Genomic DNA, 115,343 nt, shown 5'->3' on the forward strand with positions numbered 1-115,343 from the left:
CCTGCCAAACACAGGCAATCCCCGTGGTGACCGTGCTGCATGTAACGCCAGAAGGCCCATTTTCCAAAGCGTCCAATTGGGTAAAACCAATGGATTTCTTGCCACCATTAACTGGCCCCGTATTTGAAAAAACGGTACACAACGCGCTGATTGGTTCGGGTCTGCATGAATGGCTGCAACAACAAGGCATCACGCATTTGATTATCAGCGGCATTCGTACCGAGCAATGCTGCGAAACGACGACCCGCGTCGCTTCTGATTTAGGCTATGTCGTGGACTTTGTCACCGAGGCGACACTGACTTTTGCGATGCAACATCCCAACGGCAACATCTACAGCGCAGCCGAAATCAAAGAGCGCACCGAATTGGTACTGAATGAACGCTTTGCCAAAATTTGTAGCGTGGATGACATTGTGCGCAGTTTTGCTGTAAATGCTGTCGCCGTTTAACACTTAGGAATTGCTATGCCAATCCGTGACCTCGCTCTCGCCCTGATTGTCGTGTTGGCATGGGGATTTAATTTTGTCGTTATCAAGTGGGGATTAGTCGGCGTGCCGCCGCTGCTACTGGCGACCTTACGTTTTGCCGCGACGGTGTTTCCGGCGATCTTTTTCTTGCGCCGCCCGAATTTGCCGTGGAAATACCTACTTGGCTACGGCCTAACGTGGGGCGTATGCCATTTTGCGTTTTTGTTTTCGGCGATGGCCAACGGCATGCCCGCAGGCTTGGCATCGGTAGTATTGCAATCGCAAGCCTTTTTCACGCTCATTTTTGCCGCAGTTTGGCTTAAAGAGTCGTGGAAAAGCAGCCAACTCATCGGTCTATTTGTCGCCGGAATCGGGCTGTGGCTGATTGGTAGTAGTCATGGGCAGAGCATGACCTTATTGGGATTTATGATGACCTTATGCGGTGCGGCAGGCTGGGCGATGGGCAATATTGTGATGAAACAATGCGCCAAGCAAGGCTTTCAATTTAGCGTGCCTGCCTTCATGGTTTGGACATCGATTGCGCCTATGTTTGTATTTGCTCTACTTAGCCTCACCATCGAAGGCCCAGCACACATCAGCAGCGCATTAGCAAGCTTCACACTGCAATCGACGCTCGCCGTACTTTATTTGGCCTTTATCGCAACTTTGCTCGGCACCAGTTTATGGAATATTTTGCTCAAACGTCACCCCAGCAATCGCGTCGCACCGTTTAGCCTGCTTGTACCATGGGTAGGCTTATCAGCAGCGGCCATTCTGCTCGGTGAAAGCCTATTGGCACAACAATGGTGGGGCGCGGCCTTGCTAATGTCGGGTTTATTGCTCAATTTATTTGGCGGTAATCTAGTACAGCGCTGGGTCAATCGACGGCAAGTAGCTTGAGTAGGAACTACCGATGACCGAGTTATATTTTGTGCTAACGCCCAATTTTATGCTGCTTGATTTGGCTGGCCCTGCTGAGGCGTTTCAGATCGCAGCTAATCACGGCGCAGCGTATCGATTGCATATGGTAGCGCCCGTGGCTGAGCTGACTTGTTCGATTGGCCTCAAACAGCATCAGCTCTCACCCTTGCCCGAGCCGATCCCGCACAATGCAATCATCGTGCTGATTGGCGCGCAGAACTCAAAAGTGAATCTGCAATTACCCGAAGCGCAGCAAGTGGTGGCGTGGCTACGCGAGCATTTTGATACCGATCTACATCAACTCGCCTGCGTTTGCTCAGGCACAATGCTGGCAGCGTACGCAGGCCTGCTCGATGGACGGCAATGCACCACGCACCACGAAATTCTCGAACGCCTGAAAACCGCAGCGCCCAAAGCGCAAGTGCTGGACGATAGGATTTTCGTGCAAGACGGCATGATTGCCACCAGCGCTGGAATTTGTTCGGGGATTGATTTGGCACTGCATTTGATCGAGCAAGACGCAGGCTCTTTGATCGCGCAAGCGGTGGCGCGTGAAATGGTCGTTTGGCTGCGCCGCAGCGGGCAAGATACACAACTCTCGCCATGGCTGGCGCACCGCAATCACTTACACCCCATGGTGCACAAAGCGCAAGACCTGATCAGCCGTGCACCTGCCGAGCGCTGGACGCTGGATATCGTCGCCGCGCAAGTTCACACCAGCGGGCGCAATCTGGCGCGGCTATTTGCGCAGCATTGCGGCGTGTCGCTGCATCAATATCAGCTAGCTATCCGCATCGCCACCGCCAAAGCCCTGCTCGCCAATCCACAACTCTCCATTGAACACGTGGCCGAACAAGCCGGATTTGCATCAGCCAGAGATTTTCGGCGGGTGTGGCAGAAAGAAATGGGGTTATTGCCAAGCGAAAGTAGAAAATAAACTCGATGTATTAAAAGCCTAAGCCAATTAAATATTGGCCTAGAAGCAAATACATCCAATCAAGACAATCGAAAGCAGATTGATCACTTTTGCTTAGCTTTGCGTTTTAACTCTTCCAACTCCGCTTTTTCAATATGCCGCTGCGCAGCAGCTTCTCTCGCCGCAGTGGCATTGTCTTTTTTCCGTTTCATTAGCGCATCGCGGCGCTCGCGGTCGGTATTGGCGTCTTCAATATGCCCAGCGGCTTGATGCGCTTGCTTGATGAGTTTAGTTGCCTGCTTTTCCGAATTGATGCCCATGATATGCTCCAATCTGACCAGCTACACTATCGATGTATCTGCCTATAGCCATTTATCGTTAAGGGCTACAAGCCAATACCCTACTGCACCGTTTTGATCTCGGCGGGTAAAAACTCGCCCAAACCTGGTAACTCACCTTTACGATCAAACGACACACCACCAGGAACGAGTGGTAAAAATAGTTTGCCGCTGACGGCATAAGCCAGCGGTTTGTCTTTTTGCAGCGTTTTAAGCTGCTTCCAAATCGACGATAAATTCGCGGTGACATTAATCTTCACCACCGCATCGCCCAACTTCGGCAAAGTGACCGCTTCATTGGAAACGCCCGTTGCGAAAGGCTGGCCATTCACATCGAGTTTTAAGTTTAGGCCATTAATTGGCAAGCTAATGTCGTTGGGATTGCTCACGCGCAGCGATACGATAAACTTTTGCTCGATCAAACCCAGCTCAGCAATTTGCAAGCCAGCTAAATTCACCGTCGGCTTTTCAAAATGGCTAGGGATACCTGTACAAGCACTGAGCAGCGCCAGAACTGCAATTACGATAATTTTCTTCATTTAAACTTCCTTCACCACCGCTAACATCGGCGCAAACCGCGCCAAGATTTCACCTTCCATCGCCTGCGCGCCGCGTTGCTCAGGGTGAATCACCGCAAACGTCACGTCGGCTTCGGCGACCAATTTACCGTTGTCTTTGCGGATAATACGTTGGTTGATCTGCCCTTCGCGCGGCAAAATCGCCGCCAAACGCGTTTCGATCAGCAATTCATCGCCCATCGTCGCGGCGCGCAAATAACGAATATCGACGCGGCTGACCACCAGCGCGTATTGATTGGCCATAAACCACGGCAAATCGCCGGATTCTTCCATCAAGCCCCAGCGCGCTTCTTCTAAAAATTCTAAATAGCGGGCGTTATTCACATGACCGTACAAATCCAAGTGAAAACCATGCACTTTAATCGGCGTTAAATGCGCCATAAAACGACTCCTTATATTCACAGGCTGTAATGCCACTGAGCATTATTCGTTCTAATTTCATACAAACCTTGCAGCCTTGACCAAACAGCTTCGCACACACAAAGCCGAAGCTAATCCTGAAAGTAATAAAGCGCTCGCTATTTTGCACTTTTAAACAGCATAAAAAAGGCCAAGTAATCACAAAGCCCCATCTATTTTACCCACAGTGCTTTTGTTCGGCGCGGTTCTTGTGGATAATCGCGCAATCTATTTGTTACCAAGCCCTTAAGACGACATGGATTGGCGCCACTCCCGCCCTTTGCGAATTAGTTTCTTGCTCGTCCTTACGCTCACGGCCTTGCTCGGTATTTTGCCGTACTTTTTATCGTCGGACTTCGTTCGCGATCAATTGAAAATGGCAGTGCAAAGCGACACGCAGCGTAAACTCGATATTCGTGGCAGCGCCCATTTGGTGCTACTACCGCGCCCTGCTGTGCTCATTAAAAACGCGACGCTCACCGAACCGAATGAAAGCACCGTTTTTGCCCATGCCGATGCAATCAAAATTGTGCTGCGCCTGTGGCCGCTGCTGAGCGAGCGCAAAATCGTGGTGCACAGCATTGATATTGATAGACCCGAACTCACGATTATCCGCCATGAAGATGGCACGTATAATTTTGAAGATCTGCTGCAAAACAAGAGCCAACTCATTCAAATGGCGCTCGATAGACTGACTTTCTCGAATGCGCAATTTGCTTGGCAGGATGAATTTTTAAATCAAACCATTAATTTCCAGCAACTCAATCTGGATATGTCCAATTTAACCGACCCCAAAAAAGGCGAACTCGAGCTTGATGGGGAAATTTTTATTGGCAATAAAGGCGAAGCCGCAGTCTGGCGTGGGCAAATTCATGGCGCGGCAGCGATGCGTTATGTCGAGCAAGAACGCCGCCTGCATATTGCCGACATCAAAATGACCGTCGCACAAGAAGGCAGCAGCGATCCTGAACTCAAACTCAGCGATGCCGCGCTGCAAATCACGGGCAATTTGAATTATGGCTGGGATCCGCTGCGTCTCACAGGCGGCGATTTAAAACTGGCCGGTTCAGCGCAACGGGGCGAGCAGCAATGGCAAACCACACTCGATATTCCTGAAATTCGCCTTACCGATACCTCATTGACACTGCAACGCCTCAAGCTCGATCTGCAAATGCAAGAAAAAGACGCCAAATTTAGCGCGTCAACGACGATCCCTACACTCAGTGGCGCGCATCGGCATTTATTGCAAAGCAATGCCGCCAAAATCAACGTTAAATTCACCAGCCCCGAGCAGAATTTGGACGTGATGTTTAGCACACCACTGGCGATTGAACGCGGCACGATTGCTCGTTTGCCGAATTACCACTTAACTGGCACCTATACCAACCGCAGCTTGCCACGTGGCGCAGTGCGCTTGGATCTAAGTGGCAAAGGCGATTTAGATTTACATAATGAACTGATCAATTTAGACAGCAATGGCACGCTAGATTACGAAGCTTTGCGCGCCCAAATTGGCATGGAAAGCTTTTTTGATCCGCAGTTTCGCATCAATATTAATCTCGCTAAGCTCGACTTAACGCCGTATTTACCTGCCGTTGCCGCTGGTGCAAAAAAACTCGATCAAGAGCAAAGCTTTGATTTTTGGTGGCTCAATCGACTCAATGCGATTGGCTCGATCAAAATCGGCGAACTCGTTCTGCAAAATTTATACGTTGATGATTTAGATGTCACGCTGATTGCGCGCAAAAACCGCCTCGTACTCGACCCGCTCTCGGCCACTTTGTATGAAGGCCAGCTCTCCGGGCGCGTAGAAATCAACGCCAGCAAAGCCACGCCCTACTTCCGTATCGAGCAAACGCTCACCGACATGAATATCAATACGCTGCTCACCGACACCTTTGATACCAGCCGCTTTGAAGGCCGTAGTAATCTCACGCTCGATATCGCGGCCAGTGGTAATAAAGTTTCTGATTTACGTAATACCGCCAACGGTAAAATTAAAGCCAGCCTCAAACAAGGTGCAATTCGCGGCATTGATATTAGTGGTTTACTCAGCGCCGCCAGCCAGCAAATTAAATTAATGAACGGCCAAATCAATAAAGTCGATCACAGCAACGGCAAAACCAATTTCTCTGAACTTAACGCAACGTTGCTACTGAAAAACGGCATTGCAATCAATGACGACTTAAGCGTCAGCGCCGATGTACTTAAGCTCAGAGGAGGTGGCAAGCTCAATTTAAGTGCCGGAACGATTGATTACGCGATGCTCGCCAGCGCAAATCCAAAAGTGCCTGAATTAGCGGGTTTATTGGGTTTAACCTTGCCGATTACGTTCAGCGGCCCAATTAGCAATCCTATCTTTAAAGCCGATACCGCCAATCTAAAAGAACAAATCATTGCGCGCCAGCAGGCCGAAGCGGCCGCCAAAGCCGCTCATGCCCAAGCAATAGCAACAGAAGCGGCTGAACAAGCCGCCGCCAAAAAAGCCGCAGCTAAAAAATCAGCGGCACAGAAGAAAACCACTCCAGCTAAAACTCCCACAAAGAAAACTAAATAATGAGCCATTTTTCTACCCGCCTGACCACTTGGCAGCGGGAGCATGGCCGCCACCATTTACCATGGCAAGTTGCGGACGGCTACCGTGTTTGGCTGTCGGAAATTATGTTGCAGCAAACGCAAGTCACCACGGTACTGGATTATTACCCACGATTTTTAGAGCGCTTTCCAACGCTAGCCGACTTGGCCGCAGCGCCGCTCGATGATGTTTTGGCGCTGTGGAGTGGACTGGGTTATTACACTCGCGCGCGCAATCTACATGCCTGTGCGCAAGCCGTGGTGAGGGATTTCGGTGGGCAATTTCCACCCGATCCTGCCTTGATTACGACCTTACCCGGCATTGGCCGCAGTACCGCAGCAGCGATTGCAGCGTTTTCTTATGGCACGCGCGCGGCGATTTTAGATGGCAATGTCAAACGTGTACTAACGCGCTGGGCCGGCATCGAAGGGTTTCCGGGCGTTAAAGCGATTGAAAACCAACTCTGGACTTTGGCCGAAGCGCTCTTGCCTGAGCCAAACAGTGATAAAGACATCGCCACCACAGCGATCAAAGCACACACGCAAGGCTTAATGGATTTGGGCGCAACAATCTGCACGCCCAAAAACCCAACGTGCCTCACCTGCCCGTTAAGCAGCGATTGCCAAGCGCGGATGAGCGGCAGACAAGCTGAGCTGCCGACCAAGAAACCGAAAAAAACCATTCCAGAAAAATCGACAGTGATGGTGTTACTGCGCAATACACAGGGTGAAATTTTGTTAGAGCGCCGCCCACCGACGGGCATTTGGGGCGGGCTTTGGAGCTTGCCCGAAGTGAGTACCACGCTCAGTGCAGCTGAAATCATGGATCAGCGTTTTGGCCTTGCGATTGAACTTGAACCCGCACTGCCAGAATTCATCCACGTCTTCACGCATTACCGCCTAACGATCACGCCACAGCCAGCCTACTTAATCGGTAGCAGTGCATTACGCGAAGACCAAACGGCATGGTTTTCCACAAGCGCAGCGCTAGCAGCAGGCATTCCTACACCGCTACGCAAGATCATCCATTCTATTTAAAGAGCTTGGCACCGCTGTTTACCCAGCCCTAGCTGTGTACTTTATGCGACTTGCCATAGCGCTTTGGCACAAATACTAAGTGGCACAACAAAGCTCTAAGCGGTAAAACTCACTCAACTGCCACTTGCTTCAGCACCTAAATTAATAGCAATGGTATATTGACCAAGATCAATAAATACAATGCCTGTATTAACATACCCTTTGATTTAAATTAAAGACTCAATGTATTTTGATCCATATCACACTCTGCCAATAATCTAATTCCCCTAGGGGCTAATTCCTATATATCGCTTGGAGTATCTATACCTATACTCCAAGCCAACCCTTATATTGGAGTAGCTCTGCAATGAAAGCCCGATACCCACTTGCCCTTGCCGTTTCCTTACTTTGCGCAGCACAAGTTGGCGCAGAAGAACTCAGCGGTACTTTAAAAAAAATCAAAGAAACCCGCATGATTGTCCTTGGTCATCGTGATTCCTCAATTCCATTTTCCTATTTGGCCAACGACAGCAAACCGATTGGCTACTCGGCTGACTTAGCCAGCAAAATCGTTGACAGCATTAAGCAAGAGCTGAAAATGCCTAATTTGGAGGTGCGCTACAATTTAGTGACCTCGCAAACGCGAATCCCTCTCGTTCAAAATGGCACCGTCGATTTTGAATGCGGCTCGACGACCAATAATCTAGAGCGCCAAAAACAAGTTGCTTTCTCTCTTGGTATTTTCGAAATCGGTACGCGGCTTTTAGTCAAAAAAGGCGGCCCATATAAAGATTTCGCTGATTTAGCTGGCAAAAATGTCGTCACCACCGCCGGCACAACTTCGGAACGCATTTTGAAAAAAATGAACGAAGAGAAAAAAATGGGCATGAGTATCATTAGCGCCAAAGATCACGGCGAATCATTTTTGATGCTCGAATCTGGTCGCGCAGTTGCATTTATGATGGACGATGCGCTACTCGCCGGTGAAATGGCCAAAGCAAAAAAACCAAGTGATTGGGAAATTGTTGGCAAAGCACAATCGAATGAAATTTATGGTTGCATGATGCGCAAAGACGATCCTGCATTTAAAAAGGTTGTTGATAACGCGCTGGCCAGCACATTCAAATCCGGTGAAATTAATACCATTTATAAACGCTGGTTCTTAAGCCCAATTCCACCTAAAGGCTTAAATTTGAATTTCCCAATGTCGGATGAATTAAAAGAACTGATTGCCACGCCAACAGATAAATCTGCCGAACAAATGTAAGTCGTATACGCATAGCGCCAGATAGCAATTTAAATCGCAAGGTTTATTGAATGGAAATAAAGCAAATCTGGCGCTACGCTTTGGGAGGATGAACAATGAATTATCACTGGGATTGGGGCGTATTTTTTAAGCCCACCGGCATCGGTACTGAAATTTATTTAAATTGGTTTATCACCGGCTTAGGCTGGACGATTGCATTAGCACTATGTAGCTGGATAATCGCACTCAGCTTAGGCACGGTGATCGGCGTAGCGCGTACTTTACCTGGGTCATTTTTACCGCGCATCGCTGCCGCTTATGTGACACTATTTCGCAATGTGCCGCTCTTGGTGCAATTATTTATCTGGTACTTTATGGTGCCCGATTTTTTACCCGAAAATCTACAAATCTGGTTTAAACAAGACCTTAATCCTGCCACCAGTGCCTTTATTAGCACTATTATTTGCTTAGGGCTCTTTACCGCCGCTCGCGTTGCCGAACAAGTTCGCACCGGCATTCAAGCGCTATCCAAAGGCCAAAGCAATGCCGCTCTAGCGCTCGGCCTGCGCTTGCCGCAACTTTATAAAGACGTTTTATTACCGCAAGCATTTCGAATTATTATTCCACCAATGACTAGCGAATTTTTAAATGTATTTAAAAACTCATCAGTCGCCTCATTGATTGGTTTGATGGAATTACTGGCGCAAACTAAGCAAACAGCAGAATTCACTGCGAATTTATTTGAAGCGTTTACACTCGCTACTTTAATTTACTTCACGCTCAATATGAGCTTAATGCTATTGATGCGTTGGGTTGAAAAGCGCGTTCAAGTGCCAGGCTTAATCGCATTGGGAGGCAAATAAATGGACTTCTCAAATATTCTGCCAGCACTGCCTAGCATGATGGAAGGCTTATGGGTCACGATCAAACTCACCATTATGGCCGTTATCGGTGGTGTTGCGATTGGTACTTTATTAGCTTTGGCTCGGCTTTCTAAAAGTAAAATCCTGTCTAATTTAGCAGGTTTTTATGTTAATTATTTCCGCTCGATTCCGCTACTTTTGGTCATCACTTGGTTTTATTTCATGGTGCCCTTTATTATTGGTTGGGTCACCGGAACGAATCGCCCAGTTGGTGCGCTAACATCCTGTTTAGTTGCATTTATGTTATTTGAAGCCGCGTATTTCTGCGAAATTGTTCGTGCGGGGATTCAATCCATCGGCAAAGGGCAGATTAATGCCGCTTATGCTTTGGGGATGAATTATCGCCAAGCAATGCAATTGATTGTATTGCCACAAGCCTTTCGTAAAATGATGCCTTTATTGCTACAGCAATCGATTATTTTATTTCAAGACACATCTTTAGTTTACGCCGTTGGCATTATGGATTTTTTAAATACCGCGCGCTCACGCGGCGATATTATTGGTCAGCCGCATGAATTTTTACTCTTTGCTGGATTGATTTATTTCTTAATTAGCGTAAGCGCATCTAGCTTGGTAACGCAGTTAAACAAGAGGTTTAGCGTATGATTTCAATTAAAAACGTCAGCAAATGGTATGGCGAATTTCAAGTTTTAACCGATTGCAGTGCTGATATTAAAAAAGGCGAAGTCGTCGTCGTTTGCGGGCCATCGGGTTCAGGCAAATCAACGCTGATTAAATGCGTGAATGCGCTGGAGCCTTTTCAAAAAGGCGAAATTATTTTTAATGGCACGTCTGTTGGCCTAGCTGGCACAGATTTGCCGCTGTTGCGATCCAAAATCGGCATGGTATTTCAAAATTTTGAATTGTTTCCGCATTTATCCATTAGCGAAAACCTGATGCTGGCGCAGCAACGCGTGCTGGGTCGTAGCGAGGATGAAGCGCGTAAAAAAGGCTTACTCCTGCTTGATCGAGTCGGCCTAAGTGCGCAGGCGGCCAAGTTCCCTGGGCAACTCTCTGGCGGTCAGCAGCAACGCGTGGCGATTGCGCGGGCGCTAGCGATGGATCCGATTGCAATGCTATTTGATGAGCCGACCAGCGCACTTGATCCAGAAATGGTCAATGAAGTGCTCGACGTGATGACCGAGCTAGCTAAGGAAGGCATGACGATGATGTGCGTGACGCACGAAATGGGCTTTGCGCGGCGCGTTGCCAATCGGGTGATTTTTATGGATTGCGGGAGGATTGAAGAAGATTGCAGCAAAGAAGACTTTTTTGGCACGCCACGTGGCGAGCGTGCGCAGCATTTCCTATCCAAAATTTTGCAGCACTAATTAGCGCTTCAGACTGACAATCCCACCAGTAAATATAAAGGTATATGTCTGTACGTTATAAATTTTAACGCTTACAGACATATACCTTTAGTACAGTAATGATCAATGAAATTGAGTTCTTCCACTCTAGCAAAGCAAATCATCTTTGCTGCCATACCCTAACGGCACTTTTTAGTTTTAACGTTTGGGCATTGCGTGCAATCACGAACCTCACCGATTTTTTCTAACGATTGGCTCAATGCACAGACAGAGCGGCGGCACGCGACAAAGCGAACATTTTCTTCATTCGCCAATTCGCGATATGCCTTCATCACGTTGTGACTCAAAAAATCCGTAAACAAAATCAATAAATCAGCACCATTCAAGCTCGGTGGTTTGCGTTGATGCGCCACATTGCGACCACTCACATGTTTTTGCACCGCAATGCCGTGCTCAGCCAATAGTTGCGGGATATTGCCCAAAGCATCAGCGCCAACCAAATATGCGTTCATGACATTCCATCCGTAAGCTCTCGTTAAGATGAGAATGATTATCATGCAAATGCGAATTATTATCAATACCATTTGATTAAATATTCATGACGACAAGCAATATATGGAAATCTGCTTCGCTCAGGGTTTTTACCTAGATTGTTCTGCATCAAACCGTCATGCAAAGACTTAGGGCTAAATACCAACATCATTCACCTCGCAGAGGTTCAGCCCCAGATGTTGATCGTGATCCCAAAAGAAAATCGTAGTGGCGAAACGCGGGTTGCTGCATCACCCGAAACGGTCAAAAAACTCATCAAACAGGGCAATCAAGTTCGCGTTCAATCTGGCGCAGGCCGATCTGCGAATTGGTGTGATACAGATTATTTAGATGCTGGCGCCAGCATCTCTACAGATACGGTCATGCTGTATAGCGATGCCGCGCTTATTCTTAAAGTTCAAGCGCCAGATACCCATGAAATAAAACAATATCCACGACATACTGCGCTGGTTTGTCAATTTGATATTTATCGTTACCCACACCTCGCTTTGCTGGCCGAAAAGCAAATCGATGCCTATGCGCTAGAACTGATCCCCCGCATCACGCGTGGGCAAAGCATGGATATTTTGTCCAGCCAAGCCAATATCGCTGGCTACCGCGCAGTGCTATTAGCAACGCATTATTTCCCACGCTTTATGCCGATGTTGATGACGGCTGCTGGTTCAGTCAAACCCGCGCGCGTATTGATTTTGGGCGCTGGCGTGGCGGGATTACAAGCGATTGCGACGGCGAAACGCCTTGGCGCGATGGTCGAAGTCTTTGACGTTCGCCCTGCGACGCGCGAACAAGTTGAATCGCTCGGTGCAAAATTTATCGAAGTTGAATTATCAAGTGAAGAAAAAGCGGCATTTGCCCACACTGGCGGCTATGCCACCGAAATGTCGGACGATTATAAAAAGCGCCAAAGCGCATTAATCGCGCAGCAAGCAGCGCTCGCCGACATCATCATCAGCACTGCATTGATTCCCGGCAAAGCGGCTCCCGTATTAATTACGTCAGAAACCGTTGCGGCCATGAAACCGGGCAGCGTCATCATTGATATGGCCGTCAGGATGGGCTTGAATGGGGGCGGTAATTGCCAGCTTTCCAAAGCCGATGAGGTCGTTATCAGCGCCAACGGCGTAACGATTGTCGGGCAGAGCAATTTACCCGCGCTACTCGCCACCGATGCGTCGAGCATGTTCGCCCGCAATGTGCTGACGTTTTTAGGATTGCTGATCGACAAAAACGCCCACTACGCCCCACAGCACGACGATGAAATTATTCAAGCCACCTTGGTGACGCATGCCGGCAGTATTTATTTTGGCAATGCCACTGCGCCCAATACCGCAGCTCCAAATATCGCAGTGGAAATTGCCGCTGCCGATCCGATCTGCGCGGCGATTACCGCTGTCGATTCGATCACAGCTTAAGGAAATCACGATGTCTACATTGGCTCTTGTCGCTTCTGCCACCACCCAAGCAAGCACCCTCGCCCATGCCGCCACGATGAGCGATCCTTTTATCGCTAGCTTAACGATTTTTGTGTTGGCGATTTTCGTCGGCTACCACGTCGTTTGGAATGTCACCCCCGCATTGCACACGCCCTTGATGGCGGTCACCAATGCCATTTCCGGCATTATTGTTGTCGGCGCCATGCTGCAAGTGGTGGACATTAACGCGCAACAAATCACACTGACCAGCGCGCTCGGCGCAGTGGCGGTATTTCTGGCCAGCATTAATATTTTCGGTGGATTTTTAGTCACGCAGCGCATGCTCGACATGTTCAAATCCAAACCTTCACGCAACAAGGCGGCGAAATAATGGCGAACTTAACAGCCCTCCTCTACCTCATTGCAGCAGTCCTGTTTATCTTGTCGCTGCGCGGGCTCTCGTCGCCACATACTGCTTTACGCGGTAATTTTTACGGCATGATCGGCATGAGCATCGCAGTCGCCACTACGTTCTTTGTTGCCAATAGCCCTGTCATCTGGCTGATTGTCGCCGCGATGGGGGCTGGTGCGCTGGTCGGCGCGTACAAAGCCCGCACCGTGGCGATGACGGCGATGCCTGAACTCGTCGCTGCGATGCATTCCTTGGTTGGTTTGTCAGCGGTTTTAATCGCCGTAGCAGCCGTGTTTCATACGGGGATGAGGCACACTGGCGCGCAGCAGATTGAGCTATTTTTAGGCGCGTTCATCGGCGCGATTACTTTTTCGGCCTCAGTGATTGCCTATGGCAAACTATCGGGCAAATTTGGCGCACGGGCGATCAACTTTAAAGGCCAGCATTTAATCAATTTATTACTGGCTTTAAGCATGCTGGGGCTTGGCATCGTTTTTTATATCACGGGAAGCCAAGCGGCATTCCTCGCGATGGTGGCGATTGCATTGGCACTGGGGGTGCTGTTGATTATCCCCATTGGCGGAGCGGATATGCCCGTCGTCGTGTCAATGTTGAATTCGTACTCAGGTTGGGCGGCGGCGGGGATTGGTTTTACGCTGGATAATCCAGTGCTAATTATCGCTGGCGCTTGTGTTGGCGCGTCGGGGGCGATTTTGTCCTACATCATGTGCAAAGCGATGAATCGCTCGATCGTATCGGTGCTGCTCGGCGGCTTCGGCGCTGAAGTGGCTGCCGCTGGCCCTGCGGGTAGCTCGCAAAAAAACTATCGCTCCGGTTCAGCCGATGACGCGGCATTCTTAATGGAAAACGCTGAACGCGTGATTATTATCCCCGGCTACGGCTTGGCCGTGTCGCGCGCACAACATGCGCTGCAAGAACTCACTGATTTACTCACCGAGCGCGGCGTCGATGTGCGTTATGCAATTCACCCCGTTGCAGGGCGTATGCCCGGCCATATGAATGTGCTATTGGCCGAGGCCGAAGTACCCTATGAGCGCGTTATCGAAATGGACGAAATTAATAGCGATTTTGCCAGCACAGATGTTGTGCTCGTGATCGGCGCGAATGATGTGGTCAATCCTGCGGCGAAAAACGATCCAAGCAGCAGCATTTACGGCATGCCGATTTTGGATGCCTACAAAGCGCGCACCGTGATGGTGGTGAAACGCTCGATGAGCGCGGGTTACGCTGGCCTAGATAACGAGCTGTTTTATATGGATAAAACGATGATGGTGTTTGGCGACGCGAAGAAAGTCGTCGAAGGCATGTTGCAAGCGGTGCATTAAAAGCCGCAGCGCCTCAGCCCCAAGGGAATAAATATGTACTGACGTGTAATGATCACAAGCTCGGCATAAAAATTGTCTAGCTAGAAACAATCATGCAACATCCGAGTCAGTTTTCACCACAATGAGACTTGTGATGCGTTGGCTTACAATTTTATTCTCTACCTATCTGATGTTAATACCTCATGTGCAGGCCGCCATTTACAAATGTACCAACGCGCAAGGCCAAGTTAGCTTTCAAGAGCAAGTTTGCCCACAAAACACGACCACGAAAGAAGTACAAAGCAAAGGCAGCCGTCAACTCTCCATAGAAGAAGATGCTTGGGTTAAAGAACGCAGCAATTTGGTAAACGGTATATGCAACAATATGTTAGAACAAAAATATGGTCAGCATGATTTACTCCGGCAAGCCTGCGCATGCACGACTAAGCGCTATTTTTCCAATCCAATTTCGACATTAAGAACATTAGAAGCGACTAAAAATGTTCAAGCCAACAAAGAGCTGATCCGCAAAGCTGCCGATACTTGCGGCAAAGAACTTTTAGGCTAACTAAGCAAACTTTAAACACCCTTGGCTAGTGATTAAAGAAGAAGGCAAACGCTCAGTTACAGACCCAACTGCACGGCTCGCCACAGCAGCTTTAAACATTAGGGCGCTCAGCTTGAGCGCCCTTTTATCATTTGATTCTGCAATTACTACAAGTCAAAAAATAAGGAACAAGGTAAGCTTACGTTTTAGCGTAGAAAACCCCACCATGATCACCACATCCAGCACCGACCAAACTGGCCGCACCACGCCAAAACCTTGTCCAAAATGCGGCGCGATTGCCGAAGAACACAAAGCAGGCTCGAATCGCTTTTGGGTGCAATGCAGTAAGCTCGGCAAAAATGGCAATTGCAGCGGCATCGGCCAGCAAGGCAGCAATAAAAAAGAAGCGATTGCAAATTGGAATTCACTGCGTTAAATACAAAGGTATTTAAGTCTAAGCCTTTTTAAATAAAGGCTATAGAGCAATACTCATCAATCATTTAGCATCGGCAATAGCGGTACATCGGTCACCCCCACATCGATACCGTATTGCTTGAGCAAAGTACCCACTTGGCCTCGGTGGTGTGTTTGGTGATTAAACATCTGCTGCACCTGCACCCAGCGCGGGATCGTTTGTGTGAATCCATAGATTTTACTCGTCCACGTCACTGGCTCGCTCAGCCAAGCCTCAGTGGCGCCATCCGCCCAAGCGATCAGCCGCGCATCCAGCGCAATCCGTGCTGCGTGCAGCTCAGCAAAATCAGCGTACACATCCTCCCCCGCTGGCGTTGTTACCAAAGTCTCACCAATAAAGCGCGAAAACCACATCAAATCGCCCCATAAAATATGATTCAGCGTGCTGTGGATAGATTTGAAATACGCGCCGCAATCGGCTTTACGCTGCTCGTCACTCAATTGCAGCGCTGCGGCGTAGATTTGCTCGTTTTGCCACTGATTGTAGGCCGCCATTAGCTGCGGTAGATTGCCTTGAAACATTAGCTTTCCTTCGTCTCGTCCAACACCAGTACCACCTTACCTAAATTGCGATTTGCAGCAAGGTATTGATGCGCGGATTCGGCTTCTTGGATGGGGAATGTTCGGTCTAAGGTAATTTTGAATTCACCACTCGCGATACGCGGCAGAATTTCGTTTCGCAATGCCTTAGTCAATTGCGCTTTTATCGCCAAGGACTGACTACGCAGCGCCGAGCCTTGAATACGCTGGCGTTTCACCAGCATCAGTCCCAAATTAAGTTGCGCTTCAATGCCGCGCAGCAGGCCAATCACAATAATCAGACCATCAGCATTCAAGCAGCGCTGATTGCCCGCCAAATAATCGCCACCGACGGTATCCAAAATCAAATCCACGCCACCAGCAGTTTTGATCTCGGTCGCAAAATCTTGCGCGCGATAATCGATGACCAAATCAGCGCCCAGCTCACGGCAAAAGGCTTGTTTTTCCGATGTGCTGGTCGTTACCGCGACCCATGCGCCAACCGATTTGGCCAATTGAATCGCCGCCGCGCCCACGCCACTGGCGCCAGCATGAATCAATACCCGCTGTCCTGCTTTGAGTTGGCCGATGTCGATCAAATTCAGCCATGCCGTCAGCCATACCTCAGGCAAACTCGCCGCTTCAGAACTCGATAATGTATTGGGCTGTAGGCAACATAATGATTGCTCTACAAGGCAATACTCTGCATACGCACCACCAGCGACCAAAGCCAGCACCGCATCACCGACTTGCCAATCGATAACATTCTCGCCCAGCGCCACAATGATGCCAGCGACTTCTAAACCCAGAATCTCCGACTCCCCCTTAGGCGGCGGATATTTTCCCTGCGCCTGCATTAAATCGGCTCGATTTACGCCAGCTGCGGCGACTTTGATCAAGAGCTGGCCTGCGGCGGGTTGTGGAATGGGGTGCTCGATGAGTGCGAGTTGATGATTAACCGAAGAAATAGCGAGCATGGTGGCCTTGATTTAAGCGGTGTAAAGACAATTTTTCTAGCTGCAACTAAAACGATGAAGCTAGACTAATATACAAATGAAACTTGGAATAGAACTAGGGTATTGCTACCCAAGCCTTTAAAATTATTGCCTATATTCGAATACATCAATAAAAATGGCGGATTAGCCAAAGGCATAAGCCGCCAATCATCGCATCGTTATAAGCCATATATGTAAGGCGGTTTGATACCAAGCTGCCTTACATAAACTAAAACCTTACGCCGCCTTAGCCTCAAGCGCAGGTCTAAATTTTCGCATCAACAGACCAGCGATCAGCGTACACGCGGCGACGATGACCATGATGGGCAAGGTATTACCCAGCACAAAATCCCACGTCATCGAGTAACGATACAGCGCAAAACCGCCAAGCCACAGCGCCAAATTAAGCCAGTTCACCATTTGGCTGGATGAATCTTGCTTCAGCAAGAAAAAGTCCACGCAGATAATCGCAATCATTGGCGCAAAGACCGAGCCGATTAAAAACAAAAAATCCATAAAATTATTTACCGGCGCAAAGATCGCCAAGGCAGTTCCAAGCGCAACGGCAACGAGGCCAGCGCTGCGCGGATTGAGCTTAGGGTAAATGCTAGAGGCTGAAATACCTGCTGAGGCCGCGTCCAAAAACGTCGTTGTAACGGTAGAAAAAACCACCACCAAAATCGCTGCAACGCCCAATCCTGCTGCCGCCATAATCGCCGCCACGTCACCAGAGCCAGCGTATAGCGTGGCACCTAGGCCTATCATAAACATCCAGCAACTACCGACAAAATAAGCCAGCGTCGCCCCCGTCGTTCCCCAACCCGCGCGTTTAGCTGAACGTGTGTAATCGCTCACCAACGGCAGCCACGACAGCGGCATTGCGACAGAAAGTTCAACGGCAGCGCCAAAGGTCAGCGTTTGCGCGGCACTGGCTGGCAGATTGACAGCCTCTGCCGAGAACACGATAAAGCTCAGTAAAATGGTCAATAAAAACAGCAAAATCGCCGTCACCGATTGCAGCTTGGACATGTTTTTCAGCTCAAGCACAATCCATAGCGCGATCAATCCGCCAATCACCAGCGACCACGCAGCAGTTCCCAATTGCGGCACCAAAAAGCGTGCCGCTGCCGCGCCCGAAGCGACCATAATCGCAGTCCAACCGACCAGTTGCACCACATTAGCGAGCGAAAAAATCATCGTTCCGCGCTGACCAAATGACTGTTTCACCGTCTCCATCGCTGGCTTGCCCGTTTTCGCGCCAATATATCCAGCCAACCAAAACAACACACCACCAATAATATGGCCGATCAGAATCACCAACGCGCCTTGTTGAAAGCCAAGCGGGGCAATAAAAGTACCTGTCAGAATTTCGGCCAGCGACACTGACGCGCCAAACCACAGTAGCGCCAGCGCGGAGGTTGAAAGGGTTGTTGATTGAGGTGTTGCTGAAGTGCTGTTCATACTGTTTCCTATAGCAAGGTATTGCTCTGTAGGTCTTTAAATTAAAGGGCTACAATAAAATACATCAAATGTAGGGTGTGAAAATCCCGCAGGGATTTGCGCACCGAAAGACGATCCAAATCAGCATCGATGTAGCCCAAAGATCAGCCTGTAATATTGCGGTTTAAGTATTGGAAAATCAAATGTGTTTAGAAAACATCAAGGCATTGCCATGCAATGCCTTAAATATAAATAGCTACAGAGGTATACATCCAACAAAAAAAATCAACCTCAAGTATAAATAAGCATTAACGTATTGCACCGCACAACTAAAACCAGTGTAATGCGCTTCGCTTATTAACACCCTACGTGATTAATTTTTATGAGTTACAGAGCTACATACGAATTAAATATCTAATTCTTTATTAAGTTTTTCATGTAATTCAATAATTTCTTTTTTTAATGAATTTACTAAAACCTTTGAAAGAACTGCACTCGATGTCGATTTATACTTTCCTTTGCTCCAGGCATCAGCCTCACGTTGCACGTTATAAAGCTGGGCTTCTTTTTTTTCAAGCATGAGTTGAATTTCTTCAGTAACTTTACTCATCAAACCTCCGAATAAGCTGACTCCGTTCTGCATCATTAACCAATTCGATTAATAATAAATTTGCTAAAAATTCATTATTTGATGACAGCGAAGCTGATTTTGAACCAAGCGTCACAGATCGAACCGTTAAAAAATCAGCAGAGACTGTAGCGCTAGCTACATAAGTTACGCCATTTCTTTCTGTGCTAGTTTCAAAGCTATACATAATTTTTCACAATCCAATAACAAATTATATCAATGTCAAAAAGTGCAATGCTCACAGTATTAGTACTCCACTATCGCAAGTAACTTTAAGTCTCCACCACCCCAGCCGTCTGTTGCGCCAAAGTTTGGTGCGCGAGTGCAAGGTATTCTTTCGATTGCATTTCAGTCAGGCGGCTGGCGGTGCGGAAGAATTCACTAGCTTGCAAACCAGAAACGTAGACTTCTTCAACCGGCACATCGGCGGCGATAATTAGCTTCACGCGGTTATCGTAAAACACGTCGACCAGCCACGTAAACCGGCGCGCTAGATTACTTTGCTCAGCGTTGAGCTTGGGCAAACCCGATAGAAATACCGTGTGATATTCCTGTGACAGCGCCAAATAATCGGCTTGGCCGCGACCATCGCCGCACAAGACTGAAAAATCAAACCAGATCGCCCCGCCCGCACAACGCCGTGCTTTGAGCTTGCGGCCTTCGATTGTAATTTGCGTCGACTCATCATGCGCCGTCGCCATTTTGGCAAATAGCTCGGCCAGTTCTTGTTCGTTCTCAGCATTATTCGGGAACAAGTAGGTACGCGCGGCGGTGAGTGTGCGCAGACGGAAATCTTGCCCGCCATCGACATTCAGCACGTCCAGCTTGGCTTTGAGCAATTCAATAGTCGGCAGAAAGTTGGCACGTTGCAGGCCATTCGGGTACAGGCCATCGGGCGGATAGTTGGATGTCGTCACCAGCACGACACCACGCGCAAAGAGCTGCTCCATCAAACGCCCCAAAATCATCGCATCGGCAATGTCGGACACATGAAATTCATCAAAACACAGCACGCGCACCGCTTTCGCCCATTGATCGGCGACTTTACCGAGCGGATCGTTTTGCCCTTGCTGCGCGCGCAGGTCTTTATGAATTTGCTGCATAAAGTGGTGAAAATGCAGGCGTTTTTTGCGTTTGAATGGCAGTCCCGCGTAAAACGCATCCATCAAAAAGCTTTTGCCACGCCCTACGCCACCCCAAAAATACAGGCCGCGTGGTAGATCTGGCATCGGCAGCAGGGATTTGCCAAATAGGCGATTGCGCTTTTGTTTGAACACCACCAATTGTTGCCACAAGTCTTCTAGCTTGGCGATCGCTGCGGCTTGGGATTCGTCGCGAATAAAACCATCTTGGCTCGCCAAGGATTGATACCAAGCTTGCGGACTAGTGCCTGCTTGCGGCGGGGCAATGACGTGTTGTGACATGGATTCTCTGCGGATGTTTTGAGCCATAGGATGGCGGCAATTATAAAGGCATTCAGTAGAAAAAAATGGCATAAAAAAACCCTGCGATCAACGCAGGGTTTGGCTTTAGCAGCGAAGCATCATGAATTACAGCGCTTCAGCGTGCTCAGCAAGGTAATCAGCCACGCCAGACGCATCGGCTTTCATGCCTTTTTTGCCTTTGTTCCAACCGGCTGGGCAAACTTCACCGTGCTCTTCAGTGAATTGCAAAGCATCAACGACGCGCAACATTTCGTCGATATCACGACCCAATGGCAAGTTATTGATGACTTGATGTTGTACCACGCCTTCTTTGTCGATCAAGAATGAGCCGCGCAATGCAACGCTGTCTTCCAATTGAACGTCATAAGCTTTAACGATTTCGTGTTTCAAGTCCGCAACAAGTGTGTAACCCACTTGGCCGATACCGCCTTTTTCCACTGGCGTATTGCGCCATGCAGCGTGCGTGAATTGGCTATCAATCGATACGCCGATCACTTCAACATTGCGGGCTTTGAATTCTTCCAGACGATTATCAAAAGCAATCAATTCTGATGGGCAAACAAAAGTGAAATCGAGTGGGTAAAAGAAAAGTACCGCGTATTTACCCGCAGTAGCGGCTTTCAAATTGTAGTTATCAACGATCTCGCCAGTGCCAAGAACGGCGGCTGCAGTAAAATCAGGGGCTTGTTTCGCAACGAGTACAGACATGTTTGCTCCAATAGTGTGGACTTAAAAGGTGAGGCTACCTTAAACATCGGGGCGAAGTGTGTCAAATCAAGAGAATTCATTCACCTCATAGTGAATGCCTATTTAACACGCTCAGCAAGTGACGCTTGCCATTTTTCTTACAGCTTGCCATGATAAGCAAATCTGACTACAAAGCGATGAAGGCTGGACATGCTTAAAATAAAACTCGCTGCCCTCGCAATCTCATTGGCGACGCTCAGCATGGCGGGGTTTGCCGAAGAGAAAACCATTACGATTCTGACGCAGCAAGATGTTTACAATGATTATCAAAAATTCATTGATGGCCGCGACCCGCTCACGCTAACGCAATACAGCGGGCCAGGTTCACGCCGTGATGTGGTCGAGCTGGTTCTGGTGCAGCAAGCCTTAAAAGCCGGTGGCAATAATTATCCAATCAAAATCGTAAAAGTAGATAACACCAGCGATTCCTACAGCCGCTTTATCAAAGAAATCACCTCAGGTTCAGCTACGGTCGGCGGCAATAGCGCTTGGCTGATTGACCTCAAGCAGATCAACGACAAAGTGTATATCAGCGAACCAACGATACGCCAAGGCGAGTTCGAAGCTGGTCTTTACACTACGGCGAGCAATGTCGATGCACGACTCTCCAAAACTTTGCCGCAAATTCAAAAGCTCACCGCCGTCGTAGCGGAAAGCTGGAAACCGGATGTGGCAACGCTAGAAAGTTTGAAATTTGCCAATATCCTCAAAACCCAGAGCTGGGATTCTATGGTGGGTATGCTGGCAAAAAAACGCGCCGATGTGCTGCTGGCGCCTTTTCAGCCGACGCCTGACTTATCGATGGATGTGAACGGGCACAAATTAGTACCCATTTTGAATGTCAAAGTCGGCCTACAAGGTAGCCGTCATTTCTTTGTGAGCAAAGCATCGCCAATTGGCAATGATGTGTCTAAATCATTAAATTCAGGTTTAGCCAAACTACGCGAACAAGGCTTAATTGAAAAAGCGTATCGGGACTCTGGTTTCTTCAATAATGCAACGCGAAACTGGAATCGATTGAATTAAATCGTTAGAGATCAATGCTTAGCAAAAAAATAGCCCGAATTATTCGGGCTATTTTTATGTTCTCTAACTCATTAAAGCAAAGGCGCTGGTTTGCCAAAATGATAACCTTGCGCGAAATCAACGCCGATTTCTTCCAGCACTTGCAAGATCGCTTCAGTTTCAACAAATTCAGCAATTGTTTTGCAGCCTAAACTGTGTGCGATTTCATTCACCGCAATCACCATTTGCCGACTGACTTTATCTTCTACAATATCGGTCACCAAACTGCCGTCAATTTTTAAATAATCAACCGGCAGCGTTTTTAGATAATTAAACGAAGAAAAGCCGCTACCAAAATCATCCAGCGAGAACATGCAGCCGCGCGCACGCAAGGTTTCGATAAACATCGATGATTCTTTTAGATTAGAAATCGCCGCCGTTTCAGTAATTTCAAAGCACACATTAATCGGCGAAACACCGGTTAAATCAAGCTGCTGCAAAATAAAGATCAGCGTTTTTTTATTCAGCGACTTGCCTGATAAATTAATAGCCAACTGTGGCAAGGCGCGGCCAGCCGCTTTGCATTGTGCCAAATACTGCAGGCTATGCTCAACCACCCAGCAATCAATCAAAGCCATCATGTCATAGCGCTCTGCTGCCGGAATAAACGCCCCAGGCGGAATAATTCGCCCTGTTGCATCGACTAAGCGCAATAAAATTTCATAGTGTGGCAGCTGATGCAGTTCACGGTCAAATGGCTCTATTTTTTGATAATACAATTGGAAGCGATTTTCTTCGATGGCTTCTTTGAGCGTCGCCAAGAGTTGCAATTCATTATGCCGATCTTGCACATCAGTATCGTCGCGGCTGTACCAGCTCAAGCGATTCCGACCTGCATCTTTGGCGGCAAAGCAGGCTATATCAGCTTGACTCATCGCCTCTTGCGCGCTGACGCAATGCGCGTCAATCGTGACCAAACCAATACTCACCGTCACACCGTGCGGACGGCCTTGCCACACAAAACGAAACTGCGCCAGCGCATGCAAAATTCGTTCCGCCAGCGTTTGTGCTTCATTGAGCTGCTCGCCCGAAATTAAAATGCCAAATTCATCGCCGCCCAAACGCCCAAGCAAACTATCGGCCGAACTCATTAGTCCTTGCAAAAGATTAGTCACCAAGCGCAGTAACTCATCCCCCGCCAAATGCCCGCAGGTGTCATTCACTAATTTAAATTGATCTAAATCGAGCAACATTAAAATATGCGGCTGATTCATTTCTGTCGCGGCTTTATGCGCCGCAATTAAAGCTCGCTCAAAACCACGCCGATTAGTAAGACCAGTTAAATAATCATGGTCGGCTTGATAAGCGAGTTTTTCAGTCAATGCTTGCGACTCGGTCACATCGTGCAGCACCAGCACCATCCCTTCAACTTGACCATCTTGATCGCCAATCGGTGCAATTGCATATTCAACGGTAAATTGCTCACCGCGCCGATTCACCATCGCGACGGTTTGCCGCGCAATAGCCTTATTACGCTCACGTGCGTGATGTAGCATCGACAAAAAGACATCCGCGCTCAGCTCACCACCCTGACAAATAATCTCGCTAATACACAAATCACGCGCTTCAAACTGAGTCCAACAGAGTAATTTTTCCGCAGCAGGATTGAGCAATTTCACTTTGAAATCAGGAGTCGTCGTAATAATGGCATCGGTGATCGAAATGAGCGTGATCTCGGCCAACTCTTTTTCAACATATAAAGCACGCTGCGCCTCTTCGCGCTCTTTGACACCGCGCTGCAAATTCACTCGCATTTGATTAAATGCATTCACCAAGGTTTGTAATTCATCCTCTTGCGTGGGCCGAAATAAGCGCAGCGGTGCAGCCAGCAAATTATAATTAAGTTGGCTGGTGTATTCGGCAATATGCCCCAAATGCCGAGCAATCAAGCGATGATACAAAATCAAAAAACACAGTGCAGCAGCAAACATGCCGAGGCCTTCGAGCAGCAGCAAGCGCAAGAATTGATCGAATAGCTGGTTTTTAAAATCACGCAATGAAACCGTTAGGCTCAGCTGGCCCAGATTGACATTTTTATTGGTCAGCGGATGCAAATAGACAATCGGAAAGACTTCGGTAAGGGTGTTGTGGTCTTTCTGAATATCGAAACCCGACGTATAAATTTGGCCATCGTTTTCAATGAGCTGAACAAAATCGACCACTCGAGTTTGCCGCAAGGAATGTAATTGCCCGTGAACCGCTTCGGTATTCACCAGCCATAAATTACTCGCCAACTGTGGAGCAGCACTTTTGCCCAAAGTCCGCAAATCAGCACGTGCCTTTTCTAACCCTCGATTATATTCAACCTGCAGCAAGACCAGAGTCAGGAACACAGTCACCACAAGGCCGACCGCACAAACGGCAGCGACCAAACGCCAAGCTAAACGATTGGCTGAATACAAGCGTTTCACACGTGTTTTAAAGGAAAGTATCACACTGAGAAGTTCCAAGGTACAAGCAGTTCAGCATAAACGCGGATCACCGAGGAAACAACTAAAATCAGTAAGGAAATCATGTAAAGAACGTTTTTTGAAGTGCCGTGCTGCGGCTAATGCAAAATACATCTACGTTCAGAAATGAAAAATGAATAAGGTGGGACTTTGAAAGGGGAAATGGTGCGCCCGGAGCGATTCGAACGCCCGACCCTCTGGTTCGTAGCCAGATACTCTATCCAACTGAGCTACGGGCGCACTGGCAGCAATCAAAGGCTGATTACTGCGAAGAGGGCGCATAGTACAGGCCTCGTTTGTACTCGTCAAGCGCATTCCGGCAAGGAATCAGCTTATAATCGAATGATTACCTCAGCCGAGTCGCATCATGCAATTTGAACACCTGATCCAAATTAATGACCATAAGCAAGCGCTATCGCCCTTTTTAACTCGCAATCAATTGTGGCAAGGCTTGGTTTATCGCGCCGAATCACCGATGGCGTTTATGGATCACGTCGATGCCGTCACCATTGTTGAGCGTGGCGAAGATTGGATGCAACGCCAAATGGTCATGGGCAAGCTCACCGTGCAAGACAAAATCAATTACACGCATGAAACGCAAGTGCATTACCACACCGCCGCCAGTAAGGATCATGGTGGTGGGCAAATGATTATGAAAATCGAAGAGCCTAGCCCTGAAGCGCTATTTGTCCGCTTTACCTATATTACGCCGCATCCAGATACTCCCGATCCAGAAACTGCGCACTATCTTGAGTTTCTTAAATCCGCTTGGCGCGAAATGGATATTGATACCATACGCAAAATTCGCGAACTCGCCGCACTCGGTCAATTAGGATAATCCGCCTATCGACCTTGGGGTGAAATGCTTAAACTAGGCGGCTCACCCCCTATGGCGTCTCTAATGCAAACCGGCATCATCTACACCCTGCTGGCCTTTTTGATCTGGGGTTTATTCCCGCTGTATTTCAAAGCGCTGCACGGCATTCCGGCCGAAGAAATCGTGCTACACCGATTTATTTGGTCTTTAGCATTTTTAGCCTGCGTCTTAATTTTTAAACGCCGCTGGGCATGGCTCAGACCCGCGCTTCAACAACCCAAGCTCATCGCGCTATTTGTGCTGAGTGCCGTTTTGCTTGCTGGCAACTGGTACACCTATATCTGGGCGGTGAATGCGGGGCGCGTGGTGGATGCCAGCTTGGGGTATTTTATTAACCCGCTGATTAATGTGCTACTCGGCGTGGTGTTTTTGCATGAACGCCTGAATAAAATCCAGTGGCTGTCGATTGCAATCGCCAGCACAGGCGTCGCTTGGCTGACATGGCAAGCGGGGCATTTACCGTGGATTGCGCTGATTTTAGCCGTTTCTTTTGGCTTGTACGGTCTGCTACGCAAAACCGCGCAATTGGGTGCTTTAGAAGGTTTATCCCTTGAAACGCTGGTTTTATTTCCGCTAGCGCTGGGGATGTTGTTCTGGCTGCTGCTCACCGGGCAAAGTGCCGCCGTTCATGCACCTTTGAGTACCCAAGTGCTGATTATGCTGGCAGGCCCAATTACGGCCATTCCTTTGCTGCTGTTTGCAGCAGGCGCACGGCGTATTCCACTGTCTTTAGTCGGTATTTTGCAATACACCGGCCCAACACTACAGCTGCTCATCGGCGTATTTGTGTTTCACGAAGCGTTTGGCGTCGAACGTTTGATCGGATTTAGCCTGATTTGGTTGGCGCTATTCATTTATGCGCTCAACAGTTGGCATGCTTATCATCAATCTCGGTCAGCTTAAGCATCAGAAACCGTCGCCGCTGCCGTTAAATTGAAAAATAAACCTCATTCAGCTATTTATTGATGCGCTGCAAATCCTTTATCATTGCGCCCCTGTATAAAACAGCTCTAATTACACTCATAGGAATCGCAAGATGACGGCCCCTACACTGATTGCCGAGAAAGACCTCACAGCCAACCCTGCCCCACTGGGCTTAATGGGCTTTGGTATGACCACGGTGCTGCTCAATTTGCATAACTTGGGTCTATTCGGCAATAGCGCGATGATTTTGGCGATGGGCATTTTTTATGGCGGCATCGCGCAAGTGATTGCCGGCATTCTGGAATGGAAAAAAGGCAATACCTTTGGCACCACCGCGTTCACCTCCTACGGCTTTTTCTGGCTATCTTTAGTCGGGCTGCTGGTATTGCCAAAATTGGGCTGGGCAGAAGCGGCAAGCAGCAGCGCAATGGGCGCTTACTTGTTGATGTGGGGGATTTTCACGGCCTTCTTATTTGTTGGCACGCTGAAAATGGACAAAGTCTCACAATTTGTTTTTGGCTCACTGACGCTACTGTTCGCGCTGCTCGCCTTAGGTGATTTCACTGAAATCGCCGTGATTAAACAAATTGCGGGTGTGGTTGGTATCGCTTGCGGTAGCGCTGCGATTTATGCCGCGATGGCACAAGTTTTGAATGAAGTGTATGGCAAAACAATTTTGAGTGTCGGCGGAAAAAGCCACTAAAACTGAGTAAATCCTGAACGACATCAATGGGTATATCAAGCCAGACTTTGATCAAAAAGAGCTAGCTTGATATACCCATATTCATATCTAAGCACTAATTTGAAAGCCTGAACGCGGCACATCATTATTTGAATACTGCTCAGCCAGTTTTTGTTGCTGTGGGCTGCGCTGCGCGATGTCTTGTTGCGCTTGCAGTTCCATCGCCTGCGCTGCTGCAGCGACCGAACGATCCTGACCACTGGGATCGGCTGGCGCTAAAGCTGCAGCCTGAATGATACGGGCTTTTCGCAAAGTTTCTTCCGGCGTTTTGCCCGGGCTCGTATCAATACTCACTTCGCCGCCGACCGCATAATTTTTGCCATCTGGGCCTTTTTGCATACTGTAACTCGCGCCACCTTTCGCCAAGCCACCTGATGCCGCCAAGTGTGCTTGCTCATGCTGGCGTACTTCGCGATCCCGCGCGGCCAATTGCCGTATCTGTGCGATCTGCTCATTGCTCAGTGGCTTGCCTGTTGCATCAACTTGCCCAGCACCGCTTGGATTTTCGGCTGGCACGGCCGAGCTTGTCGCAGCGCCTTTCGCCGCCAAGCCCGCATAAGTCGAAGAAACCGCGCCGACATCAGTCACAATGCGCTCCTTTAAGATGCAATTTAAGTATACGCCAAAGTTATTTCATTGCAAAAACAATGGCTTAAAGGCTAACTGCCGCGCTAACCGTCTGGATTGTAAGTTAGTTCATTGTTGATTCAGCAAACGCGTGCAACACTGCACACCTCAGATCAAATCGGTGTGAATTATGTCTCTCGCCAGCAAAGTTATTCTTCCCTTACTTTTAATCAGCAGCTCAATTTTCGCCGCCAGTCCATGGCATGAAGGCCGTTATTATGGCAAAGGCGAAGTCGTGCATTATCACGGCCGCACGTATAAAGCGCTGCAAGGCCATAATGCAGAGCGCGGTGCAAATTGGAATCCCGAGGCCGCAGCGTCCTTGTGGGCACCGTTTAAAATGAATCAACCAAGTTTCAGTTGGCAAGAAGGCAAACGCTATCGCCAAGGACAGATTGTTGAATATCGCGGCCGCAGCTACCGCGTTCGCCAAGCACATACCGCGGAACGCGGTGCCAACTGGAATCCAGAAGCCGCACCGTCCTTGTGGGAAGCACTAGACAATATCCAATTGCCACGCAATTAAGCCGCAGCAAAAAGGGAGCAAAAGCTCCCTTTTTTTAATGCAATTTGAGTGACGGCCGCGCGACACGTCGCAGCTTGTCGCCAATCCATAAAAGTCCAGTCAAAATCCAACCATGCACAGCGGCTTGGTGCATCCGGTACAAAGACGCATAAATCAATTTGGCACCGCGCCCTTCGACATAATAATTGCGCTGTGGCCCCACAATCGCCGCCAAGCTACCCACTGCAGTATGTTTACCCAGCGACACCATCATGCCTTGCGGTTTAAACACAAAGGCTTGCACGCTACTCCCCGATAATTGCCGCTGTAATGCATCGGCCAACCATTCCGCTTGCTGGTGCGCCACTTGCGCCGTAGCGGGCAGCAGCACGCCATCGTCATTCGGTGAACACGCTGCGCAATCGCCCAGCGCGTAGATATTTTTATCACTTAAAGTTTGCAGCGTACTGGTAACTTCGATTTGATTAAGGCGATTGGTTTGCAAACCCAGCGTCGTCAACCAATCGGCAGCTTTAACACCGGCAACCCAAACCCGAATATCACTTTCAATACAACGACCATCAGCCAACACAAAACCGTTGTCTTTCACTTCTGTGACGCGACTATTGGTCGCCACCAAAATCCCGCGCTTGGCAAGCGATTCGGTGGCGTACTCGGATAAGGATTCGGGCGCGCCCGCTAAAATACGTGGCATGCCTTCGATAATAGTGATTTCAAGTTGCGCGGGGCTAAGCTCAGCGCCGTAAATATGCATTTCTCGTATCGTGTGATCGATTTCTGCCGCCAGCTCAACGCCAGTCGGGCCGCCACCCACAATACCGATATTGAGTTTTCGTACCGCATTGCCAGAAATACCCACCGCAAATGATAGGGACAGGATTTTTTTACGCAATTGCTCGGCATCAACGGGGTTATTCAAAAACATGCAGTGCTCTTGCGCCCCCGCCGTGCCAAAATCATTGGCAATCGCGCCCAGCGCTAACACCAAAGTGTCGTAAGCCACTTCACGCGGTGCAACAATCTCTTTGCCTGATTCATCTTTCACGGCGGCAATCTGAATTACTTTTCGTTCCCTATCCACGCCCGCCATCCAGCCAAACTCAAACTGATAGCTATTGCGCCAAGCGTGACCAAAATAATTAACTTCGTCTTCACCGGTATTGAGCGCCCCCGTTGCCACTTCATGCAGCAAGGGTTTCCAAATATGCGTCGCCGAGCCGTCGACCAAAATGACTTTGGCACGCTTGGCTGCGCCCAGCGTTCGACCCAGTTTAGTTGCTAGCTCTAAACCGCCAGCACCACCACCCACGACCACAATTCGATGCATATTTTTACTCATCATGCGCTCTCCAAAGCGAATACGATTCGACTCATCGCATGCCTTTGAGTATACCTTGCAGACTGGATTTTTCGTAGTTTTAATACGTAATAAAAATCGTAAAATTAACAACCAGGTTACAAAAATATTCACTTGCCGTAGCAAAAAACTATCCGGGGATGTATAAGGCTGGAGCCTTTATTTTTAAATGAATAGCAGCGTATACATCGCTTAATGCGATGTTAAGACCCGCTCTAATAAAGACTTCACCATCGCTGGCTCGAATGGTTTATCGCAAATACCAGAAACACCCGCCTGCTCCACCGCCGCCAGACGACCATGATCGGTTTCGGATGACACCATCAAAATAGGGATATGGCTTTGCCAGCTTTGCGTACGCACATATTCGACCAATTCTTTGCCATCCATTTCCGGCATGTTGTAGTCAGTAATTAGCATATCAAAAGTGTTTTCTTCCAAGAGTGCTTTTGCCGCGTGGCCGTTTTCGGCTTCGGTGATATTGCGAATGCCCATGTTTTCCAGCACTTTACGCATATAGTTGCGCGCCGCACGCGAATCATCCACTAATAAAACTCGGATAAATTCCAGATCGACTTCATGCTGATCCAGTGAATGATCTACCGTCAGATAATCCAGTGTCATCATCAGTGCATTATTTAAATGCTCGCTGCTAAACGGTTTAGGCAAAATCGCACACGCGCCCAGTTGTCGCACAGGCTCTAGCACTTGTGGCCGAGTTTCGCTGGAAATCAGGATAAATGCGAGGTCTTGAGTTGTGCTGTCATTCCTCAACAGCGTGAGTAATTCAATACCGCTCATATCAGGCAAATACAGCGCACTGAGCACGAGATTCGGCGATTTTTCGCCGAGTGGAATCAGCAACTCCAGTGCGGTTTGTGCCGTCTCGACCCGGCGTACATCCGAGATTCCCAGCTCAGCCAAACGCGCTATCATCACTTTGCTTTGCACTAGGGAAGGCTCAATCAGCAAAGTACGTAAATCGCTTGGTTCATAGAACGAACTCATCTTGTGACATCCACGGAAAATATCTCTTCTTTATAGAGAATGATTCAGCGTGTAAGCAAGAAATAGTCCGCCCAACTCCAGCTAGATGAGATTCCGCAAGCGTAATTCGGCTTTGAGATAGGCATACAACACCGGTGCTAACGCCAAACCCGCCAAACCAAAAATCGCCTCCATCACTAACATGGCCAGCAATAATTCCCAGGCCTTGGCCTTGATTTGCGTACCGACAATTTGTGCATTCAGAAAATATTCTGCTTTATGAATCAGCACTAAAAACACCAAAGAACCCATCGCCACATGAAATGAATGCGACATACTCACCGTAATGACGATTGCATTGGATAGCAAATTGCCGATGACGGGCAGTAGCCCCAGCAAGAAAGTCAGTACCAGCATGGTTTTCAAAAATGGCAAATGTACGCCCATCAGCGGCAAAACAATCACCAAATATACCGCCGTAAAACTCGTATTGATGGCCGAAATTTTAATCTGTGCAAACACCACTTTGCGAAACGACTCAGTAAACAGATGCAGCCGCTCCAGCAAGGCTAGGCTCAATACACCGTGCACCCGTTCTTTGATGACTTCGTTAAAGGCCACAATGCCGCCAATGATCGCCCCCACCAGCAAATGAATCAGCAACACACCTACGTTTTTCCCTGCCAATTGCATATCAGTTGAATGCTCGCGCAGCAAGGCCACCAGCGCGTTTTGCATGCCGACTACGGTATGAGGCATACCCGCACTTAACCAGAGCGGCAACGCCGCTTTAGCTTCTTCAATAATCTGGGCCATCTTGCCAAGCAGCGCAATCAAGCCAGTATCGGATTTAAGCATCGCCGACAGGCTGAGCACACTCAGCAAAAGCAGCAAGGTGATCACCGAAACAATCAATACTAAGGCCAGCCATTTGCTCCAGATCGAAGATAAACGCCCTAAGCTGAGTTTGGCCAAAGCGTGAATCAATAAAAACACCATCATCCCAGCAAATAAAGCGGGAACCAGACGAAACTGCAGCGCGCACCAGATTGCGAGCCCAGCCAACAGCAACGAGGCCAGCTCAATACTGCGCGCCGAATAGCGCACAGCTAAAGAAGCCGCTGGGGACACGGTCAATTTTTGCTGCGGGGTACTTTTACTCATGGCGCCTCAATCAAATATATAAAGGTATATCAATACAGATCATAATTTATAAAGCTTTTAAGGCAATACCTATCAATACCGCCCATACTGAATGCAATCATTCAGCCATTAGCAAGTATTGCACTGTTAATTTGCACAAAAAATGTAATCGTTTATGCTGTCTAATGTAGCAGACTTGTTCTTTACTCATTCACATCAATCCAAAAGGAATCCCAAACAATGCCAAGCACTAAAGTCCTCGCCCTCTGCGGCAGCTTACGCGCCAAATCCAGCAATAAAGGCCTGCTGCGCTATGCCCAAGCCAATGCACCCGAAGGGATGAGTATTGAAATCGCTGATTTATCCGAAGTGCCTTTTTATAATTCGGATATCACCGAGCCACCTGCAGCAGTGAAAGTCTTACTGGCGCAATTTGCAGCGGCTGATGCGTTTATTTTTGGCGGCCCTGAGTACAATTATTCGATTTCTCCGGCGCTAAAAAATGCCATTGATTGGGCCTCTCGCACACCGAACAATGCATTGCTGGGCGGTAAAGCCGCTGCAATTATGGGCGCTGGCGGCGGCATGGGCACATCGCGCGCGCAATACCATTTGCGCCAAGTCTTCGTGTTCACTGACATTCATCCACTCAATAAACCAGAAGTTTTCGCCAATGCCTTCGCAGGGCAATTTGATGCCGATGGCAATCTCACCGATGAAAAAATTCAAGACGGCATCAAAGCGCAATTAGCCGCATTGGCAGTTTGGTCGGCTCAGTTACGTAAATAAGCTAACTACAGCGCACAAAAAAGCCGATCACACGATCGGCTTTTTTATGGGTATTTACTTCTAAGCTTTATGAAATAAATCCTAGAAAGCTATACCCACTTATTTATCAGTTAATGCATCCACGCCTGGCAAAGCTTTGCCCTCTAAAAACTCAAGCGAAGCACCGCCGCCGGTTGAAACGTGGCTTACTTTGTCTTCCAAGCCAGCTTTCTCAACTGCAGCCACCGAATCACCGCCACCGACAATCGTAATTGCACCATTGGCTGTAGCTTCAACCAGTGCGTGCGCAACGGCGAAAGTGCCTTCTGCAGATGCATCGATCTCGAACACACCCATCGGGCCGTTCCACAATACAGTTTTGGCTGACTTGATGATCGCAGCGTACGTTGCACGCGTTGCCGAGCCGATATCCACACCTTCTTGATCCGCTGGGATTGCGGTTGATTGAACTTCAACCAAGCCATCCAAAGTCCGCGCATCAAAGTTCAAGGCACGCGTCACCATCGTGTCGCTTGGCAAAACGAGCTTGTCGCCCGCTTGCGCCATCAATTCACGCGCCAAATCGACTTTGTCGTTTTCGCACAGAGATTTACCAATCTCAAAGCCTTGCGCTTTCAAGAAAGTAAACGCCATGCCACCACCGATGATGAGCTTGTCTACTTTAGGTAGCAAAGCTTGAATCACATCGATCTTGCCAGAAATTTTCGATCCACCAATAATCGCAACGAGTGGGCGCACTGGTTTATTCACGGCTTCACCGAGGAAATCGAGTTCTTTTTTCAGCAAGTAACCGGCGGCGCGTGGTAAATCAACGCCAACCATCGATGAATGCGCGCGGTGCGCAGTACCAAATGCGTCGTTTACAAACACATCGCCCAATTTGCTCAAGCTAGCGCGGAATGCGGCAACTGCGGCTGAATCAGCTTTAACACTATTACCGTCTGCGTCTTTCGCTTTGCCTTCTTCTTCGATGTGGAAACGTACGTTTTCGAGTAACACCACTTTACCTGCTGGTAAAGCCGCACAAGCCGCTTCAACTTCAGCGCCAACGCAGTCATTCAAAAATTCAACAGGGCTACCGAGCAATTCAGTCAGGCGCGCAGCAACAGGTGCCAAGCTGTATTTTTCAACTTTTTGACCATTCGGGCGACCCAAATGCGACATCAATACGACCGATGCGCCTTTGCCCAATGCATAACGAATCGTTGGCAAAGCGGCACGAATGCGTTTATCGCTTTCAACCACGCCATTTTTAACTGGCACGTTAAAATCAACGCGAATCAAAACACGTTTACCTGCAAGATCAAGGTCTTCAATAAACAGCTTAGCCATGTGCTTTCTCCGTAGGGGCGAATGAATTTTATTAAGGGATCGTGCAAAAGTTTTATGGCAAGGCGTGCAAGCCGCAGACAGTACATCAAGTACGACAAGGCGAGACAACGATGCAAGAAAACTTTTGCTTTACTACTTAAGGGCTGATTGTAACAAGAACCATCGCCTAAAACTTTGGCTATGCTCAGTTTTTCTTATTTCAAATGGGAAATACTACGTATTAATACTAGATTCATAGCCTGCACCGACCATTCAAACAAAATGTCAGCGATACAATAGGCGCAAAGCCTTATAATAGCCGCGCTTAAAAAGGAAACTATGCAATGTCGATGAAAAAATTTGAATTAGAAAAACGTAAAGCCGAAAAACTGCATAACGATTTGGGCGCAGCCAATGCGCCAGCTCGTTTTGGTCAAGCCGCTGGCAGCGTGCTCGATAAAAAGGAGCAGCGTAAACTCGATCAAGCCAAAGGTCTTGTTCCTTTCGCTTGCAAACTCAATCAAGATTTAGTGAAACAGCTTCACGATTGCTGCACTGAGCGCGATATTGCGCTGAACGATCTAATCGCTGAATTGCTACAAGCAGGTTTGAGCAAATAATGCAGCGCACCATCTTTGATACGCCGATCATCCGTCATGTGATGCCTGGCGTATCGAAAATGTTATTTAAGTTAATCGGCTGGAAAGTGGTGGGGGATTTTCCCCAGATCGACAAGTATGTATTAATTGCCGCGCCACATACCAGCAATTGGGATTTTCCAATTGGATTGGCGATTTGCTTTATCGGGCGAAAAAAAGTCTATTGGATGGGTAAACATAGTCTGTTTGTCGGGCCATTAGGCCCTTTGGCGCGCTGGCTGGGCGGCATTCCCGTTGATCGGCGCAAGTCCAACTCGCTGGTCGAGCAAATGGCCGAAGTTTATCAGCAGAGCGAGCAATTGATCGTCGCTATTCCGCCCGAAGGCACGCGCAAAAAAGTCGAGCACTGGAAAACTGGCTTTTACTATATTGCGCTGCAAGCTCAAGTACCGATTGTTTTTGGATATATTGATTTCAAAACCAAAACAGGCGGCTGCGGACCCGTATTTTATCCTAGCGGCGATATTGCGCAAGATATGCTCATCATCCGCAATTACTACCAAGGCATGCAGGGCAAAAATCCTGAAAACCAATAAAACTTAAATCGCAGCAAACTCGGAAAAAAGTTGCATAGTAAGGCGTAGAAGCCATCATCAAGTACGGCAATAAGAACACAACAAACTTTTGCTGATCTACAGACGTAAAAAAACCCAGCTAAGGCTGGGTTTTTGTCTACATCAACAGACCAAGTTTATATAATTAAACTGGTTGGATGTTAGAAGCTTGTTTGCCTTTAGGACCAGTAGTCACGTCAAACGAAACTTTTTGGCCTTCAGCTAAGGTTTTGAAACCTGCAGAATTGATTTGTGAGAAGTGAGCAAACAAATCTTCGCCGCCTTCATCTGGAGTGATGAAACCGAAACCTTTAGAATCGTTGAACCACTTAACTGTACCTTGAGCCATTTTGTATTTCCCTAAAAATAAAATAAATATAAAGCACGAAAATCAAGGGAAATGAAGCACTGCGGTACGGCAAGGCCACTACATCACACACATCCACTACTTGAAGATCCTGCGATACGTATATTCGCTGAGTGCGCTCTTGCTGGCAAGCATTATTTATCATTTTCCGACAAAAAGAAGCGAATCGGCAATTTTCACCCTTAATTTATCAGCTGACTAAGACAAATCAGGGCGTTCCGCCAGTAAAATAGCTAAGAATTGCTTTAGCTCCGCGACTTCTTGCTCTAGTGCTGTCACTCGCTCAGCTAATCCAGCAACGGGCACTGTGGCACGTTCAACTTGCACCTCCCCCGCTAGTAAATGCGCCCAACGTGCTTCGCGCGCACCTGCTTGCTTAGGCATTTGCACGACTAAAGCGCCAGCTTCACGTCCTGCCAATTCATCCAGAAAGCCTTCTACCGCCGAAATATCAGCAAAACGATGCAAGCGTTCGCAATTAAGACGCAACTCGCCCGCTGTTTGTGGGCCACGTAACATCAACACAGCCAGCAAAGCGACTGATTGACTAGGGATCTGCAAGGCACGACCCAGCAAATGCTCATAACGCGGTACGCGGCTGCCACTGACTTCGCTCACCATCGCCAAAGCGCGCAATTCATCAATAGCCACTGCCACATCACCCTCGGTCACTTCTAGCACTGGATCACGGCTGGATTTTTGATTGCATCCTGCCAATAGCGAATTGAGCGTCAAGGGGTACGAGTCCGGTACGGTTTGTTGTTTTTCTATCAACACACCCAAAACTCGCGTTTGCAACAAACTGAGTACTTCTCCTTCATCCATATCACACCTCTTAACTCAATCAGCAAAAATTTTATTACATCGCGGTCTCGCTTGCCGCACTCACTACGACATTGGCACGACATCATAAAACTTTTGCGTTTAACTTAAAAAAACACATTATCTTCGCTTCGGTCACGAACTATAAACAAAATATCTTTTTTATAAGGAACTGCATTATGTTTCGTTTAGCGTTGCAATCATCCATTGTCGCCTGCATTTTCAGCAGTGCTTATTGTAATGCCGCACTCAATCCACAACTTGGACTATGGGAAAGCACCAGCGAAATTCCGGCCGAGCAAAAAGCCATGTTTCAACAAATGAAACCTGAAGCGTTACAACAAATGCAAAAATCCGGGATGAAAATTGATCCCAAAGCGGGCACGATGAGCATGACGTTTTGCATCAACAAAGAACAACTCAACCAATGGCATCAAATGGGGCAAAAACCCCAGCAGCACTGTGACAAACCGCAAATTAGCGACAATGGCAACATCGTCACGATGGATATGGTTTGTAGCAAGCCGCATCCGAGTAAGATGCATAGCACCATACAGTTTAACGACGCACGAGATGCTTATCAGTATCAGCACCTCATCAAAACCGAAAATCACTCGATGACACTACGCGGCAGCGCAAAGCGGATTGGTGATTGCAAATAAGTTGGCGCTTCACTAGCCGTACCTAATCTAGGCCTACGGCTTCTACGCTCTGCCCTCAACGTTTGCCCGAGTAATTAAATAAAGGTCAGCTCAGCCTCATGGAAACTACTGGACTCGATAAGCCACAAGTCGTCGATTGGAATGCCTTTACCGATTTTCGGGATGCGCTGGTCGATACCGCGCCACAAATCGAAGCCCTACTCGCCGAACTAAAGCAAGCGCCGCAAGACCTCAGCCGCATTACGCGGCTATTTCGCTTATTCCACAATATCAAAGGCGATGCAGGGCTGTGCCGCCTCCCCTTTGTGATTCCATTGGTACATGGCGTCGAAACGCTGCTCGGGCGAATGCGCACGGGGGAACTGCCGTTCAGCGATCTATTGGCCGAAGTCATTTTGCTCACTTTGGATCGACTCGAACAAACCATTGAGTTGCTGAGTGACAATGAATCCGCTGAAGCGCTAGCCTTACCTGCGCTGGCATTAGGACTAGAGGGTATATCTCAGCAGCCTATAGAAAATATAGACTCCAGTGCAATACGTCTAATCGAAGCGGTTACCGGCTTTCGGCCTGGTCTCAGCGTTTTACCGCAACGCGATGCCAATAGCGCAGCACGCAATAATGCCGAACGGCACGAAGATCTGAATTTTTTCCATCAACTCGCGCTGCAATTGGAAACCCGCTCGCCGCTATTTCAAGGCCGCACCGCGCGTAATTTAGAATTAGCGCTAGAAACCAATAAAGCCGCCGGCAGCCGCGTTGACCCTATTCAGCTTGAAGCCGCCGTGTATTTGCACGACATCGGCATGATGTTTTTACCTGAATCTTCATGGTTACAAGTGGAAGTGCTGAACGACAGCGCGCGCGAAAAACTGAAGCAACACCCAATGTGGGGCGCAGGCCTGGCTGCACGCATGATCGGCTGGCAAGACGCCGCCAATATGGTGATGCAGCACCATGAAAAACCCAATGGCAGCGGCTACCCAAATCAACTCAAACACGCGGAGATTTGCGATGGCGCCAAAATTCTGGCCATTATTGATGCATTCGATGCGATTTTGCTGCGCCACAGTCATCGTGGGCAGCAACGCTCTATTTTGCGCGCCATTGCCGAAATCAATGCGTCGGATCGACAATTTGCCGCTGAATGGATTACAGCGTTTAATCGCGTCATTCGGGTAATGCTCGGCAATAAAGCAGACTAACTCAGCAACAGTACAAAATACACACCCAATGTATTGCTCTGTATTAACTTAAAAATAAAGCCCACAGAGCAATACCCTTAAAATCGCTCATTCCCTAACAAAAAGCGCCAATTGCCTTCGGGCAAACTGGACAATGCAATTCGACCAATTCGGATTCGTTTACACGAGCGCATCTGGATTTCAACCAATTCACACAGCGCTGGCAAAAACTCAGGCAAACCCGCGCGCATGACGATACGCAATTGCTGATCACTTTGACGCGTAATTTTGTAGGGTTTTAATAGCTGACCATCAAATTTAGTGCGGCTATTCATCAATTTCAGCGCATCGGCAGATAACTCGCCATCAAACCACAGCAAATATTCCTGCTCATTTTCCGTCGCCAAAGAACGGCCTAAACGTCCATCTTGCGTCAATACCAGCAAACCACTTGCTGTGGTATCTAAGCCGCACGGCACTTGAAAATGGGGTAGATGTTTTTTCAATAAAACAAAGCCGGTTTTATCTTGTGCATCGCGCTGCTCGCTGGTCAGTAAATCGACCCAAGCTTTACCTTCAGCTTCTGGCCATGCAGCATAACCCACAGGTTTATTAAGTAATAAAGTGACGCGGTCAGGTTGCTTATGCACCGACATTTTCATCGACGAAACTTGTACTTTTTGCTCCGCACTCACTCGGCTACCTAATTGATCAACCACATTACCGTCGACGGTAACGCGGCCCATTTCAATCAATTCATCCGCCTCACGGCGCGAACACAAGCCCAGCTCGACCATACGTTTGGAAAGGCGAATCAGTTCTTGAGTCATGGAAACTTCCTTCTTTAAAAAATAACTGTAGCCAGTGCTAATCATTCTTGCGTCGATACACTCAATTTAAAAGGACCGACGTTAAAAAACGATTTTGTACTGACTAAAAAAACAAAAAACCGGCCCGCAGGCCGGTTTGTGCAAGACAGGACGCGATATTAACGCGAACCAGTACCAATTTGCACGATACGCATGGTATTTGCACCTGAGCCAACGCCCGTTTTATGCACACCCAAAGTCACCACCAATTTGTCACCTGGAACCACTACGCCAGCGCGCAGCAATTCAAGTTGCGCGTAGGCCAACTGCTCTTCACGATCAGCGCCAATTTTGGCGTCAATCATCACAGGGCGAACGTGGCGGAACAAGGCCAATTTGCGGTAAGTATTCAATTCTTGCGTGAACACATAAATTGGCACGCCAGTATTGTAACGCGACAACCACAGTGCTGATGCGCCCGAATGCGAAATACACACAATCGCTTTGATTGGCAATTTGCTGGCGGCATAGAGTGCAGACATCGCAACAGCTTCGTCGATTTTCGAGAAGTCAGTCACTTTATCAAACTCAGCGTCCATTTTGGATTCACCAGAACGCTCAGCTTCAAAGCAAGTGCGCGCCATCGCTTGAACAGCTTCCAGTGGGTATTTACCCGCAGCCGATTCAGCCGACAACATCACCGCATCCGTGCCATCCAATACCGCGTTGGCGCAATCAGACACTTCAGCCCGCGTAGGCACTGGGCTTTCGATCATTGATTCCATCATTTGCGTCGCAGTGATGGTCAATTTGTGCATTTTGCGTGCCATTTTGATCATGCGCTTTTGCAAACCAGGTACGGTTGCATCGCCCACTTCAACCGCCAAATCGCCACGTGCAACCATAATGCCTTCAGAAGCAGCAAGGATTTCTTCCAGATTCGTGATCGCTTCAGTGCGCTCGATCTTGGCAATCAAACCACCATGGCCACCGGCAGCGCGAAGCAAAGTGCGCGCCATATACATATCAGCAGCCGATTTCGGGAATGACACCGCAACATAATCAGCTTGCAAAGCCGCTGCGGTTTTGATGTCTTCCATGTCTTTCGCAGTCAACGCGGGCGCAGTCAAGCCGCCGCCCTTGCGGTTAATGCCTTTGTTGTTCGACAAAATACCGCCAACCGTTACGGTTGTGAATACTTTAGCGCCAACGACTGAATCAACGATCAATTGAATTTTGCCATCATCAAGGAGCAATTCAACGCCCGCTTCCACATCATTTGGCAATTCTTTGTAATCCAGACCCACGGTGTCTTGGTTACCCAATTCGCATTCGGCATCCAGAATAAATTTCGCGCCTTTTTTTAGCTCGATTTTATTTTTTTCAAATTTACCAACACGGATTTTTGGGCCTTGCAAGTCAGCCAATACGGCAACTGATTTGCCTAATTTAGCCGCAATTGAGCGCACCAAAGCGGCGCGATCAGTATGGTCTTGCGCCGTGCCGTGCGAGAAATTCAAACGAACCGTATTCACGCCCGCAACAATGAGGCTTTCCAGCACCGCTGGATCATTCGACGCAGGGCCGAGGGTTGCTACAATTTTAGTACCGCATTGCATACTTTAAATCTCCAATGAATGGCAAAAAAAACTTAAGCCAACAATACGCGGGATCAACCCGCAGTAACATGATAAAAAACAGGAAAATAGCTTAAATAAGTCGTACAAAAATTTTATAACGAGGTCTAAAAACAGCAAGCTGTACTTAACCTACATAAATAAGGTTCAACAAGGATGCAAGAAAATGGGGGCTGCCCCATTGATATAATTCAGTCTCCAATTAGATTGTGGAAAACACACAGCAATCTAGGTGAAAAAATACACTACCTATGTATTAACACATAGGCATTACGTTTATATGTCTGCAATGATATACCCCTAGCGCATTTCAAACCACTCACAGCGAAGGAAAAAGTGATTCGGCTGAGTAACTATGCCTTGCTAGAGGCTTGCTTAAGCTACGAACAAATTAAATGGTATCAACGCGGATTGGCTATTTTTTGCCCGCAGCACTGCTGGCGCGTTTAGTCGTTGTTTTTTCTGCCGACTGATAGGCCAGGTAATAACGATTCACCGCCGAAACATAATCCACCATGCCTTTACTCACATGGCTCATCGCGGTTTTTTCGACATTACCGATCCAAACATTAGGATCTAAACCCTGCGCTTTGGTGCTGCGGCGAATTTGCTGCAAGCGCCCTTCACCAGCGTTATAGGCGGCAATCATAAAATACAACTGATTATCTTCAGAAATACCTTGCTGGCTATACATTTTGCGCAAGTAAGCGAGATACTTTGCCGCCGCCGTGATATTGCCTTCATTGCCATGCGGATCACTAACGCCCATTGCGCGTGCTGTGGATGGATTCACTTGCATCACGCCAGTCGGGCCGTTTTTACGTGTCACTGGATTAAATTTGCTTTCTTTTTGCCCGATTGCGGCCAGTAGCATCCAATCCAGATTATTCGCCGCCGCTATCGTTTGAAACATTGGCATAAAAAATCCCAATTTATCCAAAGGCGCAATCGCTTCCGAGCGGGCGGCTTTTGCATCAAGTGGCAAATAGCGCTGCGTGAGCTTAATTGATCGTTCGATAGGCATTTTTTTGCTAGCGATATAGCGATTTAAAGTGTCCAACAATGCATCATTAGATGGCCGAACAGCCCAAGTCAACGGGATTTTTTCGTTAATACACGAGCCAATTTTCAACGATTTAAAGCGCTCAGCCCATAAATTCAGCACCACTTTACTGGCCAAGGTATAGGCCACTTTCCCCGCATTGATTTCAGCCAAGTGCGATTCAACCGACATACCCAACGGCATTTCTTCAAGCCTGACATTTAACTCTGGCCGAGCGTCCAACAGACGTCGGCCTAAGCTTCCCGACCCCAAAATCACAGGCTGATCAGCCAGATCTTCAAAGCGGCTAATATGCCCGTCTTTCGGTCCAAGCAAACACCATTCATCCTGTGCATACGGCTCAGAAAAAGACACAATCGAGCGCGCGCCCTCAGTGACAGGAATCAAACCCGCAGCAATATCGCCTTTACCAGCAAGCAAAGCGGGAATTAATTCACCCGCATCCATCGGGATAAATTGCAAGCGAATCGGTGGCAATCCTTTGGCACGATTGCGATTGAGTTCTCCCTCAAAGCCACTGAGTAAAGCGTATTCCAAACCGTGTGGGCGACCATCTTTCAAAAAATAAGTCGACGCCCCCAAGCCCACCAAAACGCGAATTCGGCTCGGCGGGTTGTTGATGTCGTACTCCCCCGCTTCGGCCAAAGCACTACTGGCTTTCAAAGCGGGATGCGTGCTTTTTGCTTGCGCCGCATTGACTTTCGTCGGATGTGATGAGGTCTTTTGCGCGAGCGAAAACGAGGAAAAACACATAAAAACAAGGCACAGGGCGATACCCTTCATCCTGCGTCTCCAAAATTTGATTGGCATGATTCTAAGCGTTATCACACGAATGTCCCAACTCACCCGTATAATCCCCCACTTAAATCGCACAAAAAGAGTCTGTCATGCCCTTGTTACTGGTTGAAAACGCCCACCTTGCTTTTGGTCACTGGCCGCTACTCGACGGCGCAAGCCTCGTTTTAGAGCCTGGCGAACGGGTTGGTTTAATTGGCCGCAATGGTGCAGGCAAATCGTCTTTACTTAAAGCTATCGCCGGCGTACAAAAACTCGACGAAGGCACAATTCGTTTGGTTGACAATGCCAAAATGGCTTTTGTTCCCCAAGAGCCCATGCTCAACCCTGAGCACACGGTATTTGAAGCCGTTGCTGAAGGCTTAGGTAATATTCGCCAAATTCTGATCGACTATCACACCGCGCTCGATCACCTCGACGACACGCAAGAAAGTCTAGATCGCTTGACCGACATTCAGCACGAACTCGAAAGCCAAGACGGCTGGCGCTTGGACTCCTTGATTTCAACGACGATGTCACAACTGAATCTACCACCAGAAACGCTGATTTCAGCACTTTCAGGCGGCTGGAAAAAACGCGTTGCCATCGCACGCGCCTTGGTGACTGAGCCACAAGTGCTCTTGCTCGATGAGCCAACCAATCACTTGGACGTCAGCGCCATTGAATGGTTAGAAACCATGCTCAAAGGTTTTGGCGGCAGTGTGCTGTTTATTACCCATGATCGCCGTTTCTTGGATAACGTCAGCAATCGCGTGATTGAGCTTGATCGCGGGAATATCACCAGCTTCCCAGGTAATTTCGCCGCTTACGAAGCGAAAAAAGAAGAACTGGTCGCGCAAGAAGAAACCAATAACAAGAAATTTGATAAAGACCTCGCAGCCGAAGAAGTTTGGATACGCCAAGGCGTGAAAGCGCGCCGCACTCGCAATGAAGGCCGTGTACGCCGTCTAGAACAATTGCGTCGTGAGCGCTCTGAACGCCGTGAGCGCTTAGGTAAAGTGGAATTCCAAGTTGAAGCGGGCGATCGTAGTGGCAAGATTGTGGCTGAGTTGGAAAACGTCAGCAAAGCGTACGGCGATAAAGTGCTCATTAAAGACTTTAGCACCCGCATTTTACGCGGCGACAAGATTGGTTTGATCGGCCCGAATGGCGCGGGTAAAACCACGCTATTGAAAATGATTTTGGGCGAGCTTGAGCCTGATTCTGGTTCAGTGAAAGCGGGCACTAAAATCCAAGTCGCTTATTTCGATCAATTCCGCGAACAACTCGATGAAGAAAAATCTGTTGCTGATTCAGTCAGCCAAGGTGATGATTTTGTCGAAATCGGCGGTCAGCGCAAACACATCATGGGCTATCTGGAACAATTCCTCTTCCCTGCCGAACGTGCGCGCAGCCCGGTAAAATCACTTTCCGGTGGCGAGCGCAATCGCTTACTGTTGGCGCGCTTATTTACTCGCCCAGCGAATGTCTTGGTGCTCGATGAGCCGACCAATGACTTGGATATCGATACTTTGGAATTGCTTGAGCAATTGCTGGATGAATATCCAGGCACCGTGTTCTTGGTGAGCCATGACCGTGCATTCTTGGACAACGTCGTAACGCAAACCATCGTGTTCGAACCGAATGGCCAAATTATCGAAAACGTCGGTGGTTATCAAGATTGGATCGATGCCAAAGAGCGCATGCTAGCGAGTCGCGGCGAGCCTAAAGCCGTGAACAGCAAAGACAGCAAGCCAGCAGAACGTGTTAAAGCAGCGCGCACTAAGCTCAACTTTAATGAAGCGCGTGAATTGGAAAACATCCCGAAAGAGCTGGCGCTTTTAGAGAAAGAACAGACAGAATTACAACAATCTCTACTTGATCCAGCCATATATCGCGATTCCGCTGCAAAAGCCAAAGCAATGCAGGCTAGAATCGACGAGATTGATGCGATCACCATTGCCAAAATGGAACGCTGGGAAGCTTTAGAGGCAAAATAAGAAGCATGCTGCATTTGTTCCGCCAAAAAAAATCATCTGAGCCCAACGCGCAAAAAACCCTCAAAGTTTTGCGCTTTGGGCTTTTTGCGCTCTATGGCGTAACCGTATTACTGGTTCTATTAACACTCACTTGGATCACGATTCGTGATTACCGGCAAACGCTGCGTGAAGCCGAAAACTACAATCTATCCTTGGCACGGGCGCTGGATGAAAATGCAACGCGTGCTTATGTCTCGGTTGAGCAGGCAATGCAAAATATTGCCGAAGATTTGGATCGGCAAGGCGGCGTAGAAAAAGCTGACGAATACGTCATGCATTTGCTACTAAAAGACAAAGTCCGCCTGACGCCACAAATTCGCGGCATTATTACAATTGGCCCAAATGGAATTTTGCATAGCCACGGGCTAGAGTTTCCAACAAGGAAAGTGAATCTATCGGATCGTGCCTACTTCGCCTATCACCGCGATTTTGATTCAATTCGCCCCTACATCAGCGAACCTTTACTTTCACGTACCGATGGCAAATGGTTACTACCTTTAACGCGCCGAGTTAACCTACCCAATGGTGAATTTGGAGGGGTTTTATTATCAGGAATGGAACCCGCCTACTTCCTAAAGTTTTATGATTCATTGCAATTACCCAAAGGCATGCGAATCGAATTACTTCGCAGCGATGGCGTCGTTTTAGTGAACTACCCATTTAACGAAAAATTACTGGGTAGCAATATTCGTAATGATGACCCTTTGTTTTTTGAAAAGCTGCGCTTAAAACGTAGCAGCACCTATATCAAGAATGGCGACAATGGCGAGCTAATTACGTTTATCGTCAATCAAGGCGATAATCCGCTCATCATCCGACTATCACACAAAGTCGATTTAATTTTAGCGCCATTTAAATCACAAACTTATATTCGGATTGCCACTGCGGCATTATTAATGCTGGTAATTTCGATTCTAACGTACATTTTAATGCGCCAAATTAAGCGCGCCGAAGAGATTGAAGCACGTTTACATCTAACTCAATTTACGGTTGATGAATCACCGGATATGACCTTATGGTGTAATGAAGAGGGTCAGATTTACTACACCAATAAAAGCTTGGCACAGCACTCAGCCTATATAGCCAGCGAACTAACGCAACTGCATTTCAATGATTTATTTACGGATGTATCCGACAAAGAATGGCAAAAGTTTCTGCGGCAACTGCATGAGAAAAAGCCAATTAATTTTGAAGGATTTTTAAAGAATGCACTCGGCAAAATAACGCCGATGGAAATTTCATTATCTTTGATTCAATTTCAAAATCAGTTTTATATTTGCTGCACCGCGCGTGATATTTCCGCTCGCCGTGAAGCGGAACAAGAGCTGCGCCGCCACCGCGACCATTTACAAGACATGGTCATGGAGCGCACGGCTGAAATTCGCACCGTACTCGACGCCAGTCCTTTAGCCATTATGCTCTCAATGCGCGGCGTGATTCGCTTGGCCAATCCAGCATTTGAATTGCTGTTTGCCTATGCTGCCAGCGATATTATTGGCCAGCCAACGCAGCATATTTTCTCGTCGACTGAGCGCTTTAGCGAAACCAGCCAACTTATCTGGAGCAAAATTGCCAGTGGCGGCGTTTACCGTGGCGAAACCGAATTATGTCGCCGTGACCACTCGCCGTTCTGGGCAATGATTTACGCCAAAGCCTTGGTACCAGGCGATATGTCCAAAGGGCTGATTGCGGTGATTGAAGACATCACCTCGCAAAGGATTGCAGGGCAGGCGCTGCGTCAATCCGAGCGTCTCAATCGCACGATTATTGATCAAACTGCCGATGCTTTCTTGCTGATTGATTCCGAACAGCGTATTTGTGACGTGAATCATTCCTTTACCCGTCTACTCGGTTTTGGCCGCGAAAATCTAATTGGTCGCCAGCCTGTCGAACTTTGGGGCGAACGCGCAAAAATATTCTTCCCCACCAATTTAATCGAACTGATTGGCAAACAACATGCGCCAATTGATTTGGAACTCAGCACGGCCACCGGCAAAACACATCCATTCCTGATTAATAGCGGTGTCGTTCTGGATGATCAGCAAGAAATTGAATATGCGTATGCCTTCTTTACCGATATTACGGTACTGAAAACCATTGAAACGCATTTGGTCGTTGCCAAAGAAGCAGCAGAAAGTGCCAATTTCGCCAAGTCCTCTTTCCTTGCCAATATGTCGCACGAATTACGTACGCCGATGCATGCGATTTTATCTTTCTCTGAAATGGGCCTAGGTAAAACTCAAAACATCAGTAAAACTCAGAATCAAAATGAAGTAGAAAATATTAATTTAAATCGCTATTTCGAGCGAATTAATGCATCCGGAAAACGACTCTTAGTATTGCTCAATGATTTGCTGGATATGTCGCGGCTCGAAGCCAATAAAATGAGTTACGACAAAGGCAATTACAGCCTGCAAATGATTGTTCGCATGGCCTGTGCCGAAATCAGCTCTTTAATGAGCAGCAAGCAATTGCAACTCACAGTACAAGAATGCGCCACTGAAACCACCGCGCATTTTGATAAAGCCCGACTGACACAAGTGCTAGTCAATTTACTGTCCAATGCCATCAAATTTAGTCCATCAGGAGGGGAAATTGATATTCAATTTATTGCCCACACGGAACTTGATTATGGTCAAGCAGCGATCGGCGTGAGCATTCGCGATCATGGCCCGGGTGTGCCAGACGACGAACTTGAATATATTTTTGATAAATTTATTCAAAGTAGCCGTATTCGCAGCGGTGGCGGAACAGGGCTTGGCCTGGCAATCAGTCGTCAAATTATTAGCGATCATCAAGGTCGTATTATCGCGAGCAACCATCCCGAGGGCGGCGCGATCTTTACCGTGCTATTGCCGAGCGGCATAAGCGGAATCAGCGCCAGCATTTAAGCCGCTGTGCAAGCACGGCTTAAAACATGGCAAGCCAGCAAGGATGTTTAAGGTTTTGCTTTGCGGCGCAATCGCGTACAATCGCGCGTTTTTCCCCGCCGAATCAATATCATGCCGGATATCATCAGTGAAGTGGCGCGCCGCCGTACTTTCGCCATTGTCTCCCACCCCGATGCGGGTAAGACCACGCTCACCGAAAAACTGCTGTATTTCTCGGGCACGATTCAAAATGCGGGAACAGTAAAAGGTAAAAAAGGCGGCAAATTTGCCACCTCCGACTGGATGGACATTGAAAAGCAACGTGGTATTTCGGTTGCGTCATCGGTCATGCAGTTCGATTACCGCGATCACGTGGTTAATCTGCTCGACACGCCAGGCCATCAGGATTTCTCGGAAGACACTTATCGCGTTTTAACCGCGGTCGACTCGGCCTTGATGGTGATTGATGCGGCGAAAGGTGTTGAAGCGCAAACGATTAAGCTATTGAACGTCTGCCGCATGCGCCACACGCCGATTATCACCTTCATGAATAAGTACGACCGCGAAGTACGTGATTCCTTAGAGCTGCTCGACGAAGTCGAAAGCGTGCTCGAAATCCGTTGCGCGCCGATTACATGGCCAGTTGGGATGGGTAAAACTTTCCGTGGGGTGTACCACATCCTGAAAGACGAGGTGATTATCTTCACGCCGGGCAAAGGCCCGCTCGATGAAGTTGAAGTCATCAAAGGCATCGACAATCCACGTTTGGACGAACTCTTCCCACTCGAAATCGACCAAACCCGCATGGAACTCGAACTGGTTCGCGGCGCTTCGCATCCTTTCGTCATCGAAGAATTCCTCGACGGTACATTAACGCCGGTGTTCTTTGGCTCAGCGATTAATAACTTTGGTATTCGCGAGATTCTGAATGCGCTGGTTGATTGGGCGCCGCAACCGTCGGACAGCACTGCGATTCAACGCGCTGTTTCACCAACGGAAGAAAAGTTCTCAGCTTTCGTGTTCAAAATTCAAGCCAATATGGATCCAAAACATCGTGACCGCATTGCGTTCTTGCGTGTTTGCTCCGGCGAATTTACTCGCGGCATGAAATTCAAGCATTTGCGCCTCAACCGTGAAATCGCCGCCAACTCGGTGGTGACATTTATGGCGCAAGGTCGTGAGCAAGTTGAAGAAGCCTACGCTGGCGACATTATTGGTTTACCGAATCACGGCAATATCCAGATTGGCGATAGTTTTTCCGAAGGCGAGTTGCTGTCGTTTACCGGCATTCCTTACTTTGCGCCAGAAATGTTCCGCATCGTACGCATCAAAAATCCACTCAAAGTGAAGCAGCTGCAAAAAGGCTTGCAACAGCTCGGTGAAGAAGGCGCAGTTCAGGTCTTCAAACCACTCAACGGTGGCGATTTGATTTTGGGCGCGGTTGGTGTCTTGCAGTTTGAAGTCGTTGCCTCGCGCTTGCTGAACGAATACGGTGTTGAAGCGATGTTTGAATCGACGACGATTTATACAGCGCGTTGGGTGTCTTGCGATGATGCGAAAAAACTCGCTGATTTTGAGCGTACCCTCACCAACAATTTGGGGCGCGATGCCGCGAACAGCTTGGCTTACTTGGCCACCAGCCGCGTGAACTTAGATTTGACGATGGAACGTTGGCCAGAATTGCGTTTCCACGCCACGCGCGAGCATGCAATCACCCTCTAAGGGTATATGAATGGATGCAGTATTAATAAATAGCTGCATCCATATACCCATCAATATCAATACTTTTATGCAAAAAAACACCCGCTGTATTGATCACCCAATTGCCCCCTCCCCGTAAACTCAAACGATTCAAATCGCAGAATCATCATGCATAGTCCGTTTTTTGCTTGGTTTTTTAGCTGAGCAGGTAAAATAATTACTATCGACCTTCATATTGATCCCCTTATGCGCCGCATCCTCGTTTGCTTGCTCTTTGTGTTTTGCAGTTCCGCATTTGCAGCACCGATGGATTTATTGCTCGGTAAGTCCAGCAATTCAACGGCCAGCGCGATTGAACCCATCGCAGCGAGCACAGAGCTGGCGCGCTTAACTCAGCGCCTTGAGTTAGCGCAAGCTCAACTAGCCAGCTTAGACGGTAATCCCAAAGCGCCAGATCGGGAAACGAATCGTTTCTGGTTAACGCTCGAAATCTACGCCTATCAGCAGCACATCGCTGCACTCACGGGCTTGGACGCGCTGCAAAATCAAGACCGCCGCAAGACGTCGACTGACATCGCCAGCGGCGTGACCAGTCGTGTTCAACTACAGCAAGAACGACAACTGATAGAGCAAGAAATTAATGTTCTAAGCAGCAGTTTGAAGGTGCAAGAAACCTATCTCAATACGATTCACGACGAATTAGAACAAGCGCAGGCCGAACTACGCTTAAACCAAGGTCAATTTGAAAAAACGGCGGCACTCAGCAGCCAGCGTAGCCAGATCGCTAGCAAAATCGCTTTTTCGCAAAGAAAAGTCGATACATGGCTGGCCACATTGGCCAGCATTGACGCACGCCAGCAATTTAGCCGTGCGCGTTTACAAGATCGCCGCGAACAGGTTTTGGCGCTCAATAACCTGATTGGCAACGACAACAGCCAATTGCAATCAGAAGTGCTCGACGCCAATCTGCAAGCGATACAAGAGCAGCAACAATCCTACAGCCAGCAGCAACACGATCAGCTCAATCGTGAACAAGCGCTACGCGCCACTTTAGCTGAACTCCAACAACAACGCGAAGCGCTGCGTGCCAAATTAGACGACCCCAAAGCCAAAAATACAGAACAACTTCAAGCAAAATTAGCTATTTTAGAGCCACAAGAATCAGCGGTATTGCAGCAACTTGAAACCCTTGCGATTCAATCTGGCATTCTGACTGACCTGATGATGGCCAATACGCTAGAAGGTAACTTCTGGAAAAGACGCCAAGCACTCGTAAAAAATGGCTCGCAAACTGAAGTTCAAGCTCTGAGCGAAACAGTGCAAACCTGGTTGGTCACGCTGCGCGATATGCTCAATACAGCGCAAAAATCCGCCAACATCGCCCAAGATCAGCTCGATCAGCTTAAAAACACACCCGATTCATCACCCGAAGTAATCCAAGCATGGCAAGACCGTGAACGTATTTATCGCGATGCGGCAACCGATTTGCGCCATTCGTATGAAAAATTTGATCGCTGGATCAATGACGCCTCGCCAAAAGACAAAACCCTCGCGATGCGAACCGATTATTGGCAAGAAAAAGTCCAAAGTAAACTCGTTTCGATTTGGAATTACGAGTTATTCAGCGTGAATGATTCGGTGCAAGTCGACGGGCAAAGTATTTCTCTCTCACGCGGTGTCACCGTGGGCAAGATGTGTATTGCCTTGCTACTGATTACCGTTGGTTTTGCCGTTTGTATTGTGTGCAGCAACTTGGTCGAGCGCTTGATTCTCAAATACACCAAATTGGCTCAAATTTCAGTGCGTATTGCCAAACGCTGGTTGTTATCGGTCGCGTTTATTGTGCTACTGATTAATTCGCTGCTGATTGTGCAAATTCCACTCGCTGCGTTTGCCTTCTTAGGCGGTGCGATTGCGATTGGTTTAGGTTTTGGTATGCAAACGCTACTGAAAAATCTGATTAGCGGTTTGATGATGTTGCTAGAGCGCCCTTTCCGCCCCGGCGATACGATTGAAGTGGATGGTATTCGAGGCACAATCGTCGACATGAATGTACGCGCAGCAGTGGTGCGCGACGTGAATGGCATCGATACACTCGTCCCCAACAGCACGTTTTTAGAGCAAAACGTCACCAATTGGAGCTACACCACCAGCATTATCCGCCAAGGTTTTCAAGTCGGCGTCGCCTACGGCAGTGATTTACGCTTGGTGGCTAAGCTATTGGAAGAAGAAGTGCTACGCCACGGCAACATCATCAAGGATAAAGAGCCGGAAATTTTGCTGGAAAACTTTGCCGCCGATGCACTCACTTTTGGCATTTATTACTGGATCGACATGGGCGCAGGCATTATTGGCCGCCAAGTCGCCAGCGATTTGCGCTTTATGATTGATGCCAGCTTTCGCAAACACGATATTTGCATTGCCTTCCCGCAGCGTGATGTTCATCTGGATTTAGCCGAACCGCTACGGATCCAGTTTGAAAAATCAGCGCCACCTGCTACTCGCAATAAAACGAATACCTCTAACTCAGACGAATAATATGCAAAATACTCAAACGATCCCGAATGTAGAATGGACGACCGAAGAAGCCGCAGTTTTCCAACGTTTAAGCCGGCATCGGCAAAGTACCAGCGTCGAGCTGATTAAACATTGCGGCGTCAAAAACCCACATGGCCTCATTGAAGCGATGAATCAAAAGCTCGCTGGTAGCGAATGGCAAATCTTTGCCAGCGTCACCCGCACCGCCAATCCGCAGGCAGCACCCGTTGGCTACTACCGTTTACTGCGTAAACCACTCACGGTTTTGGACAAAGTCTAAAACTGGCAACAGTCGCTCCGCGCTTCAGTAAACGCATCTTTGGATTATTAGCGGCTCTGGCAAAATTTTTACACTCGTACTTTATTTACCTAGGGTCTGTTGATGTTTGGTTTACGGTCGCGCTGGAGCGATTTTCGCGGCAGATCAAGGCATTTTGTGCGACGTATAGCCAGCTATACAAGCACGGAATAACGCAGAGATGCCGCGAAAAGCGCCCAGTCCTTCGGATTTGGCTGCTTTTGGCCTGACCCTGCGTTGAAAAACGCTTGCATAGAATGACTATGCCACGCGTCTTTCTCCTTGTTTCAGGCCAAAATCAGCACAAACGCGATTCGCAAACCAATCGTCAACAGATCCTAGCTGGTATTAATTTTGCTTGCTACCTTAAATGGAATCACCATTTTAACGGGAGTGCATCATGGATTTTTCTGCTAAATCAATTGCTGGGCAAATCGCCAGTATGAAAACGGATGCACTCAGTCACTTACTCAATCCTCAAGCGGGCAGCAGTTTTGATATTGCCCAGCTCGCCAGTGGCTACATCAATAGCCAGCAAGGTGCTCAAGCCAGTAGCGGTGTGAATAGCATCGCAGGGCTCTCGCCGATTGGTCGCAATACTGCCCTTTCCGATCCTGAATCGGCGTACAAAATGATGACGGAAATTAACCATCGCTCCGTCATATATCAAGCTCAATCCGCCGCCTTAAGCGATATGCAATCGGGCGTGAAGACACTGAGCCAATCGGCAGCACAATTGAGCAATATCAGCGCCGACAGCCCTTTTTCCAGCGTTAAATCACAATTGCAGAGCTTTGCCGATCAATACAATAGCTGGCGCAGAGAATTTGATGCCGATAGCCAAGATCCTGAATTGCTCGGCAATACCCAAGCCGCTCAAGCGGCGCGCCATGCATTGCAAAGTAGTATCAGCAGCCCATTTCATGGCGCAAACAACGGCCTGCAAGGGCTGTCCGCCCTTGGATTAGAAATTGATCCTGTTACTAAAATGGCAAAGCTCAATACTGAAACGCTAGAAAAAACTTGGAACAAGCAAGCTAGCGATGCGACCGCTGCCATTCACGATTTCAGCAGCAATTTTAGCGAAGCGGCAAATTTACTCGTTTCTAACGGCAATTTTTTCCAAAAGCAGCTGAGCAATTTAGATCGTGCTATCGATTACATCCACGACAACCAAACCGCGCTACAAAGTGAATTTGGTCTTGGTGATGCGCCAAAAATGTCAGCACGCGTTGCTCAAGCGCTGGCTGAATATCAAAAATCCATGCAGCTAAGCACCTAAACCAAGCGGGTATCTACTTGCAGACCAGCTATTAATTACTCTTCAAGCAGATACCTATACATAATTTTGAATCTAGGGTTATTCCCGACTCGGAATAGCTTGACGTATCCAAAACAAAACTGCGATTATTAAAAGATGAATTCGATCAAACATACCCTTTCAGTTTCGTATTTCTGGTGGCGCCTCTAGGCGGCACTGGGTTTGTTTGTCTCTACAAAACCTGCCGCCGGATACGGTGACAGGTTTTTTTGTTTTTACCCCTCTCACATCCGACGGCTCCCATATCAAGGAGCAGCACCATGTCCGCAGCAACGCCCTCTACAAACCCATCGCCCAGTATCGTCGTCACGGGTGATCGCACCGTCGGTCCTTTACACTTAGGCCACTATGCAGGCTCGCTACAAACGCGTCTCGCACTACAAGAAACCCACAACCCCTTTATTTTATTGGCCGATACGCAAGCGCTCTCAGATCATCAAGGCGACTACCGCAAAGTGCGTCAGGCCGTGATTGATGTGGCACTGGATTACTTAGCCGTCGGCATTGATCCGCAAAAATCGACGATCTTGATTCAATCGATGGTGCCCGAACTGGCCGAACTGTCGTTTTACTTGATGAATTTAGTCTCAGTTGCGCGCTTAGAACGCAATCCAACGCTGAAATCAGAATTGCGTGCCAAGGGTGCAAATAGTGAAATTAGCGCCGGATTTTTAAGCTACCCCGTGAGCCAAGCGGCAGATATCACGGCGCTGCGCGGTACGCTGATTCCGGTAGGTGAAGATCAATTGCCAATGATTGAGCAAACCAATGAAATTGTACGGCGCTTTAATCGCATGGTTGGCGAGCCGATTCTGAATGAATGCGAGGCACTACTTTCTAACACGACTCGTCTACCCGGCCTTGATGGCAAAGGCAAAATGAGCCGCGCACTCGGCAATCATCTTGCGTTATCAGCCAGCGCGGATGAGATCACCCAAGCGGTAAATAAAATGTACACCGATGCTCAGCACCTCACCATTACCAGCCCCGGCCAAATTGAAGGCAATGTCGTGTTTGCCTTTTTAGATGCATTCGATCCTGACACCCAACACGTCGCAGCGCTCAAAGCGCAATACGCGCACGGTGGTTTGGCCGATAGTGTCATCAAAGCGCGTCTGAACGACGTTTTGCAAGCGTTGATTACGCCGATTCGAGAACGCCGTGCTGAATACGCACAAGACACCGATGCCGTGCTGTCGATGCTGCTATGCGGTTCGGCCAAAGCGCGCCAAACTGCGGCACTCACTTTACACAAAGTCAAAACAGCAATGGGAATGTACTACTTCTAGGGTACTAATAGATTTCACTAAGCTGTCAAGATTTTAAAAACAATCTATAAAGAGCAAGTGCAGTGAGCGCGGCTTGCGCTTTCTTTTTATGGATGAGTTTATGCCCCTCAAACTTTTAATTGTCGATCACGATAGTGCATCCCGCGAGAAACTGCAGTCCTGCGTCGGTGGGATTTTTGAAACTCAACAAGCCGCCACCGGCATGGCCGCACTCGCTTTTTTAGAACAATTCAAACCTGATGTGCTTCTGATTGATGTCGATATTTCCGATATCAGCGGTTATGAAATTTGCCAAAGTTTTAAACAACACGCACCCGCTTGTCATACGCTATTCATCTCTAGCCAAGACAGCCGAGAAGCCTATCTTGCCGCCTACGAAGCCGGTGCCGACGATTTTATTAAAAAACCATTTCAAAGTGATGAGTTACACCAAAAACTCATCGTCTTTAAACGCAGCATCGAAACCAATCAGCAATTGCAATCTTCGATCCAAGATGCCACGCATACGGCGCTGCAAGCGATTTCCAATTCGGCAGAGTTGGGCACCGTCATTAATTTCTTCAAAAAAGCCAGCTTAGCCAACGACAAAACCGCACTACTGGATGCACTGGTGCAAACCACGGCGAAATTTAATCTGCAAGTGGCCGCCCAAATTCGCCACAACGGCCAAACGACGACGCTTAATAGCCAAGGCCGTAGCAGCCCGTTGGAAGAACATATGCTAGAAACATTGGCGCAAGATTCTCAGCGAATTTATGAAATGGGCAAACGTCTGATTATCAATTTCCCTCGGATTATTTTGCAAATCAAAGCCATGCCCACCGATCAAGCCGATTTGTGCGGTCGCTTACGCGATCACATCGCCATTTTGGTTGAAGCCGCAGAAAACCGTTTTGACAATATTTTGAACGAAGAACAAATTCGCGGTCAGCAAGCGCTTACCTTAAATGCAATTGGTCTGATTCAGGCTTCAATCCAAAAATTAGAAACTGAATATCGCGAGCAAGCAGGCGCTTCGGTGCGACTGTTTAGCGAACTACAAACCAAATTCGAGCAAAAAATGGTCTTCTTAGGCCTGACTGATTCACAAGAAAATCAACTGTCGAATATGATAGAGCAAAGCACCCTTGAAGCTACGCAAATTTACGATCAAGGCTTATCACTTGATGATGAATTTTCGCATGTGATTGCCACTTTGCTTTACCTCACCCAGCAATCGCCTAATGCCGCAGAAAAAACCACAACGCTTAGCTCTGATAGCGACGATATTCTTCTATTTTAAATTATGGGTATATAGCCAAAATCATTGTTATACATAGCCTATAAAGCAATACCATTAAAATAAACCCACCGACCACAGAGTCGAAATTTAAAACCGGAGAGGTTTAACTTTTAATCTGAAATACACCAAATGAAAAAATGCAGTCAAATTGACGTCATCTGGGGCAATCCCCAATACATTTTTCAGACGCTTTGATCCAGCATCATTACTAGCATCACATGCACTCAGGGGCAGCTCATGGACGAAGAACTACGTAAAAAAGCACTTGAATATCACCGTTTTCCCAAACCCGGCAAAATTCAGGTTGTTCCCACCAAAGGGCTCGCCAGTCAACGCGATCTGGCGCTCGCCTACTCGCCCGGCGTGGCCGCTGCGTGCGACGCCATCGTTGCCGATCCATCTGAAGCCCGCAATCTCACTGCGCGTGGCAATTTAGTCGCCGTCGTCACCAATGGCACGGCAGTGCTCGGCCTTGGCAATATTGGCCCATTAGCTGGCAAGCCCGTCATGGAAGGCAAAGGCGTTTTATTTAAAAAATTCGCTGGTATTGATGTGTTTGACATCGAAATCGACGAAAACGACCCCGATAAACTGATTGAAATTATCGCCTCGCTTGAACCCACTTTTGGCGGCATCAATTTAGAGGACATCAAAGCGCCGGAATGTTTTTACGTTGAGAAAAAACTCCGTGAGCGGATGAAAATCCCAGTGTTTCACGACGATCAGCACGGCACCGCAATCATCGTTGGCGCGGCAGTCAAAAATGCACTGGCTTTACTCAATAAAAACATCGCGGAAGTCAAACTCGTCGCCTCAGGTGCGGGCGCTGCCGCCATTGCATGCTTGGATTTACTCGTATCCTTAGGCGTGCAAAAACACAATATTTTTGTTTGCGACTCTAAAGGCGTGATTCATACCGAGCGCGGGCCGCTGGATGAAACCAAGCAGCGCTACGCCCGCGAAACCGCCATTCGTACACCTGCCGAAGCACTCGTCGGTGCGGATATTTTCTTAGGTCTTTCAGGCCCCGGTGCAATTGACGCTGAAATGCTCAAAACGATGGCCGCATCGCCGCTGATTTTGGCGCTAGCCAATCCCAATCCCGAAGTCACACCGCCCGAAGCCCGCGCCGCGCGTCCTGATGCGATTATCTGCACCGGCCGCTCGGACTACCCCAATCAAGTGAATAATGTGCTGTGCTTTCCCTTTATTTTCCGTGGCGCACTCGATGTGGGCGCAACGACGATCAACGAAGCGATGAAACACGCCGCCGTCAACGCAATTGCCGATTTAGCGCACGCCGAATTGTCCGATGTCGTTGCCAATGCCTATAGCGGGAAAAATCTGTCTTTTGGTGCGGAATATTTAATTCCAACGCCGTTTGATCCACGTTTGATCGTCAAAATTGCACCAGCAGTCGCCAAGGCAGCAATGGACAGCGGCGTTGCCACGCGGCCGATTGAAGACTGGGCGACGTATATCGAAGAGCTAACGCAGTTCGTGTATAAATCCAGTCTGTTTATGCGCCCAGTCTTTATGGCGGCGAAAAAAGCGCAAAAACGCGTCGTATTTTGTGAAGGTGAAGACGAGCGCGTGCTGCATGCGGTGCAAGAAATCCTCGATATGCAGCTATGTCAGCCAATTTTGATTGGCCGCCCAAATGTCATTCAAACGCGAATTGAAAAACTTGGCTTACGCATCCGACTTGGGATCGATTTTGAAGTCTGCAATCCTGAAAACGACCCGCGCTATCGCGAATATTGGCAGCTGTATTATTCAATCATGCAGCGCAAAGGCGTTTCCGAAGATTTGGCCAAAGCCGAAGTTCGCCGCAAAACCACGCTGATTGGCACGTTGATGGTCAAACGCGGCGAAGCCGACGCGATGATTTGTGGCACCTATGGGCTGTATCACAACCATTTATCCCACGTTAAAAACGTCCTCGGCCTTAAAACAGGCGTTACAACGACAGCGGCGATGAATATTTTGCTGCTCAATACGGGCAATATTTTCATTACCGACACCTATGTCAATGCCGACCCGAATGCTGAGCAGCTCGCCGAAATCACACTGATGGCCGCCGAAGCCGTGCGCAAATTTGGTATTGCACCCAAAGTCGCATTGCTGAGCCATTCGAGCTTTGGTACAAGTGACAGTCCTTCGGCGCGGAAGATGCAAGAAGCGCTGCGTCTGGTCACCGAGCAAGCGCCCGAGCTAGAAATTGACGGCGAAATGCACGGCGATGCGGCGCTTTCATCAGCGATCCGCGCACAAATCTTCCCAAACTCCAAACTTAAAGGTGAAGCCAATATTTTGGTGATGCCTAATTTAGATGCGGCCAATATTTCGTTTAACCTGCTCAAAGCCACTGCGGTTGATGGCGTGACCATTGGGCCGATCTTGATGGGGCTGGCTAAACCAGTGCATATTTTGACGCCAACCGCCTCGGTTCGCCGTATCATTAATATGGCCGCGCTAGCCGCAGTCGAAGCAGCACTTGCACAGGAGTCGAACGATGAGTGAATTTAATCCCAGCGATCCATTTGGCTTTTTTGCCAATATGATGAAACCCGGCGGAACCAATCCCTTTATGCCGCCTCTGACTGAAGAAGAAATCGACCGTAAAATTATCGAATGTAAAACCGTCGAGCAATGGCTGGCGATGCAAGTCGGCATGTTGCAAATGACAGTTAAAACTTTAGAAATGCAAAAAGCTGGCTTGGCGGCGTTTAAACAAAGTATCGACCCTAACAAGCCAGAACACAGTTAACGGAACAACATGAATCAACACGCAATCGCTTCAACCCTGAAGCACATCACACTGGCCAGCTTGCTGGCCGGTTTTTTTACGGCTTGCGGCACAGCACCTTCAAAACCAACACCCGTAAAACCAGTAACGCCAGCGCCAAGCGCCGAAACCAGCCCTGCCCCAGCCGCGCCAAAATATGTCGCCACGACTTGGCAGCAAATTCCTTTGTGGAGCCAAGATGAGCTGGTAAAAGGCTTTCAGACTTGGCGTAATGGCTGCACCAAATTACAAAAAAGTGCTGTCTGGGCAACGATCTGCCAAGATGCCGCCCAAGTTCAGCCCAATAGCGCCGCCATTCGTAGCTTTTTGCAAAGCCGCTTAACGCCGTATCAACTACAAAATCCAGATAGCTCAACGACCGGACTCATTACGGGGTATTACGAGCCAATCTATGCGGGTAGTACGGTACAGAGCAATACTGCCAAGCATCCAGTTTACGCGCCACCGAGCGATATGATCACCGTCGCGCTCGATGAAGTTTATCCCGAACTCAAAGGCAAGCGCCTGCGCGGCCGTCTCGTCGGCAATAAACTCGTTCCTTTCCCTGATCGCGCTGGCATCGTCAAAAACGGCATCAATGCGCCAGTGCTGGCGTGGTTGAACGATGCGATGGACGTGCAATTTTTACAAATCCAAGGCTCAGGCCGCGTCAAACTCGCCAATGGTACTGAAATCCGCTTAGGCTACGCCGACCAAAATGGCCGCCCCTACAAACCTGTCGGTCGCTGGCTTGTTGAGCAAGGCTTGATGCCCGCCGCCGATGTGTCGATGCAAAGCATTCGCGCATGGGCGCAAGCCAATCCAAGCCGCATCGACGAATTACTCAATAGCAATCCAAGCTATGTGTTTTTCCAAAAGCTGCCGCCAAGTAATTCTGGCCCAATCGGATCGCTCGGCGTCCCCCTCACCGCCGCCTACAGCATCGCGGTTGACCCCAGCACGATACCGCTCGGCAGCATGGCCTTTATCGCGACGACGCGCCCCGATAACGATGGGGGTATCCACCGCTTAGTCGCAGCACAAGACACGGGCGGCGCGATACGTGGCAGTGTACGTGCGGATTTCTTTTGGGGAACTGGCGATGCCGCAGGGGAATTGGCAGGGAAAATGAAGCAGACTGGAAGTCTGTGGTTGCTATGGCCTAAGGATCTTCCGCTGCCGAAGTAATGCGATAAACAACAAAAAGCCCACGTTCAAACGTGGGCTTTTGAAAAGGTAGAGAAAATATTACTTATTCCGATTCACAATTTTCAACACAATATAGCCAAATAAAGCCAAGCCTATAACACGGCCAATTGAACCTGCAGTATCTACAGCCGATGAACTTGCTGAGGCGGCCATGCTTAATGCAGAAATCGTAGAAAAACAGATTGCGAGCGCGATTTGTTGTAACTTGTTCATTATTTCACCTGAGTAGATTAAGTTACTTAAACTTACTCCAATCCATCAAACAGAAAAAGAACATCAGTTGATTAGGTATATCAATACAACATTTTTTCAGCAAGACCTGTAAAGATATACCCACCCCTCATCTAAAAATCACTTTACCCTTCACCAAGGTGTATTTCACTTTTCCCAGCATTTCATGCCCAATAAATGGCGTATTTTTGCCTTGGCTTTTTAGGCGTTCGGGGATGACTTGCCAATGCGCTTTGGCGTCAAACAACACCAAATCAGCGCGATTACCCACCGCCAAACCCGCGTCAAAACCGAGCATTTTCGCTGGCACTGAGGTGATTTTCGCCAGTGCTTGTGGCAATGAAACCGACTGGCTTGTTGCCCATTTGAGCGTCAAAGGCAGTAGCAATTCCAAACCGGTCGCGCCGCGTTCGGCTTCGGCAAATGGGAGTAATTTACCATCGTCATCCACGGGTGAATGATCCGAGCAAATCGCATCAATCGTGCCGTCGTTCAGCGCTTTCACAATCGCATCGCGATCGGCAACCGCGCGCAGTGGCGGATCGAAGCGGTATTGGCTATCAAAGAAACCAATATCAATATCGGCCAAATGAATGTGGTTGATGCTGACGTCGCAAGTGAGTGGCAAACCCTCAAGCTTAGCGGCGCGAACCAAATCCAGACCTGCTGCGCTCGACATGCGCGCTAAATGCACGCGGCAGCCAGTGGCGCGCATCAATTGAACGATTTGCGCGACGGCGATGGTTTCGGCAATCACCGGAATACCGGTCAAGCCAAGGCGCGACGCGTAAGCGCCATCGTGTGCCACGCCGTCATTTACCAGCGAAGCTTCCTCAGGACGCAAGCGCAGTTCGAAACCGAAATTGGCCGCATACAGCATGGCGCGGTACAGCACTTGCAAGTCAGCAATCGGCACATCGCCTTGCGAAAACGCAACGCAACCCGCTTCTTTGAGCATTGCCATTTCGGTGATTTCTTTGCCTTTTAAGCCGACTGTCAATGCGCCAATCGGGTACAAGCGCGCTAAATCGAGGTTTTTTGCGCGCTGGCGCAAATTGGTCACCAACCCGGATTCATCCAGCACCGGATCAGTATCTGGCGGGCAAACCACGCTCGTTACACCACCCGCTACGGCCGCTGCCATTTCCGATTTCAGCGTCGCTTTGTACTCAAAACCCGGCTCACGCAAACGCGCCGCTAAATCCACCAAGCCCGGCGCAACGATGAGCCCTGTCGCATCAATCGTTTCATCAACGACAAAACCCGCTGGCGCAGCGCCAACCGCAGCAATCTTGCCGCCCGCTAAATACAAATCAGCGACTTGCTCAGTGCCCGCAATCGGATCCACCAAGCAACCATTTTTGATAAGGATATTTTTCATTAGAGCAAACTCCGCTGATTGGCTGCAACGATGCTGAGCACCGCCATTCGCACCGCGATACCGAACGTGACTTGCGGCAAGATCACCGCTTGCGAGCCATCGGCCACCGCCGAATCAATCTCGACGCCGCGATTCATCGGGCCTGGATGCAGCACAATGGCATCGGGTTTCGCATAAGCCAATTTTTCAGGGGTAAGGCCGTAGACCTTAAAGAATTCCTGCGTTGACGGCAGATACGCCCCTGCCATGCGCTCATTTTGCAAGCGCAGCATCGCAACCACATCGACGTCTTTGAGACCGCTTTCCATATCGTGGTACACATGCACGCCGAGCTGCTCGATGCCGGTAGGCAGCAAGGTTTTCGGTGCAATGACGCGAATATCAGGACAACCCAAGGTCGATAGCGCATGAATTTGCGAGCGCGCAACGCGGCTATGCAAGACGTCACCAACAATCGCGACACGCAAATTAGCGAAATCGCCTTTGAAATGCCGAATCGTGAACATATCGAGCATCGCTTGCGTCGGATGCGCGTGGCGACCGTCACCGGCATTGACGACTGCAACGCCCGGCTTCACGTGCTTGGCGATCAAATGCGCCGCACCCGAATCCGAATGACGTACAACGAACAGATTCGCGCCCATTGCTTCGATATTGTGGATGGTATCGAGCAGCGTTTCGCCTTTGGCGGTACTCGACGCTTGAATATTCAGACTCGACACATCAGCCGACAGGCGTTTGGCGGCAATTTCAAACGTCGTGCGCGTACGCGTCGAGTTTTCAAAAAACAAGTTAAATACCGAAGTTCCGGCCAAATCGGCGAACTTCTGATTAACCAATTCACCTCCAGAAACAAACTCGGCGGCTTTATCCAAAATTTGCGTCAAAATCCGACGCGGCAGCCCTTCGGTGGTGAGCAAATGAATCAGCTCACCTTGGGCATTCAGTTGCGGGTTGTACATATCTTCCTCGCTGGTTCAATTCAAAAGCTTGGTCCACGAAAGGCACGAAAAAAAGAGCAAAAAACACGAATAAAACTCAACAATTCAAAACTTTCTCGCAAATATCTCAAGGGTTTTTACAAGGTACAAGCCACATTACCAAGTTCGACTTTTAAAGCTAAATACTGTCGATCTGTACCTGATATTTTCGTGTTTTTTGCCTTTTCTTCGTGTTTTTCGTGGACTATTGTTTTTTATTCCGCCGCAGGCGGTGTATCAAAGTAGGCTTGCAAAATCTGCATCGCGGCGACTTGGTCGAGTGCGGTTTTTTGTTTTCTGCCGCGCAGCCCCGTTTCATTGAGTGCCGAACTCGCTGCCGCGCTGCTAAGGCGTTCGTCGACCAAATGCACTGGCAAAGAAAATCGCCCATTCAGGCGATTTGCAAAGCGACGCGCCATCCGCGACATATCGTGCTCGGTGCCGTCTAGATAACACGGCAAACCCACCACCAGCAGCGCCGGTTGCCATTCTTTAATCAGCGCCTCAATCCGGCCAAATTTCTTTTCATTCTCTTCAAACGCAATCGTTTCAACGGGCGACGCAATCCCAACTTCAGTCGAACCTGTTGCGACACCAATTCGCACTTCACCAAAATCAAAAGCTAACACGGTGCTCATCAAATATTCTCTTAGAAAAATCCAGTCGGACGCACTGTGAGCTGGCGTTGAGCATAAGACTCAACAAATGGCCTTGATCCGCTTAGCGAGCCAATGCTGAACGCGGAGTAGCAGCGCAGAGCCCGCAATGGACTTATGTCCATGAGGAGCTCGAGCAGCGCACGACAAAGTGCAGCGTTGGCGCAGTAGCGGAGCAAGGCCATTTTTAGGCGTGGCCAACATCTTTAGATAACATCCCCACATCGATGCCTAACAAGGCCAGCGCGGCGGCGTAGCGCTCTTCGGATGGAATATCAAACAGCACACTCATGTCGTCGACTTTGACCGTCAGCCATGAATTCTCAAAAATCTCTTTTTCGAGTTGCCCCGCTTCCCAGCCCGCAAAACCGAGCGACACAAACATTTTCTCCGGCCCACTACCCTCGCCGACGGCCAGCAAAATGTCTTTGGACGTGGTCAAGCCGATTTCTGGCGACACAATCAACGACGATTGCCAATCGCCCAACGGCGTATGCAACACAAAACCTCTATCGGTCTGCACTGGGCCGCCAAAATGCACCGGCAATTCGGCAACGTCCGGGCGGTGCATTTCGATGTCGACTTGTTCAAACAAAGTCGTCAGCGTCATGCCGAGCGGACGATTCATAATCACCCCCATCGCGCCTTTTTCGTTATGTTCGCACACATAAGTGAGCGACTTAGCGAAAATCGGGTCTACCAAGTTCGGCATCGCGATCAAGAAGTGTCGAGAAAGATTCATTGCATTGGCGTTTTCCATCTGGCAATTATCGCACAATGCCAGAATTTTTCCTGCTGCGATCATGCCCAGCAGCGCTAAAGCGGCTGCAAATTCGCGCCGCGCAAGCCCAGTAATAAGGCTTTACCATTTTTATCGACGCGAAATTCGGCGTATTTCGCCACACTCCAGCGCGCAGCCTCGCCTTCTTTGAAAAACCACGCATCGCTTACCAGTACCCAGCGCCCATCTTGGGGGCTGAGTTGAATGCGAAATTCATCAGCGGCCAAGGGCAAGTCCTTATCCAAACGCAATACTGTCGCAATCCTTTTCTCATCACGTTTGGCAACGACATAGGGTCGTTCTTTCAGCAATAAACCATCCAAAGATTCAGTAATTTCATTCGGAATTTCATAATTTAGCCGCATAAAATCGCCCTGCATTAAGGAGCGTGGGTCAACGGGCATCAGCGCAACGTACACAGGCTCGCCCTTGGCAATCAGTTGCTCTTTTTGCCAAATTCCAATATTGAGCACCAAAAGCGTGCTAAGCAGCGCGGCGCTAATCCCGACGTTTAATTTCTGCGGCGTCCAACCTGCCCGACCTGCCGCCGCGACAGTGGCTTGCTGGCGTGGCGCAATCCACGCCAAGCCGCCCAATACCGCTCCCGCACTCATCAATAGCAACGCTTTGTACGCCAGCGATAAGTTTAATTGATAATAAAATGCGCCAATAATCCACGCTGCCGCCAAGCCGGCTGCACTAGCGATTCGCCAGCGCGTGGTTGCGGCAGCCACCGCCAGCACCAGCAATACCGCGCCCAGCGAAGGCATCAAAGCGGCTAAACCGACCAACACCAAGGCCACTCCGCAGCACCACGGCTGGCGCAAGGCCGCCCAGAAATAGGCCAAATAACCCGCCGCAGCAGCGGCAAATAGCACGGAAATAATGGACAAGAAAGACGGATTTTGCACCGCGTGCGCCACATCCAGCTCGCGAAATAATTCGCCAAAACTGGCTCCGACCAGAAACGTCATTCCCGACCACAGCGCCAAGCCAACAATCAGCACCAAAACCCAGCCGCTAGACGCCGCTTCAATCGCAGCAGCGATAGCGGCAGATCCATTGTGTAGCAGCACACGTTGTAAGCACAGCGCAAACAGCCAGAACAATAACAAACCATGCAAAGTCCACCAGAAACTCAGCGATTTCGTGCGATAAATGCTTTCCCAGTCGTGCAAAGCAATCCAGCATGCCATGCCCACAAACACCGCCGCCGTTGCACCTAATAAAACCCGCAACCACGACTTTTCAATCGCCCAAATAATGCTTATCACCAACAAAGCCATCGCCAGTGATGCTGCGGCGCTGGGCCAATGCTCAAAAAATCCAAACCCCAAAACACCGCAGCCCACCAATAAAGTAGGGATCGCCAGTTGCTCGACAAACAAAGCTAAATGACGCTTCCTTAGTAAGCACACCGCCGCCAGCACCAGCGGCGCGCCAACCACATACGGCCCAGCCACCTCGTGAGTCACAAAATCCCCCATCAGCAGCGCAGTCACAATAAGCAGCGGAATCGCCGCCAGCCAAGCCCCAATCGCAATCAAAACCACTACCGGCCATGGGCGGTTTTCGCCCTGTTCAAGCATCGCATCGGCAGGCAAAACGCCAGCCGCAATCGCTTGGCTCAATATGCTATGTAAACGATCAAGGCTCATGGTTGCGCCTCCTGTGGCACATACTGCCGTGACAAATACAAAATCCCCTTCACCGTAAGCGCCAATAATCCGGCCGCAATCAAACCCAGCAATAAAAGACGCGCCTCAGTCTCTGAATGCGAATGCTCAAGCAGAACCTTCCCAATGCCAAACACCAACAACACATTCAAAGCCAAGCTCACCATACTGAGGCCAAAAATATCAAACATTTGCGCAGACCCCATCGCACCCGCCGCCATCGCCAATAAAATCAGCGCCAGCCAATACAACACCAAGCCATCGTGATGATCTAATAGCGTCGTCAAGGCCGTGGTAAAAATCAAAATGCAGCTTAAAGTCACCGCAGTGCGAAAAGCCCAACGCCCTGCACCGGGCAATACAGTACGAACTGGATTGAGCAAAGCGGTGAGCGATAATAGACGCGCACCAGCCCAGCACATACACCTGAATATCCGCAGGCTGCACGCGCCATTGATGCCCGGTATGCGCCTGAATCCACAGCGCAATGCCGGTGCCCACAATCAAAGCCCACGGCGTCCAAAGCACATCGCTGCGCACGCCCACACACAGCAGCAAGCCCAAAGCACCCCAGATCGCAAACAAAGTCCAAGGGTCGGCACCGGTTTGGTACGTTTGCCCAAAATACGCAAACACACCGCCCATCGTCAGCAAAGCCAATAAAGCCAAAGGCACTCGCGCCGCTTTACTCAATAAAGCGCCAAGGCATAAACCTAGAAACAATGTTTGCAACAAAGCAAATTGAGCAAAACGCCCCAAAAGATCCCAATTCGCGGCCAGATAGCAGATCAACCCCAAACCGAACAAACTCGCCGCCAGCATCGCCAAACCGCGTGGCAATGCGCTGGCTAAATGCGACGGGGGCGATTCCAACTCAGCCCACTGCGCCAACTGAACGGTGTCTGCGCCACTCAAGCGATACTTGGCAGCCAACGCATAAATCGCTAAACGCATATTCATAATTTGATCCTGTGTTGGATTGATTTGGCGCTACTTAAATCGTAAGTCAGCTTCAATGCATGTTGTGCAATTTACGCTGATTGCCCCTGCTCGCGCTACAACGCGTCCAAGGTAGCGCGATTAAATGTGAGGAATGAAACACTGCCGCAGCATTTTTTAATCAACATGATGCAGCGGCGCAAAGCAAGCAAAGCGAGATGCCAACAGCTAGACGAATCGCGTTGCCAGGCCAAATTTTGTAGCAAAAACTTGGCTTGCGTGCTGATATAAAGCCACCATCGGCCGCTACGAGCGATGGTGCAGTGTTAAGATGGCGAATTCACTACGCCGCGCCAATCCACACGATTTAAAGCGCGGCCACCAATACCGCAGCAAGCAATGGGTATATCTACGCAGCCATTACTTAGAAAAGCCTAGATCGATATACCCACAATAAGGAACTCAATATGACCACCACCGCCCTCGTTTGGCTGCGCCGCGATTTGCGCCTGTTTGACCACCACGCTATGTATGAAGCCTTAAAAAATGCCGATCAAGTGGTGTTGGCGTTTGTGTTTGATACGACGATTTTAAAAGATTTACCCAAGCAAGACCGCCGCGTTGAGTTTATTTGGGAAGCACTGAAAGAAATCAAAACCGAATTGCGTCAATACAATACCGATTTGGTCGTGCGCCACGGTGATCCACTTACTGAAATCCCCGCGCTGGTTGAGCAATTTGGTATTACTGCGGTGTACTGCAATCGAGATTACGAGCCACAAGCGATTGCTCGTGATAAGTATGTCGCTGCAAGCCTTAAAGAAAAAGGCGTGTACTTCAATACCTACAAAGATCAAGTCATCTTTGAACAAGATGAAGTACTGACGCAAACCGGCGGCATGTATAGCGTGTTTTCGCCGTATAAACGCACTTGGCTGGCCAAACTTCGCGACAAAGATTTGGCGGCCTACCCGATCCATCATGTCATCAAAAACCTCAAACCACTGAAATCGCAATATTTTCCCAGCCTCAAAGAACTGGGTTTTGCCAAAACCAATCTGACGCAACTCAAAGCGCCATTGGGCATGAGTGGCGGCGAGAAACTGTTTGAAGACTTCAAACGCCGCATCAGCGATTACAAAGACGCGCGCGACTATCCGGCGATCAAAGGTGTTTCTTATCTATCGGCGCATATTCGCTTCGGTACGGTGTCGATCCGTGAATTGGCGCGTTTCGCGCACGAGCACGGCGGCATTGGTGCAGAAACGTGGTTGTCGGAACTGATTTGGCGCGAATTTTATGCACAAATTCTGTGGCATAGACCCGATGTGGTCGAGCATGCGTTCAAGCCTGAATTTGACACATTGCCGTTCCCAAATCACCCCGAGCTATTTGCCGCGTGGTGCGCGGGCGAAACCGGCTATCCAATTGTCGACGCAGCAATGCGCCAATTGACGCAAACCGGGTTTATGCACAACCGTTTGCGGATGATTACGGCGAGTTTCTTGGTTAAAGATTTGCTAGTTGATTGGCGCTGGGGCGAGAAATTTTTCGCCGAACACCTGCTCGATTACGACTTAGCCAGCAATAACGGCGGCTGGCAATGGGCGGCCTCGACGGGCTGCGACGCGCAACCGTATAACCGGATTTTTAATCCGGTATTGCAATCAGAAAAATTCGACGCACAAGGCAAATTTATCCGCCGCTACGTACCAGAACTCGCCGAATTGCCGGATGTGGCGATTCACGCGCCGTGGGAATTCTCGGCCAACGATAGACGCGGCTCGCTGTTTGTTAGCTTTTTAGAGCAAACCGACTACTTCCCACCGATCGTGAACCACGCCGAACAACGCGCCGCAACGTTGGCGATGTATAAAATGCACAAAGGCTACGGGCCAAGTGGTGATGATGAGCATGACGAATAAGCGTCATTTCACTCAGTAATGCCCATGGAAAAGCCCAATCCTTTAAAAGATTGGGCTTTTTTATTGAATTTTTTCAACTTTAAATCAACGCTTCTGCCGCTCCGCCATCCGCCGCAATTGCGCATCTTGCCAAGGCGCAAAAATCAGCAAGGCACTAATCGCCCCCAACAAAGCGAAAAACATATCCGATTGCGTATCCCACGGATCGCCTTGTGTACCCAGAAATTCATCCGCGCCTTGCCCCAACATCAATGCCGCCGCCCATTCGATCAGCTCATAACTCGCACTAATCGCCAGCACGATCGAGACAACAATGAAATTGAGCATTTTCTTGCCCTGAACAATCTGCTGCCGCAGCAAAATTTCGCGCGCGATCAGCGCTGGCACCAAGCCTTGGAAAAAATGGCCGATTTTGTCGTACGGGTTGCGCGATAGCTCAAACCATTCTTGCAAACTAAAACCCAGCGGTACGCGGGCGTAAGTGTATGTGCCGCCCAAAATCAGTACCAGCGCATGCAAGAAAATGCCGCAATACAGTAAATCAGTCAGTGGGAATTTTTTGTAAGTCCACAGCATCACTGGCAGCGCGATCACAATCGGAAACACTTCCAGCGCCCACGTCATGCGTTCATACGGCTGCCAAGCCGAAACCGCCAAGGCCATCAGCAATACGACCAGCAGTGCGATATGCAGTTGCTTGCTTTGAGCCTCCATTTTATTTCCCCTTTATATTGATGTAATCGATGTATTGTCTCGACCTTCTCACACAAACGCATTGAGCGTCTATTCTAAAAGCACCTTTCTCCAACTCAGGTGCGCCATGAATCCCAATGAAACTCTCCTTGCCCGCCAACAAGCAGCTACGCCGCGTGGCGTTGGCGTGATGGCGCCGTTTTTTGTCGATCATGCAAAAAATGCCGAGCTGTGGGATGTGACGGGGCGACGGTTTATTGATTTTGCTGGCGGCATTGCGGTTCTGAATACCGGTCATCGCCATCCCGACGTCATCGCGGCGGTGAGCGCGCAGCTCGAGCTGTTCACGCACAGCTGCTATCAAGTCGTGCCGTATGAATCGTATATTCGCCTCGCCGAACGACTCAATGCACTCACGCCCGGTGCGCACGCGAAGAAAACGGCGTTTTTTTCCACTGGCGCTGAGGCGGTTGAGAATGCGATCAAAATCGCGCGCGCTGCCACGGGGCGCAGCGGCGTGATTGCATTTAGCGGCGGATTTCATGGCCGCACGATGATGGGCATGGCGCTGACCGGCAAAATCGTGCCATATAAAGTTGGCTTTGGCCCCTTCCCCGCCGATGTGTTTCATGTACCGTTTCCCAATGCGCTGCATCATGTGTCGGTGGCCGATTCCTTAGCCGCCATCACCGCGCTATTCAAAGCCAGCATTGATCCCAAACGCGTTGCCGCGATTATTCTGGAACCAATTCAAGGCGAAGGCGGATTTTATATTGCGCCACCTGAGTTGATGCGCGCGCTGCGCCAGCTGTGCGACGAACACGGTATTTTACTGATTGCCGATGAAATCCAAACTGGCTTCGCGCGCACTGGGCGCTGGTTTGCAATGGATCATTACGATGTACTGCCCGACTTGATAACGCTGGCCAAATCGCTGGCTGGCGGTTTTCCACTATCGGCCGTCGTGGGTCGCAGTGAAATCATGGACGCACCCGCGCCGGGTGGGCTGGGCGGCACTTACGCCGGTAGCCCGATTGCGATTGCTGCCGCGCATGCGGTACTGGATGTGATTGAGCACGAGCAATTGAATCACCGAGCTAACACCCTAGGTATACGCCTGCAAGCTTTATTAAATAATCTACAGAAGGTAATACCCAATATAGCTGAAGTTCGTGGCCTAGGCGCGATGATTGCCGTTGAATTTATGCAAAACGCCACGCCCGATATCGACTTCACCAAGCGCGTGCAAGCGGAGGCTTTACGGCGCGGGCTGATTTTGCTCAGCTGCGGCGTGTACGCTAATGTGCTGCGTTTCTTGTTTCCACTGACCATTAGCGACGCGGTGTTTGATGAAGGCTTAGCGATTTTGGAAGCGGCGCTGTTTGCAGCTCATCTGGATTCGTAGATCGGCTTGCTTCATAGAGGCACAGCGTGCAAGCCATTGTCGGGATGAATCCCGACCTACAAATCCGCATGCATTCAATATGACTGACTACGAACGCCCACCTGCTCGCAAATGACGGTTTGATAGTGTGCTGATGATGTTCTGAAACAGAGGCATCATCAGCAGTATCTGCACACAATTTTCTCCCGTTCGTCCGCAGCTTTCAAACCAACAAGTAAAACGGCGGCGTTGTGGTTTAACCGTGCAACCCTGCCAAATCCGTGATTTTACTCAGCACAGCCGCCAAAAACACACCTCCAACGTTTAACTTGAATCTCCCCAGCACAAGCCAAAACGTTTCAAACGATTGTTTACTAAGGGTTTTTATATATATAAATCCTGTTGATTTATTAATTCAACACGCCTAATCTATATATAAATCAAGTTGACTTATTAATTAAAGCGCCTTGATTTCTTGGATTGCATTAACCAACAAAAACAGAAAACAGTCACCAGACCCATGTATTTTCACAGGAGAAAGACCATGCAATTGAATCGCGTTCACGCTGCTATCGCCACCGCAGCTTTATTGAGCACCCTGCCCGCTTTTGCTGCTGAGCCTGTTATCGGCTTGATTACTAAAACCGATACCAATCCGTTTTTCGTCAAAATGAAAGAAGGTGCGACGGCTCAAGCGCAAGCCAAAGGCGCGAAACTGCTGTCTGCAGCGGGCAAAACCGATGGCGATAATGCGGGGCAAGTGACTGCGATTGAAAACATGATTGCGGCTGGCGCAAAAACGATTTTGATTACGCCGAGTGATTCCAAAGCCATCGTGCCGTCAATCAAAAAAGCGCGCGCTCAAGGCGTGTTGGTGATTGCGCTCGATAGCCCGACCGAGCCTGCGGACGCGACCGATGCGCTGTTTGCGACAGATAATTTTAAAGCCGGCGTGTTGATTGGCGAATACGCCAAGGCAACGCTGAACGGCAAGCCCGTCAAAATAGCAATGTTGGATTTATTTCCCGGCCACCCTGTTGGCGCACAGCGACATAACGGCTTTTTGCAGGGTTTTGGCTTGAAGTCATTGGATGCAAAAAACAATCAGCTAGCCAAACCCGCCGAGGTCGTCTGCATGGCCGATAGTTTTGGCGATCAAGCCAAGGGCCAAACGGCGATGGAAAATTGCCTACAAAAAAATCCAGATATCAATTTGGTTTACACGATCAACGAGCCTGCCGCTGCAGGCGCCTTTAATGCGCTAAAAAAAGCCGGTAAAGAAAAAGACGTACTGATTGTTTCAGTCGATGGTGGTTGCCAAGGGGTGAAAGACGTCGCAGCGGGGAAAATTGCCGCGACCTCACAGCAATACCCACTCAAGATGGCATCGATGGGCGTTGATGCAGGGATTGAATACGCCAAAACCGGCAAAAAGCCATCCGGCTATACCGACACCGGCGTGGCCTTGATTGCCGCCAAACCAGTCACTGGTGTGGATAGCAAATCGGCCAAAGTGGGCATGGATTTATGCTGGGGCAATAAGTAAGTCACTCCACTGCCGGATCAATGCATGAGCCGCGATCCGGCCTTCATTCTATCTGCATCAGCAAGGAGCGCTTTATGCCCAGCTGGAAAGAACACCTACCCTCGCTCGGCACGCTTGGGCCATTTATTGCGCTATTTTTAGCGTGCAGCTTTTTCTCATTTCAAAGTGAGCATTTCCTAAGCGGTGCTAATTTTTCACTGATTTTGCAGCAAGTCATGGTCGTTGGCCTGATCGCGATTGGTCAAACGCTGATTATCCTCACTGCGGGTATCGATCTATCTTGCGGCATGGTGATGGCGCTGGGCGGCGTGGTGATGACTAAAGTCGCCCACGACTACGGCCTGCCGCCGATTGTGGCGATCGGTATTGGCCTCGCCGTGACGTCATTATTTGGCCTCATCAACGGCTTATTGGTGACTCGCATCAAGTTGCCACCGTTTATTGTGACCTTGGGCACGATGAATATCGCTTTTGCGCTCACCCAGCTGTATTCGCAATCGCAAACCATTACCGATCTACCACCAGCAATGACTTTTTTGGGCACGACATTTAGCCTCGGGCAAACCCAAGTGGCTTATGGCACGGTGCTGATGCTGGCGATGTATGGCCTGTCTTGGCTCTGGTTGCGCGAAACGGCAAATGGTCGGCATATTTACGCCGTCGGCAATAGCCCAGAAGCCACTCGCCTGACGGGGATTCCCACGCATCGCGTTTTACTGATGGCCTATGTCTTGGCTGGATTGTGCTACGGCATTGCATCGCTGCTATCGGTTGCCCGTACTGGCGTAGGCGATCCCAACGCCGGTCAAACCGAAAATCTGGATGCGATTACCGCTGTCGTTTTGGGTGGCACCAGCCTGTTTGGTGGACGCGGTATTATTATTGGCTCTTTAGTCGGCGCGATGATTGTTGGGGTATTTCGCAATGGCCTAACGCTTATGGGCGTTTCATCGGTATACCAAATACTTATTACTGGCATTCTCGTTATTCTGGCTGTGGCCACCGATCAGCTTTCACGTAAAGGAGGCCGCTAATGAGCCACGTTACGGTTATGGAAAACAACGCAGCACCGCTCACCACGCCAGCCCGTGCGCTGGTGATGGAAGCACGCGGTTTAGTTAAACGCTACGGCCAAGTCACTGCGCTCGACGGCGCTGATTTTGAGCTGCGCGCAGGTGAAATCTTGGCAGTCATTGGCGACAATGGCGCGGGAAAATCGTCGCTGATCAAAGCATTATCAGGCGCGCTAGAACCTGATAGCGGTGAGATTTTACTCGATGGGCAAGCCGTTAGTTTCAAAAGCCCAATCGAAGCGCGCCGTGCTGGCATCGAAACCGTTTATCAAGAGCTGGCCGTCGCTCCGGCGATGACGATTGCAGAGAATTTATTTCTGGGCAGAGAAATTTACCGCCCTAATTTTCTAGGTAGCTGGTTTGGCGCACTGGATAAAAAGCGAATGCTCAAAGACAGTATCGCTTATATGCAAGAGCTGAAAATCGGTATTCGTTCGATGAGCCAAGCGGTTGAAACCCTATCGGGCGGGCAACGCCAAGGCGTCGCCGTAGCCCGCGCCGCCGCCTTTGCTCGGCATGTGGTGATTATGGATGAACCCACCGCAGCCTTGGGTGTGAAGGAAGGCAATATGGTGCTGGAGCTGATTCGCAATGTGCGTGATCGTGGCCTGCCTGTCGTGCTGATTAGCCACAATATGCCGCACGTTTTTGAAATCGCCGACCGCATTCACGTCGCCCGACTCGGCCGCCGCGCCGCGATTCTAAACCCCAAAGCGATTACGATGAGCGATGCGGTGGCGGTAATGACGGGCGCAATGCGACCGGAAGCCATTCCTACTGAATGGCTAAGTAACTAAATCTATTTAGAATCAAGGTCAAAACAAGGAATCCACGAAAGACACGAAAAGCACGAACAAGGGCAAAAAGTATGATGACTTTAGATTTCTTTTTCGTGTTTTTTCGTGAATTTCGTGGACAAACAGGTTTGCTTTAAATTTTGCCTAAGCCCATCACTCAATCAAGGAAATCACCATGCTCAAAGGGATAGATCCACTAATTACGCCCGATTTATTAAAGGTCTTGGCCGAAATGGGCCATGGGGATGAAATCGTCGTCGCCGATGCCAACTTTACGGCGGCCTCACTCGCAGCAGGTAAACCTTTGCTGCATCTAGCTGGCGCAGGTGTAGCGCGCGCCGTGCATGCCATCACGAGCCTATTTCCGCTTGAGCAAGAAGTGCCTGCCGTGGCGTATATGCAGGTCAGTCATCAAGAAGCAGGCTGGCGTAGCGCTTTGCAACAGCAAGTGCTGCAAGAGCTGATTGAGCCCGGTTTTGTGCTGGAATCGCAATGCGAAGCGGTGGAACGATTTGCTTTCTATGAGCGAGTCAAGCAGGCTTACGCGATTGTGCTCACTGGAGAGTTGCAACCCTATGGCAATTTCATACTCAAAAAAGGGGTAATTTGTGAGCCACTTGCAGGATAATTTGGCGGCCAAAGCCAGCAAACTCAAGCCGCGCGGCTCGTCGCAAGGCGGCTTGCGCCAATACAATGAGCGCGTCGTTTTGCAAACGATCAGGCTCAATGGCCCGCTGTCGGGCGCAGAAATTGCTCGGCTCACCCGCCTCACCGCGCAATCCATTTCATCGATCACCAAGCGTCTGCTCGACGATGAGTTACTGGCCAAAGAAACCCCACAGCGCGGCAAAGTCGGTCAACCTTCAGTGCCTTTAGCGCTCAATCCCGATGGCGCATTTGCGATTGGCGTCAAAGTGGGTCGCCGTAGCTTGGATGTTTTGCTGGTGGATTTCACCGGCACCGTGCGCGAGCGCTGGGATCTGGACTACCATTTTGCCCAACCCGAGCAAGTGTTGGCGCACATTGCTGAATGCCTAGTAAAAATTCGTGCGGCGCTGCCCGAGTCGCATTGGGAACGCATCCAAGGCATTGGCATCGCCGCGCCACTCAATATGGGCGGTTGGCAGCAATTATTGGGCTTAGAAAGCGAAGCCGCAGCACGCTGGGATGGTTTTGCGCTCGACGATGAAGTCGCCGCCCTTTCGGGCCTGCCAGTGCAATCGATCAAAGACACCTCCGCCGCCTGCGTCGCCGAATTGGTCGCGGGGCGTGGCCGTGATATTCGCAATTTTGTGTATGTTTTTGTCGATACCTTTATCGGCGGTGGCTTGGTTTTGGAAAGCCATCTGCACATCGGCCAACACGGCAATGCGGGCGCTCTGGGCTCTTTGCCACTGGGCATGGCCAGTAAAGGCCAAAATGGCACGCAATTACTCAATGTGGCATCGCTGTATAAATTAGAAAATCGCTTTATCAACGCAGGGCTTGATGGCCGCGCCACTTGTGACGAGCGCGCGATGCAGGCGGAATATCGCCCGCACACCGAAGCCTGGCTACAAGAAGCCGCCCCCGCCATCGCGCTGGGCTTACTTAATACCGCCTGCTTGCTCGATTTAGAAGGCGTGATTTTGGATGGCTGCTTTTGCCGTGAACTGCAAGCCGCACTGATTCAAGCCATCGTCAGCGCGATGCACGATTTTAATTGGGAAGGCGTCACCCCGCCGCAACTGCTAGCAGGCGCGATAGGCTCAGATGCCCGCGCCCTCGGCGGCGCCCTACTGCCCCTGTATGCCAACTTCGCGCCCGATCGCGATTTATTTCTCAAACTGGACCACGAGTAAGCATGATGCCCACTTCACACACTGCATTGCCTGAATTCATCGCCGCTGGTGAAGCACTAACCGACATGATTCGCGTCGACGGCGATCAATGGATCAGCAAAGTTGGCGGTTCCACTTGGAATGTCGCCCGTGTGATGGCGGGCTTTGGTATACGCAGTGCTTTTGCCGGCGCGGTGAGCACCGATTGTTTTGGCCAAGATTTAGTTGCCGCCAGCCAAGAGGCGGGTTTAGATTTACGCTTTATGCAGCAAGTGCAAAAGTCGCCCCTGTTGGCGATGGTGTACTCCGCGCATCCGCCACAATATTTCTTTGTCGGCGACGATGCCGCCGATCTGCATTTCAATCCAGCCCAATTACCAGAAGGCTGGCAGAGCGCGGTGAAATGGGTTCACTTTGGCGGCATTAGTTTGGCGCGGCAACCGCTGGCGGCGACCTTGATTGCGCTGGCAATTCAACTCAAAGCCCAAGGCGTCAAAATCAGTTACGACCCCAATTTTCGCGTGCTGATGGATGAACAATATGATGCAACGCTCAAAACCATGACCCAACTGGCCGACATCATCAAAATCTCGGATGAAGATCTGCAAGGGCTATTTCGCAGCGATGACATCGACGGCGCTTTGAATACGCTAATGAGCTGGAATCCACAAGCGCATTATTTATATACCCGTGGCGCGGCAGGAGCGAGTTTAATTGTTGCGACAGAACGCTGCGATCATCCAGCAATTGACGTCATCGTCGGCGATACGGTAGGTGCAGGCGACGCCTCAATGGGCGGCCTAATTTACAGCCTAATGCAACAGCCACAGCGCAGCACCGCAGAGCATTTACGCTTTGCCATCGCCAGCGGCGCAGCCGCCTGCCAACACAAAGGCGCAAATCCACCGAGCCTAGCCTCAGTGTTGGCGCTGTACCAGCAGGCATCAAAATAGGCTAAGCAGCCTCATTCCTGCACCGCGCCAACAGAGTCTACAATGGTCCTACCTATTTAGATCTCGGAAACGCCAATGAAACTCGCTGACCCTAGCCTGCTCAAAACCCAATGCTTGATTAACGGCATCTGGTGCGGCGAGCCGCAACTGATCGTCACCAATCCTGCGAATGGCAGTGAGATCGCCAAAGTGCCGCGCTTTGGCGCGACAGAAACCAGCGAAGCGATTGCAGCCGCCAACGCAGCACTGCCCACTTGGCGCGCTAAATCCGGCAAAGAGCGCAGCCATATTTTGCGGCGCTGGTTTGAATTGCTAATGCAAAACCAGGAAGACCTCGCGCAAATCATGACGGCTGAGCAAGGTAAACCACTGGCCGAAGCGCGCGGTGAGATTGCCTATGCCGCCAGTTTTATTGAGTGGTTTGCAGAAGAAGCCAAGCGCGTTTACAGCGAAGTGATGCCGCATCCGCAAGCGGGTTCGCGCATCCTCACGCTCAAACAGCCCGTCGGCGTGTGCGCGGCGATTACGCCGTGGAATTTCCCAGCGGCAATGATTACGCGCAAAGCCGGCCCCGCACTGGCGGCGGGTTGCACAATAATTATCAAGCCTGCATCACAAACACCATTAACGGCGCTGGCCTTGGTCGCTTTAGCCGAACGCGCAGGCGTTCCGGCTGGCGTCATCAATATTGTCACCGGCAGCGCGCGCGAAATTGGCGCGGCGCTGACCGCCAGCCCCGTTGTGCGCAAACTCTCGTTCACCGGATCCACCGAAACCGGCCGCGAATTGATGGCCGCGTGTGCGCCGACGATCAAAAAATTGTCGCTCGAACTGGGCGGCAACGCGCCATTTATCGTGTTTGACGACGCTGATTTGGACGCCGCAGTGCATGGCGCGATGCTGAGCAAATTTCGCAACGCGGGGCAAACCTGCGTCTGCGCCAATCGGATTTTGGTGCAAGCTGGCGTTTACGATGCCTTTGCCAGCAAACTGGCGGCGGCAATGACCAAGCTGCAAGTCGGCGACGGCACCGCTGACGGCGTGACGACTGGGCCACTAATCGACGAAAACGCCGTCGCCAAAGTGGAAGAACACATCAGCGATGCGCTCAGCAAAGGCGCTTCTGTTTTGGCAGGCGGCACGCGGCACGCACTCGGCGGCACATTTTTCACGCCGACTTTGCTCGGTAACGTCACACCCACAATGAAAATCGCGAAGGAAGAAACCTTCGGCCCCGTCGCCCCGCTATTCAAATTTGAAACTGAAGAACAAGCAATCCAAATGGCCAATGACACCGAGTTTGGCTTGGCGAGTTATTTCTATACGCAAAATCTCGCCCGTAGCTTTCGCGTCGCCGAAGCGCTCGAATGCGGCATGGTCGGCATCAATACGGGCATGATCTCCAACGAAGTCGGGCCATTTGGCGGCATCAAGCAATCTGGACTCGGGCGTGAAGGATCGAAATATGGGATTGAGGAATACTTGGAAGTGAAATATCTGTGTATTGCTGGATAAAAAAATCGGGATCACGAAAGGCACGAAAAATGCCGAAAAACACGAAAGCCAAATAGGGAAAATACATTAGGTATATGGTTGTAGGTATTATTTAATAATAACTACAACCATATACCGTAGATATTAATTACACTTTTCCATCATCTTCACCAAATTTACCGGCTTAATCTTCTCCCCCTGCCCCGCAGCACCAAAATCAATATAACGGGCGCGGCAGACGGCGGCCATTGCGGCGATTGCGGGTTTTAGATATTGCCGTGGATCGAAATCAGCGGGGTTTTCGATCAAATGCTGGCGAATTGCGCCGGTCATTGCGAGGCGCAAATCGGTGTCGATATTAATTTTCCGTACGCCCCAACGAATTGCGCGCTGAATTTCTTCGACCGGCACACCCCAAGTCGGTTTTAAATCGCCGCCAAAATCACGCACTTGTTGCAGCAAATCTTGCGGCACGCTGGAAGAGCCGTGCATCACCAAATGCGTATTAGGCACCGCATCGTGGATTTCTTTGATGCGATCAATATCGAGCACTGCACCGGTGGGTGGCGATGAGAATTTATACGCGCCGTGACTGGTGCCAATCGCAATCGCCAGCGCATCCACACCCGTCGCCGCGACAAAGGCTTTGGCTTGCCATGGGTCGGTGAGCATTTCGGCATGCGTGAGCATGCGGCTCGCGCCGACACCGTCTTCCTCTTCACCCATGCCAGTATCAAGCCGCCCGAGGCAACCAAGTTCACCTTCAACCGACACACCAAAGCTATGCGCCATTTTGACCACTTCGCGCGTCACTTCGACGTTGTAGTCGTAGCTCGACGGCGTTTTGCCATCCATCATCAGTGAGCCGTCCATCATCACACTGGAAAAACCGTGCGTAATTGCACTCAAACATATAGCTGGACTAGTGCCGTGATCTTGGTGCATCACAATCGGCAAATGCGGATAACTCGCGACTGCGCCTTGAATCATTTGCCGCAAAAAGAGTTCCCCAGCGTATTTTCGCGCTCCGGCGCTAGCTTGCAAGATAACGGGGCTTTTGGTGGCATCGGCCGCTTGCAAAATCGCTTGGACTTGCTCCAAATTATTCACATTAAAGGCAGGCACACCGTAACCGTGTTCGGCGGCGTGATCGAGGATTTGATTCAGCGAAACGAGTGGCATGGCTTTTCCTTGTTGCGTTGCACCAGCGAACTGTAGGTGGGAAAACTCAAGCTGCCAAATCGGGAAATTCAGCATTCGGGAAAGCACTAAAACCACTTGGGCCCAATTGAAAAGCGCCTACGCCAAAGCCACAGCAGCACGCAATGCCGCAGCGCAGCAAAGCCATCGTGAGTAGCTAGGTCAAGATTAATCAGTATGCTCATGGGTATATAAACAAAAGCTTTATTAAATAAAGCACAGATAGCAATACCCATAATAAAAAAACATCGAGCCATTGCACATCAAAGTGCCAAACCAAGCAGGCTGAGCAGCTCGTCATTCTAGCGCACCGACATTCGCGTGGCGCCAGGCTAAATCCAATCCTAAACTCGATGCAGACCAAAACATCGTTTTACGCCACATCAGTCATGTTAAAAAAATAAGCAAATGAACAACGCCGACAACGAAACCTCGCATTTTGGGTAAAAATAAATTTATCCTGATCGCCATGGTTTCATGCGTACTTAGATTGAGGAGGTTTTACTTGTATTGCGACGATACGCTTTAAAGCCGATCTAGGAATTGGTAGCATTTAGGACTAACTGACTCGCCGCCAATTAGTCTTAAGCGACTAAAAACAAAGCAGGATAAAATCAGGCCAATACAGGATTTATCGCCGTTCATTTCCAGTATCATCATGTCACGCTGCACAAACGCTAAATTAGCCAAAGCCGACAGCGGCAAAAATCATTATTGAAGGTCGACCATCCATGACGCAAGCTCCTGCGCTATTTCGTAACCGTAATTTTGGCCTTTTATGGCTGGCGTCAATTATTGGTAATTTTGCGCTCGCGATCGCGATGATGGCTGAGACTTGGTACGTCGTAAAAACTTTGGGCGCGAAAGAGCAGCTCGGTTTGGTGATGATTGCAGGCTCAGTACCCCGCATTGCGCTGATGGCCATTGGTGGCGTGCTGGCCGATAGGATGTCGCGCAGCCGGATTATTCTGATTTCGCTAGGTTTACGGGTGTTGCTGCTGTTTGCTTTGGTCGGCTTATTGCACATCAATCGCTTGGATATTTGGGCGCTGACGATATTTGCGTTTTTATACGGTTCGCTCGATGCATTTTTCTGGCCTGCGCGCGATACGCTGACGCCGGCCATCGTGCCGGAAAGCGATTTAATGCGCGCCAATTCAATTATGTTGACGAGTAATCAAGTCGGCATGGTATTTGGCCCCGTTTTAGGTGGCGCGATGTTGGCGCTGATGAGTTACGAAGCCATTTTTGGCCTCACCGGCAGCATGTTATTGATTGCGACTATCTGTATTGCGTTTATTAAAGAACCCGCCAATCAAGTGGTTCGAGTTGCTAAATCAATGCTGAACGAGCTAAAAGAAGGCGTGATTTACGCAGTGCAAACGCCGGTTTTGCGCGCGCTGATGCTGATTTACATTACCGCCAATCTCTTATTTATGGGCCCCTTGGCGCTGGGTATTCCAATTATTGTCGCTGATTATTTGCATGGCGAAGCCAGTACGCTGTCGTATTTGCAAAGTGCATTTGCCGCAGGCATGGTGCTGGGCGGGATTTTGTTGACGATCTATCCGCCAAGTAAAAAACGCCTCTTGATGATTACGGTGATTATTGCGCTAGAAGGGCTGTTGCTCTCGGCACTGCCTTTTACGCCGTGGATTTGGGCGGCTGTGGGGATACAGTTTTTAATCGGTATGGGTGTGGCGGGTAATAATGTACCGATGATGTCTTTGATTCAGCAATCGGCAGACCGCGATAAGCTCGGCCGCGTGATGAGCTTGAATAATATGGTGTCGATGGGCTTGTCACCGGTGTCGTATGCGCTAGTCACAGCGATGCTCGCTGCTCACATCAGCATCAGCTGGATTATGCCGATTTTCGGTGTCACGATGGCGTTGGTGATGTTGGGTTTGACGCTGCAACTCAAAGTCATTCGTACTCAAGATTAGGCCGATATATTTGCTGATTTGCCCTATAAAGAAAAATAAATTTTTTTATAGGGGTACGCAACATGGTCGAACTACCTATCGGTGGATCAGCAACGCATAACCCCGAATTAAATTGGTGCCAAGTCCGCGAAACGCTATTGATGCTAGGGATCGCAGTGGCGCAAGTTCGGCATGCGATGGATGAAGGAAGTACCTCATTTAGTACGCTATCGACCTCATTTGCCAGTACGTATATGCATATCGAAGAGCTAAAAACAACGCTTGCTCAATCTAACTTAGCAGTTCCCGCCGAATTGCAACTCGCAGAGCGCGTGACTGAAATCAGTGCGCAAAACAGCAAATCCATTGTTGCTTTTCAATTTTATGATCGACTCTCACAGCGCCTAGACCATGTTTGCGGCACAATTAGCCAATTGGCAAGCTTAGTCTCAGACCCCACTCAAATCGATCAACCTGATGCTTGGCTGGCATTACAACAGCGTATCCGCTCACAATTTTCAATGGAACAAGAAAAAGTATTATTCGATGCCATTTTAAGTGGCATGCCAATTAGCGAAGCACTCGTCATGGCAGGAAATATGAATGATGCATTGGCCGCTGATATTAAAAAACCTGACGATGGCGAGATTGAGTTTTTTTAAATTTAAAGCCCAAACCTCACGACCTAAAGCAGCATTGCCTTATCCTCTTTGACCCACCTCTAATAAAGCTGTGGCACAAAAAACCACAGTTCTCTCCCCAACTCGTGAAATCGAGTTCATCTTACAACAAAACAAACCCTTGATTTAATTGAATTAAATAAAAATCAAAACACCATTTATGTAGCTCAAGCCCTAGGGTATTCCCTAATCTGAGGCAAGCAGGCATAGTCGTTCCAGATTATTCATTTGGAATTAACGGCGCTGCGCGCTGGCAATTTCAAAAGAAAATTGAGACGAATTTCTAGCACATAAGAAATCGTCGTTCAATAGCAGCATGCAATTGCATTTTGTGAGGGTCAGTCGTAAAACCAAGGTTTTCTTGCATCGTTGTATCGCCTTACCGAGCTTGTTTGCACGGTCTGCGATGTCTACGTCTTGCCATAAAATTTTGCACAATGTCTGATCAGCCCAAAAAGCCTGCAAAACCATGCTGATAACGTAGTACCCATAAAAACCTCAAAAAAAGGATGGAGCAGATGCAATTTAGCAAAACAATTGTTGTGAGTGTCTTAGTCAGTGCGGGGCTATTTGCTAGCGCCGCACATGCACTTTCACCAACACCCAACCCAACGGCAACCGCACCGAGCTACCCAGCTTGGGACAGTGCCAGCACTTACACAGCAGGCCAACGGGTCACACAAAATGGCGCTACGTATGAAGCGCAGTGGTGGACCAAGGGCGACAACCCTGCGACAGCGGGAGAATGGGGCGCATGGAAAATTGTCACTATCGTGGCAACACCTGCCCCAACTGCAACCGCAACTGCAACACCACCCAGAGCAACACCACCAAGCCGTCCAGTAAGTTCAATTACCGATCCTTATCCTGGCACATGCACACCGCCGTATGGCCCTCCATCTTGGAAATTGAATCAGCAATACGTTGTAGGAAATGCCGTCACCCCCACTGAAGGTGGCCCGATGGTGGTATTCAAAGCCCTAGTTGCGCACCTGAGTAACGAGACCAATCAGCCACATTACGTCGCGGCGAATAACACCGTCACTTATGACCCCAATTTATGGCAAGCACTAAAGCTCAGTCCTGCGCCATGCCCAACGCCGTCAGCAACACCAACGGCAAGTCCAACACCATTAACCACCCCAACACCAAGCGCTACTCCAACTACAACACCAATCGTGATTGATACCATGGTGTGGAATAGCGCCACCGTTTACACCGCAGGCAAACGCGCCACTTACAATGGCCGCCTCTATGAAGCCAAGTGGTACACCGTGGGTGAAACCCCAAGCGCATCAGGTAGCTGGGGAGTTTGGAAAGATTTGGGTATCATCGCCTCACCATCACCAACCCCAGCCGTCACGTTCCCGCCGATTGTTGGCTGCGCCACATTGTGGGACTCCAGCAAAACCTATGCCGCAGGTAGCGTGGTCAGCATACAGCGCCCAGGCGCTAATTCATGCGGTGTCGTCAAATACAATTATGGCGCGCTACGAGATAGCTCAGCGCAAATCCCAGATGGTTCACCGACTGCATGGAAGCAATTAGACAATGGCTGCTGGCTCAGTGGTTGCAATCCACCGACACCGACACCGATCACGTCTGCCAGCCCAAGGCCAACACCAAGCATAGAATCCATGCAAGTCCCTACTTGGAAAGATGGTGTCGCTGCGGCCTACTCGATGATGCATGACGATTTGTGCGCCTGGGTGACCGATGGCCAAATCGACTTTGCTGCGCCAGCCTTAAAACAGCGTGGTTTAGTCGCTTCATTCGGCATGATTACCGGAAGTTGTGGCGATAAACACTGGAATGCCGCCAAGCAATTCATCGCCGATGGCAATGAGATCTTTAGCCATTCACGCAGCCATACCGATGCCAATAGCGTCACTTGGGATGCCGCAACGCAAATTAGTGGCTCAAGCGATGATATCGCGGCGCATTTAGATGGCTATCGCCCAAGTTTCTTTGCTTGGCCTTCTGATGTTGCAGCGGATGCACCGATGACGTACCTGCGCACGGCGAACGGCTTTATCGGTGGACGTGCCGCCAATCGTGTCAATGAAACGGGTATGGTGGTGTACGACGGCCATGGCTCGGGCGTGAATGCGACTACAGTTGCAGATCCATTCCAAATCAAAGACGATATGTTCACCTTGACCGCACAATGGTCGCCGTATGAAACGCAAGTGAAAGCCGGTGGCGATTTGCTGAACTTGCATGTGGATGCGGCGATTGCCAACGGAGGCTGGGCGAATCGCACCATGCACGGCGTAAATGATACCTCGTGGAACAGTGTGCCATTAGCGCAATACACCGCGCATTTGGATTATCTCAAAACCAAAGTCGACGCACGTTTACTCTGGGTAGCTACGCCTTCCAATGTCTTGAAATACAGCAAGGCGCGCGCGGCTTGCCGTCCAGATTTAAGCAGTGCAGTGATTACATTTGCCAGCAGCGATGCCGAGTGCGTTAAGTTTGCCACGCCACTGACGCTGAAGATTGCCGGCCGACATCTAGACGGCATCCAAGCCATCCAAGCCGGTAAGCAAGTCCCTCGCATGCTAAACAAAATGATTTATGTTGACGGTCAAGCAGTTCCTCAAGAGGAGAACTTCTTGATCACGGTTGATCCACTTGCTGGTCCAGTCACTTTTAATCATATTTAAATAGTCACAGCAGCTAAAACCGATCCCCCGCCCAGACTTCTGGATGGGGGATTTTTTCTACCCAAAACAACTACTTAGCATTGCCCAGACTGTGGTATGCTGCGCACCTTTCTTGTAATTGAACTACGCCATGACCCGTGAAATCCTCAACCGCACCGAACTCCATGATCCTGATACATGGGTGAAATTCACCAAAGGCAAATGCGACGATTGCTATTCAGGCTGCTGTACGATGCCGGTCGAAGTAAAAATCGGCGATTTAATCCGCATGGGCGTAGTGGATGAATTCGACAAAGATGAACCGGCGAAAAACATCGCCAAGCGTTTAATGAAAGCGAAGATTATTGAGCATTTCAATTTCAAACATGAAATTTACACGCTCTACCGCCGTGGTACTCGCGACTGTACTTTTCTGGATGAGAAAACCCGTCTGTGCACAATTTACGATAAGCGCCCAAATACCTGCCGTAATCACCCAGCAGTAGGGCCAAAGCCAGGTTTCTGCGCTTATATTCGCTTCTTTTGATTTAAAGGGTATCACCAGCTAGCCATTATTAAATAAAGCCTAGATGGCAATACCCATAGAATATTAATCTAGCTCACCCGCATCGCACTGGCATTGAGCCAATCAGGAAATAAACATGCAACAGCAAATTATTGAACTCTTTGAATTCATCGCCGATGGCGGCCTCGACCAAGATGATATTTTGGCAATGACTGCCGAAGTAATGGCCGCACAACAAGATCCAGACGCATATCGCGCGCGCCACGAGGCAGGATTCTATGCAGAAAGTGCCGCAATGCCACTCTGGGAAACCGTGATGCTGGAACAATTAGCCGATGGCTTACTGTTTAACGCGACTAGCGTGCCAGCGCTATACGCGCAAATTAGCGAAGCTTTTGGTGAAGATGAATTGGATCTTAAAGCGGAAGCACTCGATGGTTTGACTGATATTTCGGCGATTAAAGCAATCCAAGATGAATTGAACCCTAATTTCACTTTGGTGGATCTGAGCAGCAAGCCACAGCAAATCGTATTGATCCGCACGCATAATTTGGCTAACTTCCTCAAACTATGCAAAGCACTGAATATTCAAGCGGAATCGACGTTCGATAATTTATTCAATACTAAATAATCAGATCTATTTTTTAAAATTAATGCCATTCTGCGATAAATGCACAATGGCATTATTTATATGTAATGCCGTATTTTTTGAAAATCGTTTCTAAAGTGCCATTCTGCTTGATGATCTTCAATCCTTCATTAAATGACTCAATCCATTCCTTGTGATTTGGGTTCTTCACACCACTCACCACATACAGCGGATTAAGCGCCAAATTACCATTCACTAACTCCAGCTCGGCAAATAATTTCGGATTATTTTGTGTAATGGTGTAGTTTGTGACGGCTTCATCATCGAGCGTCAGATCAATTCTTTTAGCCTGTAGCTTCTTCAAGTTTGTTAATAAATCATTAGAATCTTCGCGTGTAAATAAATTCGATTGTTTAAACGCATCGCTATACGCATACCCTCGAGTTACACCAATCACTTTTCCTTTTAAGCTATCAATGCCCGTGTATTCAAAAGAATCGCCTTTCAGTTTAACAAACCGAATGGTATTACTCAGGTAAGAAGTGCTAAATAAGAACTGTTTTGAGCGCGCCTCGGTAAACCACATATTGGGCAAAATATCGTAAACGCCACTTTGCACGCCCGCTTCTGCCCTCGCCCACGGCACATATTCAACTTTAACCTCATGCCCCTGTGTTTTATACGCAGCGCGGATAACCTCAATGGATAAGCCACCAGTCGGATTATTTGGATCAACGAACGGCGGAAATGGATCAGACACCGCCACGATGGTTTTCGCCCCAGTCGACGCAGCCCAACACAGCAGCAAAAAATACCAGCACCAGCGTTTCATTAGCTACCTCAACAAAGCAAAGTACAACTATGGGTATAGTCGTCAGCAGCAATCAAACAAGTGAAATAAATTTGAACGACAGAAATTAAAAGCCTAGCGTCGTTTAGTAAGTCACTTTTCCCCGTAAAGCCTTCACCGTTCCTCGCAATTGCTTTCCTTCTAACCTGCGTTGCTTTGATCCAAAAGTCGGCTTTGTGGCGCGACGCGGTTTTACCACCACCGCAGCGGCATTAATTAAAGCCAATAAACGCGCCACCGCATCGAGCCGATTGGCTTCTTGGCTGCGCGAAGTTTGCGCTTTAATCACCACAACGCCATCTTTAGTAATTCGATGATCGTTCAGCGCCAGCAGGCGCTCTTTTAGCTCATCAGGCAAAGACGAATTGGCAATCGAAAAACGCAAATGGACGGCGCTAGAAACTTTATTAACGTTCTGTCCACCCGCCCCCTGCGCGCGAATGGCGGAAAATTCAATTTCCGCTTCGGGAATACTGCTTATTTTCATTACTAAAACCTAGTTCATTATTTTTCTGGATTAAATAAACCCAATTAGCTCAGCGCTTTATCTCACGTTAAAATTGCCTGCTCGCATCAAAACGAGCAGCAAGCTTTTAAAGATTATTCATTATCAACAAATCGAAATGGGACACTAAACACCACTTCGCTTTCAATCGCCGTATCACCTTGTTTTGCTGGGACAAAACGCCATTTTTCCAACACAGTTTGATAAGCCGCATTATCTAAACGCGTAAATCCACTCGATTTTTCAATTTTGACCGCTAAAGGCTCACCTTTAACGCCCACTTTCACCCATAAACCTACCGTACCTGATTCGCCCTTCACTTTCGATAAATAGGGCATTTCTGGCTTTGGATTTTGTAAATGCGCCGCACGATATTGTGCAGGCACAATTTTAGCCTGTGCTTCGACGGCATGTGCAGTATTGGCAGCCAACGCAGCTGATTTACTTTCTACATCTGCCACATTGGCAACGACCGTGCTCGTCGCTGAAGTTGTCTTTATCACTGGCGCTGGCGCAATCGCAGATGCGGGTTCGGCTTTTTTTAGCGCGGCATTTGATTTCATCGCCTGCGTCATTGCGACAGGCGCAGGTGCTGATTGCGACAGTTTACGCGGCGCTAAGGGCTGGGCTTCAGTTTTAACAAGCGCTTGCCGCACACGTTCAGTCGCCGCTGCGCCTTGCAACATCACGGCCAATGCACTGGGTGCAGTTACCTGCGCGCTCGCCCCCCATCCGCTCCACGCCCACAGCACGATCGCATGAAATAACATCGAATAGAGCAAGGCACTTCGCCAAGTCATTGCACCAGCCTTTGAATTTGGAGTCGAATAAATTCAATTCCTACATTGCCATTCATGATGATTTACCTAAACTGAGGTGGAGGCGCAAACGATTTTGTGACAAAGCGTGAAGCCAAAAGGACTAAAGGCCATACGACAAGGCAAAACTACGATGCAAGACCGGGTGGCCTTGGGCCAAAATTTTTGCTTTACTACTTAAAACCACGCCTCTATTGGAATCCCTTCATGCCTTTTACCATGCTTATTGTTGACGACAGCCGTGTTTCCCGAATGATGCTACGCGCCTACTTTGTCGAGCAACGCCCAACTTGGCATTATCTTGAAGCGGCCAACGGTCTTGAAGCCATTGATCTGGCGCAGCAACATGTCCTTCAGTTAGTGTCAATGGACTTAAATATGCCCGGCATGGATGGCCTTGAAGCTGGCGCACAAATCAAGGCGCAACAACCCAACTGCTGCATTGTGCTACTCACAGCCAATATTCAAAGCAGCACGCAAGAGCGCGCACTGGCGGCAGGTTTGCATTTTATTCCCAAACCCATCACCGCCGATACAGTATCAAAAATCCTCACTGTTGCCGGAGCCTAAATCATGCTGGAACTCGGTTCACTCCAGCGCGATGCGCTCTGCGAAATTTTCAATATCAGCGTCGGCCAAGCCGCTGCAACGATGAGTCAAATTATCAACGAAGAAATCATGCTTTCGGTGCCTGAAATTGCATTTTATAGCGTTGCCGAAGCCGGTGTTTATTTAGATCAAACCAGCCCGCGCATTTGCGGCGTGCGGCAAAGTTTTGAAGGTAATTTTCACGGTAATGCCTTACTGATTTTCCCCGAAGCACGCAGCCTTGATTTGGTGCGACTGATGATGGGCAATAATCTACCCATTGAGCAGCTCACCGAACTCGAACAAGACGCACTCTCCGAAATCGGCAATATTATTCTGAACTCTTGTCTCGGTTCATTAGCGGATATTTTCGATCAATCTTTTAATTGTGGCTTACCGTCATTACATATTGGCTCGGGGACTTCAGTCTTAAAAGAATGCGATGCTGATCATGTGGTCATGATTTTAAAAATCCAATTTTCACTCGCCGCCCGCGAACTACACGGCTATGTGGTGTTTATTATGAATGCCAATTCCTTGGATTTGCTCAATGAGGCGATCAATCGTTTCTTGGGCGAAATTCCAAACCAAGGTTAAGCCATCATGAACAAAGCCGCTAACGACGCGCCTTTATTACTCTTTAGTACCTTTGATGCCTTAGAGCTGGGTATTTTAATCCTCAATAGCAAAGGCGAAATTGCACTGTGGAATCGTTGGCTAGTTAAGGCTTCTGGGCAAAGATCTGACGATTTAATCGGCTTGCCGCTCGCTATTGCATTTCCCGAGCTAAAAAACAGCCGTGTCGAACAAGCGGTCAAACTTGCGATTGAAAAAGATCAATCGTCCTTTTTATCGCAATGCCTGAACCGTGCGCCATTTAATTTATTTCGTCCACAAAATGACGACGAAGCCCCCATGCGGATGCAGCAGCAAATTCAAATCACACCGCTACGCCAATTTAATAATGAACAATTTTGTCTTATTCAAATTCAGGACGTTACGGCATCGGTATTGCGCGAAAAAATCCTACAAGAACGCGCCGCTGAACTCCATCGTTTTGCCTATCAAGATGGCCTGACGGGCGTACCTAATCGTCGCTATTACGAAGAAAAGCTCGAAGAAGAATGGCGACGTGCGATCCGGCACAATCATCCGCTCAGCTTACTGATGATCGACATTGATTATTTTAAACGCTACAACGATGCCCTCGGCCACCAACAAGGCGACACCTGTTTGCAAGACATCGCCCGTGCTTTGCAAGCCACACTGCGCCGCCCGGACGATGTCATCGCACGTTATGGCGGCGAAGAATTTGTCGTGCTGCTGCCATTCACGCCACTCGCAGGCTGTATCACGATTGCCGAACAATTGCTGTACGCCGTTCGTGGCTTAAAGCGTGCACATCCCGATTCTCCACATCAAATTGTTACCGTCAGCATCGGCTGCGCCAGCATTAATCCTAGTCGGGACTCCGACTCCAGCATCTTGGTGCAAGAAGCTGATTTGGCGCTTTACTTTGCCAAACAACATGGCCGAAACCAGCTTCACGATAGCCATTAATCTAGGGCCTGTTGACGTTTGGTTTACGATTGCGCTGGAGCGGATTTCGCGGCGAATCAAGGCGTAATGAGCGATGCATAGCGGGCTATTCGAGCGAGTTACAACGCGGAGTTGCCGCGAAAAACGCCCAGCCCTTCGGGTTTGGCGGCTTTTGGCCTGATGCGGCGTTACAAAGCGCTAACTTAGAATGCTAAGTGGCGCGCTTCGTGCCTTGCCTCAGGCCAAAATCCGCACAAACGCAGCTCGCAAACCAAACGTCAACAGACCCTAGGCACGACGCCGCCGTAACAGCAGCAAGCCCATCACCGCCAACGCCACGTTCGCTGCAGCAAAGCTCGCCAAAATCACATCGCGCGCGTCTTTACCCAAGCCATCCAGCCAATGCCATTTGTGCAAATAAGCAAAGCTATAACCCTCAAGTCGATCGCGCTGCTCAACCAAGGTCGAAAATTGCCCTGTTGCCGGCTCGATATACCAAGTCGACTGTGCTGCATTGGCCAAACTCACTCGATAGACTGGTAAGCGTTTTTGGAAAAACCCATATTCGCCAGCAAATTTACTAATCAACTCGACCGACTGAATCGGTGCCTTCTCTAACTCCATCCCCACACCCATTGCCCGCACTAAATCGGCTGCATGTTGCTGTGCCGCGCCAGCAACAGGTTGACCGTGATGATTCAAATAAGTCGGCAAGGCATTAGGCGCAGCAGGTGCCGCCGTGTGGTGCGCATGTTCACCGCCCGCCACCGGTTTAGCAGCGCCTTGCACCAGCCATAATGCTTGCCCTGCCACATTCACCGCAGTTAGGCTCGTTACGCCCGCTGGGATTTGATGTAGTGCCGGTAAACTTGTTAACGCTTTGGGCGCTAGAACAGCAGGAGGTGTACGGCTGAACCATAGATGGATCAAGCCACTGCTGGCAATACAGAGGCCTGCAATACCAAACAGCAAGCCCATTTTTCGATGCACACGGCGCAATAACGGCTGATTGCTGCGCAAAGTTTTTGCACGCGAGCGGATCACATACATCGCCAATCCAGCGCCCATCGTCAGCAGCGTGAGTCCCAGCATCACACTCATGCCGATCAATTTAATGGGTTCACTCGCCCAAGCCCAGGTATGCAGCAGCACAAATACGCCCATCAGTGTGTGTTTGGTTTGGTCGCTCAGCGCCGCCAGCCGTGATCCTTCGGTATCGACAAAAGCGAGCATGCCATCATCGCGTGCAAACTCCACGCGCCACACCGGCAACAATTTATTGATCGCAGGATAATCGCGGCCAAACTCGGTGATTCGCGTCATGCTGCGAATTTCACTTTTCGCGTCACCAGTTAAAGCGCGCGCCAGTTTTTCAGCTTGCTGCGTTTCAGCAGTCGCGATTTCTGCGCCACTATCCGCAGCAAACCAGCGCGCCGCAGGCAATACGCCATTCACGCGCGCTTCCTGCACACGCCATGCCGCTTGCTGATTGAGCATTAATAGGCGCACCGACTGAACTGAATGCTCCGTATTGCTCCAACGACCTTGTGCCAAGGCGCTTAAAGGAGTCGGCATCAAATTACTCGGCAAAGCCGCCGCAGGCGGCAAAGGCTGCACTTTCGGTGACAGCGCCGACATAATCGGATGCATCACGCCGCTCAAGCCCCACACCACAACAGCGATCCCTGCCACCCAAGCCAGAGCGCGATGCCAACGCACAAACATCGCCAAACTATTTTTTGGTGCAGTCTGAATCACCACTTCTTCGCGCTTCATTGTGCAGACTCCGCTGATTTCGCCGCACCCACTGATTGAGCTACGCCAAAGGCCCAACTCATCCCCAGTAAAAACGTCCGTGGTGCACCAGGGCTGTAGGTGTCTTGTGCATCGGGGCTACGTGCGCCCTGCCCTTTGTAGCTGGACGCAGCAACTTCGGCGTAATGTTTATCCAGCACATTGCTCACGCTGGCCCATAAAGTTAGGTTTTTAAATTTATATTCACCACGCAAATTAAGCAGGGTATGTCCACCGTACTCAACCTGATTACTATCATCCATCCAATACTTACCCAAATATGCCGTTTCTACGCCTAAGCGTACTTCGCTGATTGGGCGATAGACGATTTCCATTTGCCCTTGCCAACGCGGCGCGGCGGGAATGTCGTAGCCAGCAAAATTCAAAGTCGGTGACGGTTTGTATTCACGGTAAATATGCCTTGCATATTGCCCTGCAAAATTCATGCTCCACGCCGTATTCGCCGTCCAATTTAAGCCCAGCTCAATCCCTTCATGCCGCGTTTGCCCTGCATTACGTGGCTCGGATTTGCCTGGAACGATGGTGTAATTGACCAATTCATCTTCACCATCAAGTCGATAGATTGATGCATCCAGTTTCAATCCGGCCATAAGCTGACTACGTAAACCAAGTTCAAACTGATCAAATTTAGCGGCTTTTAAATTGGGCGTAATCGCGCTGGAAAACAGTGAATTCACTTCGGGCGGCGTAAAGCCAACGCTGTAGCCGCTATAAAAGAATAAGTCCGGTGCGGCCTGCCAAGTCACGCCCGCTTTCGGTGACGCATTCGAAAATGACTGTTCTTGTGACTCACCACCGGTCGTCGCCGAGGCGACAAGATGATTGCTAAAGTCATAGACGACGCGGTCATAACGCAGCCCCGCATTGATGCCCCAAGCTTCGTTCAATTTATAACTAGCGTCGCCATACACCGCTTGATTGCTCAAATCCACGCTGTAATCACGGCGAATTGAACCCTTGGTGTACGACAGATATTTACCGCTGACCGGATCGCGCACAATCGCTAAATTTTGCTCGCGCGCATCTTGCGGGCTGGCTTCAGCCAAAGCGCCGACGGTCAATTTCAGCGCGTCCCATTGCTGGCGATGAAACGCCGTTGCGCCCAAGGACGTAAAGCTATTATCCGTCGTACGACCACTCGCAGTTTTTGGTCCGGTATTAAAAATCAAATAACTTGGCAGTTGATTCGTCGTGTTATCACGGTAATACAGCGTCGCGCTGGTTTTACCGCCTGCATTCAATTCACCTTCCAATCCCGTCGCCGCGCGCAAAGCTTCCACTTCGCGGTAGGTGAAGGTGTTGTAGGAAAAACCGGGGCGCGTATTAAAGTCGGTCGGATTTAAACTACCCGGCATATCGGTATCGAGCTGCGAATACGTCAGCGTCGATTTCCACAGCAGCGATTCATTAATCCAATGATCGCCGCGTAGGGTTAGGCCAGTTTTATCCATTTCATTATGATCTTGCCAACCATCGCGGCGCGCCGCTTGATAGCCTGCAATTCGAAAGCCAGTATCGCCCCACGAGTTACCACCAGTAAGGTCTACACGGCGATACCCTTGATCACTGATTTGGCCACCCAGCACCAAAGTCGGGCTAGTTGGTGGTGCTGCCGTAGTGAAATTGACTGCGCCGCCCACCGCATTACTGCCGTACAAGCTCGACGCTGGGCCTTTCACAACTTCAATCCCATCGGCACCCGACAGATTAATTTCATACAGCGCATTGTGATTAAAAATCCCCACCGGACGAATCGGCACGCCGTCTTCCAAATATTGATACACGGCGGCGTAGCTCATGGGTTGGCGGATCGACATACTGTGCTGCTCATTGCCCAAATCGGTCATATGCACGCCGGGAACGCGGTCGAGCACTTGGCCGATAAACGTCGGCTTAATGTCTTGTAAAACTTGTTGATTCACTTTACCGATTGAAATCGGCGCTTGGGCCAGCGGCGTAGCTTCACGCGTGGCACTGACCACGACGTCTTCCAATTGTGTGACTTCGGCGTGTACGGAGATAGAAAGTAGAGCGAGCACCAGCGGACGTAGCGCCAATTTTGGGCGAGTAAGCGTAGAAAACATGATGAAATCCTGAGCGCAAAGCGAGCTTTGCGATAGCAATAGGCTGGCATAGCGCGCAGCCGCGATAAAGCACTTTGAAGTTTTTAAAAAGTGATTTGAGCGATCAGGAATTCAGTGGAGGGCCACGAGGAGGCGGTGGAATGGCATAGGATTGAGATGAAAAACTAATCGACAGCGCAGGCAGATCAATACTTGAATACGAGGGGCTAGCCAGTAAAACGCTGGCCGTAGAAAGCGGCGCTATCGCATGCCAACTGGCTGCGGCACACACGGGGCAAAACATCATCTTGCCCGCTTGATCGTCCTGCTCGCTGGCAGGATTGGCCGACATCGATGGTGCTTTTTCTCCGGTAACACACCATGCAGGACTCACATCAGCTTGCGTTACCGCTGCATGCGCGAATGGCAGCAACATTTGGCAAATAATTGCCAAAAGCGCGCAGTACGCAGCAAACCGATGAATTAATCGACGAAGCACAGTGGCACCCAAGAATGTAAATTCGCGCCGAGTATAGCGTAAATATTCACATTGCCAATAACCATTTGTAAGCTAATTGCTTACTGCATTGCAGCATTTTTGCATGACAAATTCGTTTGGTTCAGCTTCGACTTTAACGTACAATCGCCGAAATTCTGTGGAAATCCGCCTAAGTCATGCACCATTTCTATCGACAATCTAAGCTAATCTGGTTCGCGCTATTTGCGCTGAGCCTGTTTTGGCTATTGCCGTTAATTCATGCTGCGCAATTGGCCAGTCAACAAAGCACCGATGTACAACCCGCATTCTGTAGCAGCGTAACAACACAATCGACACAAAGTTCCAACCCCATCCCTTCCCAACCCCAGCCTATTAGTAAATGTCCTATTTGCATCAGTAGTTCAGTAACTCATTGGGCGCTACCTCCAGCGCCTGCCGTTTTACCTTCATTTCATTCAAACACAAGTCTGCTCCGGCAAGTGCGAATTGAAGGTTTTTTTATACCGGCTCCTCCACATACCCTCCCCCAGAGTCAAGCGCCACCCTTTGCTTTGCTTTGATTACAAAGATATACCCTAGCTTTAGAACATCGTTCTTAAGTCTTTCTATTGCGCATTGTGAAATCATCTGTGCCACGTCAATGATTGTGTCCTAATAAAAAAACAATAAATCAGAGCACGAATCGCAATTTGATTTTTATCCTTTAAAGGAATTTCCATGCTTAAAAAATTAATCTGCACAGCCATGCTTTGCCTTTCCAGCATTGCCGCCTTCGCCCACGACTACACACTTGGCGATATCACGATTGACCATCCGTGGGCGCGAGCAACACCGCCAAAAGCAATGAATGCTGGCGTTTTTATGCTGCTAACCAGCCAAAGCGGTGATCAACTGATTGCAGTCAGCAGCGAAATCGCCAATAAAACCGAAGTGCATGAAATGAAAATGGTCGATGGCGTCATGAAGATGCGCCCACTGCCGGCAGGCTTGACGCTTACGCCACAACAAACCGTTAAACTCGTGCCGGGTAGCTTTCACATCATGCTGCTGGGTATTAAGCAAGCACTCAAAGAAAATGATGCATTTCCACTGACACTCACATTTGCTAAAGCGGGAAAAATCACCGTCAATGTCAAAGTGCAAGCCATGACTGATTTGACCGCCGACACGCCAAAACACGGCCACAATTAATTCACTCCAGTTGACTGAAAATCATGAAAAAATATTTCACCATTATTAGCCTGCTGCTACTCAGCTTAACGACGTCAGTATGGGCCGATGAACACAGCAATATTATCGCCAGTATGAAAGCCGTTTGGGACAAGCCAGATAATCCACTCATTGTTAAGCCCGTGATTATCGCGGATGACTTCGCGATTGCGGGTTGGTTGCAAGGAGAAAAAGGAGGTCGAGCCCTCCTCAAAAAAGGCCATCATGGCTGGCAAACCCTGCTTTGCGCCGGCCAGATCACCCCCAGTTTGCTAAAGCAAGCGGGCGTGCCTAAAACCAGTGCAGAACTATTAATTCTGAAGCAAACCAGCGCAGAAAAAGGGCTATCTCAAAGCGATCGATCTCAGCTATCCTCGTTTATTGGCGTGCTTAAAATGGATGCAGCACATGCATCAGGCCAACATCACCCGCACACTGCCTCCGCTGCATCAGCAGTACATCATTCGCATTAATTCTGCTTAAATACCGCAGCAATCAACTTGCTGCGGTACTATTTATACGGTAATAAATACCAATCTCAAGTCAGATGTAATTAAGCACTTCATGTGAATACTTGCAGCTGTCATACTGCACATACCCGCCAAATTATTTCAAGGAGCCCGCATGCATCATGACACGCCACTTTTAACGACCTTGGTGCTGGGGCTAGGTTTAGCCTATTTATTTGGCATGTTGGCGCACCGCTTTAAAATGCCGCCGCTGGTGGGCTACTTGGTCGCGGGGATTGTTGTTGGTCCATTTACGCCAGGGCTGATGGCCAATCAAGAACTCGCAACCGAATTAGCTGAAATTGGTGTGATTTTGCTGATGTTTGGTGTTGGCCTGCATTTTTCGATCAAAGACTTAATGAGTGTCAAAAAGATTGCGATTCCTGGCGCAGTTGTGCAAATCGCCATTGCCACGCTAATGGGAATGGGGCTTTCGCATTTAATGGGCTGGCCATGGGGACAAGGTTTCGTCTTTGGTTTAGCGCTCTCAGTCGCCAGTACGGTTGTATTACTCAAAGCCTTACAAAAACACGATGTCGAACACACAGAACAAGGCCGAATTGCGATTGGCTGGTTGATTGTTGAAGATTTAGCGATGGTGCTGGCATTGGTCTTACTGCCTGCGATGGCCGGCTTATTGGGCGGTATTGGCAGCAATAGCAGTGAAGGCATCGGTGAATTGGTCTTGCTCACGCTAGGTAAAGTGATCGGTTTCGTGGCTTTTATGCTGATCATTGGTCGCCGCGTAATTCCGTGGGCCTTAGAAAAAACCGTTTGGACTGGCAGCCGAGAACTATTCCGTTTGGGCGTATTAGCGATCGCCTTGGGCGTGGCTTATGGCGCATCAAAACTCTTTGGCGTTTCATTTGCACTCGGCGCATTTTTTGCCGGTATGGTGCTCGCCGAATCCGAATTTAGCCAACGTGCGGCCGAAGAATCATTACCACTGCGCGATGCGTTTTCCGTACTGTTTTTTGTCTCGGTCGGGATGTTGTTCGATCCAAGTATTATTATCCAACACCCTTTCGCGTTGGTTGGCACGGTGCTGGTGATTGTCATCGGTAAATCACTCGCTGCATGGGGCATTGTTCGCGCTTACGGCTACAACAGCTCCACCGCCAGTACGATTGCCGCCAGCTTGGCGCAGATTGGCGAATTCTCGTTTATTCTCGCCACGCTGGGAATGTCGCTTGGGCTACTCAATTCTGACGCGAATGCGCTAATTATTGCGGGTGCTTTAATTTCTATATTGCTCAATCCGCTGTTGTTTTCGATCTTACTTCGCAAGATACCGGATACTGGTACTGAGCCAAAGACCTCGTAAAATAAGGGCTACAACCCAATACCCAAGCAATAAAAAAAGCGCCCGAAGGCGCTTTTTTTATTGCGGGAGATAAAACTTACTTCACCAATGCTTTCGCACGAGCCACTACGTTTTCTACCGTGAAACCAAAATGCTTAAAGAGCAATGGCGCTGGTGCAGATTCACCAAAGGTATCGATACCAATCACGTCGCCTTCTAGGCCAACATATTTGCGCCAGAAATCGCTGGTTCCAGCTTCGACGGCCAAACGTGGCACGCCCGCTGGCAAGACTGATGCTTTATACGCGGCGTCTTGTTTGTCGAATACATTGGTAGATGGCATTGAAACCACGCGCACCGCAGTACCGGCTGCTGCCAGTTCTGCCGCTGCTTTCACAGCCAGATCAACTTCTGAGCCCGTTGCGATAATCACAACTTGCGGATTTGCTGCATCAACGAGCACATAAGCGCCTTTGGCGATGTCGGCGATTTGCTGCTCAGTACGCGTTTGGAATTGCAAGTTTTGGCGCGTGAATACCAATGAAGATGGTGTAGTGCGCTCACCAATCGCAGCAGCCCAAGCCACCACCGATTCAACGGTGTCGCACGGACGCCATGTGTTCATATTTGGCGTGCAGCGCAGAATTTGCATTTGTTCAACTGGTTGATGCGTTGGACCGTCTTCGCCCAGACCAATCGAATCGTGCGTGTAAACGAAAATATTATTGGTTTTCATCAACGCAGCCATGCGTAATGCATTGAGTGCGTATTCGCAGAACATCAGGAAGGTGCCGCCAAACGGACGGAAACCGCCGTGCAGAACGAGTCCATTCATGATCGCGCTCATACCAAACTCACGTACACCGTAGCTGATATGGTTGCCCGAAATTTGGCCATTTTCAACTTTCAAGCTCGTTGAGCCTTTCCAGTTGGTCAAATTAGAACCCGTCAAATCAGCTGAGCCGCCGAGCATTTCTGGTGCTGATGGGCACAGCGCCGACAAAGCATTTTGGCTGGCTTTACGCGTCGCGATGGTTTCAGCTTTGGTATTTGCATCAGCAACAGCGGCTGCAACTACTTCGTTCCAATTGGCAGGCAATTCGCCTTTCATACGGCGCGTAAATTCAGCCGCTTCCGCAGGGAATTGCGCCGCGTATTTCGCGAACAATCCATCCCACTCAGCTTCCCACGCTGCACCAGCTGCTTTTTTATCCCAACCTGCATACACCTCAGCAGGGATTTCAAATGGTGCGTGTGACCAACCAATCGCTTCGCGCGTCAAGGCGATTTCAGCATCGCCCAATGGCGCGCCGTGACAATCGTGACTGGCGGCTTTATTTGGCGAGCCTTTACCGATAATCGTTTTGCAGCAAATTAGCGTTGGTTTTTTAGTTTCAGCTTTGGCCGCATCAATCGCCGCTTCCAGCGCATCCACATCATGCCCATCGACATCGGCAATCACATGCCAGCCGTAAGATTCAAAGCGTTTTGGCGTGTCATCGGTAAACCAGCCTTCAACGTGGCCGTCGATGGAAATACCATTGTCGTCCCAGAAAGCGACCAATTTGCCCAAGCCCAAAGTACCAGCGTAAGAGCAAGCTTCATGCGAAATGCCTTCCATCAAGCAACCGTCACCCATAAACACGTAAGTGTAATGGTCAACGATATCTAAACCTGGCTTGTTAAATTGTGCGGCAAGCAGTTTTTCTGCGAGCGCAAAACCGACTGCATTGGTAATACCTTGGCCGAGCGGACCGGTCGTGGTTTCAACGCCTGGCGTGTAATGCAGCTCTGGATGGCCTGGCGTTTTAGAATGAAATTGACGGAAGCTTTTCAGATCATCCATCGATAAATCGTAACCTGTCAGATGCAGCAAAGCGTATTGCAGCATCGAGCCGTGGCCGTTGGACAAAATAAAGCGATCACGATTCGCCCAAGCGGTATTTTGTGGATTGAAGCGCATTTTGCTGCCCCACAAAGCCAAACCGATTTCGGCCATACCCATCGGCGCGCCCGGATGACCCGAATTGGCTTTTTGCACAGCATCCATTGCCAGTGCACGAATTGCATTTGCTAAATCAGTACGCGTTGCTGCCATCACAGTTTCCTCAGATTAAATTGAGCGCTTCATGCGCAAACTTGATTAAAACCACCATTCATAGAAAACAAAACGTTTGTCTCTTATGAGTTTGGCCGTCCCCACGCAAGCGGGTTTGGAATGCTTTGCAGCGAGAATATTTATTCGCTACCGTCAAAATACTTGCTGTCTCTGCACTAAAAAAATGACAGTACATAAAAAAACAGACACGCCAGCATTGTACTCATGCCAGCGCATCTATGATATTGCTTTGGCGCAAAGCTCAGTGCTTGAGCAAAAGTTTTCTAGCCTCGTGTTGTCGCAAGTCGTATTCAATGTACGGTCTGCGGCTGTGGCACTTTAGCAGCTCACTTTTGCTAAGCACATTACTCTAAAACATAACTACCTGGCGCGGCGCAAAGCTTAGGATGCGCGCGGCTAGAGAGTTTAGGTTTTACTTGCTCACCTGAATACGGTTTCAGCCATTCAATCCAGTTCGGCCACCATGAACCAGCAACTTTTTCTTGGCCTTGCAACCAATCTTCAGCACCCTGCGCAGCGGCGGGCTGGCCTTGCCAATAGCTGCGTTTGGATTTTGGCCCCGGCGGATTGATGATGCCAATAATGTGGCCTGAGGTCGATAAGGTGAATGTCACTGGTGCAGCGACCCGATCCACCAAGGTAAACGTCTGTTTCCACGGCGCGATATGGTCTTCTTCGGCGCTAACCATATAAATCGGCTGCGTGATTTTGCCCAAATCAATCGGCTGCCCGGCAATCGTCAGCGCATCGGGCTGAATCATTTTATTGTGCCAATACAATTCGCGCAGATACGTGTGGTGCATTTTTTTCGGCATCCGTGTCGTATCCATATTCCAATACAACACATCAAACGCCATCGGCGTTTCGCCCATTAAATAATTGCTCGCCCAGTAGTTCCAAACGAGGCTATTGCTACGCAGCATACGGAAACTCGCGGCCATATCTTTGCCATCGAGATAACCTTTGCGCTCCATAATGGTATCGATGTAATCAAGGCCATCTTCGTCGATAAAGACTTCAATATCGCCGGGACGTTCAAAATCGGTCAACGTGGTCAATAAGGTCGTTGATGCCACAGGCACTTGCTCTGGATTTTTCCGATTCGCCCAAGCGAGGTACAAACTCACCAAAGTACCGCCAATGCAATAACCCAATAAATTGACTTTATCGCTACCCGAAATTTCGCGTGCCACATCGATGATTTTGGCGATGCCATCAGTCAAATAGTCATCCATACCGACTTCGGCCATAGACGCATCTGGATTTTTCCAGCTTGTCACAAACACCGAAAATCCTTGATCGACTAGATATTTAATAATGCTTTTTTGTGGGTTTAAATCGAGGACGTAATATTTGTTAATCCACGGCGACACCAAAACCAGCGGAACCTTATGAACTGTTGGGGTATTGGCCTCGTAGTGAATCACTTCAAGGAGTTTACCCCGATACACCACCGCGCCTTCGGTCGTAGCGAGGTTTTCACCGACGGTAAATGCCGATAAATCAGTCATCGCAATATCGCCAGCGGCTTTATCACGTTTAAAGTTTTCCCAACCTTGCTGCAAGCTCTCGCCACGCGTCGCCAGCGCTTTGGCTAAGGCCGTTGGATTAGTCAGCAGAAAATTAGTTGGAGCCAATGCATTGAGGAATTGGCGTAGCCAAAAAGCAGATTTGCTGCGTTCTTGCTCGGTCAACCCCGGCGTGGCGTAGAGGGAGTTTTGTAGCCAGCGCGTATTGAGCAAATAATATTCTTTGATGCTGTCCCAGAAGGGCGAATCACACCAAATCGGATCAGTAAACCGCGGGTCTTCTGGATGGGGAGGAATACAGTCAGAATCGGGCTCACCCAAATAACGGCGCAGCGTAAAACCTTGCAAACGAACTAGATCATTCACATAGCGACTGAGCGCAGTGTGTAATTCTGTAGGATGCGTCAACCACGCTTGCTGCGCCTTCGATGTTGTTGCCAATAAGCCAAATGGATCAAGGGTTTGGCGTAACTGATGTTTCAGCTGCTGATTGCGCGCGGCTTGATCGATATAAAATTGCTCAAACACTGATGATTCAGACATAAAGCTTCCCCAATCGTGACGATCAACCTTCAATCTACGTTGCGGCGCAACAAAAAACAAGCGTAGTTTTCCCTATTAGGCGGCTTAATTTTTCGGCAATAAATCTATATTTTTCTAAAGACATTAAGAAACTAAATAAGCCATCAACGCGCGGCCACCAGTGAGCGAGCAAACTCTAAACGCTCCACCGTACCGACATCCAGCCATTCGCCACGATAACACTCACCACTCACCTGCCCTGCTGCCATTGCCTTTAGCAAACAGGGCAATAAAGGCATCGCCGCATCCGTTGGCACGCCAGCAAAAAACGCGGGTTGATACGCTGCAATGCCGCAAAAAGTGTAGGGCGTGTCGCTCTCGCCGCAAGGCTGAACCATGCCATCGCGCAAAGTCAGATCGCGGCCTGTTGGATAACCGGCTTTGGGCACCAAGACTAAATGCGCCAATGCGCCACTGACAGGCAATTGCTCAGCGGTTTTACTCAGCGACGTAAAATCAAAATCAGTGAACACATCACCATTCACCACCATAAATGGCGCATCGCCGAGTAAGGGCAAAGCGCGTGCAATCCCCGCAGCCGTTTCTAAAGCTTGGGTTTCAGCCGAATATTGAATCTGCACACCAAAAGCCGCGCCGTCACCCAGTTCAGCCTCAATTTGCGCACCCAACCAAGCATGATTAATCACAATATCGCGCACACCAGCGGCAGCAAGGCGGCGTAAATGCCAGCCTATCAGCGGCGTTCCGCCGACATCGAGTAGCGGCTTAGGCATCACATCAGTTAAAGGCCGCATCCGTTCGCCACGACCCGCAGCGAGTATCATTGCTTTAGTCATTGTTCTTGTCGCTCATCTTTTTCATATATTTTTTCTCTATTTCCCATACCATCGAAACAGTCAAACCAAATAGGATTAGCAAATAAAACAAGACCACTGTGTCAAAATTTTTAAACCATCGATTCTGAATATTTTTTCTGGCTTTTTCTTTAGAGTAAATAACTGTTCCTGTTTTAATGTCTTCAATTTGTACTAAAAACCGCATCCTTCGAGTTGAATCGAACATCTGACCAGTAACATCGACCCACTGAACCTCGACATAGCGACCCTCTAGCTGTGAGTAGCAACCACGACCTGAATACCCTCTACTTGGCCCGTATGAGGTCCAATATGCGATGCCATTAATTAGGCCTATTGAGTTTTTTCCATTTTTAGTACAACGCAAAATACCACGGTCAACATGAATCAATTCATCTGCAATGATTGGCTCTGGAAAGGGTTCATCAAAATAAAACCAAGCCACTCCCAACATAAAAATAATAATCCAGAAGCAACTGGCTTTGCGTAGGCCGAACATGCACAAACTCTATATGTAATTTTTTCAAAAAAGAATCAAAAACTAAATCCAGTTTCTACCGGCGTGCCGTGCAGATTAAGTAACAAACGCCCAAGCGGCGTCAGCTCGCTATAACGCAAACACACTTGGCGCACATATTGGAATACACGCGGAATGTCGGCTTGGTATTGCGATTTATTGTCGCGGTATTTCAAGCGCGCAAACAGACCAAGGATTTTCAGATGACGTTGTAAACCTGCCATTTCAAAGGCCAAATAAAAATCGCCAAAATCCTCATGCACCGGCAGACCTGCAGCGCGGGCTTGCTCCCAATAACGAATCGCCAAATCCAGCGCAAAGGTTTCGCCAAATTCGATATAAGCATCGCGTAATAAAGACACTAAATCGTAAGCAATCGGGCCTTTCACTGCGTCTTGAAAATCAATCAAACGCAGCGCGTCGTTTTGCACCAAGATATTGCGCGAATGGAAATCTCTATGCATAAACACCGTCGGCTGGCTCAGAATTCGCGTGGTAATCAGCGCGCACGAGCGCTCCCATGTGGCCAATTCTTTACCGCTTAAAGTCACGCCAAATTGCTGACCAAAATACCATTCGAGGCAAATATTGAGTTCACGCTGAATAAATTCGCCATCAAACCTGGGCAAACCATCGTCCGAGGTATTGGCTTGCAGATCAACAAGCATTTTGATTGCACGCAGATACCATGCTTTAGCGGTTTCTTCATTGAGTAAACTCGCCAAAGTCACATCACCTAAATCTTCAAGCACAACAAAACCCAGACTTAAATCTTGCTCGTACACCGCTGGCACTGCAATATCAGCGCCAGCCAATTGCTGCTGACGCGCCAAAAACGGCGCGGCATCGAATACCGCCGGATCAAACTCCATGATGATGACGCTGCGATCAGGATAAGTTGCACGCCAATATTGCCGCACACTCGCGTCCTCAGCCGCCAAAACTACAGATTGTGGCGCACTGCCGTGGACTTGCTGTAACCAATTGGAGAGCTGTTCGCTGCGATTCATTTGAAATTTCGGCCTTATTGACAACGTTTGATAAGAAAGTTCGGGGCGTTTACTGCTAGAATCCTCCAATTCTATCAAAGTAATGACAAAAGCCACATGCGGGTGCGCAATTCTCCTCCCTACCAAATTAATATCGTGGCCCTGTCCTTGGCCGTGCTGCCGATGTTCGCGTACGCAACCAGTTCAGAGCAGCCTGTCGAGCCGCCCATTTTCATCGAGGCCGATCAAGCCAGCGTGCAAGAAGGACAATATTCTGAAGCGCGCGGCAATGTGATTGTGAATCGCGATGGCGTCGTCGTGAATGCCGACTGGGTCAAATACGAGCTGGAAGCCGATCGTGTTCATGCCGGTGACGCCGTCAAAATGGTACAAAAAGGCGATACGCTCGAAGGCACGACGCTGAATATGACCATCAACACGCGCGTTGGCGAGATGGACAACCCGATTTATCACATGGCAGAAGGCTTGGTGCGCGGGGATGGCGTCAAAGTGCTATTTGCTGGGCAAGATAAATACCGGATTCAGCGCGGCCGAATGACCACTTGCCGTGATGGACAAGATGACTGGTATTTACATGCCGAAGAAATTGATCTGGATTACACCACCAACTACGGCCAAGCATGGCATGGTTGGGCCGAATTTAAAGGCGTACCGTTTTTCTACTACCCTTGGGTTGATTTTCCGCTCGATGGCGGCAGAAAATCAGGCTTTTTAATGCCCACTTTTGGCTATAGCAACACCAATGGCTTGCAATACAGCCAACCTTATTACTGGAATATTGCCCCGAATTACGATGCCACAATCACGCCAGGCTATTACGGTAAACGTGGTGTGATGCTGGGTGGCGAGTTTCGTTACCTGCAGCCGGAATACGCTGGGATTATTCGTGCGGCGGGGATTAAAGACAATGAAACCGATACCGACCGCTATGGTGTTTACTTTCAGCACAATCAAACGCTCACGGATCGCTTATCTCTCAATCTGAGTTATCAGAAAGTCTCTGACTCTGATTATTTTATTGATTTTTCTGACTCCCTGGCTGGCGCATCACAAGTCAATTTACCGCAAGAAGCGCTGCTTAATTATAACGGCGACTTCTGGTCGACTTATTTGCGCGTGCAGCGCTACCAAACACTGCAAACGCCAAGCAATCCGGTCGACATTCCCTACTGGCGGATGCCGCAGTGGTATTTCACCGCTGCGCCACAAGTGGGCTATGGCTTAGAAACCCGTATTAGCGGCGAAATAACTCGCTTTGTGAATGACACCAAGGTGCATGGCGACCGCGCTTGGATTAATCCAAGTGTGAGTTTACCGCTCGCCAATAGCTACGCTTTTATTACGCCACGTTTGAGCGTGCAGGCCAATACTTACCGCTCTGAATCGGCTTCTGGGCAAAATCTGGGGAGCGAGTCATTGGTCGTGCCGATAGCAAGCATCGATTCAGGACTGTTTTTTGAACGCGAAGGCGAATTATTTGGCTCTGGGATTGTACAAACACTAGAGCCGCGAGCTTACTACCTCTACGCACCCTACAAATCACAGGCCAATATTCCCAATTACGATTCGGCACTCGCCACCTTGTCTTGGTCGCAACTCTTTGCCGAGAATAAATTTACGGGCCGCGACCGCGTTAATGATGCGAACAATCTAACTTTAGCTGTGAGTTCGCGGATTTTTGACGATGCTAGCGGGATTGAACGTTTCTCACTGGGTGTCGGTCAGCAGTTTTATTTAAGCTCACCCAAAGTCACTTTATCGGGCCAAGACAATGCCTCTGAAGAAAAAGATTCCAATTTATTTCTAACCGTAGGCAGCCAGCTACCGTATAACGTTAACGTTAATTATTTGCTGCAACAAGACTTAAACAGTCAACGGACAATGAATGCCGAATTGGATTTGAACTGGACACCGAGTGAGTTTAAAACGCTGAACCTGCGCTATGCACGCAATCAAGATCTCGAACAAGTTTCAATGTCCGGACAATGGCCGATTAGCAATGGTTGGTATGCTGTTGGTCGCCAAAACTATTCACTTAAAGACAGTAAATCACTAGAGACGATTGCTGGGCTTGAATATAATGCCGGCTGTTGGGCGCTGCGCTTTGCCGCACAGCGCTATGTCACGACCAATGACAAGTACAAAACAAACTATTTTGCAGTCTTAGAATTAGGCGGTTTGGCAGGAATTGGGATGAACCCGATCAGCTTATTGAAGCAATCCATCCCAGGTTATGCTGACACTTACCGCACCCCAAAACTTCGTTAAAGGCACTACCGTATGAAGACTCAGACCTTGCTACGTACAGCAACGCTTACTTTAACGCTGTTCAGCAGCTCCTTGATGGCTGAAATCATTACCGCAGATCGCGTTATTGCGATTGTGAATCGTAATGCCATCACTCAAGTCGAGCTGAACCAGAAAATAAATACCGTTCGCGCAAATCTGACAAAACAAAATGTCAAAGCGCCGCCCGAGCAAGTTTTGCAAGAGCAGGTTTTAGAGCGCTTGATTCTGGATCAACTGCAACTGCAGTATGCCCAGCAATCAGGTATTCGCATTGACGACAATCAGCTAGAAGCGGCAATCAACCGAATTGCAGCGCAAAATGAAATGTCTTTACCGCAGTTTCGCAAAAAACTCGAAGAAACCGGCATTACGTGGCGTGCATTTCGCGATCAAATTCGCCAAGAAATGACCTTGTCGCGCCTAAAAGATCGGGAGATCGACAATAAAGTCGTTGTCACTGAATCTGAAATTGATGACTACCTCAAACTTGCCGCCAATAAAGCGCAAATGGAATACGATCTGGCGCAAATTTTTGTGCCACTACCGGAAAATGCGAGTCCAGATCAAATTCAAGAGCGCCGCTTGCGGATTCAATCTGCACGCCAAGAACTCGAAACGGGCGCCTCATTTGCCAGTGTCGCGGCCAGCTATTCAGGTGACAAAAACGCCAACTCGGGTGGCGCTTTAGGCTGGCGTCCGGCTGGCTCACTGCCACCGGCATTTACCGCCCTACTCGACAAATTGCAGCCCGGCGGGCTAACCGACATTGTGCGTAGCCCTGCTGGTTTCCACGTTTTCAAATTGATTGATAAACGCACCCAGCAAGAGCAAGTGGTGGTGCAGCAGACTCGCGCGCACCATATTTTAATTCGTAGCAACGAAATCACCTCGACTACCGATGCAAAACAAAAATTAGCGCAATTGCGCCTCCGAATTGTCAACGGTGAGAAATTTGAAGATCTAGCGAAAGCGTTTTCTGACGATGCCACCGCCCCCAAAGGTGGCGATTTAGGCTGGCTCAATCCAGGTGAAACCGTACCCGATTTTGAACGAGCGATGGATGCGCTAAAAATTGGTGAAGTGAGTGCGCCAGTGCAAAGCCCATTTGGTTTTCACATTATTCGCGTGGATGAGCGCCGCAAACAAGACGTCACGCTAGAGCGGGCTCGCTTCAAGTTACGTAGTGAATTAAAACAACGTAAAGCTGAAGAGCAATATGACGACTGGCTACGCCAATTGCGTGACCGCGCTCATATCGAAATTCGTTTGAAGGACGAGTAATGCAATCTGTATTGGCGATCACCACCGGAGAACCTGCAGGTATTGGCCCAGAGCTTTGTATCAAATTAGCTCACAGCAATATACCCAATCCATTAGTCTTATTGGCTGATCGCCAATTATTAATCGAGCGTGCGGCATGCGTTGGCATTGATTACGCCGAAGTTGCCGCTTGGCCCGATTATCACACAGGCAGTAATGCGCCCATTTCGATCTTGCACATTCCATTAGCTGCGCCCTGTATTGCTGGGCAACTCAATCCAGCTAACTCAGCGTATGTACTGGCTTTGCTTGATCGCGCGATTGATGGCTGTGTCGCTAAGGAATTTGCTGCCATTGTCACTGCACCGCTGCATAAAGGTGTCATTAATGATGCCAAGCTGGGCGGGTATTTCTCTGGGCATACCGAATACCTTGCTGAGCGAACCAATACCCAGCAGGTCGTCATGATGCTGGCGGGCGAGTATACCAACGAGAAAAAAATGATGCGCGTCGCGCTGGCGACAACCCATCTGCCACTCAAAGACGTTTCCAGCGCACTTACAGCAGAGTCACTCGAAAACACACTGCGCATTTTGCAGCAAGATTTACAGCAGCAATTTGGCTTGCCGCAACCGCGAATCTTGGTCGCAGGTCTGAATCCGCATGCAGGTGAAAGCGGTCATATGGGGCGCGAAGAAATTGACGTCATCATTCCAGTGCTCAACAAACTGCGCGCAGAAGGCATGACGCTAATTGGCCCCCTACCCGCTGATACCTTATTTAATCCACCGATTCTGGCGCAAGGCGATGCGGTTTTGGCGATGTATCACGACCAAGGCTTGCCAGTTTTGAAGTTTGCGACATTTGGCGCGGGCATTAACATCACACTCGGCCTGCCGATTATCCGCACTTCGGTCGATCATGGCACCGCACTCGATTTAGCCGGCACAGGCCGCGCTGAAGTCGGTAGCTTAATTTCTGCAACGCAACTCGCTGCAACACTCTGTGCATCACACTCATTAACGTCCTAGCGCTGGGCTTCTCTACTTGGTTTTTTGCAAAACGACCAACGGGAAAGCGACTCGCGAAGACTGTTTTACAATAGCGAGGAAACTCGCTTTTTTATTTTTGTCTGTTCCCGCTGGGAACAAGGATTCACATGGCACACATCCCACGCAAACGCTTTGGGCAAAACTTTTTGCAAGACCAAGGTGTCATCGCAGGCATTATCAATGCCGTTGACCCACAAGCGGGCGACGTTATTGTTGAAATTGGACCGGGCTTGGCCGCGCTCACTGCGCCGCTATTGGCCTGTGTACCGCAACTGAATGTCGTTGAAATCGACCGCGATATTGTCAGTCATTTATCCAATATTTATCCGCCAGAACGCCTTATCATTCACAACGCCGATGCGCTGAGTTTTGATTTTGGTGCGCTCGCGCGCGAAATTGCGCCGGGCAAACGTATCAAATTAGTCGGCAACCTGCCCTACAATATTTCGACACCGCTACTGTTTCATCTCGCAAGCTTTGCCGACATTATTTACGACATGCATTTTATGCTGCAAAAAGAAGTCGTCGAACGCATGGTGGCCGAGCCGAGCACCACCGATTACGGCCGTTTGTCCATCATGCTGCAATACCGTTATTTGATGGATCACATTATCGACGTTCCGCCAGAATCGTTCGACCCACCGCCTAAAGTCGATTCGGCCGTAGTGCGGATGGTGCCGTACGACACGCTGCCCTACCCCGCTAAAAACGAAGAGCATCTACGCAAACTGGTGCAGACCGCCTTCTCGCAACGCCGCAAAACGCTACGCAATAATTTGAAAGGCATTACCAACGATCAAGTGCTCGCCGATTTGGGCATTGATCCAAGCTGCCGCCCTGAGAATGTCAGCGTCGCTCAATATGTGGCGCTCAGCAATGCCTTAGCAAACTAAGTACCCGTGCAATAGTTTAGGCAAGGCGGGCAAGGCGCAGACAGTACCTTGAGTACGACAAGGCACGATGCAAGACAATTTTTGCCTCACTCGTGCCTCATCTGCTAAGGGATTTCCCCGCTAGGCTAAGACTTAATACCCTCACAAAATGACAGGCTCAAATAATGAATGCCAACGTGACCATGATTCGCTTTAATAATGTCAATAAATGGTATGGCCGTGACCACCATGTATTAAAAAACCTCAACCTTGAGGTGAAGCAAGGCGAAGTTGTGGTCGTTTGCGGCCCCTCCGGCTCGGGAAAGTCGACGCTGATTCGCACCATTAATCAGCTTGAGCCGATTAATGACGGTGAAATCTGGGTAGATGGGATTCAAGCTAATAGTACGAAAACCAATATCAATAAATTGCGTGAAGATGTGGGCTTTGTATTCCAGCATTTCAACCTCTACCCCCACCTCTCCGTGCTAGAAAACATCACGCTAGCGCCGATTACCGTAAAAAAAACCGCCCCCGCCGAAGCGAATCAACGAGCCTTAGAGCTGCTAGAACGCGTGGGTTTATTGAATAAAAAAGATACTTACCCAAGTAATCTTTCAGGTGGACAACAACAGCGCGTCGCGATTGCACGCGGTCTGGCGATGAATCCACGCGTGATGTTGTTTGATGAGCCAACCAGCGCGCTTGATCCTGAAATGATCGGTGAAGTGCTCAGCGTGATGAAGCAGCTCGCGGAATCGGGCATGACCATGATGGTCGTGACGCATGAAATGGGCTTTGCCCGTGAAGTGGCTGATCGCGTGATTTTTCTCGATCATGGTGAGATTGTCGAAGACACGATGCCAGAAAGCTTTTTCACTAATCCGCAAACCGATCGCGCCAAGCAGTTTTTACGCCAAATTCTGGCACCAATGCATCAATAAATGGCTTACTGCTTGCCCAATAAAAAAGCTTAGCATGCGCTAAGCTTTTTTATTAACTAATATCGATAGGTATTTTCTCATAACCATTGATTATTAATGCCTACACAGACATACCCTACATCTTTGCCAGTAAACCCAAGCGCATCCACAACTCGGCGACCCCCGCCGGAACCGGTTCACTAAAATAAAATCCCTGCATATAATTCACGCCCAAACCTTGCAAGAAGCGCGCCGTTTCTAGGTTTTCTACACCTTCAATCACCAGATCTAATTGCAGGCCTTGCGCCATTTGCGCAATAGCCTGCATCACACGGCGGCCCTCTTCGGTATGCAAACGCTGCGCGAATGACACGTCCACTTTGAGCATTTGTGCAGGCATTTCATGCAATTGCGAGAGTGACGAATAACCCGTACCAAAGTCATCAATCGCCAGCTCGAATCCTGCCAAACGCAACTGGCGTAAATGTCGCATTTGCCGCGAATAATCGGTCAGTGCGACGCTTTCGGTAATTTCTAAAATCACATCCGATGGCCGCAAACGGAACTGGCTTAAACGTTCGACCAATTGCGTTACAAAATTAGGCAAGAATAATTGGCTGCGCGAGATATTAATCATCATTTTCTGCGCCAAACCCACATCACGCCAATCACGCAGCTTCGCAAACGCAATCAGCATAATTTGCTCAGACAACTCTTGAATAAGGCCGACTTTTTCCGCCATTGGAATAAATAATTCAGGGCTAATCCAGCCACTTTTATCATCCAGCCAACGCGCCAACGCTTCGACCGCAATCACTTCTCCGGTACGGGAATTGACAATCGGCTGGTAAAACACTTGCAAACCACCGTGCTTAATTGCGCTGGAAAGCCGCGACTGTATCGCCACATGCTCACGACCCAAAGCTTTTAAATGCACAATATCGCTGTAGAAACAGGCGTTATTACGACCCGCGTGTTTGGCGTGGTACATCGTGTGATCGGCGGCCGACAATAGCTCTTCGCCGCTTTCTGCGTTATCCGGATAAATCGCAAAACCGACTGAAATCGTCGGCTGAGTCTCCATGCCATTAATACTAATCGTCTCCCGCGCTGCCGAGCGCAGTAACTCGGCAATTTGCTTGAGCTGATTGCTGTCTTTCAAATGGGGAATCAAAGCAATAAATTCATCGCCACCCCAACGCGCCAACACAGCATCTTCGGGCAAGACCGCTTTGAGACGTCGTGACAAACTGATTAATAATTCATCACCGGTTTTATGGCCAAACGCATCATTAATTTGTTTAAAGTGATCTAAATCGATAAATCCCAAGCCCACTTTACAGTTTTCCACCCGCGCCTCATCAATCGCGCGGTGCAGCTCATCATCGAGTAATAATCGATTCGGCAGACTAGTCAGCCCGTCATACAGCGCCAACTGAGTAATATGCTGCTCATTTAAGTGCGCCACTGTCACATCACGCAACACGCCGCGCAAACCCGCCACTTTGCCATCAGGGCCTTGGTGCGCGATTAAGCGTGCCTCTACCCAAATAAACTCACCATCGTCGCGCATGAGTCTAAAACGCACGCTCGCGGGTTCTGCCGATTTCACCATTTGCGCCAGCACGCTCCCCACCAGACTCGTGTCTTCTGGGTAAACCCAAGACAATAAAGAGCGGCCGATATCTTGGCTTAGATGGCGTGGATCAATGCCGCGCAGACGAGGCCAAACGGCGGTGGTTTCGGTTAAATGCCCTGCAGGCGATAAATCGATAATCGCTTCTTCCAACAAATTGAGCGTATCGAGCATGGTTTTTTTACGTGCGGCATCTTGCATCAACACGGTGACGTCTTGCATTAGCACCACAGCATGCTGCTTGGTACCGGCACTTACTGGCTGCAAGCGCACTAAAAAGCAGATATTGCCCTGCGCCAGCGTACAGTGAAACTGCATACTGGCGTGACCTGCTAGTAATTTTGGCAGTCGATGCACCAATTCACTGGCCAGCTCGAACGGCAGCGCAACGGTCAATGGACGACCCAACAAAGTCTCAACAGGCGGCAAGCTCGGGTGCCCCGACCAGACTTGGCAAATCACGCCATTGGGTTCCAGCTCAAACACCATATCTTGCGTACCGCCCACCAAAGCGCGGAGGCGCTGCTGATTGGCGAGTGACTCAGCTTCCACTTTGGCTTTCAGCAAAGCTTGCGCCACATGATTGGCCAGCATCGACAATAAACGCAGCTCGGTGCTCTCTCGTTGCTGACGCTCATCATCATTTAAAAAAATCAAAAACCCGAATAAATGCCCATTGTCTAAGAGCGGAATGCAGAGCAACTGGCGCACGCCGACTTGGGCCAATAGCATTTGCTCAGCCAAAGGAAGCTCCAGCAAAGACTTATTTAATATCATACCCACAGTAAGGGTATCGGCCAGTAGCGGATACTGATCATAGGCTAGCGAGACAAACGGTTGGGGGGTATTTATCGCCAGATGGCATTCCTGATCACGCCACGCCGCAACCATGCGCGCGACTTTACCATCAGCCTCATTCAAGTACAGCCCCGTCATACTGCTGTGCGATGCCTCACCCAAAGTACGCAACATTTCAATCAACGCGTCCGGATCATCCGCGTTAGCGAGCAAACTCACGACATTGTCAAAGGCATTAAAATAGGTGTGATAAACACCTAGCGCCTCGTGAGCGGCATAGTTCGCTGATATTGAAGAAAAATTCTCTGGCTGCACAAAAGCCCCAAGTAATATTCAAGTTAGCTTTTTGACTTCAAACGAAAAACGGGAACCGATTCGATTCCCGTTGTATTTACTTCGGTTCTTTTTCTGGCGGTGGTATCAGCACTTCGCTGTAACCACATTCCTTCTGTGGACACACTTTCTCTGTACCACGGCGTTTAGTGACTTTAATCGTCATAATCGGCCATTTGCATTGCGGGCACGCCTCCAACACTGGCGGATTCCACGTTGCATACTTGCAATCTGGATAGGTATTGCATGAATAGAACAATTTACCGTAACGGCTCTTACGCTCAATCAAACTACCTTTATGACACTCAGGGCATTCAATCCCAGTGTCTTTCGGTTTTTCCAGTGGTTCGATATGCTTACATTTTGGATACGCCGAGCAACCAATGAATTTACCGTAACGACCCAATTTGATATGCAGCGGTGATTCACATTTCGGGCAAGTTCGATCTGGCACCACTTCAGGCTCAAGTGGCACTGCATCCGGATCATCACCAATATTGCGGGTGTAATCACACTCTGGATACGAGGTGCAGCTAATAAAGCGACCACGACGCCCTAAGCGGATCGATAGTTTATGCTTACCGCATTTCGGGCAATCTTCATCCATCGCTTCATGCGTTGCTTCAGCACGCGATAAAGCTTGTTTTTCTTCGACCTGCTTATGAAATTTAACCCAGAACTCTTCCAGCACCGGAATCCATTCACGACTACCGTTGGAAATTTCATCGAGCTTGTCTTCCAATTTCGCCGTGAAATTGTAATCGACGTACTGCGTGAAATGCTCGGACAAAAACTTATTCACCACTTCACCGGTGTCGGTCGGCGTGAAGCGTTTTTTATCCAAAATCACGTATTCGCGATCTTTCAGCGTAAAAATAATCGACGCATAAGTTGAAGGACGGCCAATGCCGAATTCTTCCAGCGATTTGACTAAACTTGCTTCAGTAAAGCGCGGCGGTGGTTGCGTGAAATGCTGCTCGCCAGAGATTTTTTCGACTGGCAGCGCATCGCCTTCCGTCATCACCGGCAGACGGGCTTCATCTTCGTCATCATCCACATCGTCGGCATCTTCTTGATATACGGCGATAAAGCCAGGAAATACCAAGGTTTGCCCCGTCGCGCGGAATAGATTTTCGGGACCACCAACTGCGATATCAACTGCCACCGTATCAAATTTTGCCGACGTCATTTGACAGGCCAGCGTGCGCTTCCAAATCATTTGATACAGCTTGAATTGTTCTGGCGACAGGAAGGTTTTTACTGATTCTGGCGTGCGATGAATCGATGTAGGACGTACGGCCTCATGCGCTTCTTGCGCATTTTTGGCTTTATTTTTATAAGCAATAGGATCTTTGGGCAGATAATCTTTATCAAACTGCTCACTGATATAGCCGCGAATTTCAGCCAAAGCGTCATTTGATAATGCCACCGAGTCGGTACGCATATAGGTAATCAAACCGACTGTTTCACCGCCGAGATTAATCCCTTCATACAGTTGCTGCGCTGTACGCATGGCTCTATCGGTTGTAAATCCAAGTTTACGTACCGCTTCTTGTTGCAAAGTTGAAGTCGTAAATGGCGCAGCAGGGCTGCGCGATTTCTTTTTCTTTTCAACTGAATGAACAACGGCGTCTTTACCCGCCAAGCCATTCAAAATGGTAGTTTGCTCAGCTTCGTTCGGAATATCAAACTGATCGAGCTTCTTGCCTTGCCAAGTCGTGAGCTTGGCCGCCACTTTGCTGCGGCCTTTTTTGGTATCCAGATGAATCGACCAATATTCTTGCGGATTAAACGCGCGAATTTCAATTTCACGCTCGCAAATCAAGCGCAGCGCAGGGCTTTGCACCCGACCAGCGGATAGGCCTGTGCGCACCTTGCGCCACAATAGCGGAGATAGATTAAAACCGACCAAATAATCCAGCGCGCTACGTGCTTGCTGTGCATTGACCAAATTGAAATCAATATCACGTGGATTGGCGACGGCATGCAATACAGCGGTTTCAGTAATTTCATGAAACACGACTCGTTTAAAGGTTTTCTCAGGGCTAACTAACTTTTTAGCCTTGAGAATTTCCATGATGTGCCAAGAAATGGCTTCACCTTCGCGGTCCGGATCGGATGCGAGGTAGACGTGATCGGCAGCTTCAACCGCATCACAAATGGC

Annotated in this window: 106 protein-coding genes and 1 tRNA gene (2 of these 107 cut by a window edge); 61 read left to right on the forward strand and 46 right to left on the reverse strand. The window is 49.2% G+C overall.

Annotated elements, in window-relative coordinates; translation table 11 throughout:
• The 3 genes in view from Q320_RS0102840 to Q320_RS18200 are tightly spaced (at most 15 nt apart) and all read left to right on the forward strand, a layout consistent with a single transcriptional unit that may run on beyond the window.
• Nucleotides 1-449, forward strand: the 3' portion of a protein-coding gene (locus Q320_RS0102840; protein WP_027467750.1) for an isochorismatase family protein. The gene continues 121 nt to the left of window position 1, outside the view; only the last 449 of its 570 coding nucleotides appear in the window; its start codon lies off the left edge, out of view; the stop codon is at nucleotides 447-449.
• 15 nt (nucleotides 450-464) lie between these two features.
• The gene (locus tag Q320_RS0102845) at nucleotides 465-1,367 is read left to right on the forward strand and encodes an EamA family transporter (protein WP_027467751.1); all 903 of its coding nucleotides are present in this window, start codon (nucleotides 465-467) and stop codon (nucleotides 1,365-1,367) included.
• A gap of 13 nt (nucleotides 1,368-1,380) precedes the next feature.
• Nucleotides 1,381-2,325, forward strand: a complete 945-nt coding sequence (locus tag Q320_RS18200) for a GlxA family transcriptional regulator (protein WP_035852006.1) — start codon at nucleotides 1,381-1,383, stop codon at nucleotides 2,323-2,325.
• Nucleotides 2,326-2,408: 83 nt separating this feature from the next.
• Here Q320_RS18200 and Q320_RS0102855 read toward each other — a convergent pair whose 3' ends face one another.
• The 3 genes from Q320_RS0102855 to Q320_RS0102865 form a co-directional block, all read right to left on the reverse strand.
• Nucleotides 2,409-2,624, reverse strand: coding sequence for a hypothetical protein (locus tag Q320_RS0102855; RefSeq protein ID WP_027467752.1), 216 nt, complete (start codon nucleotides 2,622-2,624; stop codon nucleotides 2,409-2,411).
• A gap of 80 nt (nucleotides 2,625-2,704) precedes the next feature.
• Nucleotides 2,705-3,181, reverse strand: coding sequence for an LEA/WHy family protein (locus Q320_RS0102860; protein WP_027467753.1), 477 nt, complete (start codon nucleotides 3,179-3,181; stop codon nucleotides 2,705-2,707).
• On the reverse strand, nucleotides 3,182-3,601 hold the full coding sequence (locus tag Q320_RS0102865) for an acyl-CoA thioesterase (protein WP_027467754.1): 420 nt from the start codon (nucleotides 3,599-3,601) through the stop codon (nucleotides 3,182-3,184). It abuts the gene before it with no gap.
• A 274-nt stretch (nucleotides 3,602-3,875) separates the two neighbouring features.
• Here Q320_RS0102865 and Q320_RS0102870 point away from each other — a divergent pair, with 274 nt between their 5' ends.
• The 6 genes from Q320_RS0102870 to Q320_RS0102895 all read left to right on the forward strand — a co-directional run bounded on the left by Q320_RS0102870 (nucleotide 3,876) and on the right by Q320_RS0102895 (nucleotide 10,710).
• A complete protein-coding gene (locus Q320_RS0102870; protein WP_027467755.1) occupies nucleotides 3,876-6,176 on the forward strand; it encodes an AsmA family protein in 2,301 nt (766 codons plus the stop codon).
• A complete protein-coding gene (gene mutY, locus Q320_RS0102875; protein WP_027467756.1) occupies nucleotides 6,176-7,231 on the forward strand; it encodes an A/G-specific adenine glycosylase in 1,056 nt (351 codons plus the stop codon). The genes Q320_RS0102870 and mutY overlap by 1 nt, the downstream gene beginning before the upstream one ends.
• Before the next feature lie 346 nt (nucleotides 7,232-7,577).
• Complete coding sequence (locus tag Q320_RS0102880) at nucleotides 7,578-8,477, forward strand: glutamate/aspartate ABC transporter substrate-binding protein (RefSeq protein ID WP_027467757.1); 900 nt, start codon at nucleotides 7,578-7,580, stop codon at nucleotides 8,475-8,477.
• Between the two features lie 95 nt (nucleotides 8,478-8,572).
• Nucleotides 8,573-9,319: an amino acid ABC transporter permease gene (locus tag Q320_RS0102885; RefSeq protein WP_027467758.1), complete on the forward strand. Its 747-nt coding sequence runs from the start codon at nucleotides 8,573-8,575 to the stop codon at nucleotides 9,317-9,319.
• A complete protein-coding gene (locus Q320_RS0102890) occupies nucleotides 9,320-9,985 on the forward strand; it encodes an amino acid ABC transporter permease (RefSeq protein ID WP_027467759.1) in 666 nt (221 codons plus the stop codon).
• Complete coding sequence (locus tag Q320_RS0102895; RefSeq protein ID WP_027467760.1) at nucleotides 9,982-10,710, forward strand: amino acid ABC transporter ATP-binding protein; 729 nt, start codon at nucleotides 9,982-9,984, stop codon at nucleotides 10,708-10,710. The genes Q320_RS0102890 and Q320_RS0102895 overlap by 4 nt, the downstream gene beginning before the upstream one ends.
• A 158-nt stretch (nucleotides 10,711-10,868) precedes the next feature.
• Here Q320_RS0102895 and Q320_RS0102900 read toward each other — a convergent pair whose 3' ends face one another.
• Nucleotides 10,869-11,201 carry a DUF2325 domain-containing protein gene (locus Q320_RS0102900; RefSeq protein ID WP_027467761.1) on the reverse strand — a complete coding sequence of 111 codons (333 nt, stop codon included), beginning with the start codon at nucleotides 11,199-11,201 and terminating at the stop codon, nucleotides 10,869-10,871.
• Between the two features lie 216 nt (nucleotides 11,202-11,417).
• Here Q320_RS0102900 and Q320_RS18205 point away from each other — a divergent pair, with 216 nt between their 5' ends.
• The 5 genes from Q320_RS18205 to Q320_RS0102925 all read left to right on the forward strand — a co-directional run bounded on the left by Q320_RS18205 (nucleotide 11,418) and on the right by Q320_RS0102925 (nucleotide 15,373).
• Nucleotides 11,418-12,653: a Re/Si-specific NAD(P)(+) transhydrogenase subunit alpha gene (locus Q320_RS18205; RefSeq protein ID WP_084282314.1), complete on the forward strand. Its 1,236-nt coding sequence runs from the start codon at nucleotides 11,418-11,420 to the stop codon at nucleotides 12,651-12,653.
• Between the two features lie 76 nt (nucleotides 12,654-12,729).
• Nucleotides 12,730-13,044: a proton-translocating transhydrogenase family protein gene (locus tag Q320_RS0102910; RefSeq protein WP_027467762.1), complete on the forward strand. Its 315-nt coding sequence runs from the start codon at nucleotides 12,730-12,732 to the stop codon at nucleotides 13,042-13,044.
• Nucleotides 13,041-14,411, forward strand: a complete 1,371-nt coding sequence (locus tag Q320_RS0102915; RefSeq protein ID WP_373277183.1) for an NAD(P)(+) transhydrogenase (Re/Si-specific) subunit beta — start codon at nucleotides 13,041-13,043, stop codon at nucleotides 14,409-14,411. Before Q320_RS0102910 ends, Q320_RS0102915 begins: the two co-directional genes overlap by 4 nt.
• 133 nt (nucleotides 14,412-14,544) lie before the next feature.
• On the forward strand, nucleotides 14,545-14,958 hold the full coding sequence (locus Q320_RS0102920; RefSeq protein WP_027467764.1) for a DUF4124 domain-containing protein: 414 nt from the start codon (nucleotides 14,545-14,547) through the stop codon (nucleotides 14,956-14,958).
• 205 nt (nucleotides 14,959-15,163) lie between these two features.
• A complete protein-coding gene (locus Q320_RS0102925) occupies nucleotides 15,164-15,373 on the forward strand; it encodes a Lar family restriction alleviation protein (RefSeq protein ID WP_035852012.1) in 210 nt (69 codons plus the stop codon).
• Nucleotides 15,374-15,429: 56 nt separating this feature from the next.
• Here the strand turns inward: Q320_RS0102925 and Q320_RS0102930 are convergent, their stop codons facing one another.
• The 7 genes from Q320_RS0102930 to Q320_RS0102960 form a co-directional block, all read right to left on the reverse strand.
• Nucleotides 15,430-15,933, reverse strand: coding sequence for a DinB family protein (locus Q320_RS0102930; RefSeq protein WP_027467766.1), 504 nt, complete (start codon nucleotides 15,931-15,933; stop codon nucleotides 15,430-15,432).
• Nucleotides 15,933-16,907 (reverse strand): NAD(P)H-quinone oxidoreductase, encoded by a 975-nt coding sequence (locus Q320_RS0102935; protein WP_027467767.1) that lies wholly within the window; start codon nucleotides 16,905-16,907, stop codon nucleotides 15,933-15,935. Before Q320_RS0102935 ends, Q320_RS0102930 begins: the two co-directional genes overlap by 1 nt.
• Nucleotides 16,908-17,162: 255 nt before the next feature.
• Nucleotides 17,163-18,386 carry a putative hydroxymethylpyrimidine transporter CytX gene (gene cytX / locus Q320_RS0102940; RefSeq protein ID WP_051534410.1) on the reverse strand — a complete coding sequence of 408 codons (1,224 nt, stop codon included), beginning with the start codon at nucleotides 18,384-18,386 and terminating at the stop codon, nucleotides 17,163-17,165.
• A gap of 385 nt (nucleotides 18,387-18,771) precedes the next feature.
• Nucleotides 18,772-18,975, reverse strand: coding sequence for a hypothetical protein (locus tag Q320_RS0102945; RefSeq protein WP_027467769.1), 204 nt, complete (start codon nucleotides 18,973-18,975; stop codon nucleotides 18,772-18,774).
• Nucleotides 18,968-19,180 carry a hypothetical protein gene (locus Q320_RS0102950; protein WP_027467770.1) on the reverse strand — a complete coding sequence of 71 codons (213 nt, stop codon included), beginning with the start codon at nucleotides 19,178-19,180 and terminating at the stop codon, nucleotides 18,968-18,970. Before Q320_RS0102950 ends, Q320_RS0102945 begins: the two co-directional genes overlap by 8 nt.
• Nucleotides 19,181-19,265: 85 nt before the next feature.
• Nucleotides 19,266-20,417, reverse strand: coding sequence for a cell division protein ZapE (zapE, locus tag Q320_RS0102955; protein ID WP_027467771.1), 1,152 nt, complete (start codon nucleotides 20,415-20,417; stop codon nucleotides 19,266-19,268).
• Between the two features lie 126 nt (nucleotides 20,418-20,543).
• Nucleotides 20,544-21,146, reverse strand: a complete 603-nt coding sequence (locus Q320_RS0102960) for a peroxiredoxin (protein WP_027467772.1) — start codon at nucleotides 21,144-21,146, stop codon at nucleotides 20,544-20,546.
• Between the two features lie 189 nt (nucleotides 21,147-21,335).
• Here Q320_RS0102960 and Q320_RS0102965 point away from each other — a divergent pair, with 189 nt between their 5' ends.
• Entirely contained in the window at nucleotides 21,336-22,211 is an 876-nt protein-coding gene (locus Q320_RS0102965; RefSeq protein WP_027467773.1) for a type 2 periplasmic-binding domain-containing protein, read from the forward strand.
• A gap of 71 nt (nucleotides 22,212-22,282) precedes the next feature.
• Here Q320_RS0102965 and Q320_RS18210 read toward each other — a convergent pair whose 3' ends face one another.
• Both Q320_RS18210 and Q320_RS0102975 read right to left on the reverse strand, forming a co-directional pair.
• On the reverse strand, nucleotides 22,283-24,661 hold the full coding sequence (locus Q320_RS18210) for an EAL domain-containing protein (protein WP_051534411.1): 2,379 nt from the start codon (nucleotides 24,659-24,661) through the stop codon (nucleotides 22,283-22,285).
• A gap of 202 nt (nucleotides 24,662-24,863) precedes the next feature.
• Nucleotides 24,864-24,940: transfer RNA gene (locus Q320_RS0102975), tRNA-Arg, on the reverse strand.
• Between the two features lie 127 nt (nucleotides 24,941-25,067).
• Between Q320_RS0102975 and Q320_RS0102980 the strand changes: the two genes are divergently transcribed.
• The 3 genes from Q320_RS0102980 to Q320_RS0102990 all read left to right on the forward strand — a co-directional run bounded on the left by Q320_RS0102980 (nucleotide 25,068) and on the right by Q320_RS0102990 (nucleotide 27,204).
• Nucleotides 25,068-25,538, forward strand: a complete 471-nt coding sequence (locus Q320_RS0102980; RefSeq protein WP_027467774.1) for an SRPBCC family protein — start codon at nucleotides 25,068-25,070, stop codon at nucleotides 25,536-25,538.
• Nucleotides 25,539-25,601: 63 nt separating this feature from the next.
• Nucleotides 25,602-26,480 carry an EamA family transporter RarD gene (rarD, locus tag Q320_RS0102985; protein ID WP_027467775.1) on the forward strand — a complete coding sequence of 293 codons (879 nt, stop codon included), beginning with the start codon at nucleotides 25,602-25,604 and terminating at the stop codon, nucleotides 26,478-26,480.
• A gap of 133 nt (nucleotides 26,481-26,613) precedes the next feature.
• Nucleotides 26,614-27,204, forward strand: a complete 591-nt coding sequence (locus Q320_RS0102990) for an acetate uptake transporter (protein WP_035852020.1) — start codon at nucleotides 26,614-26,616, stop codon at nucleotides 27,202-27,204.
• A gap of 87 nt (nucleotides 27,205-27,291) precedes the next feature.
• On the opposite strand, the gene Q320_RS18215 is transcribed toward Q320_RS0102990, so the two are convergent.
• On the reverse strand, nucleotides 27,292-27,831 hold the full coding sequence (locus Q320_RS18215) for a putative metalloprotease CJM1_0395 family protein (protein ID WP_051534412.1): 540 nt from the start codon (nucleotides 27,829-27,831) through the stop codon (nucleotides 27,292-27,294).
• A gap of 169 nt (nucleotides 27,832-28,000) precedes the next feature.
• On the opposite strand from Q320_RS18215, the gene Q320_RS0103000 reads away from it, so the two are divergent.
• Nucleotides 28,001-28,396, forward strand: coding sequence for a carbohydrate-binding protein (locus tag Q320_RS0103000; protein WP_027467777.1), 396 nt, complete (start codon nucleotides 28,001-28,003; stop codon nucleotides 28,394-28,396).
• A gap of 34 nt (nucleotides 28,397-28,430) precedes the next feature.
• Here Q320_RS0103000 and Q320_RS0103005 read toward each other — a convergent pair whose 3' ends face one another.
• From Q320_RS0103005 to Q320_RS0103015, 3 genes are all read right to left on the reverse strand, one after another.
• Entirely contained in the window at nucleotides 28,431-29,738 is a 1,308-nt protein-coding gene (locus Q320_RS0103005; protein WP_051534413.1) for an NAD(P)/FAD-dependent oxidoreductase, read from the reverse strand.
• Nucleotides 29,739-29,945: 207 nt separating this feature from the next.
• Nucleotides 29,946-30,761 carry a response regulator gene (locus tag Q320_RS0103010; RefSeq protein ID WP_027467779.1) on the reverse strand — a complete coding sequence of 272 codons (816 nt, stop codon included), beginning with the start codon at nucleotides 30,759-30,761 and terminating at the stop codon, nucleotides 29,946-29,948.
• A gap of 81 nt (nucleotides 30,762-30,842) precedes the next feature.
• A complete protein-coding gene (locus Q320_RS0103015) occupies nucleotides 30,843-31,904 on the reverse strand; it encodes an AI-2E family transporter (protein ID WP_156938961.1) in 1,062 nt (353 codons plus the stop codon).
• 219 nt (nucleotides 31,905-32,123) lie between these two features.
• Here Q320_RS0103015 and Q320_RS0103020 point away from each other — a divergent pair, with 219 nt between their 5' ends.
• A complete protein-coding gene (locus Q320_RS0103020; protein ID WP_027467781.1) occupies nucleotides 32,124-32,672 on the forward strand; it encodes an NADPH-dependent FMN reductase in 549 nt (182 codons plus the stop codon).
• 99 nt (nucleotides 32,673-32,771) lie between these two features.
• On the opposite strand, the gene Q320_RS0103025 is transcribed toward Q320_RS0103020, so the two are convergent.
• Nucleotides 32,772-34,004 carry a phosphoglycerate kinase gene (locus Q320_RS0103025; protein WP_027467782.1) on the reverse strand — a complete coding sequence of 411 codons (1,233 nt, stop codon included), beginning with the start codon at nucleotides 34,002-34,004 and terminating at the stop codon, nucleotides 32,772-32,774.
• Nucleotides 34,005-34,327: 323 nt separating this feature from the next.
• Here Q320_RS0103025 and Q320_RS0103030 point away from each other — a divergent pair, with 323 nt between their 5' ends.
• Both Q320_RS0103030 and Q320_RS0103035 read left to right on the forward strand, forming a co-directional pair.
• Nucleotides 34,328-34,603: a hypothetical protein gene (locus Q320_RS0103030; protein WP_245590957.1), complete on the forward strand. Its 276-nt coding sequence runs from the start codon at nucleotides 34,328-34,330 to the stop codon at nucleotides 34,601-34,603.
• The gene (locus tag Q320_RS0103035) at nucleotides 34,603-35,178 is read left to right on the forward strand and encodes a lysophospholipid acyltransferase family protein (protein ID WP_027467784.1); all 576 of its coding nucleotides are present in this window, start codon (nucleotides 34,603-34,605) and stop codon (nucleotides 35,176-35,178) included. Before Q320_RS0103030 ends, Q320_RS0103035 begins: the two co-directional genes overlap by 1 nt.
• Before the next feature lie 163 nt (nucleotides 35,179-35,341).
• Here the strand turns inward: Q320_RS0103035 and Q320_RS0103040 are convergent, their stop codons facing one another.
• On the reverse strand, nucleotides 35,342-35,545 hold the full coding sequence (locus Q320_RS0103040) for a cold-shock protein (RefSeq protein WP_027467785.1): 204 nt from the start codon (nucleotides 35,543-35,545) through the stop codon (nucleotides 35,342-35,344).
• 216 nt (nucleotides 35,546-35,761) lie between these two features.
• A complete protein-coding gene (locus Q320_RS0103045; protein WP_027467786.1) occupies nucleotides 35,762-36,388 on the reverse strand; it encodes a YceH family protein in 627 nt (208 codons plus the stop codon).
• 176 nt (nucleotides 36,389-36,564) lie between these two features.
• Here Q320_RS0103045 and Q320_RS0103050 point away from each other — a divergent pair, with 176 nt between their 5' ends.
• Together Q320_RS0103050 and Q320_RS0103055 are read left to right on the forward strand one after the other, a co-directional pair.
• Nucleotides 36,565-37,047, forward strand: a complete 483-nt coding sequence (locus tag Q320_RS0103050; RefSeq protein WP_027467787.1) for a DUF3617 domain-containing protein — start codon at nucleotides 36,565-36,567, stop codon at nucleotides 37,045-37,047.
• Between the two features lie 98 nt (nucleotides 37,048-37,145).
• Nucleotides 37,146-38,252, forward strand: a complete 1,107-nt coding sequence (locus Q320_RS0103055; protein WP_027467788.1) for an HD-GYP domain-containing protein — start codon at nucleotides 37,146-37,148, stop codon at nucleotides 38,250-38,252.
• Between the two features lie 77 nt (nucleotides 38,253-38,329).
• On the opposite strand, the gene Q320_RS0103060 is transcribed toward Q320_RS0103055, so the two are convergent.
• From Q320_RS0103060 to Q320_RS0103070, 3 genes are all read right to left on the reverse strand, one after another.
• On the reverse strand, nucleotides 38,330-39,061 hold the full coding sequence (locus tag Q320_RS0103060; RefSeq protein ID WP_027467789.1) for a pseudouridine synthase: 732 nt from the start codon (nucleotides 39,059-39,061) through the stop codon (nucleotides 38,330-38,332).
• Nucleotides 39,062-39,219: 158 nt separating this feature from the next.
• Nucleotides 39,220-40,659, reverse strand: a complete 1,440-nt coding sequence (gene pyk / locus Q320_RS0103065; RefSeq protein ID WP_027467790.1) for a pyruvate kinase — start codon at nucleotides 40,657-40,659, stop codon at nucleotides 39,220-39,222.
• 433 nt (nucleotides 40,660-41,092) lie between these two features.
• Nucleotides 41,093-42,523, reverse strand: coding sequence for an MltF family protein (locus tag Q320_RS0103070; protein WP_027467791.1), 1,431 nt, complete (start codon nucleotides 42,521-42,523; stop codon nucleotides 41,093-41,095).
• A 104-nt stretch (nucleotides 42,524-42,627) separates the two neighbouring features.
• Between Q320_RS0103070 and Q320_RS0103075 the strand changes: the two genes are divergently transcribed.
• The 11 genes from Q320_RS0103075 (at nucleotide 42,628) to mltA (ending at nucleotide 59,828) form a co-directional block, all read left to right on the forward strand.
• Nucleotides 42,628-44,514, forward strand: a complete 1,887-nt coding sequence (locus Q320_RS0103075) for an ATP-binding cassette domain-containing protein (RefSeq protein WP_027467792.1) — start codon at nucleotides 42,628-42,630, stop codon at nucleotides 44,512-44,514.
• A gap of 5 nt (nucleotides 44,515-44,519) precedes the next feature.
• A complete protein-coding gene (locus Q320_RS20550; protein WP_051534414.1) occupies nucleotides 44,520-47,444 on the forward strand; it encodes a PAS domain S-box protein in 2,925 nt (974 codons plus the stop codon).
• A gap of 111 nt (nucleotides 47,445-47,555) precedes the next feature.
• Complete coding sequence (locus tag Q320_RS0103085; RefSeq protein ID WP_027467793.1) at nucleotides 47,556-49,145, forward strand: peptide chain release factor 3; 1,590 nt, start codon at nucleotides 47,556-47,558, stop codon at nucleotides 49,143-49,145.
• Nucleotides 49,146-49,370: 225 nt separating this feature from the next.
• Nucleotides 49,371-51,662: a mechanosensitive ion channel domain-containing protein gene (locus Q320_RS0103090; RefSeq protein WP_027467794.1), complete on the forward strand. Its 2,292-nt coding sequence runs from the start codon at nucleotides 49,371-49,373 to the stop codon at nucleotides 51,660-51,662.
• Between the two features lies 1 nt (nucleotide 51,663).
• Nucleotides 51,664-51,942, forward strand: a complete 279-nt coding sequence (locus Q320_RS0103095; RefSeq protein WP_027467795.1) for a hypothetical protein — start codon at nucleotides 51,664-51,666, stop codon at nucleotides 51,940-51,942.
• A gap of 418 nt (nucleotides 51,943-52,360) precedes the next feature.
• Nucleotides 52,361-53,242, forward strand: coding sequence for a flagellar filament capping protein FliD (locus tag Q320_RS0103100; RefSeq protein ID WP_027467796.1), 882 nt, complete (start codon nucleotides 52,361-52,363; stop codon nucleotides 53,240-53,242).
• A gap of 299 nt (nucleotides 53,243-53,541) precedes the next feature.
• Complete coding sequence (gene trpS / locus Q320_RS0103105; RefSeq protein WP_027467797.1) at nucleotides 53,542-54,570, forward strand: tryptophan--tRNA ligase; 1,029 nt, start codon at nucleotides 53,542-53,544, stop codon at nucleotides 54,568-54,570.
• A gap of 100 nt (nucleotides 54,571-54,670) precedes the next feature.
• Nucleotides 54,671-55,852 (forward strand): response regulator, encoded by a 1,182-nt coding sequence (locus Q320_RS0103110; protein WP_027467798.1) that lies wholly within the window; start codon nucleotides 54,671-54,673, stop codon nucleotides 55,850-55,852.
• A gap of 237 nt (nucleotides 55,853-56,089) precedes the next feature.
• On the forward strand, nucleotides 56,090-58,375 hold the full coding sequence (locus tag Q320_RS0103115; protein ID WP_027467799.1) for an NADP-dependent malic enzyme: 2,286 nt from the start codon (nucleotides 56,090-56,092) through the stop codon (nucleotides 58,373-58,375).
• Nucleotides 58,368-58,622 (forward strand): PhaM family polyhydroxyalkanoate granule multifunctional regulatory protein, encoded by a 255-nt coding sequence (locus Q320_RS18225; protein ID WP_035852031.1) that lies wholly within the window; start codon nucleotides 58,368-58,370, stop codon nucleotides 58,620-58,622. The genes Q320_RS0103115 and Q320_RS18225 overlap by 8 nt, the downstream gene beginning before the upstream one ends.
• 9 nt (nucleotides 58,623-58,631) lie before the next feature.
• Nucleotides 58,632-59,828, forward strand: a complete 1,197-nt coding sequence (gene mltA / locus Q320_RS0103125; protein ID WP_027467800.1) for a murein transglycosylase A — start codon at nucleotides 58,632-58,634, stop codon at nucleotides 59,826-59,828.
• A 60-nt stretch (nucleotides 59,829-59,888) separates the two neighbouring features.
• Here the strand turns inward: mltA and Q320_RS21445 are convergent, their stop codons facing one another.
• The 8 genes from Q320_RS21445 to Q320_RS18230 all read right to left on the reverse strand — a co-directional run bounded on the left by Q320_RS21445 (nucleotide 59,889) and on the right by Q320_RS18230 (nucleotide 66,514).
• Nucleotides 59,889-60,062, reverse strand: a complete 174-nt coding sequence (locus tag Q320_RS21445; protein WP_156938963.1) for a hypothetical protein — start codon at nucleotides 60,060-60,062, stop codon at nucleotides 59,889-59,891.
• A gap of 127 nt (nucleotides 60,063-60,189) precedes the next feature.
• Nucleotides 60,190-61,461, reverse strand: coding sequence for a dihydroorotase (locus Q320_RS0103135; protein ID WP_027467801.1), 1,272 nt, complete (start codon nucleotides 61,459-61,461; stop codon nucleotides 60,190-60,192).
• Entirely contained in the window at nucleotides 61,461-62,423 is a 963-nt protein-coding gene (locus Q320_RS0103140; protein WP_027467802.1) for an aspartate carbamoyltransferase catalytic subunit, read from the reverse strand. The genes Q320_RS0103135 and Q320_RS0103140 overlap by 1 nt, the downstream gene beginning before the upstream one ends.
• Before the next feature lie 233 nt (nucleotides 62,424-62,656).
• Nucleotides 62,657-63,079, reverse strand: a complete 423-nt coding sequence (gene ruvX, locus Q320_RS0103145) for a Holliday junction resolvase RuvX (RefSeq protein ID WP_027467803.1) — start codon at nucleotides 63,077-63,079, stop codon at nucleotides 62,657-62,659.
• 205 nt (nucleotides 63,080-63,284) lie between these two features.
• A complete protein-coding gene (locus Q320_RS0103150; RefSeq protein ID WP_245590958.1) occupies nucleotides 63,285-63,839 on the reverse strand; it encodes a YqgE/AlgH family protein in 555 nt (184 codons plus the stop codon).
• Nucleotides 63,840-63,913: 74 nt separating this feature from the next.
• Nucleotides 63,914-65,536 (reverse strand): GDYXXLXY domain-containing protein, encoded by a 1,623-nt coding sequence (locus tag Q320_RS0103155; RefSeq protein ID WP_027467805.1) that lies wholly within the window; start codon nucleotides 65,534-65,536, stop codon nucleotides 63,914-63,916.
• Nucleotides 65,533-65,745 (reverse strand): hypothetical protein, encoded by a 213-nt coding sequence (locus Q320_RS21775; RefSeq protein WP_051534415.1) that lies wholly within the window; start codon nucleotides 65,743-65,745, stop codon nucleotides 65,533-65,535. Before Q320_RS21775 ends, Q320_RS0103155 begins: the two co-directional genes overlap by 4 nt.
• Nucleotides 65,738-66,514, reverse strand: a complete 777-nt coding sequence (locus Q320_RS18230; protein ID WP_051534416.1) for a DUF2157 domain-containing protein — start codon at nucleotides 66,512-66,514, stop codon at nucleotides 65,738-65,740. Before Q320_RS18230 ends, Q320_RS21775 begins: the two co-directional genes overlap by 8 nt.
• Before the next feature lie 446 nt (nucleotides 66,515-66,960).
• Here Q320_RS18230 and Q320_RS18235 point away from each other — a divergent pair, with 446 nt between their 5' ends.
• Entirely contained in the window at nucleotides 66,961-68,418 is a 1,458-nt protein-coding gene (locus tag Q320_RS18235) for a cryptochrome/photolyase family protein (protein WP_051534417.1), read from the forward strand.
• Nucleotides 68,419-68,502: 84 nt separating this feature from the next.
• On the opposite strand, the gene Q320_RS0103170 is transcribed toward Q320_RS18235, so the two are convergent.
• Entirely contained in the window at nucleotides 68,503-69,132 is a 630-nt protein-coding gene (locus tag Q320_RS0103170; protein ID WP_027467806.1) for a DUF2238 domain-containing protein, read from the reverse strand.
• Between the two features lie 106 nt (nucleotides 69,133-69,238).
• On the opposite strand from Q320_RS0103170, the gene gabT reads away from it, so the two are divergent.
• The 8 genes from gabT (at nucleotide 69,239) to Q320_RS0103210 (ending at nucleotide 78,199) form a co-directional block, all read left to right on the forward strand.
• Nucleotides 69,239-70,516 carry a 4-aminobutyrate--2-oxoglutarate transaminase gene (gabT, locus tag Q320_RS0103175; protein WP_027467807.1) on the forward strand — a complete coding sequence of 426 codons (1,278 nt, stop codon included), beginning with the start codon at nucleotides 69,239-69,241 and terminating at the stop codon, nucleotides 70,514-70,516.
• 523 nt (nucleotides 70,517-71,039) lie between these two features.
• Nucleotides 71,040-72,041 carry a sugar ABC transporter substrate-binding protein gene (locus Q320_RS0103180; RefSeq protein WP_027467808.1) on the forward strand — a complete coding sequence of 334 codons (1,002 nt, stop codon included), beginning with the start codon at nucleotides 71,040-71,042 and terminating at the stop codon, nucleotides 72,039-72,041.
• A 74-nt stretch (nucleotides 72,042-72,115) separates the two neighbouring features.
• A complete protein-coding gene (locus Q320_RS0103185; protein ID WP_027467809.1) occupies nucleotides 72,116-73,075 on the forward strand; it encodes an ABC transporter permease in 960 nt (319 codons plus the stop codon).
• The gene (locus tag Q320_RS0103190) at nucleotides 73,075-73,911 is read left to right on the forward strand and encodes an ATP-binding cassette domain-containing protein (protein ID WP_245590959.1); all 837 of its coding nucleotides are present in this window, start codon (nucleotides 73,075-73,077) and stop codon (nucleotides 73,909-73,911) included. The genes Q320_RS0103185 and Q320_RS0103190 overlap by 1 nt, the downstream gene beginning before the upstream one ends.
• Nucleotides 73,912-74,086: 175 nt before the next feature.
• Nucleotides 74,087-74,539, forward strand: a complete 453-nt coding sequence (locus tag Q320_RS0103195) for an RbsD/FucU family protein (protein ID WP_027467811.1) — start codon at nucleotides 74,087-74,089, stop codon at nucleotides 74,537-74,539.
• A complete protein-coding gene (locus Q320_RS0103200; RefSeq protein WP_035852037.1) occupies nucleotides 74,520-75,752 on the forward strand; it encodes an ROK family transcriptional regulator in 1,233 nt (410 codons plus the stop codon). The genes Q320_RS0103195 and Q320_RS0103200 overlap by 20 nt, the downstream gene beginning before the upstream one ends.
• Before the next feature lie 2 nt (nucleotides 75,753-75,754).
• Nucleotides 75,755-76,684 carry a carbohydrate kinase family protein gene (locus Q320_RS0103205; RefSeq protein WP_245590960.1) on the forward strand — a complete coding sequence of 310 codons (930 nt, stop codon included), beginning with the start codon at nucleotides 75,755-75,757 and terminating at the stop codon, nucleotides 76,682-76,684.
• A 75-nt stretch (nucleotides 76,685-76,759) separates the two neighbouring features.
• Nucleotides 76,760-78,199, forward strand: a complete 1,440-nt coding sequence (locus Q320_RS0103210; protein ID WP_027467814.1) for an NAD-dependent succinate-semialdehyde dehydrogenase — start codon at nucleotides 76,760-76,762, stop codon at nucleotides 78,197-78,199.
• Nucleotides 78,200-78,322: 123 nt separating this feature from the next.
• Here Q320_RS0103210 and fba read toward each other — a convergent pair whose 3' ends face one another.
• A complete protein-coding gene (fba, locus tag Q320_RS0103215) occupies nucleotides 78,323-79,360 on the reverse strand; it encodes a class II fructose-bisphosphate aldolase (protein WP_027467815.1) in 1,038 nt (345 codons plus the stop codon).
• Nucleotides 79,361-80,109: 749 nt separating this feature from the next.
• Between fba and Q320_RS0103225 the strand changes: the two genes are divergently transcribed.
• The 5 genes from Q320_RS0103225 to Q320_RS0103250 all read left to right on the forward strand — a co-directional run bounded on the left by Q320_RS0103225 (nucleotide 80,110) and on the right by Q320_RS0103250 (nucleotide 85,788).
• Nucleotides 80,110-81,324 (forward strand): MFS transporter, encoded by a 1,215-nt coding sequence (locus Q320_RS0103225; RefSeq protein ID WP_051534418.1) that lies wholly within the window; start codon nucleotides 80,110-80,112, stop codon nucleotides 81,322-81,324.
• 62 nt (nucleotides 81,325-81,386) lie between these two features.
• The gene (locus Q320_RS18240) at nucleotides 81,387-81,965 is read left to right on the forward strand and encodes a hypothetical protein (protein ID WP_051534419.1); all 579 of its coding nucleotides are present in this window, start codon (nucleotides 81,387-81,389) and stop codon (nucleotides 81,963-81,965) included.
• 536 nt (nucleotides 81,966-82,501) lie between these two features.
• On the forward strand, nucleotides 82,502-84,652 hold the full coding sequence (locus Q320_RS21700) for a carbohydrate-binding protein (protein WP_027467818.1): 2,151 nt from the start codon (nucleotides 82,502-82,504) through the stop codon (nucleotides 84,650-84,652).
• Between the two features lie 130 nt (nucleotides 84,653-84,782).
• Complete coding sequence (locus Q320_RS0103245; protein ID WP_027467819.1) at nucleotides 84,783-85,178, forward strand: YkgJ family cysteine cluster protein; 396 nt, start codon at nucleotides 84,783-84,785, stop codon at nucleotides 85,176-85,178.
• A 115-nt stretch (nucleotides 85,179-85,293) separates the two neighbouring features.
• Nucleotides 85,294-85,788 carry a hypothetical protein gene (locus Q320_RS0103250; RefSeq protein ID WP_027467820.1) on the forward strand — a complete coding sequence of 165 codons (495 nt, stop codon included), beginning with the start codon at nucleotides 85,294-85,296 and terminating at the stop codon, nucleotides 85,786-85,788.
• Between the two features lie 52 nt (nucleotides 85,789-85,840).
• On the opposite strand, the gene Q320_RS0103255 is transcribed toward Q320_RS0103250, so the two are convergent.
• The 3 genes from Q320_RS0103255 to Q320_RS20560 form a co-directional block, all read right to left on the reverse strand.
• The gene (locus Q320_RS0103255) at nucleotides 85,841-86,578 is read right to left on the reverse strand and encodes a substrate-binding periplasmic protein (protein ID WP_027467821.1); all 738 of its coding nucleotides are present in this window, start codon (nucleotides 86,576-86,578) and stop codon (nucleotides 85,841-85,843) included.
• Nucleotides 86,579-86,681: 103 nt separating this feature from the next.
• The gene (arfB, locus tag Q320_RS0103260; RefSeq protein WP_027467822.1) at nucleotides 86,682-87,083 is read right to left on the reverse strand and encodes an alternative ribosome rescue aminoacyl-tRNA hydrolase ArfB; all 402 of its coding nucleotides are present in this window, start codon (nucleotides 87,081-87,083) and stop codon (nucleotides 86,682-86,684) included.
• A 113-nt stretch (nucleotides 87,084-87,196) separates the two neighbouring features.
• Nucleotides 87,197-87,901: an energy transducer TonB gene (locus tag Q320_RS20560; protein WP_051534420.1), complete on the reverse strand. Its 705-nt coding sequence runs from the start codon at nucleotides 87,899-87,901 to the stop codon at nucleotides 87,197-87,199.
• A 225-nt stretch (nucleotides 87,902-88,126) separates the two neighbouring features.
• On the opposite strand from Q320_RS20560, the gene Q320_RS0103270 reads away from it, so the two are divergent.
• From Q320_RS0103270 to Q320_RS0103280, 3 genes are read left to right on the forward strand one after another with little or no spacing between them, the layout of a single operon-like run.
• Complete coding sequence (locus Q320_RS0103270) at nucleotides 88,127-88,489, forward strand: response regulator transcription factor (RefSeq protein ID WP_027467823.1); 363 nt, start codon at nucleotides 88,127-88,129, stop codon at nucleotides 88,487-88,489.
• A gap of 3 nt (nucleotides 88,490-88,492) precedes the next feature.
• On the forward strand, nucleotides 88,493-89,104 hold the full coding sequence (locus tag Q320_RS0103275; protein ID WP_027467824.1) for a chemotaxis protein CheX: 612 nt from the start codon (nucleotides 88,493-88,495) through the stop codon (nucleotides 89,102-89,104).
• 6 nt (nucleotides 89,105-89,110) lie between these two features.
• Entirely contained in the window at nucleotides 89,111-90,067 is a 957-nt protein-coding gene (locus Q320_RS0103280; RefSeq protein WP_027467825.1) for a GGDEF domain-containing protein, read from the forward strand.
• A 267-nt stretch (nucleotides 90,068-90,334) separates the two neighbouring features.
• Here Q320_RS0103280 and Q320_RS0103285 read toward each other — a convergent pair whose 3' ends face one another.
• The 3 genes from Q320_RS0103285 to Q320_RS0103295 form a co-directional block, all read right to left on the reverse strand.
• Complete coding sequence (locus Q320_RS0103285; protein WP_027467826.1) at nucleotides 90,335-91,822, reverse strand: hypothetical protein; 1,488 nt, start codon at nucleotides 91,820-91,822, stop codon at nucleotides 90,335-90,337.
• Nucleotides 91,819-93,945 carry a TonB-dependent receptor family protein gene (locus Q320_RS18250; RefSeq protein ID WP_051534421.1) on the reverse strand — a complete coding sequence of 709 codons (2,127 nt, stop codon included), beginning with the start codon at nucleotides 93,943-93,945 and terminating at the stop codon, nucleotides 91,819-91,821. Before Q320_RS18250 ends, Q320_RS0103285 begins: the two co-directional genes overlap by 4 nt.
• A gap of 103 nt (nucleotides 93,946-94,048) precedes the next feature.
• Entirely contained in the window at nucleotides 94,049-94,423 is a 375-nt protein-coding gene (locus Q320_RS0103295; protein WP_373277177.1) for a DUF2946 family protein, read from the reverse strand.
• Between the two features lie 176 nt (nucleotides 94,424-94,599).
• On the opposite strand from Q320_RS0103295, the gene Q320_RS22185 reads away from it, so the two are divergent.
• The 4 genes from Q320_RS22185 (at nucleotide 94,600) to Q320_RS18265 (ending at nucleotide 97,465) form a co-directional block, all read left to right on the forward strand.
• On the forward strand, nucleotides 94,600-94,983 hold the full coding sequence (locus Q320_RS22185; RefSeq protein WP_084282324.1) for a DUF2946 family protein: 384 nt from the start codon (nucleotides 94,600-94,602) through the stop codon (nucleotides 94,981-94,983).
• Between the two features lie 157 nt (nucleotides 94,984-95,140).
• Nucleotides 95,141-95,614: a copper chaperone PCu(A)C gene (locus Q320_RS18255; protein WP_035852047.1), complete on the forward strand. Its 474-nt coding sequence runs from the start codon at nucleotides 95,141-95,143 to the stop codon at nucleotides 95,612-95,614.
• Between the two features lie 23 nt (nucleotides 95,615-95,637).
• Entirely contained in the window at nucleotides 95,638-96,105 is a 468-nt protein-coding gene (locus Q320_RS18260; RefSeq protein ID WP_051534423.1) for a copper uptake system-associated protein, read from the forward strand.
• Between the two features lie 151 nt (nucleotides 96,106-96,256).
• Nucleotides 96,257-97,465, forward strand: coding sequence for a monovalent cation:proton antiporter-2 (CPA2) family protein (locus Q320_RS18265; RefSeq protein ID WP_035852167.1), 1,209 nt, complete (start codon nucleotides 96,257-96,259; stop codon nucleotides 97,463-97,465).
• Nucleotides 97,466-97,541: 76 nt separating this feature from the next.
• On the opposite strand, the gene tkt is transcribed toward Q320_RS18265, so the two are convergent.
• The 5 genes from tkt to Q320_RS0103345 all read right to left on the reverse strand — a co-directional run bounded on the left by tkt (nucleotide 97,542) and on the right by Q320_RS0103345 (nucleotide 104,016).
• Nucleotides 97,542-99,542: a transketolase gene (gene tkt, locus Q320_RS0103320; RefSeq protein WP_027467828.1), complete on the reverse strand. Its 2,001-nt coding sequence runs from the start codon at nucleotides 99,540-99,542 to the stop codon at nucleotides 97,542-97,544.
• Nucleotides 99,543-99,907: 365 nt separating this feature from the next.
• Entirely contained in the window at nucleotides 99,908-101,635 is a 1,728-nt protein-coding gene (locus tag Q320_RS0103330; protein WP_027467830.1) for a PHA/PHB synthase family protein, read from the reverse strand.
• A gap of 143 nt (nucleotides 101,636-101,778) precedes the next feature.
• On the reverse strand, nucleotides 101,779-102,471 hold the full coding sequence (gene murU, locus Q320_RS0103335) for an N-acetylmuramate alpha-1-phosphate uridylyltransferase MurU (RefSeq protein ID WP_035852049.1): 693 nt from the start codon (nucleotides 102,469-102,471) through the stop codon (nucleotides 101,779-101,781).
• The gene (locus Q320_RS0103340; protein WP_027467832.1) at nucleotides 102,464-102,988 is read right to left on the reverse strand and encodes a hypothetical protein; all 525 of its coding nucleotides are present in this window, start codon (nucleotides 102,986-102,988) and stop codon (nucleotides 102,464-102,466) included. Before Q320_RS0103340 ends, murU begins: the two co-directional genes overlap by 8 nt.
• Nucleotides 102,989-103,023: 35 nt before the next feature.
• Nucleotides 103,024-104,016, reverse strand: coding sequence for an aminoglycoside phosphotransferase family protein (locus Q320_RS0103345; RefSeq protein WP_027467833.1), 993 nt, complete (start codon nucleotides 104,014-104,016; stop codon nucleotides 103,024-103,026).
• A gap of 162 nt (nucleotides 104,017-104,178) precedes the next feature.
• On the opposite strand from Q320_RS0103345, the gene Q320_RS0103350 reads away from it, so the two are divergent.
• From Q320_RS0103350 to Q320_RS0103370, 5 genes are all read left to right on the forward strand, one after another.
• Nucleotides 104,179-106,284 (forward strand): LPS-assembly protein LptD, encoded by a 2,106-nt coding sequence (locus Q320_RS0103350; RefSeq protein ID WP_169734428.1) that lies wholly within the window; start codon nucleotides 104,179-104,181, stop codon nucleotides 106,282-106,284.
• 12 nt (nucleotides 106,285-106,296) lie between these two features.
• A complete protein-coding gene (locus Q320_RS0103355; RefSeq protein ID WP_027467835.1) occupies nucleotides 106,297-107,586 on the forward strand; it encodes a peptidylprolyl isomerase in 1,290 nt (429 codons plus the stop codon).
• On the forward strand, nucleotides 107,586-108,596 hold the full coding sequence (gene pdxA / locus Q320_RS0103360; protein ID WP_027467836.1) for a 4-hydroxythreonine-4-phosphate dehydrogenase PdxA: 1,011 nt from the start codon (nucleotides 107,586-107,588) through the stop codon (nucleotides 108,594-108,596). The genes Q320_RS0103355 and pdxA overlap by 1 nt, the downstream gene beginning before the upstream one ends.
• A 128-nt stretch (nucleotides 108,597-108,724) precedes the next feature.
• On the forward strand, nucleotides 108,725-109,510 hold the full coding sequence (rsmA, locus tag Q320_RS0103365; RefSeq protein WP_027467837.1) for a 16S rRNA (adenine(1518)-N(6)/adenine(1519)-N(6))-dimethyltransferase RsmA: 786 nt from the start codon (nucleotides 108,725-108,727) through the stop codon (nucleotides 109,508-109,510).
• A 182-nt stretch (nucleotides 109,511-109,692) separates the two neighbouring features.
• Nucleotides 109,693-110,433: an amino acid ABC transporter ATP-binding protein gene (locus Q320_RS0103370; protein WP_027467838.1), complete on the forward strand. Its 741-nt coding sequence runs from the start codon at nucleotides 109,693-109,695 to the stop codon at nucleotides 110,431-110,433.
• Between the two features lie 115 nt (nucleotides 110,434-110,548).
• Here the strand turns inward: Q320_RS0103370 and Q320_RS20565 are convergent, their stop codons facing one another.
• A complete protein-coding gene (locus Q320_RS20565) occupies nucleotides 110,549-113,161 on the reverse strand; it encodes a sensor domain-containing phosphodiesterase (protein ID WP_051534425.1) in 2,613 nt (870 codons plus the stop codon).
• Between the two features lie 76 nt (nucleotides 113,162-113,237).
• A protein-coding gene (gene topA, locus Q320_RS0103380; RefSeq protein WP_027467839.1) for a type I DNA topoisomerase crosses the window boundary here: on the reverse strand, nucleotides 113,238-115,343 show its 3' portion. The gene runs 195 nt beyond the window's last position; 2,106 of the gene's 2,301 nt are visible here — the last part of the coding sequence; its start codon lies off the right edge, out of view — the gene reads right to left on this strand; its stop codon occupies nucleotides 113,238-113,240.

Origin of the sequence: Deefgea rivuli DSM 18356 (assembly GCF_000620145.1) — a bacterium.
GTDB lineage: Bacteria > Pseudomonadota > Gammaproteobacteria > Burkholderiales > Chitinibacteraceae > Deefgea > Deefgea rivuli.

What these genes read in the sequence shown, in the direction of transcription:
- Q320_RS0102845 (WP_027467751.1), top strand. Translation starts at nt 465, where the DNA reads ATGCCAATCCGTGACCTCGCTCTCGCCCTGATTGTCGTGTTGGCATGG.
- Q320_RS18200 (WP_035852006.1), top strand. Translation starts at nt 1,381, where the DNA reads ATGACCGAGTTATATTTTGTGCTAACGCCCAATTTTATGCTGCTTGAT.
- Q320_RS0102855 (WP_027467752.1), bottom strand. Translation starts at nt 2,624, where the DNA reads ATGGGCATCAATTCGGAAAAGCAGGCAACTAAACTCATCAAGCAAGCG.
- Q320_RS0102860 (WP_027467753.1), bottom strand. Translation starts at nt 3,181, where the DNA reads ATGAAGAAAATTATCGTAATTGCAGTTCTGGCGCTGCTCAGTGCTTGT.
- Q320_RS0102865 (WP_027467754.1), bottom strand. Translation starts at nt 3,601, where the DNA reads ATGGCGCATTTAACGCCGATTAAAGTGCATGGTTTTCACTTGGATTTG.
- Q320_RS0102870 (WP_027467755.1), top strand. Translation starts at nt 3,876, where the DNA reads ATGGATTGGCGCCACTCCCGCCCTTTGCGAATTAGTTTCTTGCTCGTC.
- mutY (WP_027467756.1), top strand. Translation starts at nt 6,176, where the DNA reads ATGAGCCATTTTTCTACCCGCCTGACCACTTGGCAGCGGGAGCATGGC.
- Q320_RS0102880 (WP_027467757.1), top strand. Translation starts at nt 7,578, where the DNA reads ATGAAAGCCCGATACCCACTTGCCCTTGCCGTTTCCTTACTTTGCGCA.
- Q320_RS0102885 (WP_027467758.1), top strand. Translation starts at nt 8,573, where the DNA reads ATGAATTATCACTGGGATTGGGGCGTATTTTTTAAGCCCACCGGCATC.
- Q320_RS0102890 (WP_027467759.1), top strand. Translation starts at nt 9,320, where the DNA reads ATGGACTTCTCAAATATTCTGCCAGCACTGCCTAGCATGATGGAAGGC.
- Q320_RS0102895 (WP_027467760.1), top strand. Translation starts at nt 9,982, where the DNA reads ATGATTTCAATTAAAAACGTCAGCAAATGGTATGGCGAATTTCAAGTT.
- Q320_RS0102900 (WP_027467761.1), bottom strand. Translation starts at nt 11,201, where the DNA reads ATGAACGCATATTTGGTTGGCGCTGATGCTTTGGGCAATATCCCGCAA.
- Q320_RS18205 (WP_084282314.1), top strand. Translation starts at nt 11,418, where the DNA reads ATGTTGATCGTGATCCCAAAAGAAAATCGTAGTGGCGAAACGCGGGTT.
- Q320_RS0102910 (WP_027467762.1), top strand. Translation starts at nt 12,730, where the DNA reads ATGAGCGATCCTTTTATCGCTAGCTTAACGATTTTTGTGTTGGCGATT.
- Q320_RS0102920 (WP_027467764.1), top strand. Translation starts at nt 14,545, where the DNA reads ATGCGTTGGCTTACAATTTTATTCTCTACCTATCTGATGTTAATACCT.
- Q320_RS0102925 (WP_035852012.1), top strand. Translation starts at nt 15,164, where the DNA reads ATGATCACCACATCCAGCACCGACCAAACTGGCCGCACCACGCCAAAA.
- Q320_RS0102930 (WP_027467766.1), bottom strand. Translation starts at nt 15,933, where the DNA reads ATGTTTCAAGGCAATCTACCGCAGCTAATGGCGGCCTACAATCAGTGG.
- Q320_RS0102935 (WP_027467767.1), bottom strand. Translation starts at nt 16,907, where the DNA reads ATGCTCGCTATTTCTTCGGTTAATCATCAACTCGCACTCATCGAGCAC.
- cytX (WP_051534410.1), bottom strand. Translation starts at nt 18,386, where the DNA reads ATGAACAGCACTTCAGCAACACCTCAATCAACAACCCTTTCAACCTCC.
- Q320_RS0102945 (WP_027467769.1), bottom strand. Translation starts at nt 18,975, where the DNA reads ATGAGTAAAGTTACTGAAGAAATTCAACTCATGCTTGAAAAAAAAGAA.
- Q320_RS0102950 (WP_027467770.1), bottom strand. Translation starts at nt 19,180, where the DNA reads ATGTATAGCTTTGAAACTAGCACAGAAAGAAATGGCGTAACTTATGTA.
- zapE (WP_027467771.1), bottom strand. Translation starts at nt 20,417, where the DNA reads ATGTCACAACACGTCATTGCCCCGCCGCAAGCAGGCACTAGTCCGCAA.
- Q320_RS0102960 (WP_027467772.1), bottom strand. Translation starts at nt 21,146, where the DNA reads ATGTCTGTACTCGTTGCGAAACAAGCCCCTGATTTTACTGCAGCCGCC.
- Q320_RS0102965 (WP_027467773.1), top strand. Translation starts at nt 21,336, where the DNA reads ATGCTTAAAATAAAACTCGCTGCCCTCGCAATCTCATTGGCGACGCTC.
- Q320_RS0102980 (WP_027467774.1), top strand. Translation starts at nt 25,068, where the DNA reads ATGCAATTTGAACACCTGATCCAAATTAATGACCATAAGCAAGCGCTA.
- rarD (WP_027467775.1), top strand. Translation starts at nt 25,602, where the DNA reads ATGCAAACCGGCATCATCTACACCCTGCTGGCCTTTTTGATCTGGGGT.
- Q320_RS0102990 (WP_035852020.1), top strand. Translation starts at nt 26,614, where the DNA reads ATGACGGCCCCTACACTGATTGCCGAGAAAGACCTCACAGCCAACCCT.
- Q320_RS0103000 (WP_027467777.1), top strand. Translation starts at nt 28,001, where the DNA reads ATGTCTCTCGCCAGCAAAGTTATTCTTCCCTTACTTTTAATCAGCAGC.
- Q320_RS0103005 (WP_051534413.1), bottom strand. Translation starts at nt 29,738, where the DNA reads ATGATGAGTAAAAATATGCATCGAATTGTGGTCGTGGGTGGTGGTGCT.
- Q320_RS0103010 (WP_027467779.1), bottom strand. Translation starts at nt 30,761, where the DNA reads ATGAGTTCGTTCTATGAACCAAGCGATTTACGTACTTTGCTGATTGAG.
- Q320_RS0103015 (WP_156938961.1), bottom strand. Translation starts at nt 31,904, where the DNA reads ATGAGTAAAAGTACCCCGCAGCAAAAATTGACCGTGTCCCCAGCGGCT.
- Q320_RS0103020 (WP_027467781.1), top strand. Translation starts at nt 32,124, where the DNA reads ATGCCAAGCACTAAAGTCCTCGCCCTCTGCGGCAGCTTACGCGCCAAA.
- Q320_RS0103025 (WP_027467782.1), bottom strand. Translation starts at nt 34,004, where the DNA reads ATGGCTAAGCTGTTTATTGAAGACCTTGATCTTGCAGGTAAACGTGTT.
- Q320_RS0103030 (WP_245590957.1), top strand. Translation starts at nt 34,328, where the DNA reads ATGTCGATGAAAAAATTTGAATTAGAAAAACGTAAAGCCGAAAAACTG.
- Q320_RS0103035 (WP_027467784.1), top strand. Translation starts at nt 34,603, where the DNA reads ATGCAGCGCACCATCTTTGATACGCCGATCATCCGTCATGTGATGCCT.
- Q320_RS0103040 (WP_027467785.1), bottom strand. Translation starts at nt 35,545, where the DNA reads ATGGCTCAAGGTACAGTTAAGTGGTTCAACGATTCTAAAGGTTTCGGT.
- Q320_RS0103045 (WP_027467786.1), bottom strand. Translation starts at nt 36,388, where the DNA reads ATGGATGAAGGAGAAGTACTCAGTTTGTTGCAAACGCGAGTTTTGGGT.
- Q320_RS0103050 (WP_027467787.1), top strand. Translation starts at nt 36,565, where the DNA reads ATGTTTCGTTTAGCGTTGCAATCATCCATTGTCGCCTGCATTTTCAGC.
- Q320_RS0103055 (WP_027467788.1), top strand. Translation starts at nt 37,146, where the DNA reads ATGGAAACTACTGGACTCGATAAGCCACAAGTCGTCGATTGGAATGCC.
- Q320_RS0103060 (WP_027467789.1), bottom strand. Translation starts at nt 39,061, where the DNA reads ATGACTCAAGAACTGATTCGCCTTTCCAAACGTATGGTCGAGCTGGGC.
- pyk (WP_027467790.1), bottom strand. Translation starts at nt 40,659, where the DNA reads ATGCAATGCGGTACTAAAATTGTAGCAACCCTCGGCCCTGCGTCGAAT.
- Q320_RS0103070 (WP_027467791.1), bottom strand. Translation starts at nt 42,523, where the DNA reads ATGAAGGGTATCGCCCTGTGCCTTGTTTTTATGTGTTTTTCCTCGTTT.
- Q320_RS0103075 (WP_027467792.1), top strand. Translation starts at nt 42,628, where the DNA reads ATGCCCTTGTTACTGGTTGAAAACGCCCACCTTGCTTTTGGTCACTGG.
- Q320_RS20550 (WP_051534414.1), top strand. Translation starts at nt 44,520, where the DNA reads ATGCTGCATTTGTTCCGCCAAAAAAAATCATCTGAGCCCAACGCGCAA.
- Q320_RS0103085 (WP_027467793.1), top strand. Translation starts at nt 47,556, where the DNA reads ATGCCGGATATCATCAGTGAAGTGGCGCGCCGCCGTACTTTCGCCATT.
- Q320_RS0103090 (WP_027467794.1), top strand. Translation starts at nt 49,371, where the DNA reads ATGCGCCGCATCCTCGTTTGCTTGCTCTTTGTGTTTTGCAGTTCCGCA.
- Q320_RS0103095 (WP_027467795.1), top strand. Translation starts at nt 51,664, where the DNA reads ATGCAAAATACTCAAACGATCCCGAATGTAGAATGGACGACCGAAGAA.
- Q320_RS0103100 (WP_027467796.1), top strand. Translation starts at nt 52,361, where the DNA reads ATGGATTTTTCTGCTAAATCAATTGCTGGGCAAATCGCCAGTATGAAA.
- trpS (WP_027467797.1), top strand. Translation starts at nt 53,542, where the DNA reads ATGTCCGCAGCAACGCCCTCTACAAACCCATCGCCCAGTATCGTCGTC.
- Q320_RS0103110 (WP_027467798.1), top strand. Translation starts at nt 54,671, where the DNA reads ATGCCCCTCAAACTTTTAATTGTCGATCACGATAGTGCATCCCGCGAG.
- Q320_RS0103115 (WP_027467799.1), top strand. Translation starts at nt 56,090, where the DNA reads ATGGACGAAGAACTACGTAAAAAAGCACTTGAATATCACCGTTTTCCC.
- Q320_RS18225 (WP_035852031.1), top strand. Translation starts at nt 58,368, where the DNA reads ATGAGTGAATTTAATCCCAGCGATCCATTTGGCTTTTTTGCCAATATG.
- mltA (WP_027467800.1), top strand. Translation starts at nt 58,632, where the DNA reads ATGAATCAACACGCAATCGCTTCAACCCTGAAGCACATCACACTGGCC.
- Q320_RS21445 (WP_156938963.1), bottom strand. Translation starts at nt 60,062, where the DNA reads ATGAACAAGTTACAACAAATCGCGCTCGCAATCTGTTTTTCTACGATT.
- Q320_RS0103135 (WP_027467801.1), bottom strand. Translation starts at nt 61,461, where the DNA reads ATGAAAAATATCCTTATCAAAAATGGTTGCTTGGTGGATCCGATTGCG.
- Q320_RS0103140 (WP_027467802.1), bottom strand. Translation starts at nt 62,423, where the DNA reads ATGTACAACCCGCAACTGAATGCCCAAGGTGAGCTGATTCATTTGCTC.
- ruvX (WP_027467803.1), bottom strand. Translation starts at nt 63,079, where the DNA reads ATGAGCACCGTGTTAGCTTTTGATTTTGGTGAAGTGCGAATTGGTGTC.
- Q320_RS0103150 (WP_245590958.1), bottom strand. Translation starts at nt 63,839, where the DNA reads ATGAATCTTTCTCGACACTTCTTGATCGCGATGCCGAACTTGGTAGAC.
- Q320_RS0103155 (WP_027467805.1), bottom strand. Translation starts at nt 65,536, where the DNA reads ATGAGCCTTGATCGTTTACATAGCATATTGAGCCAAGCGATTGCGGCT.
- Q320_RS21775 (WP_051534415.1), bottom strand. Translation starts at nt 65,745, where the DNA reads ATGTTTGATATTTTTGGCCTCAGTATGGTGAGCTTGGCTTTGAATGTG.
- Q320_RS18230 (WP_051534416.1), bottom strand. Translation starts at nt 66,514, where the DNA reads ATGAATATGCGTTTAGCGATTTATGCGTTGGCTGCCAAGTATCGCTTG.
- Q320_RS18235 (WP_051534417.1), top strand. Translation starts at nt 66,961, where the DNA reads ATGACCACCACCGCCCTCGTTTGGCTGCGCCGCGATTTGCGCCTGTTT.
- Q320_RS0103170 (WP_027467806.1), bottom strand. Translation starts at nt 69,132, where the DNA reads ATGGAGGCTCAAAGCAAGCAACTGCATATCGCACTGCTGGTCGTATTG.
- gabT (WP_027467807.1), top strand. Translation starts at nt 69,239, where the DNA reads ATGAATCCCAATGAAACTCTCCTTGCCCGCCAACAAGCAGCTACGCCG.
- Q320_RS0103180 (WP_027467808.1), top strand. Translation starts at nt 71,040, where the DNA reads ATGCAATTGAATCGCGTTCACGCTGCTATCGCCACCGCAGCTTTATTG.
- Q320_RS0103185 (WP_027467809.1), top strand. Translation starts at nt 72,116, where the DNA reads ATGCCCAGCTGGAAAGAACACCTACCCTCGCTCGGCACGCTTGGGCCA.
- Q320_RS0103190 (WP_245590959.1), top strand. Translation starts at nt 73,075, where the DNA reads ATGAGCCACGTTACGGTTATGGAAAACAACGCAGCACCGCTCACCACG.
- Q320_RS0103195 (WP_027467811.1), top strand. Translation starts at nt 74,087, where the DNA reads ATGCTCAAAGGGATAGATCCACTAATTACGCCCGATTTATTAAAGGTC.
- Q320_RS0103205 (WP_245590960.1), top strand. Translation starts at nt 75,755, where the DNA reads ATGATGCCCACTTCACACACTGCATTGCCTGAATTCATCGCCGCTGGT.
- Q320_RS0103210 (WP_027467814.1), top strand. Translation starts at nt 76,760, where the DNA reads ATGAAACTCGCTGACCCTAGCCTGCTCAAAACCCAATGCTTGATTAAC.
- fba (WP_027467815.1), bottom strand. Translation starts at nt 79,360, where the DNA reads ATGCCACTCGTTTCGCTGAATCAAATCCTCGATCACGCCGCCGAACAC.
- Q320_RS0103225 (WP_051534418.1), top strand. Translation starts at nt 80,110, where the DNA reads ATGACGCAAGCTCCTGCGCTATTTCGTAACCGTAATTTTGGCCTTTTA.
- Q320_RS18240 (WP_051534419.1), top strand. Translation starts at nt 81,387, where the DNA reads ATGGTCGAACTACCTATCGGTGGATCAGCAACGCATAACCCCGAATTA.
- Q320_RS21700 (WP_027467818.1), top strand. Translation starts at nt 82,502, where the DNA reads ATGCAATTTAGCAAAACAATTGTTGTGAGTGTCTTAGTCAGTGCGGGG.
- Q320_RS0103245 (WP_027467819.1), top strand. Translation starts at nt 84,783, where the DNA reads ATGACCCGTGAAATCCTCAACCGCACCGAACTCCATGATCCTGATACA.
- Q320_RS0103250 (WP_027467820.1), top strand. Translation starts at nt 85,294, where the DNA reads ATGCAACAGCAAATTATTGAACTCTTTGAATTCATCGCCGATGGCGGC.
- Q320_RS0103255 (WP_027467821.1), bottom strand. Translation starts at nt 86,578, where the DNA reads ATGAAACGCTGGTGCTGGTATTTTTTGCTGCTGTGTTGGGCTGCGTCG.
- arfB (WP_027467822.1), bottom strand. Translation starts at nt 87,083, where the DNA reads ATGAAAATAAGCAGTATTCCCGAAGCGGAAATTGAATTTTCCGCCATT.
- Q320_RS20560 (WP_051534420.1), bottom strand. Translation starts at nt 87,901, where the DNA reads ATGACTTGGCGAAGTGCCTTGCTCTATTCGATGTTATTTCATGCGATC.
- Q320_RS0103270 (WP_027467823.1), top strand. Translation starts at nt 88,127, where the DNA reads ATGCCTTTTACCATGCTTATTGTTGACGACAGCCGTGTTTCCCGAATG.
- Q320_RS0103275 (WP_027467824.1), top strand. Translation starts at nt 88,493, where the DNA reads ATGCTGGAACTCGGTTCACTCCAGCGCGATGCGCTCTGCGAAATTTTC.
- Q320_RS0103280 (WP_027467825.1), top strand. Translation starts at nt 89,111, where the DNA reads ATGAACAAAGCCGCTAACGACGCGCCTTTATTACTCTTTAGTACCTTT.
- Q320_RS0103285 (WP_027467826.1), bottom strand. Translation starts at nt 91,822, where the DNA reads ATGAAGCGCGAAGAAGTGGTGATTCAGACTGCACCAAAAAATAGTTTG.
- Q320_RS18250 (WP_051534421.1), bottom strand. Translation starts at nt 93,945, where the DNA reads ATGTTTTCTACGCTTACTCGCCCAAAATTGGCGCTACGTCCGCTGGTG.
- Q320_RS22185 (WP_084282324.1), top strand. Translation starts at nt 94,600, where the DNA reads ATGCACCATTTCTATCGACAATCTAAGCTAATCTGGTTCGCGCTATTT.
- Q320_RS18255 (WP_035852047.1), top strand. Translation starts at nt 95,141, where the DNA reads ATGCTTAAAAAATTAATCTGCACAGCCATGCTTTGCCTTTCCAGCATT.
- Q320_RS18260 (WP_051534423.1), top strand. Translation starts at nt 95,638, where the DNA reads ATGAAAAAATATTTCACCATTATTAGCCTGCTGCTACTCAGCTTAACG.
- Q320_RS18265 (WP_035852167.1), top strand. Translation starts at nt 96,257, where the DNA reads ATGCATCATGACACGCCACTTTTAACGACCTTGGTGCTGGGGCTAGGT.
- tkt (WP_027467828.1), bottom strand. Translation starts at nt 99,542, where the DNA reads ATGGCAGCAACGCGTACTGATTTAGCAAATGCAATTCGTGCACTGGCA.
- Q320_RS0103330 (WP_027467830.1), bottom strand. Translation starts at nt 101,635, where the DNA reads ATGTCTGAATCATCAGTGTTTGAGCAATTTTATATCGATCAAGCCGCG.
- murU (WP_035852049.1), bottom strand. Translation starts at nt 102,471, where the DNA reads ATGACTAAAGCAATGATACTCGCTGCGGGTCGTGGCGAACGGATGCGG.
- Q320_RS0103340 (WP_027467832.1), bottom strand. Translation starts at nt 102,988, where the DNA reads ATGTTCGGCCTACGCAAAGCCAGTTGCTTCTGGATTATTATTTTTATG.
- Q320_RS0103345 (WP_027467833.1), bottom strand. Translation starts at nt 104,016, where the DNA reads ATGAATCGCAGCGAACAGCTCTCCAATTGGTTACAGCAAGTCCACGGC.
- Q320_RS0103350 (WP_169734428.1), top strand. Translation starts at nt 104,179, where the DNA reads ATGTTCGCGTACGCAACCAGTTCAGAGCAGCCTGTCGAGCCGCCCATT.
- Q320_RS0103355 (WP_027467835.1), top strand. Translation starts at nt 106,297, where the DNA reads ATGAAGACTCAGACCTTGCTACGTACAGCAACGCTTACTTTAACGCTG.
- pdxA (WP_027467836.1), top strand. Translation starts at nt 107,586, where the DNA reads ATGCAATCTGTATTGGCGATCACCACCGGAGAACCTGCAGGTATTGGC.
- rsmA (WP_027467837.1), top strand. Translation starts at nt 108,725, where the DNA reads ATGGCACACATCCCACGCAAACGCTTTGGGCAAAACTTTTTGCAAGAC.
- Q320_RS0103370 (WP_027467838.1), top strand. Translation starts at nt 109,693, where the DNA reads ATGATTCGCTTTAATAATGTCAATAAATGGTATGGCCGTGACCACCAT.